The following is a 113,981-nucleotide window of genomic DNA, read 5'->3' on the forward strand; positions in this document are numbered from 1 at the left end:
CTTGCCCTGCACGCGCCGCAGCGTGCCGACCATGTGATGAGCCTGGTCCAGCAGATGAACGGCGGTCGCGACTACGACAGCAACTTCGCCACCCGCATGCGTGGCCAGGGCGTGTTCGCCGACCTCCTGCGCCGCCGCTTCGACGTGGCGTGTCGCAAACACGGCTTCGGCCGCGCCCGCGAACTCGTCCTCGACACCTCGCGCTTCGTGCCGCCGCGCAAAATCTCGCCGCAAGGCGAATTGTTCTAGCGCCGACGGCGGGCGCCCCCGAACACCAGGCCGATCGCCACGCCAAGGCTGATGCCGAGGGCAAGGTCGTGCAGGGCGATGCCGAGCGCCGAGCCAATGGCAAGGCCGAGACCGAGGCCGAAGGACTGCTGCGGATGATTGCTGCGAACCTTGCACATGGGACTCTTCGGTGACGATCGGTCGGCGATGAGGCGCATGGCTGCGCTCAACCCGGCAGGAACGGATGCGGCCGCTGCATCAGTTCGCGCCAGCCGCGCCGCGCCAACCAGACCATGCCCGCGGCCAGCAGCAGCCATGCGGCAACCAGCGGCGGCAGGGCCATTTTGACCCCGACGACGGGATCGCGGCCCCAGCTCATCGCCGGCAACACCAGGCTCAGCAGGGTCAGCACGAAACTCGCAGCCAGCACCGAGCCGTTTACCCAGATGGAGAGATGGCGACCGCCGAACAGGTTGAGCAGCACCGCCACGGTGACCGCCGCGGCACCCAGCTGCGCCAGCAGCAGGAACGACAGCATCGCGACATGGCCGTGCCAGCACAGCATGACGATGCCGGTCAGCATCACCAACAAGGCATGCAGGATCAGCGGCAAACCAAACCCGGCGCGCAACACCCGGCGCCGGGCTTGCGCAGGGTCGCCCAGGCCCGGCAGCAGCGCCAGCAACGGCAGTTCGGCATTGGCCCGCTGCCAGCGTTTGCTCAACCACGCCAGGCTGAGGATGCCAATTGCCGGTCCGGCGCAGACACCGGTCATGCCGAGGCTGCCGATCAGCACGCCTTCCAGTACATCGGCGGTTTGCTTGTCATGCTGTCCCCACTGGATCAGCAGCGCGAGGCCGAGCAATGGCAACACGGCAAAGGCGAACAGCAAGCCCAGCTGCCTGGCATAACTGCGCGCGGTCTGCGGCAGGTACCAGCCACCAAGCGCCACCCGCAACGCCTTGCACGGCGTGGCCGGGCCGACGTCGCCGAGGTTGACTGCAAGCTGCAGCCAGTCCGGTCGCTGGCGCAGCTGGCCCAGGTCGCCGATCGTGTGCCAGTGACCCCAGCTTCCGTTGCGGTATTGCAGCACCATCGGCGAGCTCCAGCCTTGCGCGCGGCTTGAGCCGGCGCGCATCAACCGCCGCCAGCAGACCACGATCACCAGCAGTAAAAACACGGTCATCGGCAATGCTGCGTGGACGAAGCGTGGATCGCCGATGCCGGGCAGGTGCAGGCGATGCCACAACGTGTTGACCAGCGCGGGCGTGAGGCCGATGAAGATGGCGATGTAGCGGGGCACCAGCGCAAAGGCGAGCCCGCCTGCACCGGACAGCGCCAGCACGATGGCGGCATTGAAAACGGGCGCGCCGATCATGCCCAGCAGCACCGTGGGCACGGCGATGCTGAGCACGGCGTACAGCAGCAGGCTCGCGATGATCTGTCGCTGGACACCCGGCACGCGCAGTTGCCGTGCATCGATCGCCAGCAGCAGACTGGTCGACAGGAAGAACGCCCACAGGAACAGCACGCCACCGCCGAAGACCGCGATCGCCATGTCGAGGTGACCGGTCCCACCACCGAACAGGCCGACGCCGATGGCAGTGCCGCCGCACAGCACCAGCACGACCGGTGCCAGCCAGCGCAGCAAGCGATAGGTCGCATGCCAGGGAATCTGGAGCAGCTGCAGCAGGTTCATTCGGCCACCTCCACGAACAGATCCTCCAGGCCCAGCGCGTCGACGCGCGCGCCGGCCAGGCTGGCCGCTTCCGGCCAGGCACCGCGCGCGTCGCGTTCGACTACCAGGCTGAGGCTGCCATCGTCATGCCGACGTCGGCTCAGGCTCTGCGTGGGTGCGGCAGCGCTCATCCGTGCCGGCAGCCACAATCGCGCGTAACGCTCCTTGGTTTCATCGACACTGCAACGCATCAGCAGCTTGCCCTGATGCAGAAACGCGACTTCCGAAGCGACCCGTTCGAGGTCGGACACGATGTGGGTGGAGAACAGCACCGTGGTACCGGATTCACCCGCGCGCAACGCCACCTCGCGCAGCAGTTCACGGCGGGCGACCGGGTCGAGCGCCGCGGCCGGCTCGTCCAGCACCAGCAGTTCCGGTTGCGAGGCCAGCGCGCGGATCAGGTCGACGCGCTGGCGTTCGCCCGGCGACAGTTTCGCCAGCAGCTTGTTCGGCTTGATCTGCCAGCGCTCCAGCGTGTTCGTGACAAACGCCTTGTCCCAGCGCGGGTAGAAGCGGCCGACGAAGTCGAGCATCTGCTGCGCGGTGAGCCAGGCGAGCGCCTCGGGTTGCTGCGGCACGTAGGCGATGCGCGCCTTGGCCGCATCGGACAGTTGCAACGCCGGTTCGCCAAACAAGCGCGCTTCGCCGGCCAGCGGTTCGAGCAGGCCGAGCATGGCGCGGATCAGGGTCGACTTGCCGGCGCCGTTGCGGCCGATCAGTCCGAGCACGCTGCCAGGTTCCAGCGCGAGGTCGATACCGTTCAGCGCGTTGCTGCCTTCGTAGCAGTGGACCAGGCCGCTCACGGCGAGCGGGGCGATGGCGGATTCCGTTTCACGCAGCATGGCGTTCATCTCATTCTCCCAGCAGTTTGGTCAGTCGCCGCAGCACCGGCGCGGCGGGCAGTTCGAGTTCGTTCGCATGGCGCGCCAGCGCCTGCAGTTGCGGTTCCAGCAAGGCCAGTCGATGGCTTTCGCTCTGCTCGGCCTTGCGCATCGCGATCACCGCCATGCCCTTGCCGCGCAGCCGCTCGACCAGCCCTTCGCTCTCGGCGATGCCGTAGGCACGCGACACGGTCATCGGGTTGATCGCATGGAAGCCGGCGACGTCACGCACCGACGGCAGCAACTCGCCGTGCTCGAGCTGGCCGCCGGCAATCAGCCGGCGAAGCTGCTCGACGATCTGCCGATAGATCGGCTCGCTGGTGGTGGGCTGTATGTTGAGCAATGATGCATCCATGTGTATCAGTACAGCAATACACATGGGCGATGTCAAGCATGACCAAGGGCATGCACGCCAAACCCGCACGGTTGCGGCCTGGCGCCTTCACACCTCGCTGATGGCGACACGTGTCTGCTTGCAGTCCCCGCCGGGTTGGATGTGAACTCGCGCACCCGCAAACCATACGGAGGCAACGATGTCCTCATTCGCGCTCTATCTGATCGGCATGATCGTCGTTATCGGTGGTCTCGCCTACGGCGCTTATCTGCTGCATGCACCTGGGCAATGGATCGGCGTCGGCGTGGTCGTGCTGCTGGGCATCGGCATCGTCGGCGCGGTCACGCACACGCGCCGGCGCGACCCGCCCGAGTCATGATCGTCAATCCATTCCGGCATGACGCCGGAATGGATTGCATGCCATCAGTTGCTGGCCGGCAGGTATTTGCCGAACCACTCCAGCGCCCGCTGCAGCACGTCGCGCTGGTGGGCCGGGTCGACGAAGTGGTGGCCTTCGTTCGGGTAGACCACCAGCGAGGTCGGCACGCCTTGCGCGCGCAGCGCATGCCACATCTCGAACGATTGCGGCGCGGGGCATTCGGCGTCGCGGTCGCCGACCACGATAAGCATCGGCGTCTTGACCTGCTTGATGAAGTTGATCGCCGAGCTCTTCGCGTACACCGCCGGGTCGTCGTAGACGCTGGCGCCGAAGAACGGCGGCATCCACTGGTCGATCAGGTTCTGGCCGTAGTAGCTCTGCCAGTTCGAGATACCCGCGCCGGCCACCACGGCGCGGAAGCGCTGCGTCTGGGTTGGCGCGAACATGCTCATGAAACCGCCATAGCTCCAGCCGGTGAGGCCGAGGCGCTTGTCGTCCACCGGGACCTTCTTCTCCACCGCGTCGATGCCGGCGAGGGTGTCGCGCAGGTCGCCGTAGCCGAAGTCCTTGCGGTTCGCCTGCACGTATTTTTCGCCCTGGCCGAAGCTGCCGCGCGGGTTCGGCATGAACACGAAATAGCCCAGCGCGGAAAACGGCGCGGCACCGTAGCCCACGCCGGGCCAGCGTGGAATCACCGCGCTCGACGGGCCGCCGTGGACCACCACGATCATCGGGTAGGTCTTCTTCGCGTCGTAGTGGGCCGGGTACAACAGCCAGCCCTGCACGTGGAAACCCTGGTTGTCCCATTCGACCGACTCGGCCTTGCCCCAGGCCGGTGTGAGTCCTGCGTTTATCGAGGTCACCGCGGCCGGCGCGGCGTCGCCCAGCACACCGGCGTGCACCTCGGCGGCGGCCGCGTACGAGCTCTGCACGAAGGCGATGCCGCGATGGTCGCGCGAGGTCGCCATCGCCATCGCGGCGCTGCCGTCGCCGATGCTGGCCGCGACCGTGAAGTGCACGCGCTGCTGCTTTGCGCGCGTGGCGGAAACCGCGTAATCCGCCAGCTGGCTCTGGCCGTTGCTGATCTGGCCGACCAGCATCGACTGCGGCCCGCTCCAGTCGAGCCACGACGGCGTGACATGGGTGCCCGGGGTAAGATCGACCGACGCGCCGCCACTGGCCGGCACCGCGTAGATGTCGCCGCCGGTGGCGCCCTGGTCGCTCATCAGGCCACCGATGAAGGCGATCCGCGCGGCGTCCGGCGACCAGCGCGGCAAGGCGATCTGCAGGTGTTGCAGCGAGCCACTGTCCTTGCTGCCCGGATCCACCAGCATGGTCGCGGCCGCGTCCGGCCGCGCCGGCTGCACGTAGAGCTTGGCGATCCACCAATTGTTGTCGCCCGGCGGCAGCGCGGCGGTGTAGGCGATGCGCGAGCCGTCCGGCGACCAGTCGAATTCGTACGCGTACATGCCGGCCGGAGTCAGTTCATGCAGCGCGCCGCTGGCGATGTCGAGGCTGGCCACGCGCTGCACTTCCACGCCGGTCACGCCGACTTCGCCGGCCGCCGGCTTGGCCGCCGCCACCGCGCTGGCGTGGCGGGTCGCGCCGGCCACGTAGAGGAACCCGAGCGACTTGCCGTCGGCCGTCCATTGCAGCGCGCGCACGTAACCTTTCAGCTGGGCCAGCCGCGTCGGCGTGTCATGACCGGCGGTGTCTGCCAGGTAGATGTCGTTCTGCATCACCCGGGTACTGGTGAGGTCGACGTTGCAGTTGGATACGAACGCGAGGTGGCGCGAATCCGGCGCCCACGCGATATCGGATTCGGCGCAATTGCCGGGCTGGGCGGCCGCCGTCACCGCGTGGACGTGACGGCCTTCGGCGTCGGCGACTTCGATCGCCGGCTTGCCGTGGCGCTCGATCACCCAGGCCAGTTGCTTGCCGTCGGGCGACATCGCCACCGCCTGGATCGACTGCGCCTTGCCCAGCTGGGTCAGCAATTGCTCGATGCGCGGATCGACCGTGGGCGATGCGGCGAATGCGTTGGGGGCCAGCGCGAAGACCAGCAACAGCGGGGCGCAAAGCAGCGAGCGTTTCGGCATGGCGGTATCCGGCACGGGAAAATCGCCACGCTACAACCGCACGTGATGTCGCGTCATGTGCAGGACGGCACGGAAACGGCGTTTCAGTGTGCGGCGACGGCTGCCTGCCGCGCCGCCGCCATCGCGGCGAGCTTCGCGCGAATCTGCGGGATCGCGGCTAGCGTCGCCTTCTCGCCTTCCAGGATGGCCTGGTTCTTCTGCTCGAAATCGGTCGGCCCGATGCCGGCGAGGCGGGGCCGGATCACCACGTCCGCACGCGCGGTCTCCTGCGTGGCCAGTTGCTGGCCCATGATGTCGATCGACTGGCTGACGATGTTCATCATGCCCTGCGGATTGCTGCCGTCCGGCCGGGCCGAGATATCCACCGCGATCACGAAATCGGCGCCGAGCTGGCGTGCCGCATCGACCGGTATGGGGGCGACCACGCCGCCATCGACGTAATGCCGGCCGCGGATTTCGGTGGGCTCGAACACCCCGGGAATGCTCGACGACGCGCGCACCGCCTGGCCGGTGTTGCCGCGCACGAACACCGTGCGCTTGCCGGTTTCCAGTTCGGTGGCGACGGCGGCGAACGGGATCTTCAACCTCTCGATCGATTGGTTGTGCACCAGCCGGTTGACGTAATCCTGCAACGCCTGGCCCTGCACCAGCCCGCCGGAGAACAGTCGCACATCGCGGATCTTCGCTTCATCGAGACCGAACGCCGTCTCCTGCAGCGCGAACGCATCCATCCCGCTGGCATACAGCGCGCCGACCACGCTGCCGGCGCTGGTGCCGGCAACCACGTCCGGGTGGATGCCGCTGGCCTCCAGCATCTTGATCACGCCGATATGCGCAAACCCTTTGGCCGCACCACCGCCGAGCGCGAGGCCAATCTTCAATTTCGCCGGTGCCAGCGGCGGCACCACGACAGGCGCGGGGGTGGGTTTGCCGGCATGGAAGCAGGCGCTCAGCAGGAGCGCGGCGAGCAGCGGAAGCAGGCGGCGGAAGGGCATGCGGTGATCGCGTCGGAAAGGGGAATGGTTGGCAGTCTATGGTTGAAACATGGCGCGGATAGGGCAGCAGGTCTGACACCATCCTTGCGCTTGTCCGGTTCCATCCTCGAAGGCAGGCGACCGAATGGCTCGATGCCCACCGTTGGCCCTGAGCGCAGGCCCAAAGGGCCCAAGTCGAAGGGCTGGCCGTCGACTCCGCTGCGCTGCGTTCAGGGCGAACGGTGGGTGTCGGGCGACACGATTCGTTCCCTTCAACCCAGCGCGCGGTCGGCTTCCCGGTGGTAATGCGTGGCCAGTTCGACTTCCTGCTTCGAGCCGAGGAACACCGGAACGCGCTGGTGCAGTCCGGACGGCTGGACGTCCATGATGCGCTCACGGCCGGTGGTCGCCGCGCCGCCGGCCTGCTCGATGATGAAGGCCATCGGGTTGGCCTCGTACATCAGCCGCAGCTTGCCGCCCTGCTTGGCGATCTTCGCGTCCAGCGGGTAATAGAACACGCCGCCGCGGGTCACGATGCGGTGCACGTCGGCGACCATCGAGGCGACCCAGCGCATGTTGAAATCCTTGCCGCGCGGGCCCGTGGTGCCGGCCAGCAGCTCGCCGATGTAGCGCTGCATCGGCGCCTGCCAGTGGCGCTGGTTGGACATGTTGATGGCGAACTCGGCGGTCTGTTCCGGAATGCGGATGCCGCGCCGGCTCAGCACGAAGCTGCCCACTTCACGATCCAGCGTGAACTCGTGGGTGCCATGGCCAAAGGTCAGCACCAGCACGGTGGCCGGGCCGTACACCACGTAGCCGGCGGCGAGCTGCTCGGTGCCAGGCTGCATGAAGTGTTCGACCTTCGGCTCGGTGACGTCGTCGGGGCAGCGCAGCACCGAGAAGATGGTGCCGACCGAGATGTTGACGTCGATGTTCGACGAGCCGTCGAGCGGATCGAACAGCAGCAGGTGGTTGCCCTTCGGATAGCCGTCCGGAATCTGCTGCGGGTCCTCCATTTCTTCCGAGGCGCAGGCGGCGAGATGGCCGCCCCAGGCGTTGGCTTCCAGCAGGATCTCGTTGGAAATCACGTCGAGCTTCTTCTGCGCCTCGCCCTGGATGTTCATGCTCAGCGTGCCGTCGTTGCCGGCCATGCCGAGCACGCCGCCGAGCGCGCCCTTGTTGGTGGCGACCGCGATGCGCTTGCAGGCGCGCGCGACCACTTCGATCAGCAGCGAAAGTTCGGCGTTGATGTGGCCGGCGCGGCGTTCCTCGATCAGGAACTGGATCAGCGAGATGGGCTTCATGTCGGGTCCGTGGCAGAAGGAACGCGTATTGTCCCGGCTCCGGCTGAACCGCGCCAGCGGCTGCTGACAGCACGTTGGCAGCAGGGGGCGACCAAGCTGTACCTCCATAGCGGAGGGACACGGCATGCGCGACACGGTTTATTTCCTGGTATTCGACGGCTTTGCGGACTGGCAGGCTGCGCTGGCACTGTGCGAGGTCCGTCGCCCCGGCGATTGGCGGGTGCAGACGGTAGGCTTCTCGGCGGCGCCGGTGATGTCGATGGGCGGCCTCATGGTGCAGCCGGATTCGACGCTGGCCCAATTCGACTTCCAGCGCGCGGCGCTGCTGATCGTGCCTGGCGGCCACCTGTGGCAACGCGGCGAGGGCGAGGTGGCGGTCGCCGCGATTCGTCATCTGCACGCGGCCGGCGCACCGGTGGCCGCGATCGACAGCGGCGTGCTGGCGCTGGCCCGCGCGGGCCTGCTCGACCATTGCCGCCATACCGGCAACTGGTCCGGCCAGATCGCCACCCAGGTGCCGGACTACCGCGGTACCGACCAATACGACAGCGACGTGCTGGCGGTCAGCGACGGCGGCGTGATCAGCGCCAGCCACCTCGGCAGCGTGGAGTTCGCCCGCGAGGTGATCCGCACGCTCGACCTGTACAGCCCGGCTGACCGCGAACACTGGTATCGCCTGTTCAAACACGCCCAGCCGCCGCCGTGGTGCGTCGGCGAAACCCTGGCCGCCTGAGGAGAACGCCATGCATGTCACCCTGCAACGCGTCCTGATGGCGTATCGACCGCTGTACCTCAGCGGCCTGCTTCGGGATGGGCAATACCGGCTGCCGAAGGCCGACCCCGATCATCCGGCGGCCTCCGCCAGCCCCGGCCGGACGCGCCAGCGCACCCTGCTGGCCGCGCTGATTCACACCGTCGCGCATCCTCGGAGCAAAGCATGACAAGGACCTTTCACGGCAGCTGCCACTGCGGCGTCGTCCGCTACGAAGCCGACATCGACCTCGCCGCCGGCACCGGCCGCTGCAACTGCTCGATCTGTACCAAGACGCGCCATTGGGGCACGGTCGTGAAGCCCGGCGCGTTCCGCCTGCTGGCCGGCGCGGAGGCGCTGTCCGACTACCAGTTCAACACCCGCAGCGCGCATCACCTGTTCTGCCGGCACTGCGGCGTGCGCCCGTTCGGACGCGGATATATCGAGGCGATCGGCGGCGAGTACGTGTCGATCAACCTGGCCTGCCTCGACGACATCGAACCGCAGGCATTGATCGACGCACCGCTGCGTTTCTCCGACGGTCGTCACGACAACTGGATGTCGACGCCGGTCGAGACCAGGCATCTTTGATGACACCCGCCGCAACGTCAGGAACCTCGCCATGAACCAGCCACGCGTCACCTTCTTCCATGCCCCGCAAAGCCGCTCCGGCGGCACCCGCGCTCTGCTCGAGGAGCTCGGTGTCGCCTACGACCTGCACGTGCTCAACTTGAAGAACGGCGAGCAGCGCGAACCGGCCTACCTGGCCATCAACCCGATGGGCAAGGTGCCGGCGATCCGCCATGGCGACGCGCTGATCACCGAACAGCCGGCGGTATTCATCTATCTTGCCGATCTCTATCCCGAGGCGAAGCTGGCGCCGCCGATCGGCGATCCTTTGCGCGGGCCATACCTGCGCTGGCTGGTGTACTACGGCTCGTGCTTCGAGCCGGCGATGGTCGACAAGTCGATGCAGCGCGAGCCGGCGCCGCCCTCGACCTGCGGCTACGGCGACTACGACACGATGCTGAAGACGCTCGTCGACCAGCTGGAAAAAGGCCCCTGGCTGCTCGGCGACGCGTTCACCGCCGCCGACGTGCTGTGGGGCACCGCGCTGAACTGGACGACGATGTTCAAGCTGGTGCCGGAACTGCCGGTGATCCGTGCCTACATCGATCGCGTGCTGGCGCGCCCGGCGATGCAGCGTGCGGCGGCGAAGGATGCCGGGCTGGTCGCCGCGCAGTCGGCTTGATCGCAATCGGCCTGATCGCAAGGGGCATGACGGGATGAGTCGTGACGTTCGACGCTGTTCGTCATCGCCGATCCCGGCGATGATGCGCGGATGCGTCGAGCCGATCGCCTGTTCCTCATCATCCACGCCCTGCGCGGCCGCCGCACCGCGTTGCAGGCGCGCTCGCTGGCGCAGACCCTGGGTGTGTCGCTGCGCACGGTCTACCGCGACGTCGCCGACCTGCAATTGTCCGGTGTGCCGATCGAGGGCGAGGCCGGCGTCGGCTACGTGCTGCGCAAGGGTTCGGACATCCCGCCGCTGATGTTCACCGCGAACGAACTCGAAGCCCTGGTGGTCGGATCGCGCTTCGTGCGCGCGTTCGCCGGTACACGGCTGGCCGAAAGCGCGCAGTCCGCCCTGCTGAAGATCGAGGCGGTGTTGCCGCCCGAGCTGCGCGAACGCGCCATCCGTACGCGGATCTTCGCGCCGGTCTGGCGCGACCAGCACCGGGATGATTTCGCCGCCCTGATCGACCGCCTGCACACCGCCATCGTCGGCAACCAGGTGCTGCGGCTGGACTATCGCGACGAGGGCGGCAGCGCCAGTACGCGCGAAGTCGAGCCGCTGTGCCTGTCGTTCTGGGGCGGCAAGTGGACGCTGGGCGCATGGTGCCGGCTGCGCCAGGATTTCCGCAATTTCCGGCCCGATCGCATGAACGCGGATACGCCGACCGGCGAGGTCTTTGCCGAAGTCGCCGAGCGCAACCTGTCCGCCTACCTGCGGGCGGTCGGCGTGGACATGCTCGACCTGGGTTAGCCGTCCATATCCCCGTGTCGACGCGTTCGGCCGGATGTGTTCAAGCAGGCGCGGGCGCGGTACGCTCGAAGACCCTGCCCGGACGATGGCCACATCGCGCAAGCGCGATTCCCGTGTGTCCCTGTCGGTGCCTCCCCGCCATGCAAGGAGTACGCGTGAACAAGACCAAGACCCTGAAGTTCGTCCAGCTGGCCGGCCTCGTGCTTGCCATCGGCCTGTTGCCGGTCGCACGCGCGGAGCCCCCAGTGCCGGCCGGCGACGGCAGCTCCAGCGCGGATGCGCGCTTCAAGACCATCTACAGCACCGAATGGGCCTGGCGTACCGGCAGGGCCGGGGTCAGTGCGTCGGGCGAGTCGCAGCCCGACAACGGTCGCCTCGATGATGTCGATGCGGCCAGCCAGCAATTGCGGCTGGACTACTGGAAACACGTGCGCACGCAACTGGACGGCATCGACGTGGCGCAGCTGTCGCCGGCCAACCAGGTCAACTACGCGGTGTACCGCGAGCAGATCGGCAACTTCATCGCCGACCAGAAATTCCGCAATTGGCAGATGCCGTTCAACAGCGACTCGGCGTTCTGGTCCGACATCGGCTACGAATTGGGCGGAGGCAAACTGCGCACGAGCGCGGACTACGACAAGTACCTCGACCGCCTCGGCCAGATTCCGGCGTATTTCGACCAGCAGATCGCGAACATGCGCGCCGGCCTCAAGCGCGGTTTCAGCGTGCCGCGCGAAGTGCTCAAGGGCCGCGACGCATCGATCGCTGCCGTCGCCGAACTGAAAGACCCGACCCTCAGCAGCTTCTACGAGCCGTTCAAGCAACTGCCGGCATCGATCCCCGCCGACCGCGCGCAGGCGCTGCGCGGCCAGGCGGTGCAGCGCATCCGCGACCGGGTGATCCCGGCCTATGCGAAGTTGCTGAAATTCTTCCACGATGAGTACGTGCCGCAAGCGCGCACCACGCTGGCGGCCGAGGCGATGCCGGACGGCAAGGCGTTCTACCGCCAGCAGATCCATGAGTACACCACGCTCGATCTGAGCCCCGACGCGATCCACAAGATCGGGCTGGAGCAGGTCGCGAAGATCCACGCGCAGATGCTGCAGGTGATGCAAGAATCGGGCTTCAAGGGCAGCTTCCCCGAGTTCCTGAAGTTCCTGCGCACCGATCCGCAGTTCTACGCGAAAACACCGCAGGAGCTGCTCGACAAGAGCGCCTGGGTAGCCAAGGAAGTGGACGGCCAGATGGCCAGATACTTCGGCCACCTGCCGCGCGCGCGCTTCACCATCGTGCCGGTACCGGCTGCCATCGCGCCGTACTACACCTCCGGCCGCGGCGGCCCGGACGAATACATGGTCAACACCTTCGACCTGCCGTCGCGCCCGCTTTACAACATGCCGGCGCTGACCCTGCACGAATCCTATCCGGGCCACGCGCTGCAACTGGAACTGGCCGACGAACGGCATGACCAGCCGGCGTTCCGCCGCAACGGCTACATCTCCGCCTACGGCGAAGGCTGGGGCCTGTACTCGGAATACCTCGGCAACGAGATGGGCATCTACAAGACGCCGTACCAGCGCTTCGGCTACCTCACCTACCAGATGTGGCGTGCCTGCCGGCTGGTGGTCGACACCGGCATCCACCACCTGGGCTGGACCCGTCAGCAGGGCATCGACTTCCTCACCGTCAACACCGCGCTGTCCGCGCGCGAGATCGCCAACGAAGTCGACCGCTACATCAGCTGGCCGGGCCAGGCGCTGTCGTACGAACTGGGTTACCTGAAAATCCGCGAGTTGCGCGCAAAAGCGGAAAAGGCACTCGGCGAAAAATTCGACGTCCGCCACTTCCACGACACCGTGCTGTCCACCGGCTCGGTACCGCTGCCGGTGCTGGAAAAACGCATCGCGCGCTTCATCGCCGAGGGCGGCCCGGAGCCGGATTACGGCTGCGATTGCGCGAAGGAAAAGGGCGATTCAGGGCACTGAATCCGAGGCGGCTGGCTCGTTGGATTTACTGCATGAATGGAGTATTATTTTAAATAACTTCACAGGGAGAGTAAGCGTCATGACTGCTCATTCGACCCGAATCGCCGAAGTCGCGCCTGGTTATGCGCCGCCGGATACGCTTGCCGATCCGGCGCTGCGCGCGTTCTTCAAGCTTGCCGAACACTGGAATCTGCGCGTCGCCGACCAGCGCCGGCTGCTCGGCGACCCGCCGGAGTCGACGTTCTACAAGTGGAAGCGTCAGCAGGCCGGCGCGCTCGGTCGCGACACGCTGGAGCGGATCAGCTACCTGCTCGGCATCTGGAAGTCGCTGCAGATCCTGTTTGCCGATCCGGCCCAGGCCGACGCCTGGCTGCACAAGCCGAACACCTCCACGCTGTTCGGTGGCCACTCCGCACTGGAACGCATGCTGTCGGGCAACGTCGCCGATCTGTACGTGGTGCGCCAGTATCTGGATGCACAGCGCGGCTGAACCGGGTTGCGCCTGCGCTCGTCGCGGTGGACGAGACGACTGCTTGCGATGCTGTCGCGGGCTCCAGCCGCGATGCTCCCGGGCAAGCAAATCCAAAGTCCACAGCGTCGCGACCTGAAGTCGCTCCCACCAGAGCCGAGTTCCCCGGACCCCCATGCCGCCCAACCCACCGCCCGTCAAACGCGTCCGCTGGACCCACGCCTACCGCATCGTGCCCAGCCGCTTCCCGCCGGTCGGCGTGTACGACCGCATCGCCGATCCGGCGGATATCGACGCGCTGTTCGCGATCGAGGCGTTGACCAATCCGCGCCTGCGCGAGGAGGCCGGCGTGCTGAAACAGGTACCCAGGGAGCATCGCATCAGCGGCCCCGGCTCCACCCCGGTAATGGCTGCGTTCACTCATTTGAATCCGGAAGGCAGCCGCTTCTCCGACGGTACGTGGGGCGTGTTCTACGCCGCACACAGCGTGGCCACCGCGGTCGAGGAAACCGTCTACCACCGCGAACGCTTTCTCGCCGCCACCGCCGAGCCGGCGTGCGACATCCAGATGCGCTGCTACCGCACCAGCGTCGACAGCAAGCTGCACGACATCCGCGGCGGCTGGCCGGCGGCGCATGATCCGGACAACTACGCGGCCAGCATGGCCCTGGCGCTCGAGCTGCGCGCCGCGGGCTCCAACGGCATCGTCTACGACAGCGCGCGCCACCGCCACGGCGAATGCCTGGCCGCGTTCCAGCCCGACGTGGTGGCGCCATGCGTGCAGGCGCAGCACCTGATCTATCGTTGGGACGGCGCGTGCATTGCGCAGGTGCTTGAAGTGAACGAACTGAAAAGGTCGGCACCGGGCAAACCGTAGAGCGGTGTCCAGCGACGCGCACGCCCTCCATCAACCTGAAGCGGACGTTGGAGCATCCAGCCCCGGCCTCTTCCGGTGACCCTTCCGGCTGGACAAGCGGGGAACGACTCGGCTGTCAGGCTTCCGGTACGGCCAAATGGCAGGTTCGGTGCCGCTCCTTGGGGCTGGGCTCATCATGGATGGCGTCTAATGCTCCTTGTCCCTCCATACTCGTCCCTTGGGTCGGCAGCGTTTGCCGGCGTCTTCTGCAACAGCAAGTCGTTTCTCCGGAGCACGCAACTACATGCGATTGGCACAGTTCATCCTGATCCACCGGGAGGCCATCCTCGAAGCGTGGGACAGTTTCGCAGGCACTATTCAGCCGGAAGCCCGTGTCATGGGCGCAAGGGAACTGCGCGATCACGCAGAGCAGATGCTGATCGAGATCGCCGCGGACATCCGCACTCCGCAATCGATCCAGCAAGGAGTCGACAAATCCCGCGGCGAGGGGCCCAAGACCAGGATCGATACGGCGTCGGAGGCGCATGCCGGAACCCGCCTGCGTTCGGGCTTCAGCATCGACCAGCTGGTAGCCGAGTACAGCGCACTGCGGGCCAGTGTGTTGCAGCTGTGGTCGCAGTGGCCCGATCGGGACGCCGAGTCTCTCGAACACGATACGCTGCGTTTCAACGAGGCGATCGACAAGGGACTGGCCGAATCGGTCTCGCGCTACTCGCAGACGGTCAGCGAATCGCAGGACGTTTTCCTTGGCGTGCTGGGGCACGATCTGCGCACGCCGCTTGGCGTCATCCTGCTGTCGGCCGAATTCTTTCTCTACGCCAACGAGCTGGACAGTCGCTATACCAAGGTCGCGGCGGGCATCTACACGAGCGTGCGGCGCGCCGAGAAGATCGTGGAGAACCTGCTCGACTTCGCGCGCACGCGGATCGGTAGCGGCATTCCGGTGGACCGCGTCGAAGCCGACCTCACGACGATGTGCGAGGACGTCGTGGAGGAGGTGCGCCTGTTGCATCCCGATTGCACCGTGGTGTTCCAGCCGGAGGAGCGCATCGTCGGCAAGTTCGACATCTCGCGCATGGGGCAGGTTTTCAGCAACCTGATCGAAAATGCCACCAAGCACGGTTCTTCCGGCTCACCGGTAACCGTCAGCCAGCAACTGGATGGCGACCATGCCGTGTTTGCGATCCACAACGACGGCGAACCCATCGCAGCCGAAGACACGCTCCGCATCTTCAACCCGATGACGCGCCATTCGCAGTTTGCCCTCGGAGAGCGGGGCCCTCGCGCGGGCCTGGGGCTTGCCTGTTCATCACGCAGGAGATCGTCACCGCCCACGGCGGCACCCTCAAGGTCGCGTCCTCGGCGGCAAGCGGGACGACTTTCCGGGTGAGGCTGCCCATGTGCAGCGATGAGCCGGTCATTGGCTGATCCGCGTCGGGGCGGCTTCCGGGCCGCAGGCATTCACGTGTTTTCTGCACTCGACCTCAGGGCCGCCGCCAGCGTGCAACGAAAAGGGCCGGCTCCTGGCCGGCCCTGGCGCGTCGGGCGAACCGGGGATCTCAGGTATCCGCGTTCGTCGCCCAGCCCTCGCGGTTGCCGCGGGTAAACACACGGTCACCCTTGAGCACGTCGCCGGCGGCATGCGCAGGCGACTCATGCAGCTTTGCGTAGATCGGGGTGAAGTCCGGATGCGTCGCCTCGAACAATTGTTCGAAGCTGTCGATCACGAAATAGGTCTGCTGGTAGGTGTCGATGCGGTAGCGCGTGCTCATCACCCGTTCCAGGTCGAAGCCGATGCGGTTCGGCGATGGCGAATCCAGGCAGTAGATCGACTCGCCCTTGGAGCTGACGATGCCGGCGCCGTAGATGCGCATGCCCTCGGCGGTGTTGATCAGCCCGAACTCCACCGTGTACCAGTACAGCCGCGTAAGGTTCATCAGCGCGTCGGGGCCGATCGCGAACGCCTTCATGCCACCGCGGCCGTAGGCCTGCATGTAGTCGGCGAACACCGGGTTGAGCAGCAGCGGCACGTGGCCGAACAGGTCGTGGAACAGGTCCGGTTCGCTGAGGTAGTCGAGCTGGTCGGGCTTTCTAATCCACCAGCTGACCGGGAATCGGCGGTTGGCCAAGTGGTCGAAGAACACCTCGTCCGGCAGCAGGCCTTCCACCGCCACGACGTTCCAGCCGGTGGCCGCGCCAAGCACCTCGTTCAAGTCGGCGAACTTCGGGATGCCGCCGTCACCCAGGCCGAAGCGTTCCACGCCGGCCATGAACTCCTTGCACGCGCGGCCGGGCAGCATCTCGCGCTGGCGCTTGTACAAGGTGTCCCACACCTCGTGGTCGGTCTTGCTGTAGCTGGCCCACGGCTGCTCGACCACGCCGGTGGCGTACACCGGCACGTAGCCGCGATCGGTTTGCTGGTGTTCGACCTTGCGGGGCGTGGTGTTTTCCATGGCGTACTCCGGTGCAGCGCGGGCAGACCAACAGCTTACGGCGGTTTCGCCGCACAGAAGTTGCTTTCTTGTCAAAAAGTGGGGAACAGGCGCACTATTCTTGCGTACATACCGGTACATAAAAAGGATTGTTGCGCATGAATGCCCTGGATCGCACCGACCTGCGCATGCTTGCCGTGTTGCAGGGCGAGGGCCGCATCAGCAATGCCGAGCTGGCCGAGCGGGTTAGCCTGTCGCCGTCGGCATGCCTGCGCCGGCTGCAGCGACTGGAGGCGGACGAGATCATCACCGGCTACGCCGCGCAGATCGATCCGCAGGCGATCGGCCTGGGTCTGCAGGCGTTCGTGCGGGTGCAGTTGAGCAAGCACGAAAGCGTGGCGATCGAGAGCTTCGTCGAACGCGTGAACGGTTGGAACGAGGTGGTCGCCTGCCACGCGCTGACCGGCGACATGGACTACCTGCTGCACGTGTATGTGGCCGACCTCAAGGATTTTTCGCGCTTCCTGCTCGATCATCTGCTGAACGCGAGCGGGGTCGCCGATGTCAACTCCAGCTTCGTGCTGCGCACGGTGAAGCGCTCGCCGTCATTGCCGCTGGCCCAACTCGAACGTTGACCCTCGCGAGCATGCCAACTAACGCTAAACTAATCGACTGATGAGCCTCGACACCGCCACCGCCGCCGCGCCCGAGCGAGACCTGCTGCGCCCACTGCGCTACTTGTGGCGGGTACCGCTGTTGCTGCTGCACATCGTGCTGGGCATCGCGCTGTGTTCGCTGGTCCTCAGCTGGAACCAGCACGCGGTGATGAAGAACGGCCGCGAACCATTCGTGCACCGGATGATCCGTTGGTGGTCGACGCAGTTGCTGCGCATCTTCGGCATGCGTTCGGTGCGTTTCGGCGAGCCGCTGGCCGATCCGGTGCTGTTCATCGCCAACCACACCTCGTGGACCGACATCGAACTGCTGCACAGCCAGCGGGCGACCTGTTTCGTGGCCAAGGCGGAGATCGCGCGCTGGCCGCTGGTCGGGTGGATGGCCGCCACCGGCGGCACCATCTTCCACCGGCGCGGCAACAACCACTCGTTGTCGACGGTGATGCAGGCAATGGTCGAGCGCCTGCGCAGCGGTCGGTCGGTCGGCGTATTCCCCGAAGGCGGTACCGGCTACAACGGCGTGCTCAAGGTGTTCCATGCGCGCATCTTCCAGGCCGGGCTGGATGCCGAGGTGCCGGTGCAGCCGGTGGCCCTGCGTTTCGCGCGCGGCGGGCGGCGGCTGATCGACGCCGGCTTCCGCGAAGGCGAGAGTTTCGTGCACAACATCGTGCGTTTGCTCGGCGAGGCCCCGATGGACGCCGAGGTGCATTTTCTGGTGCCGGTGCCGGCCAGCCCGGATGCGCGTCGGCGCATGGCCGAGTTGTCGCGCGAGCGCATCGCCGCGGCGCTGGAAGATCGCCCTGCATGAGCCTGCCGTACGGAAAGGATTTCCGTCCGCCCTGGCCGCTGCGCAGCGGCCACATCCAGACCATGCTTTCCTCCAGCGGCGTGCGCCGCGTGCTGTTGCCGCGGACGGCCAGGAGCGTGCTGCAGGATGCCGAGGCCGTGGTGGTCGACGGCGGCGGTGGTGTGCGCCTCACCGGTGCGTATACGGCGCAGAAGACATTGCCGCAATCGCGCGGCCTGGCTGTGCTGTTCCATGGCTGGGAAGGCAGCGTCGATTCCACCTATGTGCTGCAGACCGGCAGCCGCCTGCTCGCCGACGGCTGGGACATCTTCCGGCTGAATTTCCGCGACCACGGCGACAGCCACGGCCTCAACGAGGCGCTGTTCCATTCCTGCCGCATCGACGAGGTGCTGCACGCGCTGGGTGACATCGCGCAGCGCTGGCCGGCACGGCCGATGGCGCTGGCCGGCTTCTCGCTGGGCGGCAACTTCGCGCTGCGCGCGGCGATGCAGACCTCGCGCGTAGGCATTCCGCTGAGCTACGTGCTGGCGGTGTGTCCCATCATCGATCCCGGCGAAGGCCTGTTCTCGCTGGAGGAATCCGCGCCGTGGTTCTACCAGGCGTACTTCATGCGCAAGTGGCGGCACTCGCTGCTGGCCAAGCAGAAGGCGTTTCCACAGCACCAGTACTTCGAGATGTCCGAGCTGAACCAGCATCTGCGCGGGCTGACCGAGTCGATGGTACGGAGGCACACCGACTTCAAGTCGCTGCAGCAATATCTGGACGGCTATTCGGTGGCCGGCGACATCATGCAGGCTATGCAGATCCCCGCCACCATCCTCACCGCGAAGGACGATCCGGTAATTCCGGTCAGCAGTTTCGAGAAGCTCGAGTTGCCGGCGAATGTCGAGCTGGACATTGCGCCGTTCGGCGGCCATTGCGGCTTCATCCGCGGCTGGGGCATGACCAGCTACACCGACGACTACATCGCCGCGCGCTTCAACGCGGTGGCGGACGCGGCAACACCGACGAGCTGAGCATCGGCGCGGCCACAGGAGTGCGGGTGCCACGGATGAAGCGCACCATCACCGTGAGCAGACGCGAGGTGGCGGGATGACGGATACACGGGAGACGATCAGCCGGCGCGCGACCCGCGGCCTGCGCCTTGGCCTGTCACTGGCCTGCCTGCTGCCATGCCTGGCGATGGCGGCTGCAGCGGAAACCACCTTCCTGCGCTCGTTCGAACCGGCCGAGCCGGCACCGTTGGCGTTATCCGCCGACGCTCGTTTCAGCGTGACCGTCAGTGGCGGCCCCAGCCAGGCAGCGGCGCTCACCGCCAAGCCCGGCGTCGGTTTCAGCGGTATGCACGCGCTGCACTACCGCGGCAATGCGGGCGGACAGCAGCAGGTCGCGTTGTACGCGGTGAACCTGCCGGTGCATGCGGATACGCAACTGTCCTACCTGCTGTTTCCTGTCTCCAACGCAGGCGACCTGCGCAATCCGGCCAACTACGTGGCGGTGGATCTGCTGTTCGACGACGGCAGCCGGCTGTCCACCCGTGGCGCGCTCGACCAGCACCGGATCGGTGCCACGGCGCGCGCGCAGGGCGAAGGCCGCACGCTGTATCCGGACCAGTGGAATGACCTGTCGATCGACGTGGGTGCCGTCGCGGCCGGGCGCACGATCAAGCGCGTCGTGCTGAGCCACGACGGCCCGGCCGCCACGTTCGAAGGCTATCTGGACGATTTGCGCATCGGCGCTGCGCCGATCGATGCACGCCGGCGTCCGAGCGATTTCGTCGAGACCCGCCGCGGCACGAACTCCAACGACCGTTTCTCCCGCGGCAACAACTTCCCCGCCGTCGCGGTGCCGCATGGTTTCAACTTCTGGACGCCGGTGACCGACGCCGGTTCCAACTGGATCTACCAGTACCAGCAGCGCAACGGCCCGCACAACCGCCCGCGCCTGGAGGCGTTCGCGCTGTCGCACGAGCCGAGCCCGTGGATGGGCGACCGGCAGACCTTCCAGCTGATGCCGGCCGCCGTCGCCAGCGGCGCGCCGAGCGCGAACCGTACGGCACGCGCGTTGAGCTTCAGCCACGCGAACGAGGTGGCGCATGCGCACACCTATCGCGTCGCCTTCGACGACGGCATCGTCACCGAGATCGCACCGACCGACCACGCCGCGATGTTCCGCTTCACCTTCACCGGCGACCGTTCGCAACTGGTGTTCGACAACCGCGACGACCATGGCGGCATCACGCTCCACCCGGCCACGCGCAGCTTCAGCGGCTGGTCGGACGTGAAGAGCCGGCTGTCCGCCGGTGCCACCCGGCTGTTCTTCTACGGCGTGGTCGACCAGCCGGTCAGCGAGAGCCGACGCCTCGCTGGCGAAGGGCGCGACCATGTCGCCGCGTGGTTCGGTTTCGACACCACGAAGACGAAAGTGGTGAACCTGCGCATCGCCAGCTCGCTGATCGGCGTGGCACAGGCGCAGCACAATCTCGCGCTGGAGATCGGGCCGGGCGACAGCTTCGACGACGTGCGCGACCGTGCGCAGCGGCAGTGGGACAATCAGCTCGGCATCGTCAAGGTGGCCGGTGCCAGCCGCGACGAGCTGACCACGCTGTACTCCAGTCTCTACCGCCTGTTCCTGTATCCGAACGAAGCGTACGAGAACACCGCCAGCGCCGCGCAACCGCACTGGCAATACGCCAGCCCGTTCTCCGCACCCCCCGGCAATGACACACCCACGCATACCGGCGCCCGCCTCGTCGAGGGCAAGGTGTTCGTCAACAACGGCTTCTGGGACACCTACCGCACGGCGTGGCCGGCCTACGTGCTGCTGACCCCGGGCAAGGCCGGCGAGATGATCGACGGCTTCGTGCAGCAGTACCGCGACGGCGGCTGGATCGCGCGCTGGTCGTCGCCCGGCTACGCCGACCTGATGGTCGGCACCAGCGCCGACGTGGCGTTTTCCGACGCGTGGCTGAAAGGCGTGCGGAACTTCGACGTGCGCGCGTTCTACCAGTCCGCGCTGAAGGACGCGACCGTGGTCAGCCCGCTGGCGGGCACCGGCCGCAAGGGGCTGGAACGCTCGATCTTCAACGGTTACACCGACACCGGCGTCGACGAGGGCCTGTCATGGTCGATGGACGGCTATATCAACGACTTCGCGATCGGCAATCTCGCCGCCGCGCTGGCCGCACAGCCCCCGGCGGGCGATCCGTATGCGGCGAACTACGCCGATGACGCGGCGTATTTCCACAGCCGCGCGCTGGGCTATGTCAACCTGTTCGATCCCGCCGTCGGCTTTTTCGTGGGTCGCGACGCGGCGGGCCACTGGCGCTACGACGCGAAACAGTTCGATCCGCTGCGCTGGGGCGGGGACTACACGGAGACCGATGCCTGGAACATGGCCTTCCACGCGCCGCAGGACGGTGCCGGCCTGGCCGCGGTGTACGGCGGCCGCGCCGGTCTGGCCGCGAAGCTCGATGCGTTCTTCGCCACGCCTGGCGCGTTCCACGTCGGCAGCTACGGCGAGCCGATCCACGAAATGCTCGAGGCGCGCGACGTGCGCATGGGCCAGTACGGCCACAGCAACCAGCCGTCGCACCACATCCTCTACATGTACGACGTCGCCGGCCAGCCGTGGAAGACACAGGACAAGGTGCGCGATGCCCTGTCGCGCCTGTACGTCGGCAGCGAGATCGGCCAGGGCTATCCCGGCGATGAGGACAACGGCGAGATGTCGGCCTGGTATGTGTTCAGCGCCGCCGGCTTCTACCCGCTGCGCATGGGCACGCCGGCATACGTGATCGGCGCGCCGTACTTCCCGCACATGGACATCGCGCTGGAGAACGGCAAACACATCGTGATCGATGCGCCCGCCGTCAGCGACCGCAACCGCTACATCCAGAGCCTGCGCGTCGACGGCCAGCCGTGGAACAAGCTGACCCTGCCGCACGCGCTGCTGGCGCAGGGCGCCACGCTGGAGTTCACGATGGGGTCGAAACCTTCGCGCTGGGCCAGCGACGACGCGGCGTTGCCGCCGTCGCTCACTGTGCAGGGTGCACCATCACCGTTGCGCGACATCACCGATGGCGCCAAGCCCTTGGCCACACCCGCGCTTGCCCAGCCAGCCGCGCTGTCCGACAACGACAGCAGCACCGAGGCCGCGTTGCCCACCGGAACCACCACGATCAGCTGGCACTTCGCGCAGCCACGAGCGGTGACCATGCTGACACTCACCTCCGGTGCCATGGCGATGATCCCGGATGGCTGGCAACTGCAAGGCTCCGCCGATGGCCGGAGCTGGCGCACGCTGGACACCCGTCGGCACGAACGCTTCGCCTGGCCGCGCCAGACGCGTGCGTTCGCGGTGCATGCACCGGGCGCCTATGCCTACTACCGGCTGCGCCTGGAAGTCGACGACACGAAGCGCGCACTCGCCGAAATCGAACTGCTCGGCCCGCCGCGATAGCCGCGCGCACTCCTGTGGGAGCGACTTCAGTCGCGATGGCTTTTTCGCAAGGTGGCAAGAGCATCGCGACTGAAGTCGCTCCTACACTTCTACGCCGACCATCCGGGCGTTCGTTGCCGCATCCAGCACGCCACACTCATGCGATCGCGAGTCGCCGGCAGCACCTCGTGCTCGAACTGCGCCGAAAGAAACAGCAGCAGGTTGCCGGCGCGGGGATAGATGTCGCGCGATGTTCCATCGGCCAGATACAGCCGCAACGCGCCGCCTTCGGCCTCCTGCCACGCGTCGTTGAGGTAGAACACCGCCGACACCACCCGCGCGTCGCTGCCACGCAGGCGATCGAGATGGCGCGCATAGCCGGCGCCGGGTCGATACACCGCGTAATGCGATTCGGCATCGACCAGGCCGAGCATCAACTCGCGGCTGAGTGCCACCCGCAATGCGTCGATGCGATCGGTGAAAGCCTGCTGCGGCGCACTCATCGCGCCGGTCAGAAACCAATGGGTGCTGTCTCCGCGAAGTACGGAGGCCGTGCGCGCGGCGCCGGTGCGGGCCGGCAGCAGCAACTTCGCGTCGTGCATCGCCGCGCACTCGCTGGCCAGTGCCTGTGTCTGCTCTGCGGACATCAGGCCCGGCTGCACGCACCAGCCATCGGCAGCGAGGGCGCTCGCCGCAGCTTTGAAATCGAACCGGTCGGTGGACATCGGACGCCTTGGGACGCACGGGACAGTGGAGTTGCCGATCCGGTGCAGGCGCCAGTTGCGACCGGCACAGAAAGGGGGAAGGCAAGGCGGCAGAATACGCTGAAAACCGTACCGCGAAACGCAGTCGGCGACTCAGCGCGGCGGCTGGCGCAGCGGATCGAGCAACCGCGACAAGCCGTTGTGATCGATCTCCAGTGCCAGCGCCAGCAGCCGGCCCAGCTGCCCCGGCGGGAAACCCTTGCGCGCGAACCAGGCCAGGTATGCGCCGGGCAAGTCGGCGATCAGCCGCCCCTGGTACTTGCCGTAAGGCATGCGCACAACCACCAGTTGCTGCAGGTCCTGAGCCTCCATGCTCATTTCGCAAACAACAACATGGCGCGATCCGCGAACGCCTTGAACTCCAGCGCATTGCCGCAGGGATCGAGCAGGAACATCGTGGCCTGTTCGTCGGGCTGGCCCTCGAAACGGATATGCGGCTCGATCACGAAACGCGTGCCGGCTGCCCGCAGCCGCTCGGCCAGTGCGTGCCACGCATCCATGTCGAGCACCAGGCCGAAGTACCGCACCGGCACGTCGTCCCCATCGACGTCGTGCGCCGTCATCGTGCGCGCTTCTTCCGGCGCGAGGTGCGCCACGATCTGATGACCGTGGAAATCGAAGTCGACCCAGGCATCGCTGGAGCGGCCTTCGGGGCAACCCGGCAGTTCGCCGTAGAACGCGCGGGCATTCGCGAGGGAGGTGACCGGAAAGGCGAGGTGAAAAGGCGGCAATTCATGCATGGTGGCATGTCGGCACGGGGAGGGGCGAAGAGCCAGCCCCTCACGGCTTCACGAATTTCAACGTCATCCGGTCCGACTCGCCGATCGCCTTCATCTGCGCGTGTTCGCCGTCGGGTCCGGACAGATCCGGCGGCAGGCGGTGCACGTTGACGTCTTCCGGGTCGTTCGGGTTGGCATTGATCTGCGATACGCCAGCCACGCGGAAACCGGTCTTGAGGGCCAGCGCGATCAGGTAATCCTCGGGAAGGCGGTGCAGCGCCCCGGCGCTTTCCACGCCATCGGCGAACGGTCTGGCGCGGTGTTCGGTGACGCCGAACACGCCACCGGGCTTGAGCACCTTGAATGCTGCCTGGAACACCGCCGCGAGCGTGGCCGGACTGTGGTTGAGCCAGTCATGCGTGTTGCGGAAGGTGAGCACCATGTCGGCGGAGTGGTCAGCGCCGAGCTTCACCTGCTCCGGTGGGGCGAACGGGATGACCTTCGCGATGTGTCCGTAAACCGCCGGGTCGGCCTTGAGTTTGGCGGCGAACTTCGTGGCTGATGGTGGAGCCGCTTCGATCAGGTGGCCGTGCGCGTGGAGGAACGGCGCGAGGATTTCGGTGTACCAGCCGCCGCCGGGTGCCAGCTCGATCACCGTCATGTTCGGCTTGATGCCGAAGAACTGCAGGGTCTCGACCGGATGCCGGTATTTGTCGCGGGCCCGGTTCGCGTCGGAACGCCATTGGCCGTTCACCGCCTGCTGCAGCGCCGCGGTGGTGCTGTCCGGCGCGGTGGCGGGAGTGGCGCTGGCGGCGACAGGGAGCAGCAAGGTCGCGAGCAGCGGGATGAGCAGCTTGCAGGTACGACGAAACATGGTTCGACCCTCCTGACGATGGGCGTTCAAGACTACGCCGAAATCGAGGGTCGGGTCAGGGCCGCGCCAGAGCCGTCCTCGCCGCAACCGCCGCGCTATTTCGCAAACAACTGCGAGCGATCGGCAAACGCCTTGAACTCCAGCGCATTGCCGCAGGGATCGAGCAGGAACATCGTGGCCTGCTCGCCGGACTGGCCCCGGAAGCGGACGTGCGGCTCGATCACGAAACGCGTGCCGGCCGCCCGCAACCGCTCGGCCAGTGCGTGCCACGCATCCATGTCGAGTACCAGGCCGAAGTGCCGCACCGGCACGTCGTCCCCATCGACGTCGTGCGCCGTCACCGCGCGCGCTTCTTCCGGCGCGAGGTGCGCCACGATCTGATGGCCGTGGAAATCGAAGTCGACCCAGGCATCGCTGGAACGGCCTTCGGGGCAGCCCAGCAGTTCGCCGTAGAAGGCGCGTGCATTCGCGAGCGAGGTGACCGGAAAAGCGAGGTGAAAAGGCGAGAGGTTCGACATGGCGAGTGCAAGCGCGAATGGGAGTAACGATGATGCCTCATGCCGGGGTGGTGCGTGTGCGCCTTCGTCGTTGCACCGCGGCGCCCGTTGGTCTCAATCCGCCGCCACGCACCGCCCCTGCGCCCACGCGCGCAGTGCCTCCACCTGTTCACGCATCAGCACGGACAATGGCCGCGTCTGCCCCAGCGCATTGAGCAGGGTCGGCTGATCCGGTGGCGTGCCGCTGCCCGCCGCGTCGTACAGCGCGCTGACGATGGTCTGCTCGATCTCGGCACCGGAGAAGCCGGCGCTGGCGGCGGCGAGGACGGGCAGGTCGAAGCTGGCGGGGTCGAGCTGGCGGCGGGTGAGGTGCATCGCGAAGATTTCGCTGCGTACGGATTCCTTGGGCAGGTCGACGAAGAAGATCTCGTCGAAGCGGCCCTTGCGCAGCAGTTCGGCGGGAAGCTCGTCGACGGCATTCGCGGTGGCGACGACGAACACCTTGGCCTTGCGTTCGGCCATCCAGGTCAGCAGGTAGCCAAGCACGCGGCGCGACACGCCGCCGTCGTCGCCGCCGCCGGCCAGGCCTTTCTCGATCTCGTCGATCCACAGCACGCATGGCGCCAGCAGCTCGGTGCTGGCCAGCGCTTCGCGCAGGTTCTTCTCGGTCTCGCCCTGGTACTTGTTGTACAGCGTGCCGAAGTCCAGCCGCACCAGCGGCACGCCGAAGCCGCCGGCGATCGCCTTCGCCGCCAGGCTCTTGCCACAGCCCTGCACGCCGAGCAGCAGGACGCCCCTGGGCGGATCGAGCGCGGGGTTGGGGGTGGCGGCGAGGAACACCGCGCGCCGGCGCTGCACCCATTCGCGCACGCGGCTCGCCCCGGCGATGTCGGCGAAGCTGGCGGTGGCGTATTCGTAGTGCAGCAGGCCGGAGCGGTTGAGCAGGTCGAACTTCGACTGCATCAACTCGGGAAGGTCGGCGTGGTTGAGCGCGCCGTCGTTGTAGATCAGCTTGCGCACGATGCGCCGCGCATCCGGCGCGGACAGGCCGAGCAAGTTGCGCACGATGGTGCGCGCGGCATCGTTGTCCACTTCGATCTTGCGGCCCTGCTCGCGCTGCCATGCGGCCGCCTCGCCGCGCAGGATGCCGGCCAGCTCCTTGATGTTCGGCAGCGCCAGCGGCACGCGCAGCGCCAGTGCCTCCAGTTCCTCGGGCAACTCGACCTTGGCGCCGACCAGCACGATGACGTGCGCGGCCGAGCGCTGCCGCTGCACGATTTCGCGCATCTGGCGCAGGCTCATCGCGTAGCGCAGCAGGCTGTGGAAATCGAACATCAGGTAGATGCCGCGCTCGCCCTGCGCGCGGATCGCCTCGAGCGTGGCGGTGGCGTCCGGCGCCACCTCGCCATCGGCCTGGGCGAAGTCGAGCCGGGTCAGTCCGTCGGTGAGGGTCCAGCGCCACAGCGGATGCAATGCCTGCGCGATCACGTGGCGGAAGCACTCGATCACCCGCTGCTCGTCCACCGTCTCGATCACCAGCAGCGGCGTGGCTGCGCGCACCAGCGTGGTGAGGTCGTCCAACTCGCTCATGTCGTCCCCTTGCGAAGGTCGCCACGTTAGCAGAGCGCCGATGCTTCTTGCTTCACGCCGTCCGGTATACGCTGGGCGTTCTTCGTCAAGGAGCACCGCCATGCGTCTGTTGCTGTCGTTGTTGCTGGCCGTCGTGTCGCTGCCGCTGCTGGCCGCGCCGCAGCTGGACAAGCTGACCCTGCCGACGGGCTTCCATATCGCGCTGTACTCCGGTCAGGTGCCGGATGCGCGCGAGATCGCCCTGGGCGCGAAAGGTACCGTGTTCGTCGGCTCCAACAGCGCCGGCAAGGTCTACGCGCTGACCGACGCGAACGGCGACGGCGTCGCCGACAAGGTGCGGGTGATCGCCAGCGGGCTGAAGCTGCCGGTGGGCGTGGCGTTCAAGGGCGGCGATCTGTACGTGTCCGCGGTGAGCCGGATCCTGGTGCTGCGCGACATCGAGAACCATCTGGACGATCCGCCGAAGCCCGAGGTGGTCACCGACAAGCTGCCCACCGAGACCCACCACGGATGGAAGTTCATCGCGTTCGGCCCCGACGGCAAGCTGTACGTGCCGATCGGCGCACCGTGCAACATCTGCGACCCGGCGCCAGCGCACGGCAAGCTGATCCGCATGAACGCCGATGGAAGCGACTGGCAGGACGTCGCCCACGGCATCCGCAACACGGTCGGCTTCGACTGGCAGCCGGGCACGAAGCACCTGTGGTTCACCGACAACGGCCGCGACCTGATGGGCGACGACATGCCCAGCGACGAACTGAACGAGATCACCCGCGCCGGCGAGCACTTCGGCTATCCGTACTGCCATCAGGGCGACACGCTCGATCCGGAGTTCGGCAAGGGCAAGAGTTGCAAGGATTACGTGCCGCCGGTGCTGAAACTCGGTGCGCACGTCGCTTCGCTCGGCATGCGTTTCTACGAAGGCAATCAGTTCCCGGCCGGCTACAAGGGCGCGATCATCGTGGCCGAACACGGCTCGTGGAACCGCACGCACAAGTCCGGCTACCGCGTGATGACGGTGCGCCTCAAGGGCAGCAAGGTGCTTTCGTACGAGCCGCTTATCACCGGCTTCGAGCAGGACGAAAGCGCCTGGGGCCGCCCGGCCGACGTGCAACCCCTGCCCGACGGCAGTCTGCTGGTCAGCGACGACCTGGCGGGGGCGGTGTATCGGGTGACTTACAGGCCGTGAGTGCCGCGCCATTTTGTTGCAAGGTGCGGTGACCAGCTTCGCTGTTGAAAAGCGCCTCCTGCCTTCGCAGGAATGACAAGATAAAAAGAGGCGGCCCGCCCGCAACCTCCAGGTCGTCATTCCTGCGAAGGCAGGAATCGCAGTTCAATACGAGGCATAGCCATGGACAGGCGACAACCCTGCGTCTACATACTGGCGAGCAAGAAGAACGGCGTCCTCTACATCGGCGTCACCAGCGACCTGACCAAACGCATCTGGCAGCACAAGAACGACGTGGTGGAGGGCTTTACCCATCGCTACGGCAGCCACACTCTGGTCTGGTACGAGCTTCACCCGACGATGGAGTCGGCGATCCTGCGCGAGAAAGCGCTCAAACGGTGGAAGCGCGACTGGAAGATGCGCTTGATCGCCGAAAGCAATGCCGACTGGCGGGACTTGTATCCGACTATTCTGTATTGAAGTGCGATTCCTGCCTTCGCAGGAATGACGAGACAAAAAGCCCCACCGTCGTCATTCCTGCGAAGGCAGGAATCGCACTCCACGCAACACGCAACCCGAGCGGAGACACACCATGCAACTGCGCAGCGACAATTTCGAGAACGGCCACTCCATTCCGCCTGAGTTCGCCTTCGGCAAGCGCGCCGATCCGTTCGCGCTGTCCGACAACCACAGCCCGCACCTGGCCTGGAAAAACGCCCCGTCCGCCACGCGTTCGTTCGTGCTGACCTGCATCGACACCGACGTGCCCAGCCGCGGCGATGACGTGAACAAGCAGGGCCGCACAGTGCCGGCGGACCTGCCGCGGGTCGAGTTCGTGCACTGGCTGATGGCGAATATCCCGGCCGAGTGCGGCGAGCTGGCGGCCGGCGCCTGCAGCAACGAGGTCACGCCGCGCGGCAAGCGCGATCCGTTCGGGCCGCCGGGCAGCGTGCAGGGTGTCAACGACTTTACCGGCTGGTTTGCCGGCGACGCGGACATGGGCGGCGAATATCTCGGTTATGACGGCCCTTGCCCGCCATGGAATGACGCGTTGCTGCACCATTACCACTTCAAGATTCATGCGCTGGACGTTGCCTCGCTGCCCCTGATCAAGGGTTTTTCGCTGGCCGAATTGCGCGCGGCGATGGTCGGTCACGTGCTGGCCGAGGCCGAGCTGGTCGGCACCTTCAGCTTGAACCCGGCCGTGGCCGGTTGATCGTGCGCAGGCGCAAACGTCGGCTTCGCGTGCAGGGCGATACCGACCGTCTTCACACTCGCATGGCGCGCGCTGTGGGTGAATGAACGCACGCGGCTGACCGGCCGCAGCCGTCACAACTACATAGAGGACGCCTCCATGCTTCATTACGCGCTGGTTTTCCTGGTCATCGCGATCATCGCGGCCGTACTCGGTTTTGGCGGTATCGCCGGCGCCGCGGCCGGCATCGCGAAGATCCTTTTCGTGGTATTCCTGATCCTTGCGATCATTGCGTTCTTTCGCCGTGCCAGATGATCAACGGCTCTAGACAGGGCGGCGCCACACTGAGATTTTTCCGGAGCTGAGCAATGAACAACCCTATCGAACACCCCGAACAGCCCGCCGGCAGCCGCATCGATGAGCGTGCCGAGCGGATCAAACAGGCCACCTCCAATGCGGTAGCCAGCACGAAGGAAACGGTGGAGCGCACTGCCGATACCGTCGAGGAAGGGCTGCATCGCGCCACCGACAAGGCGGCCGACGCCGTCCACAAGGCCAGCGACAAGGCCGCCCACGTCAGCGAGCGCAGCCGCGAGGTCTACGACGAAACGATGGATCGCGCAGATGCGTGGCTGGAGCAGGCGCGCGAATACGTCCGCGAGAAACCGGTACAGTCGGTGGCCATCGCGTTGGGTGCCGGCTGGTTGCTCGGCCGCATCCTGCGGCGTTGACCCATACGACGCGGGAGTCGGGGATGCACGACGAGGGCGAGCCACCTCGCGAAGCGACGGCGCCGGAACCGGCGCCGTCTTCGTCTGGGTTGCTGACGGAGATCGGCCAGCTCGGCCGGGCGGTCAAGCGACTGTTCGGTGCGCAGATGCATCTGCTGGCGGCGGAACTGGGACTGGCGCGCAGCGCCATTTCCTGGATGCTGCTGGCGGGCTTGGCCGCCACGGTGGCAGGGGTCGGCTTCGGGCTTACCGTGCTCGGCCTGATCGGCCTGCTGCTGGCCTGGTGGCTGGGCTCGTGGACCTGGGCGCTGCTGGCGCTGGCCGTGCTGCAGGTGCTGTTCCTGCTCGGTGCGATCGGGCTGTTCCGGCGCTGCATGCACTGGATGAGCCTGCCGGCCACGCGCGGCGAATGGCATGCCATGATGCGCGACACCATGCACAAAGCCGAGGCCGAAGCTCCAGCGGATCGGTCCACCGAAGGGGAACATCGCCCATGAGCCTGACGAAACAGCGCGCCAAAGTGCAGGAGGCAAGACTGCGCATGAGCATGGTGCGCCGCGAATTGAGCACGCCTGCCGCGGCCCTGCTGGCGCGCGGCCGCGAATATCCGCTGACCACGGTGGGCACGGCGGCCGGTGCCGGCTTCGTGCTGGGCAGCCTCAACGTGCATCCGCTGCGGATTCCGGGACTGGGCAGCCTGCTCGGCGGCGGATTGGCCGAAGCGGTCGCCTGGGGCACGCGGCTGGTGGCCGAGCTGGGAGTGGCCGGCATGGATCGTCGGCCCCGTACCGACGAACGGGATCACGGCGACCGGGCATGAGCGAATCCGAGAAAGTCCCTGCGCCCGCGGATGCCGTGGCAGACGACGGCGTGGCGGCGATCCTGCTCGACGCGGAGCCACCGCCGGAAACGTCTGCGCTCGAGGATCCAGCCTCCTCGAAGGCGACGCGTCGGCTGAACGTCGGGCGCGCGACGCGCCGACACCTGCGCGCGATCCGCATGGTGCTGAACGCGCTGATGTTGCTGGCGCTGATGTACACCATCACGCTGACCAAGGCCTTGCTGATTCCGCTGGTGCTGGCCGCGTTCATCGGGCTGGCGCTGAACCCGATCGTCGCCTTCGGTACACGCATCCGCCTGCCGCGCTGGCTGACCGCCAGCGTGCTGATGATCGGCCTGATCGTCGGCATCGGCACCGGCGTGGGCCTGCTGGCGCAGCCGGCGATCGGCTGGTTCCATGGCGCGCCCACCGCAATCCGCAGTTTCGTGCCGAAGTTGCGCAGCTTCACCAAGCCGCTGGAAGCGGCCAACCGTGCCACGCAGACCCTGGTCAGCGGCAACAGCCGCGCCGTGGTGCCGCAGTCCACGCCGATCTCGATCAGCGCCTGGGACGTGGTCTCGACCGCGCCGAAGGTGCTGGCGGCCGTGCTCAGCGTGATGTTGCTGGTGTTCTTCTTCCTGATCTACGGCGACTCGATGCTGCGCCGACTGGTGGAGATCACGCCCAGTTTTGCGTACAAGCGACACGCAGTGACGATCGTGCGCGGGATCCAGACCGAGGTATCGCGCTACCTGCTCACCGCGTTGCTGATCAACGCCAGCCTCGGCGCGGTCACCGCCGGCATGCTGTGGCTGTACAAGGTGCCCGACCCGCTGCTGTGGGGCGCGGTGGCGATGTTCGCCAACTTCATCCCCTACGTCGGCGCGATCGTCACCACCACCGTGCTGGCCCTGGTGTGCATGCTCTACGCGAACGACGCCAGCCTGGAAGTGTTCCTGCCGGTGCTTACCTTCGCCGGCATCACCGCGGTGGAGGGCAACCTGATCACCCCGCTGATCCAGGGCGCCAGCATGCGGCTCAGCCCGATCGCGATCCTGCTGTGGCTGCTGGTGTGGGGTTGGCTGTGGGGCATCCCCGGCGCCCTGCTGGCGGTGCCGATGCTGACCTGCACCAAGCTGATCACCGAACGCGTGCGCGGCTGGGAATGGTTCGCGCACATCGTGCAGCGCTAGGGCGCCCTGCCTTGGCGTCGTAGGACCGGCTCGGCCCGTCGGCTCGTCGACGATGCGCATGGCCATTGCCTGGTCGCCGCCCGGCCTCGACCGGCGCGGGCGCCGTCCCCGGTCATGTGGCCCGCGCCAAAAAATTCTGGATCGACTTGTCACGATGGCGGCTTCCCACGCGTCCTGGTGTCTGGCGGCCGCACGCGGCGGCCGCGAAGCCAACGCACGTGAGGAGAACGCCATGAACAGAAATGCCAGCCTGGTGATGCTCAAGGCCAAACCCGGCCAGCGCGACGAGGTCAGGCGCGTCTGGGAAAAATACGCCCGCGACTACATCGCCGGCAGCACGCTCGGTTTCTACTATTGCTACGATGACGGCGATCCCGACCGGATCATCGTGTTCGGGCTGGGCGACCCCGCCAGCATCCGGGAGTTCGCGCAGCAACCCTGGTTCTCCGACTATCAGCGCGACACGCATGCGCTGCTTGCCGAGCCGGGCGAGATCCGCAGCATGACGCCGCAATATGTGAAAGACAACGCGTGATCAGGTGTGCCATGACCGACGGTGCGATCAATCTCCAGGACAAGCTCGCCCGGTTCTCGGAACACTGGTCGCCCCGCGTCATTGCCGAAATGAATGACTACCAGTTCAAGCTCGTCAAGCTGCAGGGCGAGTTTGTCTGGCATGCGCACGCGGACACGGATGAAGTCTTCATCGTGCTCCAGGGCACCATGACGCTCGAGTTCAGGGACAAGGCCATCCCGCTCGCTGCCGGGGAAATGTACGTCGTTCCCAAAGGCGTGGAGCATCGCCCCGTGGCCGCGCAGGAATGCTGCGTGATGCTGGTCGAGCCACGCGGCGTGGTCAACACCGGCGATGCAGGCGGTGCCTATACCGCGCAGAACGACGTGTGGGTGTAGCGCACCCCGCGGTCACTTCAGCAGCGGGAATTCATGCAGGCTTCTTCGCGGAAGCGGGATCGGCCGGGGCGGCGTTCGCCGCCGGCGCTGGTCAACGCCGAGAGCGACGTCAAGCCGATGGCAGAGAAAGCTCTCTCAGTGCTTGGAGTCCATCAAGAATCAAAGGGGACGGAGGACGGAGGTAATTAATCCAATTTAACTACCTCCGTGCCCTTTGCTAGCGTCCCTTTGCTAACTCAGCCCCGCGGACGAGGCTTCTTCGGCGGTGGTCCGAGTTCGACCAGGGCCATGCCCACGATGGCCGCTTCAGCGATGATGGTTTCCAGTGCTGCCTTGCCCGCTTCGTTGACATACAGCACAGCCGCGGCTGTCAGCGGGTCCTTGAACACGGCAGCACTGACCGGCAGCCTGTCCTCGAAGAATGCCTCCTTCACGATCGAGCCGCTCGGACGCTTGGCCGAGCGAGCCTCGTCGATGCAGGGAATGACGTTGGTCACGTTGTAGAACCAGCGCGGCTCGCCCGCGCAATCCATCTCCAGGAACTGCCCGAAGCGCGACAGGAAGGGCTCGAGCGCAGCCTTTGCCCTGTCGTTCATGGCCAGGGCGCCAGGAGTCAGCGCACTGACATCTGCCAGCGGTTTGGGTTTCTTCTTTCCAGGTTCGACGAAGACTTCGACCTTGGGCTTCTTTGACCAGGAGAGGCTGGCACCAGAGGTGTCGAACATGCCCGACTCGACGTCCTTGTCACTGGCAAAGACCAGTGGCGCATAGTCATTGACGGAGCCGCTTTTGAGTTCCCATACCTTCACTTCCATCACCTCAGTAGTCGAAGTCGTCATTGAGGATGTCGTACCGGATGTCCTGCAGCGCTTTCCGGCCGTTTGCCTGGTTCGAGGGCTTCGCGAGCGTCTTTACCGAATTCCGCGCGGTTCTTCAGGGCAACCCCAGCACCACCCGCGCACCGGCACGAAACCGCCGACTCAGATCCAGCCGCGTACCGTCATGCAGCACGATCTCCGCCCCACCCTTGAACAACGGATGCACCTCGCGGATGCGCGCCAGGTTGACCAGCGTGCCGCGATGGATGCGCAGGAAGCGCGCCGGGTCGAGTTGCACCAGCAGGTGGCGCAAGGTGTCACGATGCAGGTAGCGGACCGGGCCGATATGGATGTGCAGGTAGTTGCCGTCGGCGCGGATCCAGTCGATGTCGTCGACGGCGAGCACGCGGATGTGTTCGCCGTGGCGTACGCTGAGGCGTTGCACGTAGCCGTTGGCGGGTGCCGGTTCGGTCGCGGCGCCGGTGCCGGCATGCAGGCCGTGCCAGTGCTGGTTCACCCGCGCCATCGCCTGGTCGAAGCGGGCCTGGTCGATCGGCTTGAGCACGTAGTCCAGCGCCATCGCGTCGAACGCGCGCAGCGCGTGTTCGGCGAAGGCGGTGGTGAACACCACCAGCGGCAGGCGGTCGGGCGCGAGTTCGTGCAGCAGTTCGAAGCCGTCCATGCCGGGCATCTGGATGTCCAGGAACAGCAGGTCCGGCTGCAGTGCGCGCACCGCCTGCATCGCCTCGGCGGCGTTGCCGCATTCGCCGACGATCTCCACTTCGGGGTGGCTGGCCAGCGCCTGGCGCAGCGCGAGGCGCGCCAGCACCTCGTCGTCGACCAGCACGGTGCGCAGGCGTGGCGTGTTGTTCATGCGACGTGCTCGGTGAACGGCAGGCGCACCTCGGCGCGCGTGCCGCCGCCGGGGATCGGGCTGAGTTCGAGTTGTGCCGCGTCGCCGAACAGCATGTGCAGGCGCGAGCGCGTATTGCCCAGGCCGATGCCTTCGGCCGTGCCGGCCGGCGGCAGGCCGAGCCCGTCGTCGTCCACGCGCAGTTGCAGATGGCCGCCGTCGCGGCGCGTGGAAATGCGCAGGGTGCCGGCGCCGGGCTTGTCCTGCAGGCCGTGGCGCAACGCGTTCTCCACCAGCGGCTGCAGGATCAGGTTCGGCACCGCCGCGGCCAGCGTGTCGTCGTCCACATCGAGTTGCGTGCTGAGCCGGTCCTGGAAACGCATCTGCTGGATGCCGAGATAGCAGGCGAGGAATTCCAGCTCGCGCGCCAGCGGCACCTGCGGCGCGTGGCGTTCCTCCAGGGTGAGCCGCAGGAAGTCGCTCAAGCGCGCGATCATCAGCCGCGCCTGCAGCGGGTCGGCCAGCGCCAGCGCCGAGATCGCGTTGAGCGTGTTGAACAGGAAGTGCGGCTGCAGCTGCATGCGCAGCGCCTGCAGTTGCGCCTGCGCCAGTTGCGTTTCCAGTTGCGTGCGGCGCAGCCTTTCGTCGCGCAGGTGCTGGCGCGATTCCATCCCGCGCAGCACCGCCAGGATCACCCAGTAGGTGAGCACGGCAAGGTGGAAGCTGTAGGCGAATTCCATGCCCATGTATTGGCCCAGCGTGCGCGCTTTCATCTGCCCGGGGCCGCTCAGGTTCCAGAACAGCACCAGGTGCGCCGCCATCTGCAGCAGCGCCACGCCCAGGCTGGCCGGTACCTGCACGGCGAAGAAGCGGCGCCAGCTGCGCCCTGCGGTCTGTCGCCCCAGCCAGCCCACCAGCGGCACGAGGGCCATCCACAGCCAGAAGTTGCCGAGGTTCCAGCTGAGCGCGCGCAGCCAGTTCGCCGGGTAGCCTTCGCTGATCGAGGACAGTCCGCTGCTCAGCGCATACGACAGCGCCAGCAGCGTCCAGAAGCCGAAGCCCAGGGTGAGTCGTTGCCAGCGCGGGGTGTCTTGGATGATCACGCGATACTCCCGTGCCGGCGGTGGGTGCGTGGCACGCTGTCGCCTGGAATCAGCGGCGGCCCGTCAGGGGCCGCCCGTTGCAGTGAGTCGGACCGAGGCACCCGCAGGGGCGTCTCGGCCAGCATCCGACCTGGCCGCAATGAAGCGGCGAACGAATGGTCAGGCAGCACCCGAGAGTTTTATGTAGGGAGCCAGGAAATGCATGTAGTCGGCCTTGCCCAGCGGGACGCCGAGCTTGCGCAGGATGGCGTATGCCGTGGTGACGTGGAAGTAGAGGTTCGGGAGAAGGTAATCGCTCACGTATTGCCGACCGGGCAGTTCACAGTACCTGCCCGGGCCAAGACCGATGCGCTTGACCTCGTCCAGCTTTTCATCGCCTACACGGATGCCGGAAACGAGTTCCCTGGTCTGCCGGATATGCGCGCGTGCCACGGCCACGGAGTCGACGTCCGCCGCCAGATTCTCCACCGGCTCGCCGGCGCACCATTGCGAGAAGCCACGCGGCTGATTGCACGCAATGGCGATCTGGCTCCCGAGCGGGAACATGTCCGGCGCAAGGCGTTCCTGCAGTGCTGCACCGAGATCGGCGAAGTGCTTTTCGCCGACATCGAGAATGTGGTCGAGGGCGTCGAGTCGCGACAGGAAGACACGCTGAAGCTCGACGATTTCCTGAGTGGCCATGTGGACTCCTGGAGGGTTGGCGTTGATGGTCGACGCCACAGTGTGCGGCCGACGCGCCGCATGCAACAGTGCTGGAGGCCATGCCCCGGCGACCGCATCGCGTTCAGTGGATCGGCCGATGGAGCAGCCAGGGAGCCAGCGCTACGCGGTGGATGCGCTGGCCACCGCCGCTGAAGTACAGCGTCCGGTGATCCGGGCTCAGGCGCGCTTCGTCGCCGGCCACGCCGAGGTCGCGCGGCGTGCTCCAGCCGGCGGGCGTGGCGAAGGCGATGAACAGGTCGTCGCCGTTCGGCGACGACGGCGCACGATCGGAACTGAAGACAAGGAAGGAACCATCGGGCGCCACTGCCGGGTCGTAGTCGGAATGTGCCTTGCCGCCGCCGAGCGCCAACGGTTGCGCCGCCGTGTAGTGGCCCTGCACGAAGCGGCTCCGATAGAGCCGGAACGCGCCGCTGGCCGGATCCGCGCGCATGAAATACACGCTGCCGTCGTTGGCCACCGCCGGCGAGAAGGTCGAGCTGTCGGCGTTCACTGTCGCGGGCAGGCGGGTGGGCGTGCCCCAGCCAGCGCCGACGCGATCCACTCGCCACAGGTTGCCGCCGCGACCGGGCCACGCCTTGCCGCCCCATTGGCCATCCAGCGCAGAGCCACCGCCAAGCGCCGGGCGGTTCGAGACGAACACCAGGTAGCTGCCGTCCGGTGCCATGGCCGGCTCGATGTCCATCCAGCGATGGGAGAACGGCGCGGGAGCCGGCGTCGACCACGCGGTGCCGTGGCGATGCGCCACGTACAGATGGCGGTCCGCACCGCGGCCGCGGGTGAACACCACCGTGTCGCCGTTCGGCGTGAAGGCGGGCGAGGCGTCGTGCGCCAGCGTCCAGGGCCCGGCCGCGGGAGGCGACCCGACGGTCGTGACTGCCCGCGCCGATACGGCGAAAGCACTGCCCAGGATCAGGGCGAGGATCCGCAACAGGTAATGGCTACGCATCGGAGCGCTCCGTGGCAGAAAACGCGATGAGGATTCGGCAGGTCGTCAGTGGCGCGGCCCGGCATGCGCATCCAGCCACGTTGCAAGCGCCACCTGCCAGATGTGGTCGTCGCCGTTGTTCCATGCCGCCGACGCGTGCGGATCGGATGGCGGCAGGCGGCGGTCGCTGTAGAAATACAGCGTGCGATGGTCGGGGCCGAGCTGCGCCCCCATGCTGTGCTTGCCGCCGTTGACGCTGTCTCCGAGATCGCGCAGCGCGCTCCAGCCCGCGGTCGTGTGGAACGCGATCGCGAGGCGATACGGTTGCTGCGCCGCGTGCTTCGTCGCCACCACGATGAAGGAGCGGTCGGGCGCGATCGCCGGGTCGCGGATCTGCGCATCCGCATCGCCCAGCTTCACCACGTACGGTGCCTGGTAGCTGCCGTCGCGATATGTCGTGCGCATCAGCCGCAGGCTCTCGTCCGGCGCAGCGCAGCCGATGAAATAAATGCTGCCGTCGGCGGCGACGCTGGGCGCGAACGTCATCGAACAGCGGTTGACGATCTCGGGCAGGCGCACCGGCGTGCCCCAGCCGCCGCCGCGCCGATCCACCCGCCACAGATTCATGCCCTGGCCGGCGCGGCGCTGGCCCGCGTGAACCGCATCGATCGGCTGGCCGCCGGGCGCGGCCGGCCGGTTCGAAACAAACAGCAGGAACGAGCCGTCCGGTGCCATCGCCGGATCGAGGTCGCGCCATCGCCCCGAGAACGGCGCGGCCTTCGGTGTCGACCAGCGACCGCCCCGGCGATGCGATTCCACCAAGGTGAAACTGTCGGTACCGCGCATGAAATACACCGTCGCGCCGTCCGGGGTGAACGCGGCCGCGCCATCATCGGCGTCGCCGGCGATGCTGTCCGGCGCGAAGATCGTCGGCACGGGCGGTGCGGCATGCGCGGCGGCAGCGAGCAGGCACGCGGTGATCATGAAGGTAGCCGGCAAGCGCATGGGATCTTCCTCGCCGCCTGCGCGGCGGCATCGCGGTGGATGACCGGTGCAGGATCGCGTGCCACATCGGTGTCGTCGCGGAGTGTGTGACGACCGGCGCAGCGGCGGTGACGAGCGGCATCCGTGTCCATGCAACCGGCCGGGAGGCGATGCGGCACGGGTGTCGCGCGATCCGGCGTGGCAGAACCGCCGCCGCCTCGGCAGGCCCGGCGCCGCCGGCCGCGGCATTCCGGCCGCTTGTCACGTCGCCACGGGCGTTTGTCACCGGAACGATGCGGCCGACCGCCCTGCGCGGCAATCTCGACCGGCGGCAAATCCGCCGCCGACGAGGGCAGCGACATGCGCAGGCAACACATCTTTCAGGTCAGCATGGCGTGCCTCGTCGTGCTGGTACTGGCGGCCGAGATCACCATCGCGGCGACCTCCGCCGCGAACGCGGCCGGCATCGACGAAACCGGCAAGACCGAGGCAGCGGTGATCGCGGTCGACCAGCACTGGCTGGAGGCCGAGCTCGGTGGCGACACGGCCTGGCTCGACGACCTGCTGCTGCCCGAGTACCGCTCGGTCGGTGCCGACGGCGCGGTGCATCCGAAGGCCGCGATCATCGCGCACGCGGCGAAGAACCGCGGCAACGATGCGGAGCGGCGCAAGGTCGAGGCATGGCTGAAGACGCATCCGTCCGGCAAGGCCGTGGTGATTCACGGCGACACCGCCATCCTCACGTTCTACGACCCGGCCCTGGGCGCGAGCAACGGCGTTCGTTCGTCCGACATCTTCGTCTACGTCGACGGCGGTTGGCACGCGCTGTATTCGCAGCACAGCGCCGTCGGCAAGAGCTAGCTCCTACAGCGTGCCGGGGCAATTCGGGTCGGGCCGATTCATTCGGTCCGATTCACCACGGAATCACGTCGCGGTCGCGGAAGAATCGTCCGGTCGGTGCGGGGACGGGCAGGCTGGCGGCCCAGACGATGCCGGCGGCACCGACGGCGACGGGACGGCCGCCGGGGCCGCCGAGCTCGGTGGCGACCCAGCCCGGGCATACCGCGTTGACCGCGATGCCGCTGCCTTCCAGCTCGGCCGCCAGCGTGCGGGTGTACGCGTTGAGGGCGGACTTGGAAGTGCGGTAGGCCACGCAGTGGCTACTGTTCGAGCCACTGGCGCCGCAGCCGCTGGAAACATTCACGATGCGACCGTAGCCGTGCCGGCGCATCAACGGCAGCAGCGCGCTGCACAGTCGCCAGGTGCCGAACAGGTGGGTCTGCATCGCATCGATTGCCGGTGCGATGTCGGCGCTGCTGGCCTGTGCGTCGTGGTCGTAATGGCCGCCGGCGTTGTTGACCAGCACGTCGAGCCGGCCGTAGGTGACCTCGATCCAGCGCACCAGCGTGTCGACCTGGTCCTGCTGCGTGACGTCGAGCTGCACCGCGATCACCTCGCCGGGCGCGCCGGTCAGCTGGCGCGCGGCATGCAGCCCCTTGTCCAGGTCGCGCGCGCCCAGCAGCACGGTCATGCCGCGTTCGCTGAGCTGGCGTGCCACCTCGAAGCCGAGGCCGCGGTTGGCGCCGGTGACCAGCGCCACGCGATAGACCGGTGCGGTAGCCGTCGCCGGTACGCGTCGGGCCGGCCGGCTCATGGCGCGCTGGCGGTATCGGCGTGGGCGACGGCGCTGCAGTGTTCGTCGCCGCACGCCTGCCAGCCGCCGCCGAGCGCCTTGTACAGCGCGACGGCGCGGGTGTTGATCGCCGCCTCGGCCTGGGCCAGGTCGTCTTCGGCGGCGAGCTGGGTGCGTTCGGCATCGAGCAGTTCGAGGAAACCGGTGGCACCTTCCTGGTAGCGCACACGGGCAAGGTCGGCGGCGCGCTTGCTCTGCGTGCCCTGCTCGATCAGGTGGTTCACGCGGATGCGTTGCTGGTTGAAGCCGGTGACCGCGTTGTCGATGTCCTCGATCGCTTCCAGCACGGTGCGCTGGTAGTTCGCCTGCGCCGCGTCGGTGCGTGCCTCGCTGGCGTGCAGGTTCGCCCGCACGCGTTGCACGTTGAGGCCGGGCCAGCTGATGCTGGGTGCCAGCGTCCACGCGCGCGTCGACGGGCTGCCGAAATCGTTGCTGCGTCCGGACAGGAAGCCGAGGAAGCCGCCCAGCGAGATGTGCGGGAAGAAGTCGGCCTTGGCCACGCCGATGCGCGCATTGGCGGCGGCGTATTCGCGTTCGGCCATCTGGACGTCCGGACGGCGTGCGAGCACGTCGCCGGCATCGCCGATCGGCAAGGTCGTTGCAATCGGCGTGAAGCTCTTCGGCGACACGTCGATGTCGAGCTCGCCCGGTCGCTCGCCCAGCAGTACCGCGAGGCGGAATTCACTGGCGCTCACCGCGGTCTGCAGCACCGGCAGCTGCGCCTGCACGGCGCTGAGGCGCGCTTTCGCGCTGGCCACATCCTGTTCGGAGCCGGCCCCGAGCTGCTGGCGCACCGCGGTCAGGTGCAGGGTCTGTCGCTGGTTCTCGATGTCGCGCTGGGCGATGTCGAGCCGCGACTGGCTGCCGCGCAACTCGAAATAATTGCGCGCGACCTCGGCCAGCAGGCTGACCTGCGCGTCGTGCAGCGCGGCCTCGCTGGCGCCGAGGTCGGCACCGGCCGCTTCCACCGAACGGCGTATGCCGCCAAACAGGTCCAGCTCCCACGACGCATCGAAGCCGGCCTGGTAGGTCGTGGTGGTGCGGCGCTGGTCGCTGAAGCCCGGCTGCTGGCCGCGGCTGCGGGTGTAGTTCACGTCCGTGTCGATCGTCGGCAACCGGGCGGCCTTGCTGCCGCTGAGCAGCGCACGCGATTCATGCAGACGCGCCACCGCGATGCGAAGGTCGAGGTTGTTCGCCGCGGCGCGCTGGATCAACGCGTCCAGCACCGGGTCGTTGAACTGCTTCCACCATGCGGCCTGGAATTGCGCGTTGTTCTCCTGCGTAGCGTCGAGGCCCTGTAGCTGCGGTGCGGCGATCTTCGCGGCGTGGTAGTTCGGTCCGACGCTGGCACAGCCGGCCAGTGCGAGAGCGGCGGCCAGCAACGACGCTCGAAGAACTACCACCGTCATCCCGGCGAAGGCCGGGATCGCACTTGTTCGTCTGCCGGGGTGTGCGGTGGTGCGATTCCTGCCTTCGCAGGAATGACGGCCAAAGGTTTCCTGCATCGTGTTGTGAATGAACGTTTTCATCAGTGGTTCTCCAGCGCCGGCAGCGCGTGCGCGGCGGCGCGTTCGGCTGCGCGCGCCTCGCGACGCTCGACCAGGGCGCGAATCAATACGTAGAACAGCGGTGTGTAGATCAGCCCGAAGATGGTCACGCCGAGCATGCCGGAGAACACCGCCACGCCCATCGCATGGCGCATCTCGGCACCGGCGCCGTGCGAGGTGACCAGCGGTACCACGCCCATGATGAAGGCGAACGACGTCATCAGGATCGGCCGCAGGCGCAGCTTCGCCGCTTCCAGCACGGCTTCGTGGCGGGCCATGCCTTCATGCTGGCGTTCGCGGGCGAACTCCACGATCAGGATCGCGTTCTTGCACGCCAGTCCGACCAAGACGATCAATCCGATCTGGGTGAAGATGTTGTTGTCGCCACCGGACAGCCACACGCCGGCGATCGCGGACAGCAGCACCATCGGCACGATCAGGATCACCGCCAGCGGCAACGACCAGCTCTCGTACAGCGACGACAGCACCAGGAACACCAGCAGCACGCACAGCGGGAACACCAGGATCGCGGTATTGCCGGCGAGGATCTGCTGGTAGGTCAGCTCGGTCCACTCGAAGCTCATGCCGTTGGGCAGGTTGTCCTTGGCCAGCTTTTCCATCGCCGCCTGCGCCTGGCCGGAACTGAAGCCGGGCGCCGGGCCGCCATTGATCTCGGCGGTCGGATAACCGTTGTAGTGCTGCACGCGGTCCGGGCCGGCACCGTGCTGTACGGTGACGAACGAGCCCAGCGGCACCATCTGGCCCTGCGCGTTGCGCGTCTTCAGTTGCAGGATGTCCTCGGGCGTGTGGCGGAACGCCGGGTCGGCCGACACGTTCACCTGGTAGGTACGGCCGAAACGGTTGAAGTCGTTGACGTAGAGCGAGCCCATGTAGGCCTGCATGGTCTGGTAGACGTCGCCCAGGTTCACTCCCTCGGCCTTGGCCTTCTCGCGGTTCACGTCGGCGTCCACCTGCGGCACGCTGACCTGGAAGCTGGAGAACAGCCCGGCCAGTGCAGGGTCTTTGCGGCTGGCGGCGATCAGGTTCTGGGTCTGCTTGTACAGCTCGTCGAAACCGCGATCGCTGCGATCCTCGATCTGCATGCGGAATCCGCCGATCGTGCCCAGCCCCATGACCGGCGGCGGCGGGAACACCGCGATGTAGGCGTCCTGGATCGCGCCGAACTTCTGGTTCAGCGCACCGGCGATCGCGCCGGCGGAAAGATCCGCGCTGCGCCGATCCTCGAACGGCTTCAGCGTGACGAACACGATGCCGGAGTTGGTCGAGTTGGTGAAACCGTTGATCGACAGGCCGGGGAAGGCGACGGCATGTTCCACGCCCGGCTGCTTCAGCGCGATTGCGCTCATGCGCCGGATGACGTCGTCCGAACGATCGAGTGACGCCGCGTCGGGCAGCTGGGCGAACGCCACCAGGTACTGCTTGTCCTGGCCCGGCACGAAACCGGTCGGTACGTGCGAGAAGCCGAACCAGGTCAGCGCGATCAGGCCGGCGTAGACCACCAGCGCCAGCTTGCCCTTGCCCACGATGCGCTTGACGCCTCCCACGTAACGCTCCGAGCCGCGGTGGAACATCCGGTTGAACGGGCGGAACAGCCAGCCGAACGCACGGTCGATCCCGCGGGTGAGGCGGTCCTTCGGCGCGTTGTGCGGCTTCAGCAGCACGGCGGCCAGCGCCGGGCTCAGGGTCAGCGAGTTGAACGCGGAGATCACCGTGGAGATCGCGATGGTCAGCGCGAACTGGCGATAGAACTGGCCGGTGAGGCCGCTGACGAAGGCGGTCGGGATGAACACCGCGCACAGCACCAGCGCGGTCGCCACGATCGGGCCGGTGACTTCGTGCATTGCCTGGCGCGTGGCCTCCTTCGGCGCCTGGCCGAGCTCGATGTGGCGCTCCACGTTCTCCACCACCACGATGGCGTCATCGACCACGATGCCGATTGCCAGCACCAGTCCGAACAGGCTCAAGGCATTGAGCGAGAAGCCGGCCAGGTACATCACCGCGAACGTGCCGATCAGCGATACCGGAACCGCCACCAGCGGGATGATCGAGGCGCGCCAGGTCTGCAGGAACAGGATCACCACCAGCACCACCAGCAGGATCGCTTCCAGCAGCGTGTGCACCACCGCCTCGATCGAGCCGCGCACGAACACAGTCGGGTCGTACACGATCGAATAGTCGACGCCTTGCGGGAAATCCTTCTTCAGCTGCGCCATCGTGGCGCGCACTTCGTCGGAGATCTGGATCGCGTTGGAGCCGGGCCGCGCGAAGATCGGCAGCGCCACCGCCGGCTTGTTGTCGAGCAGGCTGCGCAGCGCGTAGTTGTTCGAGCCGAGGTCGACCTTGGCGACATCACTCAGATGCGTCACGCCGCCGTTCGCGTCGGTGCGCACGATGATGTTGCGGAAGTCGTCCTCGCTGACCAGCCGGCCGCGGGTGTTGATGTTGAGCTGGAACGCATTGTTGCTCGGGCCGGGCGGCGCATTCAGCGCACCGGCGGCGACCTGCACGTTCTGCTCGCGGATCGCGTTGATCACGTCGCCGGTGGTAAGCGAGCGCTGCGCCAGCTTTTGCGGGTCCAGCCACACGCGCATCGAGTACTCGCCGGCACCGAAGATCTGCACGTCGCCGATGCCGTCGAGCCGGCCCAGCACATCCTTCACGTGCAATCGCGCGTAGTTCGACAGATACAACATGTCGTAGCGCTGATCGGGCGAGGTGAGATGCACGACCATGGTCAGGTCGGGCGAACTCTTCTGCGTGGTGACGCCGAGCCGCTGCACTTCCTCCGGCAGTTTCGGCAGGGCCTGCGCCACGCGGTTCTGCACGTCGACCTGGGCGTTGTTGAGATCGGTGCCCAGCGCGAACGTCACGGTCAGCGTCAGGCTGCCGTCACTGGTGGCCTGCGAGGAGGTGTACAGCATGCCTTCGGCACCGTTGATCTGCTCCTCCAGCGGCGTGGCGACGGTCTGCGCGATCACCTTCGGGTTGGCACCGGGATAGCTGGCGTGCACCACCACGGTGGGCGGTACCACTTCCGGGTATTCGCTGATCGGCAGCTGGAACACCGCGATGGAGCCGGTGATCACGAACAGCAGCGACAGCACGGCGGCCATGATTGGCCGGTCGACGAAGAACTGGGCAATGTTTTTCATGCAATGAATCCTCGACGAAGCCGCTGCGCGGCCTCGGTCTTCTTTGCTCCTCCCCCTGCACGGCAGGGAGCGGGAGAGTGTGTTCAGCCTTGCGGGGTCTTTGCGGTCGCCGTGTTGGCCTGCGCGGTGCGCGAATCGGCGTTCGGTGCATCGCCCCGCTCGACCAGCGCCTTGTCCGTGCTGTCCAGCCGGTAGCTCATCGCCACTTTCTGCGGATTCACCTCGACCCCGGGGCGCACGCGCTGCAGGCCGTTCACCACCACCAGGTCGTTGGCGGTCAGGCCGCTGTCGACCACGCGCAGGCCATGCACCAGCGCGCCGGTGTCGACCTTGCGGTATTGCACCTTGTTGTCCTTGTCGACCACGTAGACGAACTGGTTGCCGAGGTCGGTGCCGATCGCGCGGTCGTCCACCAGTACGCGCGGGCGCGCCTGGCCGCTCTGCAGCTGCACGCGGGCGTACAGGCCGGGCGTGTACAGCCCGTCGGCGTTGTCGAACACCGCGCGCAGGCGCATCGTGCCGGAGCCGGTGTGCAACTGGTTGTCGACGAAGTCGAGGCGGCCCTCATGCGGGTAGCCCGTCTCGTCGGCCAGGCCCATCGCGGCCTCGATCCGCGCGTTGCGGCCGGCCTGCTTCGCGCTGGCGCGCAGATGGTCGAGCTTGAGCCAGGTCTGCTCGTCCACGTCGAAGTAGACGTAGACCGGGTTGACCGAGACCACGCTGGTCAGCACGTCGTTGCTGGTGACCAGGTTGCCGGGGGTGACGCGGGCATTGCTGACGCGACCGTCGATCGGCGAGCGCACCTGGGTGAAGTCCAGGTTCAGCCGCGCCGCGGCCAGTGCGGCGGTGGCGGCACCGAGCTGCGCCCGCGCGCTTTGCGCGGTGGTGGCCTGGCGGTCGGCTTCCTGCTGCGCGATCGCGTGCTGGGCCAGCAGCATCTCGGCGCGGCGCTGGTTGGTCTCGGCCAGGCTCAGTTCGGCCTTGGCCTGTGCCTGGTTGGCGACCAGCCGGTCGACCTCGGCCTGGTAGGGGCGGGCGTCGAGCTGGAACAGCACGTCGCCCTTGTGCACCAGCGCGCCCTCCTGGAAATGCACCGACTCCACGAAGCCGCCGACCCGCGGCTGCACCTGGACCGTGTTGACCGCCTGCAGCCGGCCGGTGAACTCGGCACTGTCGCTGACCTTGCGGCTCAACGCCTGCGCCACGGTCACTTCCGGCGGCGGCCCACCGGCGGGGCTTTGCGCATGGCTGTCGTCGCCGTGCAGGAGAACCCAGCTGCCCAGTACGGCGACGGCGATCAGGGGGACCAGCATCCATTGTTTTTTCATCTTTCGCTCCCAACACCTTGTTTGCCGGGCAGGGGATTCCCCGGCGAGGGTCGAGAGAATAGGTGTACTTACGGGTATAGAAAATCCGTTTCTTGCGCATTACACTCGTGCGCCGCAGTCACGAATCGACGAGGAATTGAAACAATGGAAGACTTTTCCGCCATTTCGACCTTCGTCCGCGTGGTCGAGGCCAAGAGTTTCGCTGCCGCCGCCAACCAGCTCGGCATGACCCCGTCCGGTGTCAGCCGGGCCGTTTCCCGGCTGGAAGCCCAGCTCGGCGCCCGGCTGCTGTTCCGCTCCACCCGGTCCCTGCGTCTGACCGACGATGGGGCCTCTTTCCACGCGCGTTGCAAGGAGATCCTCGCCGACCTGGCCGAGGCGACCGAGGCGCTGAACTTTGCCAACAGCAAGCCGACCGGCAAGTTGCGCGTGGGCATCTCGCTATCGGTGGGCCGCGCTGCGGTGATCCCCCGCCTGTCCGAGTTCGAGCAGCGTTACCCGGACATCCGGCTGGAGTTGTCGATGAGCGACACGCCGGCGGACCTCAACGGCGAAGGTCTGGATTGCGCGATCCGTGTCGGCCAACTGGAGGATTCCAGCCTGATCGCGCGCAAGATCGGCTACCTGAGCAACGTGGTGTGCGCCTCGCCGGAGTACCTGCGCAAGCACGGCGCGCCGCGCAGTATCGAGGACCTGAAGGATCACCGCTGCATCAACTACGTCTATCCGAACGGCCGTCCGCGCCAGTGGCAGTTCGACACGCCAGGCGGGCAGGTGAGCGTGGACATCGACGCGCACATGCTGATCAACGACGGCGAATCGGTGTTGCAGGCGGTGGCGGCCGGCCTGGGCATCACCCAGATGCCGCGCATGATGGCCGCATGCATGCTCGACAAGGGCATGCTGCAGATGGTGATGACCGACACCAATTCCACCGGCAAGCCGGTGTGGCTCGTCTACCCGCAGAAGAAACACCTGTCCGCCCGCGTGCAGGCCTTCATGGAATGGGTGCGCGAGCTGTTCGACCGCACCAATCAGTGCACGGTCGCCACCCCGAAAGCCATGCCGAAACCGGTGCGCAAGGAACTGCTGGCCGAAGTGGCGTAGACAGGCGCCGGCCGCGGCAGGTTTCAGCCCCCGGCCGGCACCAGCAGCAACAGTGCCACGCCGAAGGCGATGCGGTAGATCGCGAACGGGGTGAAGGTGTGGCTGCGGATGTAGCCGAGCAGCCACTTCACCGCGACGAACGCCATGACCGCCGAGACCACGAAGCCGACCAGCAGGGCGGTCCAATCCTCGTGCGCGGCGCCGCCGTCCTTCACCACCTTCAGCAGCTCGTAGCCGGTGGCCGCGTACATCGTGGGTATGCCGACGAGAAACGCGAATTCGGTGGCCGCCGCGCGGTTGCTGGTGCCGAACAGCATCGCCGCGAAGATCGTCGCGGCCGAGCGCGAAGTGCCGGGGAAAATGCCGGCGAGCATCTGCGCGATGCCGACCAGGATCGCCACGCGCCAGGTCACCTCGCTGCGATCGGGCTGGCGCGCGGCCAGCCGCTCGGCGGCGATCATCCACAAGCCGCCGATCACCAGCGCCCAGGCTACCGGCGTCACCGTCTCGGGCAACTTGAAGCCCAGCTTCACTGCGACAAAGCCGAGCACGGCGGTGATCGCGAACGCCACCATCAGCTTCAGCAGGTAGTCGCGGTTGGCCGGATCGCGCCACTGCGTCAGCAGTTGCCAGATGCGTTTCCAGTAGATCAGCGTGACCGCGAGGATCGCGCCGGCCTGGATGCCGATGTTGAACAGGTCCGAGCGGGCGCCCAGGCCGAATTTCTCGGCGATCAGCAAATGACCTGTCGAGGAGATCGGCAGGAATTCGGTGATGCCCTCGATGATGCCAAGCAGGATGACGTGGAGCAGGTCGGTCACGGGCGGGTCCGTTGCAAGGTGGGACAGCGCTGGCGCACACGTCGCCGGCATGACGCCATAGCTTACGGGGTTTGCCGTCGCGCCGGACGGCCGCGGGCCGGGCGGGCTCGCCGGAACAGTGCAGACGCAGCCGCAGAAGGCTGTGGCTGGTGCCGACGCCGAGCGGTCGTGTCGTCGCCGATGGTGCGGCGGCTACGGCTTTCGCCAGTGGCGCATGGTCTGCCGGGGCCATGGGGAGGCTGCAGCCGCTTGGCCATGTCATGGCGCATGGACGTCTGGACGGCCATCGGCACAACAGCATTGCTCGCGGTGCGTGGCCGTTCCGGATTCCGGCAAAGCGGTTGCCTGGCTTCGGCGTGCACGGCATCGGCGGTGCGTTGCCGACTGCGTGATCGGCGCGCCGGTGCCGGGGAGCGCCCGGTGGTCACCGGCTTGGCGTGTGGCTGGCGGGCGGGGCATCATCGTGGCGTGGGGCGGGCTGACTGAAGGTCAAGGTGGTGTTCGGCCTGCGCCTGCCGCACGAGGCCGGCGCACGAAGGGCGGGGCATTACCTCGCGTTGGCGAAAGTACCTACGATGGGCGTGCCGGCGATCAAACCGGAAATGCTATGACTCACGATGGTGCAATCACGTTTGCAGATTGCACTATCATGAAGCCAATTTGCTTGCCGAGCTGCCCCGGAAGCCCCTCAGTCGTTGCCGCGGCGCGGGTTCGCCCCGCTGGCACGGGCCTTGCTCAGATCACCCAGATCACCCATCCCAACGAGGTTGCTCCATGTCCGCCGCCAACACCGTGCTCGACCTGATCCAGGAACACGAGGTCGAGTTCGTCGACTTCCGTTTCGCCGACATGCTCGGCGTGCATCACCACGTCACCTTCCCGGCCCACGCGATCGACGAGTCGACGTTCGAGGACGGCAAGATGTTCGACGGCTCCTCGATCACCGGCTGGAAGGGCATCAACGAGTCGGACATGATCCTGCTGCCCGATCCGGACACCGCCCACCTCGATCCATTCAGTGCGCACGTGCAGTTGATCCTGCATTGCGACGTGCTGGAGCCGAGCACCATGCAGGCTTACGGCCGCGACCCGCGCTCGATCGCCAAGCGCGGCGAGGCGTTCCTGAAATCCACCGGCATCGCCGACACCGCATTCTTCGGCCCCGAGCCGGAGTTCTTCATTTTCGATTCGGTGCGCTGGCAGAACGACCCGGGCCGCGTGTTCTACGAGATCGGCTCCGAGGAAGCGGCGTGGTCGTCGCGCTACAAGTACGACGGCAACAACACCGGCCACCGGCCCGGCGTGAAGGGCGGCTACTTCCCGGTCAGCCCGGTCGATTCGCTCGGCGACCTGCGCGCGGACATGTGCAAGGTGCTCGAATCGCTCGGCCAGAAGGTCGAGGTGCATCACCATGAAGTGGCGAATGCCGGCCAGTGCGAGATCGGCGTGCGCTTCAACACGCTGGTGAAGAAGGCCGACGAACTGATGACGATGAAGTACGTCATCAAGAACGTGGCGCACCAGAACGGCAAGACCGTCACCTTCATGCCCAAGCCGCTGGTCGGCGACAACGGCAGCGGCATGCACGTGCACCAGTCGCTCAGCAAGAACGGCGAGAACCTGTTCGCCGGCGACCTGTACGGCGGCCTGAGCCAGACCGCGCTGTGGTACATCGGCGGCATCTTCAAGCACGCCCGCGCGATCAACGCGTTCGCCAACTCCACCACCAACAGCTACAAGCGCCTGGTGCCGGGCTTCGAGGCGCCGGTGATGCTGGCCTACTCCGCACGCAATCGTTCGGCGAGCTGCCGCATCCCGTACGTGGCCAGCCCGAAGGGCCGCCGCATCGAGGTGCGCTTCCCCGACCCGATGAACTCCGGCTACCTGGTGTTCACTGCGCTGATGATGGCCGGTCTGGACGGCATCTTGAACAAGATCGACCCGGGCGCACCGGCCGACAAGGATTTGTACGACCTGCCGCCGGAAGAAGAAAAGAACATCCCCCAGGTCTGCTCCAGCCTCGACGCCGCGCTGGAAGCGCTGGACAAGGACCGCGACTTCCTCAAGGCCGGCGGCGTGTTCACCGACGACTTCATCGACGCCTACATCGAGGTGAAGATGAAGGAAGTCACCAAGTACCGCGCCAGCACGCATCCGCTGGAATTCCAGATGTACTACTCGCTCTGAGCGGATGGTTCATGCGGTGAGAACAACGGGCGCCTCGGCGCCCGTTGTGTTTGCGCGGTCCGTACCCGCCCATGCACTGCCGCAGTCGGCGCGTGGAGTCGGCGCGCGAGAACGCGACGGATCGTCGACACGGCAACCACGCCGGCGCGTTGGCGTGTCGAGCAAAACCGTCCGACCTCGTGGCGCGGGCGCGCGCTCCGGTCAGCGCAGCGCGGCGGAGTTGCCGTCTGTCTGCGGCGGCCATTGGGCCGCGTGGTATTTCGTCGCGATGCCCTTGAGCAGGGTCGCCAGGTCATCAGCATCATGCCAGTGGCCCGCTGCCATGACCCCGAGCGGATGTTCCAGGGTCCGGAGGTCGTCCAGCGGATTGACCGCCGAGAGCACCAGGTCGGCGCGGCTGCCCACCGCGACGGTGCCGAAATGCTGCGCACCTGGTTTGGCTGTCGCGATCAACTGCCCCGGCACGCGGGTGGCCGCCGACAAGACCTCGAAGCGGCTCAAGCCAGCCTGTTCCAGTGCATGCAGGTCCTGATGCAGCGAAAAGCCCGGCACCAGTCCCGGCAGCGAGGGCGCATCCGTGTCTGTGATCAAGGGAACGCCGGCGTCGTCGAGCGCCTGGACGAACCTCCCGGGTTTTGCTGCCGCCCGTCATGGCCGGCGCCTGGTGCTTGCGGGAAGCAAGCTCGCCCCGACGGCGCCGACGCCGATCAGGGCTATGTTCATCGTGTTCTCCCGGATCTGATCATCGACCTCATTGGCGACGACGCTCGCCATCCCCGGCGATCATGGCGCGACGCTGGCTATCGGGTCAGACTGACACCGTGAATGTCCGCCATGCGCGGGCATGAACCGTCCACCCCTGCGGAGTTCTTCCGATGCCTGAGCAAAGTACTCCTGCGATCCGCATGCCGACGATCTTCTTCGGCCATGGCAACCCGATGAACGCGCTGCACGACAACGACTGGAGCCGCGGCTGGGCCGCGATCGGCCGGCGCCTGCCGCGCCCGCGCGCGGTGTTGTCGGTATCGGCGCATTGGTACCTGCCCGGCACCGCGGTGACCGCCATGCCATCGCCACGCACGATCCACGATTTCGGCGGCTTTCCGCGCGAGTTGTTCGAGGTGCAATACCCGGCGCCGGGTGACCTCGAGCTGGTGCGTCGCGTGCGCGAACTGCTGCAGCCGCTGGACGTGGGCGAGGATCGCTCGTGGGGGCTGGACCACGGCACCTGGTCGGTGCTGCGCCACGTCTATCCCGACGCCGACGTGCCGGTGGTGCAGCTGTCCATCGACGAGTCGCAGCCGCCTGCGTTCCACTACGGCCTGGGCCGCCTGCTGCGGCCGCTGCGCGACGAGGGCATCCTGCTGATCGGCAGCGGCGACGTGGTGCACAACCTGCACGCCTACGCCTGGGGCCGGCACCCGGCCGAGCCGTTCGACTGGGCGCTGCGCTTCGAGGCGAACGCGCGCGAGCTGATGTCGCAGGGCGATCACCAGGCCCTGGTGAACTACGAGACGCTGGGCCGCGACGCCGAACTGTCGATACCGACGCCCGACCATTACCTGCCACTGCTGTACGTGCTCGGCGCCAGCGACGAGGGCGAGCCGGTGACGTTCCCGGTCGAAGGCATGGACGGCGGTTCGATCTCGATGCTGAGCGTGCAGTTCGGCTGAGCGTGTCCGCGCATGCCGCGGTTCAGCCGGCGAATGGTCCGGCTGTGGACGATGGCGCGTCAGCGACGGGTTTCGCGCTGACCTTCCTCCTGCACGGTGAGGATCGCCTCCGGCGTGGTCTCCAGACGGCTCAGCGGGATCGGCTCGCCGCTGAGGTCGGACAGACCATAACTGCCTTCCTCGATCTTCTGCAGCGCGCGTTCGATGTTCGCGACGCGGCGCTTGTTCACGTCGTGCAGCGCCTGGTCGATTTCCCGCTGCGCCATGTCCTGCGCATCCTCTTCTTCCTCCGCGGCCTCGTCGCCGTGTTCCAGCCGGAACGCCCGTTCGTGTTCCAGGCTGTCTTCCTCGCCGCGCATCAACTGGTTGCGCAGCGCGATCAGCTGCTGGCGCTGGCGCTCGATGAATTCCCGGCTCAGGCCGGCATGCTGCTGCGAGGACATGGATGCTTCCGGTCGCGGCGCCCGTTCGCCATATCTGCCGACGATGAAATTGCGCCAGTGAATGCGCCGTAAAAGCTCGTTCGCGGGCAGAGCGGGAAAACCGGGGTGATCGCAGCCGCCATTCGAGCGATCGATCGACAGGGGGTCAGTCAGGCATGCGCGCATGTAGCCCTTGCTCGGTGAGCCATCATTTGCACCAAGTCGACGCATTGCCCATCATGGTGCAATGAATGCACGGGCATGGCGGACGTGGGCGGAGCAGATGGCGACCGGGCTGGCCCTGGTCGACGCACGGTTGCGCCTGCGCTGGCTGAATCCCGCCCTGATCGAATACCTCGAACTGGGTTTTCGCGGCGTGCTGGGGCAGCCGCTGGGGTTGTTGCTGGACGATGCCGAACAGGGCATGGCGCAGGCCGCGAAGGTGCTGGCGGAACAGCGCCCGGCACAATGGCGCGCAGTGGCGCTGGTGGCCGCCAGTGGCCGCGAAGTCATCGCGGACATCGCGCTGCAGCCATTCGACGGCGGCCTGCTGCTGGAAGTGCACGCACTGGCCGAACCGTTGGCGAACAGCTCGCCGCTGTCGGCCACCCTGCGTGGCTTCGCGCACGAGGTGAAGAATCCACTGGCCGGCCTGCGTGGCGCCGCGCAGCTGTTGCAACGGCGGGTCGACAACGACGACCTGCGATCGCTGGCAGGCCTGATCATCGACGAGGCGGATCGACTCGGCACGTTGGCGAACCGGCTGCTGCATCACGGCGGCGCCGCGCAGATCGGGCCGGTGAACATCCATCAATTGCTGGAGCGGCTCGCCGACCTTCTGCAGGCCGAACCGGCGCCGCCGCAACTGCGCCACGACTACGACCCCAGCGTGCCGGACCTGATCGGCGATGCGGATCGGCTGCAGCAGGTATTGCTCAATCTCGCGCGCAATGCACTGGAAGCTGGTGCGCGCACGCTGACCTTGCGCACGCGGGTCGAGCATGGCTTGCGCCTGGGCGAACGCGTGCGCATGGCATTGCGGGTGGACGTGATCGACGACGGCGCCGGCGTGCCGGCCGCCCTGCGCGACACGCTGTTCCAGCCGCTGGTGTCCGGCCGCGCCGACGGCACCGGCCTGGGCCTGGCGCTGTCGCGCGAGATCGTGCACGAGCACGGCGGCGAATTGCGCTGCACGAGCCGACCGGGCGCGACGGTGTTTTCGCTGTACCTGCCGCTGGAGCGTGCACATGACTGACCGATCCGCCGACTGCGCAAGAAACTGCGGGAGCGACTTCTGTCGCGATACCTCCGCCCAGCCTCGTCGGGAAACATCGCGCCTGAAGCCGCTCCCACATCAAAGAAGGTTTCGCGGAGGTGACGCATGACTGGAGACATCTGGATCGTCGACGACGACCGCGGCGTGCGCTTCGTGCTGGCCGAAGCCTTGCGCGATGCCGGCCTCGTGGTGCGTGAATTCGGCGACGTGGCCGGCGCGCGCAAGGCGTTGCACGAAGCACGCCCGGCCTTGCTGCTCACCGACGTGCGCATGCCCGGCGAGGATGGCCTGGCCCTGCTCGGCGAGCTGCAGGCGCGCGCCATCGGTCCGGTGATCGTGATGAGCGCCTATACCGACGTTGCCACCACCGCGGCGGCGTATCGTGCCGGCGCGGTGGATTATCTGGCCAAGCCGTTCGATCTCGACCAGGCGGTGGCGGCAGTGCAGCGCGCTCTGGCCAGCGTGGCGACGCCAACGCCGGCAAGCAGTCAGCCGATCGCGCCGAATCATGCGCTGCTCGGCGAGAGCGCACCGATGCGCGAGGTGTTCCGACTGATCGGCCGCGTCGCGGCCAGCGATCTGAACGTGCTGGTCACCGGCGAAACCGGTACCGGCAAGGAACTGGTGGCGCGGGCGCTGCACGAGGAAAGTGCGCGCCGCGACAAACCCTTCGTGGCACTGAACACCGCGGCGATCCCCAGCGAACTGCTGGAGAGCGAGCTGTTCGGCCACGAAGCCGGCGCGTTCACCGGGGCCACCCGCCGGGTAGCCGGCCGCTTCGAGCAGGCCGATGGCGGCACGCTGTTCCTCGACGAGATCGGCGACATGCCGCTGGGCTTGCAGACGCGCCTGCTGCGCGTACTGGCCGGCGGCGAGTTCTATCGCGTCGGTGGGCGCGAGCTGATCCGCGGCAACGTGCGCATCGTTGCTGCCACGCATCAGGATCTGGCTGCGCGCGTGACGGCCGGGCAGTTCCGCGCCGACCTGATGCATCGGCTCGACGTGGTGCGCATCGAGCTGCCCCCGTTGCGTGCGCGTCGCGACGACATCCCGCTGCTGGCGCAAAACTTTCTAGCGTCGACCGCGCACGACCTGAAGCTGCCACCGAAACGCTTTTCCCGCGCCGCACTGAAACTGATCGCGCAGCGCGACTTTCCCGGCAACGTGCGCGAACTGGAAAACCTGTGCCGGCGGCTGGCGGTAATCGCGCCCGGTGCGGAAATCCTGCCGGCCGACCTCGGTGCCAGCGCGATCGCGCCGGCCAGCGGCGAGTGGACCGACGCGCTGCGCGAGTGGGCCGTCGCGGCGCTGGCCCAGGGCGAGTCGGACATCCACGCGCGCGCACGCGAGGCGCTCGACCAGACCTTGCTGCAGGCGGCACTGCAGGCCAGCGCAGGGCATCGACAGCACGCGGCCAACGCGCTCGGCGTAGGGCGCAACACGCTGACCCGCAAACTTGGCGCATCGCGGACGCGGCGTCGCTGAAGCGGGCGCCGGAGCGACAGCCGCATGCATTCATCCCCACGTGACGTCATCGCGATCATCATGTGGATTTTCCGCGCCGGTTCGAGCCGCGTGTGATCCATCGATCTGCCATCAACGTGATCCTGCGCATGGCGAAACGCGGCGACCGTGGCAAGCTGCAACGAGCCGACTGTCGCTGTCCATCGATCGGATCCGGTTGAACGCAGGTCGCCGGCCGCGGTCGCAATCACTGTCCGACGTGTCGCGCCGCTGGCGTGCCGCGCCAACGCTTTCGTTTTTTCGCTACGGAGTAACGCAATGGAACTTGGTATGGTGGGTCTCGGGCGCATGGGCGCCAACATGGCGGAGCGGCTGGTCAAAGGCGGCCACAAGGTCACCGGCTTCGATCCCAGCGCGGATGCACGCAAGGCCGCCGAAGCCGATGGCGTCGCCGCAGCGACCTCGCTCGAAGCCCTGGTCAAGGCACTGCCGACGCCGCGCGTGGTGTGGTTGATGGTGCCCTCCGGCAAGATCACCGACGATACCGTCAACACCTTGCTGCCGCTGCTGGCCAAGGGCGACACCGTGGTCGACGGCGGCAACTCCAACTACAAGGACACCCTGCGCCGTGCCGCGCTGTACGCCGAACACGACCTGGGCTATGTCGACTGCGGCACCAGCGGCGGCGTCTGGGGATTGAAGGAGGGATACAGCATGATGATCGGCGGCGACAAGAAAACCGTCGACGCGCTGAATCCGATCTTCAAGACGCTGGCGCCGGCGAAGGACCAAGGCTGGGGCCACGTCGGTCCGGTCGGCTCGGGCCACTACACCAAGATGGTCCACAACGGCATCGAGTACGGAATGATGCAGGCCTATGCCGAGGGCTTCAACATCCTCAAGCACAAGCAGGATTTCAACCTCGACCTGCATCAGGTGGGCGAGATCTGGCGCTACGGCAGCGTGGTGCGCTCATGGCTGCTCGACCTCACCACCGACGCGCTCGGCAAGAACCCCAACATGGACGGCATCGCGCCCTATGTGGTCGATTCCGGCGAAGGCCGCTGGACGGTCGACGCCGCGCTCGAACTCAGTGTGTCCGCCCCGGTGATCACCCTGTCGCTGATGGAACGCTACCGCTCGCGCGACGACGACTCGTTCGCCGACAAGCTGCTGTCCTCGATGCGCAACGAGTTCGGCGGGCATGCGATCAAGAAGGAGTAGTGTGGTCGCGCCGCGATGCGTGCGAAGGCAGGCATCGCACTCCCACATCCTTCGCGCTGCGAAGGCAGACATCGCCCCACATCCGCAGCGCGGTTGCGAAAGCAGGAGAGCCGGGATGCCAAGCGCTCAATCGGGAGTGCGACCCACGCTGCCACGACGGTCTGCTATCGGCCACAACCCGTCAGTCGACGCTTCAATCAAGTCGCCCCGGAGCTGACGTTCGCCGTGCGTGTAACGGCGCCGATTCCGGCATGGGAATCTCGCTTGCGCAGCGCTGCTCGTGATGTGCCACGGCGTTCGAGGCACTCGTTTGGCCGAGTCCGCGTCGCTCACTGCTGGCTCGAACCGGCTGCCGCGGGAACCGTCGGCCCGGGAGTGGCAAACCGGCCCGCGTGCGCAAGGTTGCGAAGTGCGGGTCGTGCTGGCCGGCCCGCGTGATGAAGGGGGCCCCGAGCACAGATGGCTTCGCTTGAGTTCGGCAAGGAGGCGGGATCGGTATTATCGGCACGTGAATGCGTTCTCGCCTGCGCCTGGGGCCGGCTTGCACAGGTCCGGCCAGCCGTTGCGCTTCCAGTAGTCGACCATGCCCAGCCGCTGGGCGAAGCCCTGGAAGGCGACATCCTGACGCGCCTTGCGCGACCACGGCTCCGGCTGCCACAACCAGTTGAGGTAGGCATCGGACAAGCCGCTGCGGCCGTGCTCGTACAGGTCGAACGAGCGCCCCGCTGCGCCCAGTTGCAACAGCAAGGTGGGTGCCCACTCATCGTCCGTGTGCGCACCGACGATCTTCAGCGCGATTTGTCTTTGGCTGACGGTGCCAAACGTGCCGAGATAGATCAGCTGCAATTCCTGCTCAGGGATTTTCGAGCCCATGCGGGCGGCGGAACTTGCGAAGTTCCGCTTGGCTCCCTCTTTGTCACCGTGAGCCGCATCGTAATACCCGAGCATCAGTTCGCCGAATGGAGAGTCGGCCGTCCCGCTACGGTGGATGAAATCGAGTGCGCCCGCCTGGTCGCCTTCGCGCCAGCGAAGCATGCTCTTGTAAAACAACAACAGGGGGTTGGCGGGGTCGTTGGCCAGCGCGGCATCGAGCCGTGTTTCGGCATCGCGGGTACGACCCATTGCGGCCAGCTCGTTCGATGCCCAGTAACTCACTGCGGAGTTCTCTGGAGCCAGTTCCAGCGCGCGCTGCATCGGTTCCACCATGGAGCTGTAGTGCCGCTGCGAGAACTGGTTGTAGCTCAGGGCGGCGTAAGCATCCGCATCATTCGGATTGAGCGCGAGCGCGTGCTGTGCTGCTTGATCAGACGCCAGCCAGCTCGTCTGCCAGTCGGCGTTGCGGTATTGGGGAAGCACGGCGTAGGCCACGGCCAGCGTCGACCAGGCACGTGCGAAACGCGGGTCCAGCCCGGTCGCTTCATCCAGCAGGGCGATCGCTCGCGGCAGGCTGTCACCCACCCGTCTCGTCACCAGTTCCTGCGCCTCGATGAACTTCGCATAGGCCTGCGAATTGTCGGTCACCTTGTCGACCAGACGTCGGGCACCGGCATCGCTGAGGGTGATATCCAGCTCGCTGGCCACGTCTCGTGCGCAGGCGTCCTGCAGCCTGAACACATCGGCCAGGTTGCCGTCGTACTGGTTCGACCACTGCTGCACGCCGTCACTGGTGCGCACCAACTCCACCGTGATGCGCAGTTCATTGCCCTGCTTGCGCACCGAGCCAGTCAACACATGGGCCACGCCGAGTTGCTGGCCAACCGTTTGCGGTGGGATGTCCTTGCCCTGGAACTGGAATGACGAACTACGACCGAGCACGCGCAGGCTCTTGACCCGGGTAAGCGCGTTGAGGATTTCCTCGGCCATGCCTGCGGAGAACAGTGCCTGGTCCTGCGCTGCGCTGAGGTCGGCAAACGGCATCACGGCGATCGAATTTTTCGCCGGGGGTTCGGCGGCATGGGCCTTGGCATCAACGGTGTTTACCGCGCTGCTGTCCACCGCCATGGCTCGCTGCGCGGGCGGCGCCAAGCGCCACAACAGCACACCACTCACGACAATCAACCCCACCAGAATCAACTTCTCCGAGCGGGGCATTTTCTGGGCCCCGCGCTCACCGTGATACCAGGCCAGCACCAGCACCACGAAGAAACCCATGATCAGCACCAGCGTAATACCGCGACGCAAACTCTCCGGCCAGCCAAACTGCGCCGCAACGATATCCAGCACGGGTATCAAGGCTACTGCCACCGCCGCATAGCCCAGCAGCCATTGCACCAGCTTGTGTTCTTTCAGTCGTGCGAAGAATTCTTCCACCGCATGCCCCCGCTCCCCAGCCTCGGCGAGTATAGCGCCGGCCCGCGGCAGCACGGCCGGGCCGGTCGGCGGACGAGGCTGGCATGCGCGAGATCGGCTGGAGCCGCCCGTCATAGGCAGCCCCCGCCTAGCCGAAAGCAGCCGTTCGTCACCATCAGCGACGGGTCGATGTGCGACGCCGAGGCTCCATCCGTAGCGCTACAGCAACTCCCCCTGCGCCCCCGCATAACTCAACCTCCCATCCACGATCCGCGCCGGCGACGTATACGGATGCACCGTCGTGTGCGTGGCGTCGATGATGTGGATCACCTCGATCCCGCGCAGCTTCACCACGTCGGAAACGATCGAACGATGGCAGCGCCACCACAGCACCTCGGCGCACATCATCGCGGTGCGCTTGCTTGCGGCCAGCTTCAGCAGTTCGGCGAGCCCTTCGGCGAATTCCGTGGTGGCGGTGTAGTCCGCGTAGCCCTGGAAGGAGGCGTTGCGCCACGCGGTGTTCGGTGATTCCGGTTGCACCTTGCGTCGCCCGCCCAGCTTCGGGATCCATTGGTAGGCGATGCCGTGGGCGGGCAGCGATCCGGCCAGGGCTTCGCTGGCGAAGTGCGGGTATCGGCGCGAGCCGGGGAAGCGGCGCACGTCGGCGATCGCTTCGATGCGGTACTCGACCAGCAGGCCGAGGAACACCTCCAGCGTGCGGGTGGAGTGGCCGATCGTCCAGGTCGTGGCGGGGTCGACGGGCATCGTTCAGTCGATCTTGTGCAGCGCCGCGCCCTTGTGCATGGCGATGTGGTCGGTCTTGTCGCTCTTGATCTCGTATTGCGGATCATCCTCGCTGCAGCGGTGCGTGTGACCCTTGTAGTCGGTGTCGCGCGTGTGCACCTTGATGATCTTCCCGCTGACGTGGCCGGCTTCCGAATTCCAGCGCACGTGGTCGCCGACCTTGAATGGATGGCTCATGGTGGTCCTCGCGAGATTGCCGAAACAACGCCATTGCAACGCATCGCGCGTCTACGCAAGGTGCAGCCGGCGATGGCAGACCGGGCGAACTCAACCCAGCCGCAGCAGCTTGCGTACCGCCGGCAGGTTGCGCCGGCTGATCTCGGGGCTGAGTTCGGTGCCGTCGAGCCGCGCCAGCACGCGGCCGTCGGCGAGCGTTTTCACGCCCAGCAGGCGCAGCGGTGGCACCAGGCAATTGCGATGCAGGCGGATCAGCTGCTCGGGGTAGGCATCCTCCAGCTGGCGCAGCGATTCCTCGATCAGCAGTTCGCCGTGGCGATGATGCACGACGACGTATTTCTCGTCGGCGAGCAGGCAGATCACCTCGTCGAGTGCGATGCGGATCTCCTCGCCGCGCATCCTGCCGTGCAGGTAGGCCATCGGTTCGCGCGGTGCGTCGGCAAGCCGGCGTTGCGCGCGCTGCAGGGCATCGCGCAACCGCTCCAGCCGCACCGGCTTGAGCAGGTAATCGACGGCGCCCAGTTCGAACGCCTTCAGCGCGTGCGCTTCGTAGGCGGTGCAGAAGATCACCTGCAATCGCGCGTGGCCGGCCAGTCGGCGCGCCAGCGTGACGCCGTCGATGCCGGGCATGTTGATGTCCAGCAGCAGGGCGTCCACCTGCGATTCGCCCAGCGCGGCGAGCGCCGCCTCGCCATCGCCGACGCTGCCGGCGATTTCCACCCCGGCGCAATCGCCCAGCAACGCGGCCAGTCGCGCCCGCGCCAGCGGCTCGTCGTCGACGATCAGCACGCGCATCACGAAGCCGTGCCCGGCAATTGCAGCAGCACCACGAAGCGATCGTCCTGCGCACCGGCGTGCACTTTCGCCAGTGGTCCGTAGCGGTAGGCGATGCGTTGCCGCACGCTGTCCAGTCCGTGCCCGTTGCCGGGCTTGGCCGGGGTGTCCGGTAGCGGATTGAGGATCTCGATGCGGATGCCGTTGCCTTCGCGCTGTCCGCGCACGATCACTTCACCGCCCTCGCGCAGCGGCTGGATGCCATGCCGCACGGCGTTCTCCACCAGCGGCTGCAGCAACAGGCGCGGCAGCGGAAAGTCGGCCGGCAGGTCGTCCAGCTCGCGCCGCACGCGCAGGCGCGCGCCCAGGCGCAATTGCTCGATGGCGAGGTAGCGCTCGACCAGCGCCAGCTCCTCGGCCAGCGTGCCGTCGCCGATGTCGTGCGGGCCGAGCGCGGCGCGAAACAGTTCGGACAGATCCTCGACCGTGCGTTCGGCGGCCGCCGGATCGACCCGGATCAGCGCCGCCACGGTATTCATGCTGTTGAACAGAAAGTGCGGGCGGATGCGCGCCTGCAGCGCCTCGACCTGCGCCCGCGTGACCGCGGCCAGGCGTGCCTGCCACTGCGCCAGCACGTAGAAGTAGCGCAGCATTGCCGCGCCAAGCAACGCTGCGATCACCACGTTGTCGCGCACGAACGCGTGCATGCTGCCATCGATCAGGCCCATCTGCAGCGCGCCGTCGAGCCAGCGCGCCAGCGTGCTGGCCAGCAGCACGACCAGCACGATCAGCAGCCACACCCCGACATACGGACTGCGCCCCGGCAGCCGCTGCAGCAGCGGACGCAACTTGCACAACATCACCGCCACCACCAGCGCCAGCCAGGTCACGAACAGCATGCTGACGCTGTAGGCGGACCAGTCGCGCCGGGCATCGCCGGCCAGCCACATCACCGTCACCGTCAGCGCGCCGACCACGAACAGGGCGAACAACGCCGGCAGCCGGCAGAAGTCCGGCAGCGGGCTTTGTTCGGCGCGGCGCAGCGGGCCGCTGTGGGGCGTGGTTTCGCGCATGCGGGCAAGTATGCCGTAGCGCGGGCATGACGCGTGGCTATCCCAGGCGCTGGCCCAGCCACAGGCGCAGGTCGGCGATCTCTTCGGCGCAGACCGCGTGCGCCATCGGATAGGTATGCCACTCGACCGCGTAGCCGAGCGCCTGCAGCATGTCGCGTGAAGCGACGCCGCGCTGCAATGCCACCACCGGGTCGGCGGTGCCGTGGCCCCAGAAGATCGGCGTGGCGGCGTTTGCTTCACTGCGCTCGGCGGCGAGCGCGGCATGCAGCGGCAGATAGGCCGACAGCGCGATGATCCCGGCCAGCTTGTCCGCATGGCGGAGGCCGGCGGCCAGCGCCATCGCGCCGCCTTGCGAGAAGCCGGCCAACACGATCCGCTCGCTCGGCACCCCGCGCTGGTGCTCGCGCGCGATCAGGACTTCCACCTCGTCGATCGAGGCGCGCATGCCAGCTTCATCCTGGCGCGCGTTGAGGTCGAACGCGGCGATGTCGTACCACGCGCGCATCGACATGCCGTTGTTGATCGTCACCGGGCGCACCGGTGCGTGCGGAAACACGAAACGCAGCGCCGGCCACGCCGGGTCGACCAGTTCCGGCACGATCGGCGCGAAGTCGTTGCCGTCGGCGCCGAGACCGTGCAGCCAGATGATGCTGAAGCGCGGTTTCGCCGCGGTTTCCCGTTCGATGCTGGGCAGGGTCATGGACTCTTCGCGGTGAGGTGGGTCTCGCATCGTAACAGCCGTTACTCCGGGCATGATCAGAGTGACTGAAGCTGTGTGGGTGGTCGGGCGCGACGTCGTTTCTCTGTCCCAATCAGGGCTGAAAAGTCACTGTATCCACCATGCTCGGCTTGAGCACGCTATGGCTTTGCAATGCATCCTGATAAGCAGCACTGGGACCCATGGCTTGGGCGGCCGCTGCCTGTTGGGGATTCGGCCGAAAGTCGGCACCGTGGACTCCATTGCCGGAGGAGAAAACGGGCATTTCGATGGCCGGGCCTTCCGGGAAAAGCGAGATAGTCACCGATTGCTGCACGCTTGCGGCGACGGCTTGTCCATCGACCAGTTCCGGCAGGACTGAGCCTTGCAGGAAGTAATGCTTTATTGCAGCAATCAGAGTCAGCTTCTCGCGCATGGTCAATTGGGCGTCGGTCAAGACGTGGGCATCCGTGGCCGCCAGTTTGCCGTCAGCGGGCAGCGCAAGATCGACAACGACGCGGGTGTCATGTCTGCGGCCGCCATCGACCAGCGCCTGCAATATCTGCAGCGGATAATCCGGGCCCTTTCCGGTATTCGGCTTTTGATACTCGGGACCAACTCCGACATAGCTGACCTGGATGATGAATTTGCCCGTTCCAGCCGGCAACGCCTGTACGTCGGCGACCAGATAGCTGTGCACGGATGTTTTCTGGCCGTCCTTCATGATCGGGGCGAAGTGCCATTGCTTCAGCGCCTGCTCCAGCACGGAGACAACGGATGCCGGGGTGTCGGCAGTGGGCTCGGTTCGCACCACGTCGCCTTTGGCATCGACATCAATGGCTACGGTGTAGAGGTGGGCGAAAGACTTGGCGTTGGTAGCCGAATGCACATTCCCGCTCACCAGCAGCCAGGTCGTCATGGCGATGAGTCCAATGACTACTTTCATCAAGCATCCCCCGACAAACGTTGTTATGGCTACTTGCGTATCGCTGTGCGCATGCGTCGCTCAGCTTAATGAATCAGGTGGTCGAAGGGAACGGGACTGGTGGCGGTTGCGATCATGGCCGTGCGGGCTATTCTCACCAATTTGAACTTGGGGACTTGATCATGCGTCGATTGCTGCTTGCTGGCCTGGTAGTGTTTTGTCTGATGCCTGCGGCCAGCATCGCTGCGCCTGCAGCAGCAACCCCGCTGGACATGGAAACCATCATGGCCAATCCCGACTGGATCGGGCAGGCGGTGCAGGACCCGTACTGGAGCGTGGACGGGCGCAGTCTGTACTACTCGCTCAAGCGCGATGGCAGCCCGGTGCTCGATCTGTACCGGGTCGATCCCGCCAGCGGCCACAGCGTGAAACTGGATCCGGCGGCGATGGCGCAGGCCGAGGGCCCGGCGGTGTTCGATCGCGCGCATCGGCATGCCGCGTTCATCCTGCATGGGGATGTTTTCCTGGTGGACTTGGGCGCGGGTCGCCGCTTGCAGGTCACGCGCACGCCGCAGAAGGAATCCGCGCCGCAGTTTTCCAGCGACGGTCGTGCCCTGCAGTTTCGCGAAGGCAACGACTGGTACAGCTATGACCTGGCCAGCGCGGTCACCGCGCCGGCCGCGGTGCTGAAATTCGCGGACGACCCGCATGCGAAGAAGCCCGATGCACTGGGCCAGCAGCAGCTCGATTTGTTCAAGACCCTGCGCGAGATCAAGGCCGACAAACAGGCCATGCGCGATGCCGACAAGGCGCTCGACGCCGCCGACCCCAGCCGCGCACCGGCGCCGTTCTGGCTCGGCGACGGCATCGAACCGGTCGACACCGAACTGTCGCCGGACGGTCGCTGGATGCTGGTGGTGACCACGCCGAAAGACTACAAGGCCGGCAAGGCGCCGCAGGTCACCCACTACGTCACCGACAGCGGTTACGCCGAACAGCAGGATGCACGCGTCTACGTCGGCCACAACGATCCTGCGCCGCAGTCGTTGCTGCTGCTGGACCTGGCCAACCACAAGCAGTATCCGCTGAAGACCGACGCGCTGCCGGGGATCAAGGATGACCCGCTGAAGGCGATTCGCGAGCATACCGTCGCCGCGCTGGAGAAAGCCGGCAAGACCGACCAGGCCAAGGCGTTGAAGGCGCCGGACGTGCGTCCGCTCACCGTGTTCAGCGCGGACAACGGCGGCGGCATCGTGTGGAGCGACGACGGCAGCCAGGCCGCCGTGCAGCTTCGCGCGATCGACAACAAGGATCGCTGGATCGCCAGCGTCGACTTCAGCAAGCACGCGCTGGTTACCCAGCAGCGCCTGACCGACAACGCGTGGATCAACTGGAACTTCAACGATTTCGGCTGGCTCAGGAACAGTCACACGCTGTGGTACCTGAGCGAGCAGACCGGCTTTTCGCAGCTCTACAGCAAGCCGCTGGACGGCAAGGCGACGGCGCTGACATCCGGCACGTTCGAGGTCAGCCATCCGCAACTCAGCGAGGACGGCAAATGGTTCTACCTGCGCACCAACCAGGCCGCGCCCTACAGCTATGACGTCTACCGCGTTCCGGTCACCGGCGGTGCGCTGACCCGGGTCACCCGCTACCAGGGCATGGAGGAATTCAGCCTGTCGCCCGACGGCAGCCAGCTCGCCGTGCTGCACTCCTCCCCGTACATGTTGCCGCAATTGGCCGTCCAGCCGTCCTCCGGCGGTGCGCCGCGCAAGCTGACCGACACCATGAAGCCGGCGTTCACCGCGCACGCCTGGATCGCACCGAAGATCGTCGAGGTGAAATCCAGCCACGGTGCCGGCAGCATCTATGCGAAGTACTACGGCCCGGCCAACGAGAGTGCTGCATCAGAGCCGGCTGGATCGAAACCGGCGGTGATCTTCGTGCACGGTGCCGGCTACCTGCAGGACGTCACGCTGTCATGGGGCCACTACTTCCGCGAGCAGATGTTCCACAACCTGCTGGTACAGCAGGGTTACGTCGTGCTGGACATGGACTATCGCGCCTCCGAAGGCTACGGCCGTGCGTGGCGTACCGCGATCTACCGGCAGATGGGCCACCCGGAACTGGAAGATCTGCTCGACGGGAAGGCGTGGCTGGTGAAGAACCACCACGTCGATCCCGCGCGCGTGGGCATCTACGGCGGCAGCTACGGCGGCTTCATGACCGAGATGTCGCTGCTGCGCGCGCCCGGCGAATTCGCCGCCGGCGCCGCGTTGCGCCCGGTCAGCGACTGGACGCTGTACAACCACGAATACACCGCCAACATCCTCAACGATCCACAGCTCGATCCGGAAGCGTTCAAGACCAGCTCGCCGATCGAGTACGCCGACCAGCTGCGCGACCCGCTCCTGATCGAGCACGGCCTGATCGACGACAACGTGCTGACCGAAGATTCGATCCGCATGTACCAGCGCCTGGTCGAACTGCACAAGAAGAACTTCTGGATGTCGCTGTACCCGCTGGAGCGCCACGGTTTCGTGCATGCCGATTCCTGGTACGACGAATACCGCCGGATCGACGAGTTGTTCGAAACGTATGTGAAGCCGGTGAAGGCCGCGGCTGTCGGGAGCTGATCGATACATCGCCGTTCAACGGCGAGGTCGATGCTGACGACCACCAGCAGCGTTGCGGCGCCGTGTGAGGGCACGGCGCCGCAACCTCCGGAACGGGTCCAGAGTCCTTGCCGGGTTACTCGACCACCACGGTAGCGGTCATGGTCGGGTGGAACTTGCAGAAGAACGCGAGCGTGCCGGCCGTGGCGGTGATGCGTCCGCTTGCGCCGGGTTTCAGGTCGACATCGAAGCGGCCATCGCGTGCGGTGGCGCTGTGCTCGAGGATGTCCTTGTTGGTCCATTCGATGATGTCGCCGGCGCGCACGCCGGTCGGCATCGGGCCGTACTGCATTTTGTCGATCACGATCACATGCACGCGTGCCTTTGCCGCGCTGGCGGCCGAAGCCGGCGGGAAGCCGCCGGTTGCCGCGAGCAGGCCGAACATGAGAATCATCATGCGGAACATGGAGTGTTCCTTACTTCAGGCTCTGCGCCAGATGCTCGGCGTGCATCTGGTGCGACTGGAACAACTTCAGGCCGGTTTCCAGCAGCGACTTCAATTCGGCGTTCTGCGCCGACGGAATCAGCGTGCCGCTCAGTGCGCCGTTGACCGTCTTGTGGAAAGCGACCTCGTTCGCGACATAGGCCTTGTCATATGCGCTACCACTGAGCGCGGCGAGCTTCTTCTGCTCGGCGGCGGCGCCGCTCGCCAGCGACTTGCTGGTCGGGTTGTCCTGCGGCGTCACGCCCAGCTTCTTCACCAGCGCCAGCGCCTGGTCATTGACCGCGGCGTGGTCGCGCGCCATTTCCTGGGCGAACGCGCGCACGTCCTTGTTGTGCGATTTCTGCAGCGCCTGCTTGGCCGCGGTGATGTCGATCACGCCAGCGGTATAGGCAATGTGCGCGATCTGCGCGTCGTTGAGGGCCGGTGCCGGGGTGGCAGCGTGCGCGCCGGCGAGCGAGCCGAGGCCGAGCGTGAGGACGAGGGCGAACAGTGACTTGTTCATGAGCGATGTCTCCTGTGGGTAAACGGGAGGCGGACAAGAGCCCGCCGGTGCCCATGAGATGCAGCAGCGGCGTGCAGGTTCCGGCGGGTACGGGGAGCGTGGGCGGTGGAAGCCCGGGGAACCTCCGCCGCGGCAGTTGCATCGGATCAACTGTCACTCCCAGCGAAGCCGCACGCATGCTCGACACCGACCTGACTCTTGCCCCGACCGCCGCACCGATGCCGGCCGGCGATACGCCACGCCCCACGCGCGACGAGGCGGAAGCCGCCGTGCGCACGCTGATCCGCTGGGCCGGCGACGAGCCCGCGCGCGAAGGCCTGCTGGCCACGCCGGCGCGGGTGGTGCGTGCCTACGAGGAATGGTTCGCCGGCTACCGGCAGGACCCGGCCGGCCTGCTCAGTCGCACGTTCGAGGAAGTCGGCGGCTACGACGAGATGGTCGTCCTTCGCGACATCCCGCTGCAGTCGACCTGCGAGCACCACATGGCGGCGATCCGCGGCGTGGTGCATGTCGCCTATCTGCCCAACCAGCGCGTGGTCGGCATCTCCAAGCTGGCGCGGCTGGTCGAGGCGTACGGCCGGCGGCTGCAGATCCAGGAGCGGCTGACCGTGGAGATCGCCGACACGCTGGCCCGGGTGCTGCAGCCGCGCGGCGTGGCGGTGATCGTCGAGGCCAGCCACGAATGCCTGTCCTCGCGCGGCGTGCGCTTGCACGGGGTGTCGATGCAGACCCGGCGCCTGCTCGGCGAGTTCGCGCAGGAACCGCGGCGGCAGGAGATCCTGTCCGCGCTGGCCGGCTGAGCCGGGAACCTTCGGCGGTGCAGTTGCATCGGATCAGGTGTAGAAGGAGAACACCATGTCAGCCCATGCCCATCTTGAATCCGTCGATTACGCCGCGCTGGACGACCACGCGCTGGTGGACCTGGTCCGTGGCGGCCGGCGCGAGGCCTTCCGCCACATCATGCAGCGCTGCAACCAGCGGCTGTTCCGCGTGGCGCGCGCGGTGCTCGGCGAAGAGTCCGAAGCAGAAGACGTGCTGCAGGAGTCCTATATGAGCGCCTATCGCAAACTGGATAGCTTCCGTGGCGATTCGACCTTGCTGACCTGGATGACCAGCATCGTGCTGAACGAGGCGCGCGGCCGCTTGCGCAAGCGCCACCACATGGTCGGCCTGGAGCAGATCGACGCGGCGCCGGACGACACCCACCAGGTCATCCAGTTTCCCTCGAAGTTCGGCAGTGAAGACCCGGCCGTGTCCGCCGCCCGCGCGCAGATCCGTCGTCTGCTGGAACACGCCATCGACGAACTGCCGCCGGCGTTCCGCACCGTCTACATGATGCGCGAAGTGGAAGAGTGCTCGGTCGAGGAAACCGCCAGCCTGCTCGACATCAAGCCGGAGACGGTGAAGACCCGCCTGCACCGCGCGCGCCGCCAGCTGCGTGCATCGCTGCAGGGAACCCTGGCCGCCACCATGAGCGAAGCGTTCCCGTTCATGGGTGTGCGCTGTGCCCGCGTCACCGATGCGGTGATGGCCCGACTGGACGCCGAACAAACCTCGTGACCTCATGCAGGAGCGCACCCCGCGCGCGATGCTTTTCGTGACGTGACGAAGAGCCATCGAGCACGGAGCGCGCTTCTACAGGGTGTTGTCGCCGGGCCGCTTCATCAGCCAGCTGGCTGCCAGCAGCAGCCACGCCAGGATCAGCGCGATCACCCATCGCTGCTCCAGCCCGCGCGGCATGCCGCGCCACAGCACATCCACCCAGAGTGCCACGAAGCACAGCCAGGCCAACGCGAACGCCACCGGAAAGCGTGCGCGCCAGCGTGCATTCGCGCGCATCCACCACGACTGCAGAAGCATCGCCACCGTGACGCACAGGAACGCCGCCTGCGCCGCGGTGCCATGCACCCAACCTTCCAGTGTGGGCGCGTGCCCGGGCAGGTTGCTGTGCGCCAGCGCGGTCACGCACAGGCCGATGCCGGCGCAGGCAAACAGCAGCCACGGCGCCGCGCTGCGACGTCCTCCGGGCAGCGCGACGTAATAGCCCGCGCCGAGTGCGCACAGCGCGGCGGCGAGCACGAAATACGCGACTTGCAGCCAGTGGCTCCAGGCACCGAGCAGATAGAAGCTCAGCGGTGCCTCCTGCCAGTGCAGGTCCGTGCGCAGGCATTGCACGGCCACGGCGACGACGATGAACAGCCAGATCCCGATCAGCGCCATGGCGCCAAACCGGTGGGGACGTGCGGTGTCGTGCCGTTGAACCTGACGGGTCATCCCATGTCGCCCTTGTGGTCAGCCAAGGCGGCGAATGGTACCCGCCGGCTCCGCGACCGGCTCAAACGGCCTGGCGCAACGCCGCGGCCTCGCGCGCCAGCAATTCGATGCCGGTCCAGTCGCCGGCACCGAGCTTGTCGGCCGGAGTCAGCCACGAGCCGCCCACGCAGATCACGTTGGGCAGGGCGAGAAAGTCGACCGCGTTGACCAGGTTGATGCCGCCGGTGGGGCAGAAGCGGATCTGCGGCAGCGGGCTGGCCCAGGCGCCGAGCAGCTTGGTGCCGCCGGCCGGCACCGCGGGGAAGAACTTCAGGTGGCGATAGCCACGTTCGAGCAGGGCCATCGCCTCGCTGGCGGTGGCCACGCCGGGCAGCAGCGGCAGTTCGCTGTCGTCGGCCGCCTCGAGCAGGCGCGGCGAGGTGCCGGGAGACACCGCGAAGCGGGCGCCGGCCTGCAGCGCGGCTTGCAGGTCGCGCGCGGTCAGCGCGGTGCCGCAGCCGACCACGGCGCCTTCCACCTCGGCGGCGATCGCGCGGATCGCCTCCAGCGCCGCCGGCGTGCGCAAGGTCACCTCGATGGTCGGGATGCCGCCGGCCACCAGTGCGCGCGCCATCGGCACCGCGGCCTTCGCGTCGTCGATGATCACCACCGGAATCACCGGGGCGAGCCGCATGAGCGTTTCGACTTGCTGTTGTTTTTGTTCGATGGGGTTCATGGACGGGCCCAAGGATGAAAGATGGAGAAGCCGGATCTCTGTGGGAGCGACTTCAGTCGCGATGCCCTTGGCGCCGGGAACGGTGAAGCTGTCGCGACTGAAGTCGCTCCCACAGGTGATACGCGGTTCACAGCACGCCGGCACCGAGGTCGGCGTTGGCGGCGGCCTGGCGGAACAGGCCGAACAGTTCGCGGCCCATGCCGCTGTGTTCGCGCGACAGGTCGGCGACATGCGGCAGGCGGGCGTCCATTTCGTGCGCCTCCATCAGGACGTCCAGACGTCCATTCGCCGCGTCCAGCCGGATCATGTCGCCGTTGCGGATCTTCGCGATGTTGCCGCCGGCCACCGCCTCGGGGGTGACGTGGATGGCCGCCGGCACGCGGCCGGAGGCGCCGGACATGCGGCCGTCGGTGAGCAGGGCGATGCGGTGGCCGCGGTCCTGCAGCAGCGCCAGCGTGGGGGTGAGCTTGTGCAGCTCGGGCATGCCGTTCGCGCGCGGGCCCTGGAAGCGCACCACCGCCACGAAGTCGCGGTTGAGCTCGCCGCGCTTGAACGCGCCGGCGACCTCGTCCTGATCGTCGAACACGATCGCGGGCGCCTCGATCAGCAGGCGATCGTCCGGCACCGACGACACCTTGATCACCGCGCGGCCGAGGTTGCCCTCGAGCATGCGCAGGCCGCCGTCGGCGCGGAACGGTTCGTCGATGCCGCGCAGCACGCCGCGGTTGCCGCTCTGCCTGGACACGGGCGTCCAGTGCAGCGCACCGCTGTCGTCGAGTTGCGGGATCTGCGCGTAGCCGTCCAGGCCGGTGCCGAAGATGGTCTGCACGTCGCCATGCAGCAGGCCGGCGCCGAGCAGCTGGTCGATCAGGAACGCCATGCCGCCGGCGTCGTGGAACTGGTTCACGTCGGCGTAGCCGTTCGGGTACACGCGCGCCAGCAGCGGGATCACGCCGGACAATGCGTCGAAATCGTCCCAGCGCAGCTGGATGCCGGCGGCGTGCGCGATCGCCACCAGGTGCAGCAGGTGGTTGGTCGAGCCGCCGGTGGCGTGCAGGCCGATCACCCCGTTGATGATCGCGCGCTCGTCGATGATGTGGCCCAGCGGCAGGAATGCATCGCCCAGCGCGCTGTGCGCGGCGACGCGGTGCACCACCTCGGCGGTGAGCGCGTCGCGCAGCGGCGTATCCGGTGCGGTGAAGCTGGCGCCGGGCAGGTGCAGGCCCATGATCTCCATCAGCATCTGGTTGGAGTTGGCGGTGCCGTAGAAGGTGCAGGTGCCGGCGGTGTGGTACGAGGCCGCTTCGGCTTCCAGCAACTCGGCCTTGCTCGCCTTGCCGTCGGCATAGGCCTGGCGCACCTTCGACTTTTGCTCGTTCGGGATGCCGCTGGGCATCGGCCCCGACGGCACGAACGCGCCCGGCAGGTGGCCGAAGCTCAGCGCGCCGATCAGCAGCCCCGGCACGATCTTGTCGCAGATGCCGAGGAACAGCGCGCCGTCGAACATGTCGTGCGACAGCGCCACCGCGGTGGCCATCGCCACCAGGTCGCGCGAGAACAGCGACAGCTGCATGCCGGGGCGGCCCTGGGTGATGCCGTCGCACATCGCCGGCACGCCGCCGGCGACCTGGGCGGTGAAGCCGGCGTCGCGCGCGATCTGGCGGATCAGCGCGGGGTAGCGTTCGTACGGCTGGTGCGCCGAGAGCATGTCGTTGTAGGCGGTGACGATGGCCAGGTTGGCGCGTCGGCCGCTGCGCAGCGCGGCCTTGTCCTCCGTTCCGCAGGCGGCGAAACCGTGCGCCAGGTTGCCGCAGGACAGGTGCTCGCGCTGCGGCCCGCTGCGGTCGATCGCGTCGATCCGCCTGAGGTAGGCCGCGCGCGTCTCGCGGCTGCGCTCGCGCAGGCGTTCGGTGACTTCGGCGACGACGGGATGCAGCGTGTTCATGGCTTGAATCCAGAAATGAGTGAAGACGAGTGAGAAACGAGAGACGGCGGGAGTGGCGGGTGCGGTTCACTCATTTCTCGCTCCTCCCCACTCGTTTCCCGCTTTCAAGGGCACCAGTACACCACCACCGGCACACGCTGCTGGGTCAGCACCGCGCGCACCGGGTAATCACGCGCGGCACCGAGCCCGAGTCGCGCATCCGCGAGGAGGTCGCGCTTCTTCTCGCCGGTGACCAGCAGGTACAGCGAGCGGGTTTCCAGCAGGGTCGACAAGCTCAGCGTGATGCGCGGCTCGCCGGCATCCGGCGCGCGCATCGGCAGTACGCGGGCGCGGTTGTCCAGGTCCAGCGCTTCGGCCAGGTGGTCGCCGCCGGGGAAGAACGAGGCGGTGTGACCGTCGTCGCCCATGCCCAGCACCACCGCGTCGAACGGCAGCGGCAGCGCGGCGATGCGCGCGTCGGCCCTGGCCAAGCCAGCTTCCGGAGCGGCGTCGCCGGTGTACAGCGGAATGAATTGCGCGGCCGCGGCGGCATGCTGCAACAGAGTGGTCTGCACCAGCCGTGCGTTCGAGCGTTCGTCGGTATCCGCCACCCAGCGTTCGTCGACCAGGGTGATCTGCACCCTGGCCCAGTCCAGCTTCTCGCGCGACAGGCGGCCGAAGAAGTCCTTCGGCGTGCTGCCGCCGGAGACGGCCAGTACGGCCGTGCCGCGTTTGGCCAGCGCCGCGCGCAGCTGTTCGGCGATGCGCTCGGCCAGTGCCGCGGCCTGCGCTTGGCATTCGGTGAAGCTGTGGGTGGTGACGTTCAGATGGCTGGTCATGGCTGATGTTGGCGCGCCGGGCGCATCACGGGATGCAGGCGCATGTCGCGTGGGCGGGGAAGGCGAAGTCTGCCGCACGTGTCGGCATGGAGAAGCACCGCGGCAAATGGCCGTCTATTCACTGTCTTCGTTCCATGTGCGGCCGTCGCGCTCGATCAGCGCCACCGCCGCGCTCGGCCCCCAGCTGCCCGCGCTATACGGCCGCGGCGCTTCGCCGCTGCCGCCCCAGGCAGCCAGGATCGGGCCGGCCCAGCGCCATGCCGCCTCGACTTCGTCGCGGCGCATGAACAAGGTGGGATTGCCGCGCACCACGTCGAGCAGCAGGCGTTCATAGGCATCGGGCTGCGATACGCCGAACGCCTCCGCAAAGCTCATGTCCAGCGGCACGTGGCGCAGGCGCAGGCCGCCGGGGCCGGGGTGCTTGATGGTCAGCCACAGCTTCACGCCTTCGTCCGGCTGCAGCCGCAGCACCAGCCGGTTCTGCGACAAGGTGCCGGCGTCGGGGTTGAAGATCGAATGCGGCACCGGCTTGAAGGTGACCACGATCTCCGACACCCGGCTCGGCAGCCGCTTGCCGGTGCGCAGGTAGAACGGCACGCCGGCCCAGCGCCAGTTGGCGATCTCCGCCTTCAGTGCCACGAAGGTTTCGGTGTTCGACTTGTTGTTGCCCAGCTCCTCCGGATAGCCCGGCACGCTGGCACCCTCGGCCACGCCGGCGCGGTACTGGCCGCGCACGGTGAGCTGTGCGGCGTTGCCGTCGTCGATCGGCTTGAGCGAATGCAGCACCTTCAGCTTCTCGTCGCGCACCGCGTCGGGTGCCAGCGACGAGGGCGGTTCCATCGCCACCATGCACAGCAACTGCAGCATGTGGTTCTGCACCATGTCGCGCAGCGCACCGGCGCGGTCGTAGTACGCGCCGCGATGGCCGACGCCGAGCGTTTCGGCCACGGTGATCTGCACGTGGTCGATGTGCGCGGAGTTCCACAACGGTTCGAACAGCGCGTTGCCGAAGCGCAGCACCAGCAGGTTCTGCACGGTCTCCTTGCCGAGGTAATGATCGATGCGGAAGGTCTGCGATTCGTCGAATACCTTGCCGACGGCATCGTTGATCTGGTTCGCGCTGGCCAGGTCGCGGCCGATCGGCTTTTCCAGCACGACGCGCGAGGCACCTTCGTTGAGCTTGTACTGGCCCAGCCGGTTGCAGATGTCGACGAAGAGCTCGGGCGAGGTCGAGAGATAGAAAACCCGTATATGTCCGGGCTGTGCGCCGATGAGCGCGGCGAAATCGTCCCAGCCGTCGTCCTTGCGCGCATCCAGCGGGCGGTAGAACACCTGCTGCAGGAACACGTCGAGCTGGCGCGCGTCGCAGATGCCGACCAGCGCCTCGCGCAACTGCGCGCGATAGCCGGCGTCGTCCAGCGCCTCGCGGGCGACGCCGACGATGCGGCTGCTGGCCGGAATCTGGCCGTCGAGAAAACGGTGGAACAGGGCCGGCAGCAACTTGCGCACGGCGAGGTCGCCGGTGCCGCCGAAAATCACCAGGTCGAACGGTTCGACCGATTGGGAAGAAGGAGTCACGCAGTCACCTCGACACATGCCGGATGGCGGGCAGGGGCCGAATGGCACGATAACCCGGGTTGCCGCCGATGGTACCAGTGAAATACCAGATAGGCCACGGGTATGCATACGAATTCATGGGAGCATTTTGATCGTGATGATGAGGCATACCCATTTCCGCCAAGCCCGCTCGCCCTGAGCGCAGGCTGCAGGCTGAGTTGAAAGGGGCCGCCCGGACGGTGCGCGTTTCGACTTCACCCGCTGGCGCGGGCTACGCCGAGTGCGAACGGACGTCCGGGTGGGCTTGCTTCCAGTGGTTCTGTATTGGTATCGTTCGCCGATGGAAGCTGCCCTCACCAACGAATACCGCCGGATCTGTCACGACCCGACCACGCATCAGCCGCTGGCCTATCTGCGTCTGCGCCGGGCGATCCGCAACATCGTCGAGCATCGCGACATCGAGCCGGGCCAGGCGCTGCCCAGCGAGCGCGACCTGTCGCAGGCGCTGAAGCTGTCGCGGGTGACCGTGCGCAAGGCGATCGCGGGACTGGTGGAGGAAGGCCTGCTCACGCAGCGTCACGGTGCCGGTACCTTCATCGCCGAACGCATCGTCAAGCCGATGTCGCGGCTGACCAGCTTCACCGAGGATCTGCGCGAGCGCGGCCTGCATCCGCGTTCGGAATTCTTCGAGCGCGGCATCGGCGAGGTAACCCCGGAAGAGGCGATGGCGATGAGCCTGTCGCCCGGTTCGCTGGTGGTGCGCCTGCATCGCGTGCGCTATGGCCAGGACGAACCGCTGGCGATCGAGCGCAGCGTGGTGCCGGCCAGCGTTCTGCCCGATCCGCTGCTGGTGCACGACTCGCTGTACGAGGCGCTGGAAAAACTCGACGCGCGCCCGCGTCGCGCCTTGCAGCGCTTGCGCGCGGTGTCGCTGAACGCGCAGCAGGCACGGCTGCTGCACGTCAACGTCGGCAGCGCGGGGCTGAGCATCGAGCGGCGCAGCTTTCTGGACGACGGCCGCGTGGTCGAGTTCACCTGTTCCTGGTACCGCGGCGACATCTACGACTTCGTCGCCGAATTGCAGACTGACTGAAGGACCGCCATGGCTGCCCGCGACACCTTGATGTACCAGGAGGCGCACGAGTCGGCCGACGTGGTCGCGCGCCAGTTCGCCGCCAACGAGGCTGTGGTCGGTGCGCTGGCGCAGTCGCTGCGCGCGCAGCCGCCGCGCTTCATCGTCACCTGCGCGCGCGGCAGCTCCGATCATGCCGCGGCGTATGCGAAGTACGTGTTCGAGACCCAGCTCGGCATCGCCACCGCGTCGGCCTCGCCGTCGGTCACCTCGGTCTACGCGGCCGAGCAGCAGTGGCAGGGCGCGCTGTTCATCGCGATCTCGCAGTCGGGCAAGAGCCCCGACCTGCTGCGCAACGCACAGGCCGCGAAGATCGCCGGCGCGCGCGTGGTGGCGCTGGTGAATGTCGAGGATTCGCCGCTGGCGGCGCTGGCCGACACTGTGATTCCGCTGCACGCGGGGCCCGAACGCAGCGTGGCGGCGACCAAGAGCTATATCGCCGCGCTGGCCGCGGTGCTGCATTTGTGCGCGCGCTGGCGCGGCGATGACGAGCTGGGCGCGGCCTTGCAGCAGCTGCCCGACGCCTTGCGCGCCGGCTGGGATGCGGACTGGTCGGCGTTGAGCGATGGCCTGACCGACGCGCACAACCTGTTCGTGGTGGGTCGCGGCTTCGGCCTCGGCATCGCGCTGGAGGCGGCGCTGAAGTTCAAGGAAACCTGCGGCCTGCACGCCGAGGCGTTCAGTGCGGCCGAGGTGAAGCACGGCCCGATGGCGCTGGTCGGCCCGGATTTTCCGGTGCTGTGCTTCGCCCAGGACGACGACACGCGCGACAGCACGCTGGCGGTGGCACGGGAGTTCCGCGCGCGCGGCGCGCAGGTATTCGTGGCCGCGCCCGGCCTGCACGATACCGGCAGCCTGCCGGTGCTCGGCGGACTGCCGGCGCTGTGCACGCCGCTGCTGATCATCCAGAGCTTTTACCGTACCGCCAGCGAGCTCTCGCTGCGCCGCGGCTTCAACCCCGACGTGCCGCCGCATCTCAACAAGGTCACCGAAACAGTCTAGGAGTGAGGGAAGAGGAGTGAGGAGTGAGAGAGAGCCAGAGCTCCCGCCCCTCGTCTCGACACCGCTTTCTCTCACTCCTCACTCCTCTCCACTCACTCCTCGCTCCTCCGCCCATGACCATCGCCCTTGTCAACGCCCGCGTACTCGCCGCCGATGGCTGGCACGACGATCTTGCCGTGCTGCTCGACGGCGAGCGCATCGTCGACCTGCTGCCGCCGTCCGATCCGCGTGTGCGCGACGCCCAGCAGCATGATCTGCGCGGCGCCATGCTGTTGCCCGGCTTCATCGACGTGCAGGTCAACGGCGGCGGTGGCGTGCTGTTCAACGAAGCGCCCACGGTGGAGACCTTGCGCCGGATCGGTGCCGCCCATCGGCAGTTCGGTACCACCGGCTTCCTGCCGACCCTGATCAGCGATCGCGTGGAAGTGATGCACGCGGCGCTCGCCGCGGTGGAACAGGCGCTGGCCGAAAACGTGCCGGGCGTGCTGGGCATCCACCTGGAAGGTCCGTACCTGGCGTCGGCGCGCAAGGGCGTGCACGACCCGAAATATTTCCACGTGCCCGGCAACGACGAACTGGCGCTGTTGTGCGCACCGCATCGTGGCGTGCGGCTGATCACGCTGGCCCCGGATCAAGTGCCGCTGGCCAGTATCGGTGCACTGGTGGATGCCGGCTTGATCGTCTGCGCCGGCCATACCGCGGCCGACTACGCGACGACGCGCGCCGCGCTGGATGCCGGCGTGCGCGGATTCACCCACCTGTTCAACGCGATGACCCCCTTCGGCAGCCGCGAACCGGGCGTGGTCGGCGCGGCGCTGGAGGATGCGATGAGCTGGTGCGGCATCATCGTCGACGGCCACCACGTGCATCCGGCCAGCCTGCGCGTGGCGATCGCCGCCAAGCCACGCGGCAAGATGCTGCTGGTCACCGACGCGATGCCGCCGGTCGGTTCGGACGACCCGAGCTATGTGCTCAACGGCGAAACCATCATCGTGAAGGACGGCATCTGCCAGACCGCCCAGGGCGTGCTGGCCGGTTCCGCGCTCGACATGGCGACGGCGGTGCGCAACACCGTGCAGTTGCTCGGCCTGCCGCTGGACGAAGCGGCGCGTATGGCCAGCACCTACCCGGCCGAGTTCCTCGGCCTGGGCGAAAGCCGCGGCCGCATCGCTCCGGGTTATCGCGCCGACCTGGTAGTGCTGGACGACGAGTGCCGCGTGCAGCAGAGCTGGCTCGGCGGGGTGACGCAGAGCGAGAAGTGAGTGGAGAGGAGTGAGAGAGAGTCAGAGCTCCCGTCGCACCTCGACACCGCTTTCTCTCGCTCCTCACTCCTCTCCACTCACTCCTGCTCCATTGCCCAAATGGCCGTCCGAAGTTAAAGTGGCGCGGTTCAGGTGTCCCGAAGGCTTCGTGCCGGAGGGATGAAACGGGAAGCCGGTGCGTGGTGTGCGAACACACTGCAAGGCCGGCGCTGCCCCCGCAACGGTAAGCGAGATCCACGAACGGCCAACGCCACTGTGCTCAGCACGGGAAGGCGCCGTTCGGGGCCTGCGGATCACCGCAGGCCACTCGCCAGCCCGGAGACCGGCCCGAACGATTCCTGGTGGCTCGCGGTGGGCGAGGCCGAACCACGTGTCGGTCGATCCTGCCTGCCCGTCGTTCCGTCTTCCCCCGTCTGCTGCCAGCTCATTGAACGATGAGGCCGTGCGCGGGTGCGCGGCCGAGGAACGAACATGAAGAAGACCTTGCTGGCAGCGGCGCTGCTCAGTGTCACGGTGGCCGCGCAGGCCGCCGATCAGAATGATGCGAATACGCTCGACCCGGTGATCGTCACCGCCACGCGCACCGCGATCACCGCCGACAATGCACTGTCGTCGGTGACGGTGATCACCCGTGCCGACATCGAGCGGCTGCAGCCGCTGTCGGTGCCGGACCTGCTGACCGGCCTGCCCGGCGTCAGCTTCGCCAACTCCGGCGGCTACGGCCAGCAGACTTCGCTGTTCCTGCGCGGCACCAACTCCTCGCACACGCTGGTGCTGATCGATGGCGTGCGGATCGGTTCGGTCGCCAACGGGCTGGCCGCGTTCGAACAGTTGCCGGTGGAACAGATCGAGCGCATCGAGATCGTGCGCGGCCCGCGTTCGAGCCTGTACGGCGCCGACGCGATCGGCGGGGTGATCCAGATCTTCACCCGCCACGGTTGGCGCGACGGCGACCTGCTGCCGTCGTTCAGCCTGACCACCGGCAGCAACAACCTGTTGCGCGGCCAGGCCGGCGTGTCCGGCGGCAGCGAGCATGCCTGGTACAACCTCGCCGTGGGCGCGCAGTACACCCGCGGCATCAACTCGTGCCGCGTCGGCGCGGGCGAGGTGTTCGCCGGCTGCTACACCGACGAGCCCGATCGCGACGCCTACCGCAACCGTAACCTCAGTGCCAACGGCGGCTACCGCTGGGACAACGGTGTCCAATTGAGCGGCACCTGGCTGCGCAGCCTCGGCGAGATCCATTTCGACGGCAGCTACCAGAACCGCAGCCGCACCGTGCAGCAGACCGCCGGTGCCGCACTCGGCTTCAACCCGTTGCAGGCGTGGAAAACCACGCTGAGCGTGGGCCAGAACCTGGACCGCTACGACAACTACGAGAACCAGGATTTCGTCGGCTACATCTACTCGCGGCGCAACCAGGCCTCGTGGCAGAACGACATCAGCCTGGCCGACAACCAGTTGCTGACGCTCGGCATCGACTGGCAGGGCGAGCACATCGACAGCGACACCGGATTCCTCGCCAGCCGGCGCAACAACACCGGCGGCTACGCGCAGTACCAGGGCACGTTCGGACGCAACGAAGTGCAGCTGTCGGCGCGGCGCGACCACAACGGCCAGTTCGGCAACCACAACACCGGCGCGGCTGCGTGGGGCCATCACTTCGATGGCGGCCTGAAGTTCTCGGCCAGCTACGGCAGTGCCTTCCACGCGCCGACCTTCAACGACCTGTATTACCCGTACGGCAGCGGCAACCCGGCGCTGAAACCGGAAAAATCGCGCAGCGCCGAACTCGGCCTGAGCCAGCAGCGCGATACGTGGAACTGGGCGCTCAATGAGTACCAGACCCGCATCGACGAACTGATCACGCTGGACGGCAACTTCGTGCCGCAGAATATCAGCAAGGCGCGCATTCGCGGCGTGGAAGGCCAGCTCGGCACGACCCTCGCCGGCTGGCAGTTGCAGGGCTACCTGAGCTGGCTGCAGCCGCGCAACGAGGACGGCGGTCCGAACGACGGCAACGTGCTGCCGCGCCGGCCCGAACGCACGGCCCGGGTGGACCTGGATCACCGCTTCGGCGCGTTCGGGGTGGGCGCCACCGTCAACGTGGCCGGGCGCAGCTACGACGATGCGGCGAACCGGCATCCGCTCGGCGGCTACTCGACCACCGACCTGCGCGCGAGCTGGCACTTCAACGCCGACTGGCAAGTCGAGGCCCGGCTGAGCAACGTGTTCGATCGCCACTACGAAACCGTTTGGTACTTCAACCAGCCGGGGCGCAGCGCCTTTCTGACGCTGCGCTACAGCCCCGCCCCGCGCTGACTTCAGGCACATACGGCGGAGCGCAGCTGCTGGCATAAAGTCGGGATGAACGGAACTCTTGCGCCGACCTCATCCCGATCGCGCCTGTCGGTGGCACCGCCTCTGCCGCTATGCTTGCGCGCCGGGGAGGTCCATTGAATATCTTCGCACCGCTGATCCGCCGGCCTGCCGGCACGTCGCTGCTCGCCATCGGCCTGATGCTGGCCGGTTTGTGGGCGTATCTGCTGCTCGGCGTGGCGGCCTTGCCGACGCTGGAATTTCCCGGCGTGTTCGTCGCCGCGCAGATGCCCGGGGCGAATGCGCAGACCATGGCCAGCACGGTGATGGCGCCGCTGGAACGCCACCTCGGGCGGATTCCCGGCATCCGCATGATGAACGGGCAGGCCAGCGAGGGCAGCGCCCAGGTCATGGTGATGTTCGACTTCGGCATCAGCACCGACGCGGCCGCGCGCGAGGTGCAGGCCGCGATCAATTCCGCCGCACCCGACCTGCCGTCGGTAGGCAACGGCGGCATGCCGGGTCCGCCGCAGTACTTCAAGTTCGATACCTCGCAGATCCCGGTGCTGCTGGTCGCGCTGACCTCCACCAGCCTGCCGCCGGACAAGCTGTTCGACCTCACCGACACCTTGTTGAAGCCGGCCGTGGCGCAGGTGCCCGGGGTGGCGCGGGTGCAGGTGTTCGGCGCGTCGCCGCATGCGGTGCGGATCGAGCTGGACACGGCGGCGCTGGCGGCCAAGGGAATCACCGCGAACGACGTCAGCAACGCGTTGCGCGCGGCCAATGTCACCTCGCCGCAAGGCACGCTGAGCGATGGCCGCACGCAGATGACGGTGACCGCCAGCGACAGCCTGCGCGAGCCGGCCGAGTTCACCCGGCTGATCATCGCGGTGAAGAACGGCACGCCGGTGCGGCTGTCCGACGTGGCCACCGTCAGCAGCGGGCAGGAGGACCAGTACCAGGCAGCGTGGTTCAACGGCCAGCGCTCGGTGACGATGCAGATCAGCAAGCGCGCCGAGGCGAACGCGGTGGCCACCGCCGACGCGGTGCGCGCGAAGCTGCCGCAGTTGCGCGGGCTGCTGCCGGCGGACGTGCAGATCACCCCGATCTTCGACCTGACCCAGACCACCAAGTCCGCCCTGCACGAGGTCGAGGTGGCGCTGCTGCTCAGCATCGTGATGGTGGCGCTGGTGATGCTGGTGTTCCTGCGCCGGCTGCGGCCCACGCTTATCGCGATGCTCAGCGTGCCGCTGTCGCTGGCCGGCGCGTTCGTGGTGATGTGGACGCTCGGCTTTTCGCTCAACACCTTGTCGCTGATCGCGCTGGTGCTGTGCATCGGCTTCGTGGTGGACGACGCGATCGTGGTGATCGAGAACATCGTGCGTCACATGGAACAGGGCAAGCCGCCGCTGGAAGCCGCGCTGACCGGAGTCAGGGAGATCGGCTTCACGGTGGTCTCGATCACGCTGTCGCTGATCGCGGTGTTTGCGCCGATGCTGTTCGGCAACAACATGTTCACCATGCTGATGCGCGAGTTCTCGGTGACGCTGACGGCGGCGGTGGTGATTTCCGCGCTGGTCTCGCTGACCCTGACGCCGGCGCTGTGCGGGCGCTACCTGAAGCTGGAGCACAGCGCGGAAGTGCGCGAACCGAACCGGTTGCAACGCGCGCTGGAGCGTTTCGACCGCGGCCTGCACGGCACCTACGAGCGCGCGCTGGACTGGGCCATGCACCATCGCCGCGTGATGCGCTGGCAGCCGGCGATCCTGCTGGTGCTGACCGCCTTGCTGGCGGTGGCGGTGGCGATGACCGCCGGCGGTGGCGTGATGCCGGACGAGGACATCGGCCTGATGCAGGCCAATGTCACCGCCGAGGCAAACATCTCGCCGACCCGGATGGCCGAGCGCACGCAGCAGGTGGCCGCCGTGATCCAGGCCGATCCGGCCGTGCTGGACGTCTCCGCCGTGCTCGGCGGCAACGGTGGCGCGGTCGGCAACCAGGCCGGCATGTTCATCGACCTCAAGCCTTACGGCCACGGCCCGGGCGATCGCCACGATACCGTCAAGCAGGTGATCGAACGGCTCGACAAGCACTACAAGCTGCTGCCGGACGTCGACGTCTCGCTGACCCCGGTGCAGTTCTTCGGCGGTGGCGGCGGCAGTGGCGGCAGCGGGCAGGGCCAGTACCAGTTCCAGCTCACCAGCAGCACCGGCGCCAGCCTGCAGCAGCCGACTCTCAAGCTGGCGCAGCGGATGCGCGGCATGAAGGAATTCCGCGACGTCGGCACCAGTTTCGACAGCATCGGCAAGCAGCAACTGCTGTCGGTCGATCGCGAGGCGGCCGCGCGCCTGCACGTCAGCATGGCGATGGTCGATACCGCGCTGCACGACGCGTTTGGCGAGCACGCGGTGTCCACCATTTATTCGGACATCAACCAGTATCGCGTCGTGCTGACCTCCTCCGGCACGAAATCGCTGAGCCCGGCGGCGTTGCTGAACACCTACGTGCGCAACAGACAGGGCACGATGGTGCCGCTGTCCGCGCTGGCGCACATCGCGCCGAGCATCGCACCGGTCAGTGTCAGCCACTTCAACCAGCTCGAATCGGCCTCGATCAGCTACAACCTGGCCAAGGACGTGAACCAGTTGCAGGGGATGAAGCTGGTCGACAAGGTGATCGCCGAAACGCCGCTGCCCCCCGGCGTGCAGAAAAAATACGCCGGCGACAACCAGAAGCTGGTGGAGGCGGCCACCGGCGCGGGACTGATGCTGCTGGCGGTGATACTCGTGATGTACGTGGTGCTCGGCATCCTCTACGAGAGCCTGATCCATCCGCTGACCATCCTGTCCACCCTGCCGGCCGCCGGCATGGGCGCGTACCTGGCGATGCTGGTCACGCAGACCCAGCTCACCCTGATGTCGATCATCGCGATCCTGATGCTCATCGGCATCGTCAAGAAGAATGCGATCCTGATGGTCGACTTCGCACTGGTCGCGCAGCGCGAACGCGGCCTGTCCGCGCCGGAGGCGATCCGCGAGGCGGCGCTGGTGCGCTTCCGCCCGATCACCATGACCACCCTGGTCGCGATGGGTGCGGCGTTGCCGCTGGCGATCGGCTTCGGCGTCGGCTCGGAAATGCGCCAGCCGCTGGGCATCGCGATCTTCGGCGGCCTGCTGGTGTCGCAGCTGCTGACCCTGCTGAGCACGCCGGCGATCTACCTGTGGCAACACGACCACCAGCAGCGCAAGGCCGCGCGACGGCAGCTGCGCGCGGAGATCCAGCGCCAGCGGGCGTTGCAGCAGCAGATGCCCGCCTTGCCGAAGATGCCCGACCTGCCGCGGTAGGGGCGGCTCGAGCGCCTGCCCCCTGCCTTCCGACACGGTGTGGACTTCAGGCACATACGCCGGCGCACGACGACAGGCATAAAGTGGGCATGAAAGAACCCCACCCCCCGGCTGCCGCGTCCCCGCGCACACCATGAACGTCTTCGCACCCCTGATCCGCCGCCCCGTCGGTACCTCGCTGCTCGGCATCGGCCTGATGCTGGCCGGGCTGTGGGCATACCTGCTGCTCGGCGTGGCCGCGCTGCCGTCGCTGGATTTCCCCGGGGTCTACGTCGCTGCCAGCCAGCCCGGCGCCAGCGCGCAGACCATGGCGAACACCGTGCTGGCCCCGCTGGAACGGCACCTGGGGCGCATTCCCGGCGTCGACGAGATGTACGGCAATGCGAACGAGGGCTCCGCCTCGGTGATGGTTCGCTTCAACATGAGCCGCACTGCCGACAGCGCCGCGCGCGACGTGCAGGCGGCGATCAATGCGGCCGCGGTCGACCTGCCGTCCGGGATGCCGTCGCCGCCGCAGTACTTCAAGTTCGATACCTCGCAGATCCCGATCCTGTTCATCACGCTGACCTCCGACGGCATGCCGCAGGACAAGTTGTTCGACCTGGCCGACACCTTGCTCAAGCCGGCGGTGGCACAGATCGACGGGGTTGCCCAGGTGCAGGTGTTCGGCGGCACCCCGCACGCGGTGCGCATCGAGCTGGACAACAGCGCGCTGGCGGCCAAGGGACTCACCGCGAACGATGTCGCCAACGCGTTGCGCGCGGCCAACGTCACCTCGCCGCAAGGCACGTTGAGCGACGGCGTTACGCAGATGACGGTGACCGCCAGCGACAGCCTGCAGCAGCCGGACGAGTTCGCCCGCCTGTTGATCTCGGTGAAGGACGGCACGCCGGTGCGGCTGTCCGACGTTGCGAAGGTCTACGGTGGCCAGCAGGACCAGTACCAGGCCGCGTGGTTCAACGATGCGCGCACGGTCGGCCTGCAGATCACCAAGCGGCCGGAGGCGAACGCGGTGGCCACGGTGGAGGCGATCCGCGCCAGGCTGCCGCAGCTGCGCGCGTCGCTGCCGTCGAACATCACCATGACGCCGGTGTTCGACCTCACCCAGACCACCAAGTCGGCGCTGCACGAGGTGCAGGTGGCGCTGCTGATCTCGATCGCGATGGTGGTGATGGTGATGCTCGTGTTCCTGCGCCGGCTGCGGCCGACCCTGATCGCCACGCTCAGCGTGCCGCTGTCCCTGGCCGGCGCGTTCGTGGTGATGTGGACGCTCGGCTACACGCTCAACACCCTGTCGCTGGTGGCGCTGGTGCTGTGCATCGGCTTCGTGGTGGACGACGCGATCGTGGTGATCGAGAACATCGTGCGCCACATGGAAAACGGCCAGACCCCGCTGCAGGCCGCGCTGACCGGCGTCGGCGAGATCGGCTTCACGGTGGTCTCGATCACCTTGTCGCTGGTGGCGGTGTTCGCGCCGCTGCTGTTCGGCAACAACATGCTGGTGATGCTGCTGCGCGAGTTCTCGGTGACGTTGACCGCGGCGGTGGTGATCTCCGCGCTGGTTTCGCTGACGCTGACGCCGGCGCTGTGCGCCTGGCTGCTCAAGCACGAGCCGGCAGAGCGCAAGCCGCCGGGGCGGATCGAGCAGGCGGTGGAGAATTTCGACCGCAGCCTGCTGCGCATCTACGCGCGCGCGCTGGACTGGGCCATGCACCACCGCCGGATCATGCGCTGGCAACCGCTGACCTTGCTGATCCTCACCGTCGTGCTCGGCTTCGCCGTGGCCAAGACCGCCGGCGGCACCTTCATGCCGGACGAGGACACCGGCCAGCTGCAGGTCGACATCAGCGCCGACGCGAACATTTCGCCGGCGCAGATGACCGCGCGCACGCTCCAGGTGGCGAAGATCATGCAGGCCGATCCCGCCGTGCTCGACCAGTTGACCATGCTCGGACGCGATGGCGGCGGCGGTGGCGCGGTCGGCAACAACGCGCAGATGTTCGTCGACCTGAAGCCGCGCGGCAGCGGCCCGGGCCAGCGCGACGAGGGCATCAAGCAGGTGGTCGAGCGCTTGTCGAAGAAGTACGACGTGCTGCCCGACGTGAAGGTCGCGGTCAGCGCCGCGCAGTTCCTCGGCGGTGGCGGCAGCGGCGACGGCGGCGCGCAATACGAGTTCCAGCTGGTCAGCAGCAACGGCGGCGACCTGCAGCCGTGGGCGCTGAAGATGGTGCGCCAGCTGCGCACGCTGAAGGAATTCCGCGATGTCGGCAGCGATTTCGACCAGGTCGGCCGGCAGCAGCTGCTGAAGATCGACCGCGAGGCCGCCGGGCGCCTGCACGTCGGTGTCGGCACGATCGACTCGGCCCTGTACAACGCGTTCGGCCAGCGCCAGGTTTCGCAGATCTACTCCGACATCAACCAGTACGCGGTGGTGCTCAGCACCGGCGCCGAGCAAAGCGTCAGTCCGGCGATGCTGCTGAACCTGCACGTGCGCAACGAACAGGGCCGGATGATCCCGCTCTCGGCGCTGGCGACCATCGAGCCGAACAGCAGCCCGATCCGGGTGCGCCACCACAACCAGCTCGAAGCGGCCACGGTCACCTACAACCTGGCCAAGGACGTGCCGCAGGATCGCGGCGTCAAGCTGGTCGAGCAGGCGGCCTATGCAGTCGGCCTGCCGGCCGGCATGCGGGTCGATTTCACCGGTGCCAACCAGCGCCTGCAGCAGGCCCAGTCCAACGGCATGGTGCTGCTGCTCGGCTCGATCCTGGCGATGTACATCGTGCTCGGCATCCTCTACGAAAGCCTCGGCCATCCGCTGACCATCCTGTCGACCCTGCCTGCTGCCGGCGCCGGCGCGTTCCTGGCGATGCTGGTGACGCAGACGCAGATCTCGATGATGGCGATCATCGCGATCCTGATGCTCATAGGCATCGTCAAGAAAAACGCGATCCTGATGGTCGACTTCGCCCTCGTCGCCGAGCGAGAACGCGGCCTGTCCGCCCCCGAGGCGATCCGCGAAGCCGCGCTGGTGCGCTTCCGCCCGATCACCATGACCACCCTCGTCGCGATGGGCGCCGCACTGCCGCTGGCGATCGGCTTCGGCATCGGCTCGGAGATGCGCCAGCCGCTCGGCATCGCCATCGTCGGCGGGTTGCTGGTGTCGCAACTGCTGACGCTCTTGAGCACGCCGGCGATCTATTTGTGGAATTACGACCGCAAGATCCGCAAAGCGGCGCGCAAGCTGCGCAAGGCGGAGAAGAAACGGCTGAAGGCGTCGGGCGAGGCCCCAGCGACCGCTTGAGCTGCGCTGGCTGATCCAACGATGCGGATCGACCGGGGCCGGCTTCCTTTTGCCGGCACCCATGGCCGCGCCGTTTCAGTCGAGCGGCACCATCGCGCGCCCAACTCCGCGCCAACCTCAGCGGGCTGAAAAGCCACTCCATACAGATGTTGAATCTGACAGCGTTCGTCCTGGCTCAGGTGTGCATAGCCCATGTGTAGTTATACTTGGCAGCGAAGCTGTGCAGGCTATCGCACCAGCGCCGCTCTACCGCTTGGGGCGGTGCCCTTCAGAAGTGAACTCGACCGTGGTGCGGCGATCAAGCGCAAGGCTTGAAAGAACTCATGGAACCGACGAGCTCTGTCTATGACACTGCTTGAGCAGGGCGTGGCAACACGAAAGCATGAGGTGACTTCAGGTCTTCATCCGCGTCTTGTAGGGGATTACTGCCCCTTTATGTCATATTCGACTTACGTGATGTCATCGACGTAAACGGGCGATGGCTTTTCTGCATCAGTCTCGCCAAAGCGAGCCATTGCGCAATGATAAAGTCATCGATTGTGGGTGTTTGGCCCCTTGGACGGCAGCAATGTATTCTGCTGCTGCTTCACACTTTGTGATGGAGCACTCCTAGTTTCCTAAAAAAAGGACTTTCTGATGTTCAAGGTAAACTACTCTTATACAAGTCTTGTTCTAGTATTGGCGCTGGCTGCAACGCAAGCAGATGCTCAGATTTTGGCCAAAGACTGTGAGGCTTGTACGCAACAACAAGTTATGGCGGTCGTAAAAAACTGCGCAAACGGCTACGATTACGTTGGGGATTTCAGAAGTCACGTTATCTATAAATCATGCTGGGTCCTCGATGTTAACGATGGGGGAAGGCGAGCGACCAGAACTCACGAATTGATCAGGCTGCCGGTGGAAAGCTCTGTCAGGCAGTCATTTGAACGCTACTATAATGTTTATGCCAATAATGGTCTGAAAATGGGATATGTGGCGTACCTGGCCGCATCGCCCAGCTTAAGTTTGGCCTCGTCGAGTATGGGGACGGGTTTTTCGGAATTTGTCGGTTTTTCATCTCAAGCTTCGCTGTCCACAGCAAATGATAACGGTAGCGTTAATGCATTTGACACGGTGGTTTCTTCGGCAGACAACCAAAGAACTATCACCTATCTCAGCAACAAAGCGTTTAGCATGCCGAGCTTGTCACAGGCAAACCCGGGATTTGGGCCGGCACTAGTTGGTGCAATCGCTCAGCTCGAAAATTCGTTTAAATCTCAAATAATCAGTTTTTCCAACTTCAACGCAACATATGTTGTTGAGTTCTCGGATGGCAGCACTAGGGTGTATGCCATGGATTTTGCCAATAAGACATTTAAAGCTGTTCCCGGCACTGCAAAAGACGCGCATGGCAATATCATTCCAGAAAATACGTCCATGGTAAGCCACGGAAATGGTGTTGAAACGTATAATTTTCGAGGTGCGCCGGGCTACGATTTAGAAAATTTTGTTGATCTTGCGAAGAGCTTTGGGGCCAAGATTGATAATAGTGCAGAAGCAACGATGTTCAGATGTGTTTGGCAAGGATCTAGCGACACGCTTAATTGTACTGCAATGAATTAAAGTTAAATCGCAGCGTCCCGAGTTGACTCGGGGCGCTTTCAATTGTCATGCGCGAGGATTAATTAATGTCGTTGCTGAACTGGTATGTAATTTTATTATGGTTAATACCGCCGACGTATATTTTCCTTTCAAATCGAACGAATGGGCGGACAAAATTGATCTGGGTAGCAGCAGGCGTGGTGTTCAATTACTTTGCACTACTTGCACTCTTGTTGTTTACCCGTAGAAAGGAAAGATGATCTAGGCGGAGGTTCCCCGCGCGGCGACTGGATCAGAAAAGACCGCCAAGCTGCCTCGAGGTTCTCACGAAGCATTCTCAGCGAGTGCTTGTCTGCCGCCAATTACTCTTCAACCCGGCTCCGTCGAAACCTCCGCCGTAGGCGAATTCAACGCCGATGCCGGCGTACCCAGTCCGGTACTTGGTGCCTGCTGCGCGGAGCCGCGAGGCAGCAGGCGCGCCTTGCGCCAGCCGCCCCAGCGGTAGTACGCGGCGGCCAGCAGGACGGATACCAGGGAGCCCAGCGGAAAGTTCACCACACCGCGTCGGCTCCGAAGCGGGCTTGCAGCATCCAGGCGAACGGCACGCGCACGCACCACAGCAAGATGAACAGGATCACCAACGGCGGCATCACCGCGCCGGTGGAGCGGACCACACCGAACAGCACGAAGCTGAGGCCGAAGAAAAGGAACGACCACACCACGATCGCGTTGAGGTGCTGCGCGATCGCGATCGCCACGCCGTCGCCGGGCAGGAAGATGCTCAGCGCGCCGCGGTTGAACAAGTAGACGATCGCGACGAGGGTGCCGGTCAGCAGCAGGTTGTAGCCGAGGCCGGCCACGGTGATCCGCGAGATCCGGTCCCAGCGCTGCGCGCCCACGTTCTGCGCAGCCATCGACGACACCGCCGCGCCGATCGCGAGCGACGGCATCTGGATATACGTCCACAGTTGCAGCGCGGCACCGTAGGCGGCGGTGGTCTGCGAGCCGTAAGCATTGACCAGGCTGATCATCACCAGCGCCGAGGACGAGATCACCACCATCTGCAGACCCATCGGCAGGCCCTTCACCACCAGCGCGCGCACGATCGCGAAGTCCGGTTTGAGGTAATGCAGTTCACCGCGATGCAGACACAGGAAATGCTTGCGTCGGTACAGGTGTGCGACCAGCGCCAGCAGCGCGATGCTCTGCGCGATCAGGGTGGCGGTGGCCGAGCCGGCGATGCCCATCTTCGGGAACGGGTCGATACCGAAGATCAGCAGCGGATTCAGCCCGATGTCCAACCCCACCGACAGCAGCATGAACAGGAACGGTGTGTGCGAGTCGCCGGCCCCGCGCAGGGTCATCATCAGGAAGCTGTAGAAGTACATCGATGGCAGCGCCAGGAAGATGATCCGAAGATAGGCGATCGCGAACGGTTGCGCGTCAGCTGGGGTGTGCATCGCGGCGAGGATCTGCGGCGTGAACACGAAGCCCAGCGCGGCCACCAAGACCGACAGTACGATGAAGAAGCCCACGCTGGTGCCGACCACGCGCTTGGCCTGGTCGATGTTCTTCGCGCCGACCGACTGCCCGACCAGCAGCGTGTTGGCCATGCTGATGCCGAACACCAGCCCGAGCAGCAGGAACAGCACCAGGTTCGCGTTGGCGCTGGCGGTCAGCGCCGCTTCGCCGAGGTAGTGGCCGATCCACACCATGTTGACCGACGCGTTCAACGACTGCAGCACGTTCGCGCCGAGGATCGGCAGCGAGAACAGCAGCAGGGCGCGGGCGATCGGGCCTTCGGTCAGCGAGGGGCGGTTGGCGGTGGCTGGCATCGTTCTGTTCCGGAGAATGGTGGAGGCGGAGCGGCGTGCGTGCCGGCTACAAGTTTGCAGGCGTGCACGATGTCATGTGGAGCTGGCGACGACATCCGCCTGTTCGTCCCAGGCGATCGCACCCAGCCGCAGCAGATGCGTGCGCAGGTCCGCCGGCCACGCGCTGGTCAGCGTGCCGAATTGCGCGCGCTCGCCACGATAGAACGCGCGCGATGCTTCCTCATAACCGGGCAGGTCGCCGGCCGTGGCCTGCATGAAGCGATCGAACGATTCGACCGCCTGCCGCGCGCGTTCCTTCGCGCCGTTGCCGCGCAAGGCCTGTTCGACCAGTCGTCGCAATACGGCCGAGGCCCCGCCGGGTTGCTGGCCCAGCCAGTCCCAGTGGCGCGGCAGCAAGGTGACTTCGCGCGGCACCACGCCCAGCTTGGGCCGGCCGGGACCACGAGTGACGGTCGCCGGCGCGACGTCGGGATGAGCCAGGCGGGCCAGCACATCATCGGCGCTGCCGCGGAAATCCAGCTCGATTTGGCGGCTGTCGCGATCATCGAAAATCAGCACTGGGCCGGTCGCGCCGGCCTCCAGCGTGCGCTTGACCGCCAGCGCCACGTCGGCCAGCGGGCCGCTGGCGATCAAGCGATGGTGGTCGAAGGCGGTGCAGGTACGGCGGTCGGTCAGGGACACGGTTGCAATCCTCGGGTGGGGCGAGGCGGCAAGTTATACCCGGATCAAACTCCTGTCAATAAAATCCGGGTAAAACATCCGGGCATGGCCCGGAAGTCATGCCCGCGGGCGTCCGCGCGCTTGCTATGGTGGATGCTTTCCACCGGAAGGGAATCATCATGCGTCTGCGCCCGGCCAGCTTGCTGGCCTCTCTTACCCTGCTGGTCGCGGCGTCGCCGCTGGCCGCCACCGAACTGGTCATTCCACCGATCCAGTACCACCAGCGCACCTTGCCGAACGGCATGCAGGTACTCAGCGTGGAAGATCACGCCAGCCCGAACGTGGCGGTGCAGATGTGGTACCACGTCGGCTCGAAAGACGACCCGCAGGGGCGTTCCGGCTTCGCGCATCTGTTCGAGCATTTGATGTTCAAGAGCACGAAGCACATGCACGCCGAGCAGATGGACCGGCTGACCGAGGACGTCGGCGGTGCCAACAACGCATCCACCGGCGACGACGTCACCAATTATTTCGAGGTGGTGCCGAGCAACCACCTGCAGACCCTGTTGTGGGCCGAGGCCGATCGGCTGTCCGGCCTCAACGTGGACGGGAAGAACTTCAAGTCCGAGCGCGCCGTGGTGGAGGAGGAATACCGCCAGAGCGTGCTGGCCAATCCCTACGGCAAATTGTTCAACGCGATCGACCCGCATTCCTACACGGTGCATCCGTACAAGCGCCCGACCATCGGCAGCATCGAGGATCTGGAGGCGGCTTCGCTGCAGAACGTGATCGCGTTCCACAACACCTTCTACCGCCCGGACAACGTCACCCTGATCGTCGCCGGCGACTTCGATCCGAAGCAGCTCGATGCCTGGGTCGACCAGTATTTCGGCTGGATACCGAAACCGGCCACGCCGATCCCGCAGGTCACCGCGAAGGAGCCGGTGCGCAAGAAAAACCTGCGCTACACCGTCACCAGCGAAACCGCGCCGTTGCCCGCGGTGGCGATGACCTGGTTGATCCCGCCGGCCTCCGACAGTGCCGACAGCATCGCGCTGAAGGTCGCCGCGGCATTGCTGTCGCAGGGCGATTCGTCGCGGCTGTACCAATCGCTGGTGTATCGCCACCAAGTGGCCCAGCAGGCCGGTGCCGACGCCGACGGCCGGGTAGGTCCGGGCCTTTTCACCGCCTACGCGATCCTTGCCAGCGGCCATCAGCCGGCCGAGGCCGAGAAGCTGCTGCGCGAGGAAATCATCTGGCTGGCGACCCAGCCCATCCCCGCCGCCGAGCTCGACAAGGTCAAGACCCAGTTGCTGACCAGCGAACTGAAGCAGCGCCAGACCGCGCAGGGCATCGCGTTCGCGCTGGGCCAGGCGAGCCTGATCGAGGGCAGCCCGGAACGCGCCAACACCGACCTGGTCGCGCTGCAGAAGGTCACCGAGCAGGACGTGCACCGGGTGCTGCAGAAATACGTCACCGGCGCGCACAGCGTCACCATCGACTACCTGCCGCAGGCCGCCAAGGCCGCGCCGGCGACCGGCAAGGGAGCTGCGAAATGAACCGCCGCAAGCACGCATTTCATTTGGCCGTCTTTACGGCTGCCTTCATCGCCTGCGGAAGCGCGTTCGCCGGCGATGCCGCAACACAAGCCGGCGCTTTCCCCGCGACGCCGCCATTGCCGGGTCCGGCGCCGCGGCTGGTGGTACCGACGCCGTCATCGCAGACGCTGGCGAACGGCCTGCAGGTGATCAGCGTACGCCGCGCCGACCTGCCGCTGGTTACCGCGCAGCTGGTGCTGCGCAGTGGCGGCGAGATGGATCCCGCGTCGCTGGCCGGGCTGGCCGACCTCACCGCGAACCTGCTTACCAAGGGCGCAGCGGGCAAGACTGCGCCGCAGGTCGCCGCCGCCGCCGAGGCGCTGGGCGGTTCGCTGGGTGCTGCCGCTGGTTGGGACGAAAGCGCGGTGGGCATCACCGTGACCACGCCGAAACTGCCGCAGGCGCTGGGCCTGCTGGCCGAGGTGGTGCGCCAGCCCGATTTCGCCGCGGCCGAGGTGAAGCGCGCCAAGGCGCAGGCGATCGACGACCTGCACTTGCTGCTGAGCCGACCGACCACGCTGGCCTCGTTCGTGGCCAGCCGCGGCGTGTTCGGTGCCGGCGCCTACGGCCACTCGCGCAGCGGCACGCCGGCCTCGATCGCGCGGATCACCCGCGCCGACGTACAGAAGCTGCATGCCGAGTTGTACCGGCCGGACAACGCGATCCTGATCCTCACCGGCGACGTCACCCCGGCACAGGCGCAGCAGCTGGCGCAGGCCAGCTTCGGCGACTGGTCGAAACCGGCCACGCCACTGCCGGCGCGGCCGGTCGGCAAGGCCGCCAGCCAGTTGCCGGAAATCCTGCTGATCGACCAGCACGGTGCCGGCCAGGCCGGCGTGGTCGCGGCGCATGCGGCACCGCCGCGCAACGACCCGAACTACTACGTCGGCACGGTCGCCAATGCGGTGCTCGGCGGTTCGTATTCGGCGCGGCTGAACGAGGAAATCCGGATCAAGCGCGGGTTGTCCTATGGGGCCAGCAGCCGACTGCAGCCGCTGGCCGATGCGGGCATGTGGCTGGCCGCGGCGCAAACCAAGAATCCGTCGGCGGCGCAGGTGGTCGACCTGATGCTGGGCGAGTTCAAGCGGCTCGGCAGCACCCGCGTATCCGCCGACGAACTGGCCGCGCGCAAGGCGACCCTGGTCGGCGAGTACGGCCGCAGCCTGGAAACCACCGCCGGCCTCGCCGATCAGGTCGGCGACCTGGCGATCTACGGCGTGAAGCTGGACGAGATCGGCAAGTACATCGAGCAGGTGCAGGCCGTAACGCCGAGGCAGATCGAGAAGTACGCCGACAGGCATCTGGATGCCGGCGACAGCACCGTGGTGGTGGTCGGCGATGCCGGCCAGTTTGCCGCCGCGATCCGCAAGGCGCACCCGAAGGCAGTGCTGCTGGAGTCGACCGCGCTGGATCTGGACAGCCCGAGCCTGCAATCGGCGAAAGCCGTGACCGTCACGCCGTAACTGCGCCGACTTCGCTAGAACCGAAACCCCCGGCATCCGTGCCGGGGGTTTTTCGTGTCGGCAATCTGCGCATGAGGGCTGTCGCAGCGGTCGTGTGTGGAAACGCTGTGTACCCGAAAGGGGGTTGGTGCGGGCTTGGCGACATTTAGTAAACTATACGGTACACAAAACTCTCCCACTCCCCATGGGTACCGTCATGCGTTCAATCCACAAGCTTCCCGCCCTCGGCCTGGCCTCGGTGCTGGCCTCGATCAGCCTCCCCGCCGCCGCGGCCCGCCTGGAATTCCAGGCGGGCCGCAGTTACATGGACAGGTACGCGGCCACCACCGCCTTCGTCGAAGGCGTGTTCGACGAGCACCGCATCGGCGACAGCCGTTTCAGCTGGTCACCGGACGTTTCGCTCGGCTGGATCAACGGCCGCGATGTCGGGCGCTATCGCAACAGCCGCTATACCACCGCCGACGACATCTGGCTGCTGGCCGGCGGCGCGCGTTTCCACTACGGCGACGCGGGCGACTGGTACCGACCGCTGTTCTTCAGCCTGCAGCCGGCGCTGCACGCCGGCCGCACCCAGGCATTGAGCAGCGCCTACGAGTTCGTGACCAGCGTGGGATGGCAGGGGCGGCGTTTCAGTGTGCAGATTCGCCACGTGTCCAACGCCGGCCTGCACAACCCCAATCGCGGCGAGACGATGGCGCTGATCGGGCTGGGCTTCGACCTGTAAGCGCGGTCGTCGTCAGTGGCCGCCCGCGGCGGGGCCTGCCTTCGCCGTGAATGGCGGCTTCGCCAGCCAGATCACCAGTACCAGGCCGATGAAGATCCAGCCCAGCGCATGGAACACTTCGTTGAACGAGATCTGGTAACCCTGCTGGGTGATCATGTCGTTGATTACGCTGGCACCGACCTGCGTATTGCCATGGCCGATCTGCTCGATCGCCGCCTGCGAGGTCGGGCTGTAGGCGGTGATGTGTTCGGCCAGCTGCTCGTGGTGGCTGACCGCGCGGCGTTCCCACAGCAAGGTGGTGATCGAGGCGGAGAAGCTGCCGCCCAGCGTGCGCAGGAACGTGGCCAGACCCGAGCCGGCAGCGATCTCGTTCTGCTGCAGGTCCGACAGCAGGATGGTCAGGATCGGCATGAAGAACAACGCCACGCCCAGGCCCTGCCACAGCTGCACCATCGCCACGTGGTAGAAGTCAATGCCGATGAAGAAATCCGAGCGCATGAAGCAGGTCATGCCCATCACCACGAAGGCCACCGACGCCAGCAGGCGCAGGTCGATCTTGGTGGCGTACTTGCCCACGAAGAAGGTCAGCAGCACCGGGATGACGCCCAGCGGCGCGGTGGCATAACCGGCCCAGGTCGAGGTGTAGCCGAGATTTCGCTGCAGCCACAGCGGCACCAGCAGGCCGATCGAGAAGAACGCGGCGTAGGCCAGGATCAGCGCGATCGTGCCGGCGGTGAAGTTGCGGTGGCGGAACAGTTTGAGATCGACGATCGGATCCTTGTCGGTCAGCTCCCAGATCAGGAAGATCGCGATGTTGACCGCCGAGATGATGCTGGTGACGATGATGAAGGTGGAGTTGAACCAGTCCTCGTCGTTGCCCTTGTCCAGCACGATCTGCAACGCCCCCACGCCGATGATCAGGGTGATCAGGCCGACGTAGTCGATCTTCGGCCGTTCGGTCTTCTCCACTTTCCCGCGCAGCTGATTGGCCACCACCATGCTGGCGAAGATGCCGATCGGCACGTTGATGAAGAAGATCCACGGCCACGAATAGTTGTCGGTGATCAGGCCGCCCAGGATCGGGCCGGCGATCGGCGCGACCACCGTCACCATCGCCAGCAGCGCCAGCGCCATGCCGCGCTTGGCCGGCGGGTAGATGCCGATCAGCAGGCTCTGCGTAATCGGGTACATCGGTCCGGCCACCGCGCCCTGCAGCGCGCGGAACAGGATCAGCATGCCCATGCTCTGCGACACGCCGCACATGAACGAGGTCAGCGCGAACAGCAGCGTGCAGGCGGTGAACAGCTTCACCTCGCCGAAGCGGCGGGTGAGGAAGCCGGTCAGCGGCAGCGAGATCGCCATGCTTACCGCGAACGAGGTGATCACCCAGGTGCTCTGGTTGTTGCTGACGCCGAGGTTGCCGGCGATGGTCGGCAGCGACACGTTCGCGATCGTGGTGTCGAGCACCTGCATGAACGTGGCCAGCGACAGACCGATCGTGCTCAGTGCCAGGTTGGGTGGACGGAAATGAGTGGTCATCGGGTTCGATCGGTAGGGAAGCTGCTTTTTGTGGGAGCGGCTTCAGCCGCGATGCCTCTCGTCAGCTGTCGAAGAGCATCGCGACTGAAGTCGCTCCCACAGTGGTGCACCGTTGAAGCTGGTTATTTGCCGCGAGCCATGTTGGCGTGGACGATCTGCGCGATCACCTGATCGGCCTTGGCCAGCTGCTGCTTGTACACGTCGGTGCTGAAGGCGGCTCCGGTCGGCGACTTCTGCGCCAGGGTCGGGCCGCTCTGGTCGTGCAGATTCACGTCCACGGTCAGCGACATGCCCAGCCGCAGCGGGTGCTTTTCCAGCTGCTTCGGATCGTCGAACACGATGCGCACCGGGATGCGCTGCACGATCTTGATCCAGTTGCCGGTGGCGTTCTGCGCCGGCAGCAGCGAGAACGCGCTGCCGGTGCCGATGCCGAGGCTCTCGACCTTGCCCTTGTATTCGACCGCGCCGCCGTAGACGTCCGACTCGATCGTCACCGGCTGGCCGAGGCGCATCTTGGTGAGCTGGGTTTCCTTGAAGTTCGCGTCGACCCACACGCCGTGCAGCGGGACCACCGCCATCAGCGCGGCGCCAGGCTGCACGCGCTGGCCGACCTGCACCGAGCGTTTGGCCACATAGCCGTCCACCGGTGCGACCAGGGTCGCGCGCGCGTCGTCGAGGAAGGCGGCGCGCAGGCGCGCCGAGGCGGCCTGCACGTCTGGGTGCGAGGCGACCACGGTGTCGTCGACCAGCACCTTGCTGGTCTGGTACTGCTGCTGGGCGGCGATCAGGTTGCTCTCGGCGCTGGTCAGCGCGTCGCTGGCGTGGGCCAGTTCCTCGGCCGAGATCGCACCGGATTTCGCCAGCGCCACGCGTCGGTTGTAGTCGGCGCGCGCCTTGTCCACCGCGGTCTTGCGCGCGGCCACGTCGGCCTGCGCGCCGTTGACGCTGGAGTACAGGCCGCGCACCTTGCGCACGGTGTTGGCGAGGTTCGCCTTCGCCTCGGCCAGCGCCACGTCGGCATCGCTGGGGTCGAGCTGCACCAGCACGTCGCCCGCGTGCACCAGATCGCCGTCATCGGCGCCGATGCTGACCACGGTGCCGGGCACCTGCGGGGTGATCTGTACCACGTTGCCGTTGACGTAGGCGTCGTCGGTGCCTTCGTACCAGCGGCCGTCGAGGAAGTACCACGCCGCCCAGGCGATGACGCCGAGCAACACCACGATGCCGAGCACGCGCAACATCACGCCGCGCGAACTCTTCTTCGGTGCGGGTGGGTTCGGTGTGGCCGTGGTCGCGGCCGTGGTGCCGCTTGAATCAGGGGTGGACTGGCTGGACATGGGGTGCCTCAGGAGCGTGAAGGGGTGGAAGACGGGGAAAGCGCGGGCGCATCGGGTTTCGGCTGGAAGCCGCCGCCGAGCGCCTGGATCAACTGCACCGACAGGTCGACCTGCTGCGCCTGCAGCGCGGCCATGCCGGTGTTGGCGACGAGCAGTTGCTGGCGCACGACAAGCGCCTCCAGATAACTGCCGATGCCGGCCTGGTAGCGCTGCAGCGCCAGGTCCCAGGCTTGCTGCGCGGCCGTCTGCGCACGTTGCTGCGCGGCCAGCTGATCGCGCAGCGATTGCAGCGCGGACAGGTCGTCGGCGACCTGGTTGAGCGCGCCGACCAGCGCCTGGTTGTACTGCGCCACCGCGATGTCGTACTGCGCGTCCTTGCCGGACAGGTTCGCGCGCAACTTGCCGCCGTCGAAGATCGGCAGGCTGAGCGACGGCCCGAACTGGTAGAACCGTCCCGCCAGGCTGAGCGGGTTGCCGCCGCCCATGCTGACCACGCCAGCCATCGCGCCGATGCTGATGTTCGGCATGAACTCGGTCTTTGCCACCTTGATGCCCTTGCTCGCCGCCTCGACGCGCCAGCGCGCGGCGACCAGATCGGCGCGATGGCCGAGCAGGTCCAGCGGGAGGTTCGACGGCACCGCCAGCTCGGCCGGTTTCAGCAACTTCGGCCGGGCGATCTGCAGCCCGCGATCCGGACCCTTGCCCAGCAGCACCGACAATGACGAGCGCGCGGCATCGACCGCGCGTGCCGCCCGCGCCACGTCCTGCTCGGCGGTGGCCACCTCGGCGTCGCCCTGCTTCAGCGCGATCTGGTTGTCGATGCCGGCGGCGACGCGCTGGCGGGTCAGTTCGCGCGACTGGTTGGCGCGCTTCAGTTCGCCGGCCGCCAGATCCTGCTGGGTGAATGCGTAGCCAAGCTGCGCATAGGCACGGGCGACGTTGCCGGAAAGCTCGATGCGTGCGGCACGGGCATCGACCTCGGCGGCGCGCGCCTGGCCCACCGCCGCTTCCCACGCAGCGCGCTTGCCGCCCCATAGGTCCAGGTCCCACTTGAAGCTGACGTAGCCGTACTTGGCGACCGCGAAATGCGCCTTGTCGCCGAGCAGCGCAGCCGGTGGCCGGGCGCCGGCGGCTGCCGCGCCACCGTTCACGCTGGGCTTGCGCGCGGCTTCGGCGACGCCGGCTTCGGCCTGCGCGGCGCGGGCGCGCGCGTCGGCCACGCCCAGGCCGGGATTGTCCTTGAGCGCTTCGGCGATCAGCGCGTCGAGCTGCGGATCGCCCAGCCCGGTCCACCAGTCCGTGCTCGGCCAGGCGGCGGCGGAGAGGTTGGCCAGGCTGCGGTCGGCCTTCAACGAGGAGGGATCGATCGGCGTGCCGTCCGGGTGCAGGCCGCCGCTGCTGGCGCAGCCGGCCAGCGCGAGGGTCAGGGCGGTGGCAGCCGCCAGAAGATGCAGACGCATGGGGGAGGTCCAGGGATGAAAGGGTCAGTTCTTGTTGCGAAGCGCGTGCAGCACGCGCTCCAGGTAATCGTGCAGTTGCGCCTGTTCGGCGTCGTCCAGCGAGCGTTGCGCGGCAGCCAGCACGCGCTCGTTGCAATCGGTCAGCTCCTGCCACAGTGCGTCGCCGGCAGCGGTCAGTTCGATCCGCAGTGCGCGGCGATCCTGCTCATGCGGGCAGCGACGCAGGTAGCCTTTGCGTTCCAGCTGGTCGAGCTGACGGGTCATCGCGCCGCCATCCAGCTCCACCGAACGGGCCAGTTCGCTGGCCGACATCGGGCCGAGCCGGGCCAACCGCTTGAGGATCAGGAACTGGGTAAAGCGCAGGTCCAGGTTCTTGGCTGCCAGCTCCGCTTCCATCGCGCGGACGATTTCGGCGCGCACGAGGCCGAGCAGGATGCCCAGGCTCTCCCTGGGGGTCGCGAAAGCAAGTGATTCGGTGTTCATGGCCGGGCATTCTATTGCCCGAAGTATATTTGTCAAGGCAAATATATTTTGGTTTATGTTTGCCCGAGCAAGGTCTATGCCAGACGTCGTTCGCACGGCCAGTTCGTCGCGCGGCGGCGCCGCAGCGGCGGGTACGGGTAGCGGACAGCCGCGCGCCGGATCAGCTGCCCGCCACGACGGACAGGCGGCTGCCGGATTTCTGCGCGGCCAGTTCGTCGCTTACCAGCGCGTGCAGCGCCGGATCGCGTATCGCGAACAGCTCGAACACGCCCAGCGCGTGCAGCATCGGCAACTGTGCCAGCAGGCGCGGCTCGGTCTCGCGCCGGACCGACTCCGGCGTGGCCGGATCGAGCATCAGCCGGGCATTCGCCACGAAATCGGTGAGCGGGTCGGTGGATGGCAGGGCGGCGGGTATGGGAAGCAACGACATGTCGACCTCCTGAGGGGACGATGCAAGGACGTCTGTGCGTGACACGACGTGACAGGATGACCTGGCGCGGATGAGCCGGCGCGATCGTGGCGCGGACATCGCCGGTCACGTGCCCGCACATGACTTGGGGGACAGGCGACGATAGGTCGCGGCGGCTAGCATGGGAAGGCAGTCCCCACTGCTGGTACTCCCACTACCACCTTCGGATCGCCCATGAACGCATCCATCCAACGTACCGAGTTGAAGGCTTTCCTGCGCGCACGCCGCGCCGCACTCACGCCCGAGGCAGCGGGATTGCCGCGCGGGCTGCGCCGGTTGACGCCGGGGCTGCGCCGCGAGGAAGTGGCGGCGCTGGCCGGGGTCGGCGTCACCTGGTACACGTGGCTGGAGCAGGGTCGCGCGATCAACGTGTCGGCCCCGGCACTGAGCCGGATCGCCCGCGCGCTGTCGCTGTCGTCGACCGACGAGGCCTATCTGTTCGCCTTGATGGGCCTGACTCGTACCGACGTGCCGGAACATCATTTCGAGCTGCCGTCGGTGATGCAAGAGGTGCTGGACCTGTATCAGGCGCCGGCCTTCGTGCTGGACACGGTGTTCAACTTGCTGGCCTGGAACCGCATGGCCCAATGCCTGTACGACTTCGGCGAATTCAGCGGGCCGTTCGCCGACAATCATCTGTGGAATGCGTTCATGAACCCGGCGCGGCGCCGGCTGTATCCGGATTTCGAGGACGGCGCGCTGAACCTGCTGGGCATGTTCCGCATGAACCAGGCCGCACATCCGGAAGACCCGCGTTTCCAGCAATTGATCGAGGCATTGAACGCGGCCAGCACGGAATTCGTCGAGCTGTGGCAGCGCTGCCATACCGCGCCATTGAGCGCGATCATCGTGCCGTTCTTCCATCCCGAGTTCGGCGACCTCAGCATCCACTCGATGCGCCTGCCGATCCGCGACAGCGACCACGTCGACCGCGCCACCGCGTTCTTCTTCGCGCCGGCCGATGCCGAAACGGCAGCGAGCTTCGCCCGCGTCGCCCGACGCCTGGCGGCGGAACAGTCCACCCAATCGGCATGATTGCGGCCGGTCGCGCACGGCTCGGCGTATCGTACTGGCGCTGGTGGGCATGGGATCACCGGCTGGCGGCGCGCCCGCCACACGCTGGAGGCAACCGATGATGAAACACCCCGAAGTGCAGGCCTTCTTCGATGAAGCCAGCCATACCTTCAGCTACGTGGTGTGGGACCCGGCCACGCGCAGGGCGGCCGTGCTCGACAGCGTGCTCGACTATGCCGCCGCATCCGGGCGCACCGGCCACGCATCGGCCGATGCGCTGATCGCCTTCGTGCGGGCGCAGGGACTGGACGTGGACTGGGTGATCGACACCCACGTGCACGCCGACCACCTGTCCGCGGCGCCGTACGTGCAGGCGCAGCTCGGCGGCAGGCTCGGCATCGGCGAGCACATCCGCGACGTGCAGGATACGTTCGGCCAGTTGTTCAACGCCGGTCCCGGCTTTCGCCGCGACGGCAGCCAGTTCGACCACCTGTTCAAGGACGGCGAACGCTACATGCTCGGCGGCATCGAAGCGGTGGCGATGCATACGCCCGGCCACACGCCTGCGTGCATGACCCACCTGATCGGCGACGCGGCTTTTGTGGGCGACACCTTGTTCATGCCCGACTACGGCACCGCGCGCTGCGACTTCCCCGGTGGCGACGCGCGCACGCTGTATCGATCGATCCAGCGCATCTTCGCGCTGCCGGAGGCGACCCGCGTCTTCCTGTGCCACGACTACAAGGCCGCCGGCCGCGACACCTTTGTGCACGAGACCACGGTCGGCGCCGAGCGGCGCGACAACATCCACGTGCACGACGGCATCGGCGAAGACGAGTTCGTGCGCATGCGCAGCGCACGCGACGCCACGCTGGCGATGCCGGCGCTGATCCTGCCGGCCGTGCAGGTCAACATGCGTGCCGGCCAGCTGCCGCCGGCCGAGGACAACGGGGTGCGTTACCTCAAGATCCCGCTGGATGCTTTCTGAGGGGCGTTTGGGTTATCTCGAAACCCCGATGGCGAGAAAAGGTGGTTGTCCCGAGGCTCACTTTTGGGGCGTTGGTGGGAGCGACTTCAGTCGCGACGCTTCTGGAGCCCTGCGGCCTGCGCAAAAGCATCGCGACTGAAGTCGCTCCCACAGGGGGAGGGTCCATCGCAAGAGGTTGCGAGTGCGCACCCAAACTTTTTCGGACAGCCGTGCGTGTTCGCGGCAAGGAAAAGCAAAGGCGGTTGCTCCAGATCCCTCGGGCGTTGCTGCGGCACAATGGCGGTTTGTCGATGTTTGGGAAGAGGGATGATCTACGTAGCGTTCAGCGTCGTGTGCAGCGTGCTGGTGTCGGTGCTGTTGAAACTGGCGCGCCGGTTCGAGCTCGACGTGGGCCAGGCGATTGCCTGGAACTACCTGGTGGCAGGCGTACTCGCCGCGTTGCTGCTGCAGCCGTCACTGGCAGCTCTTCGTGAGCCCGGCGCACCGTGGCCGGCGCTGCTCGGACTCGGCGTGCTGCTGCCGACGATCTTCCTCGCGCTGGCCGCCTCGGTAAGACACGCCGGCATCGTGCGCAGCGATGCGGCGCAGCGGCTGTCCTTGTTGCTCTCGCTGCTGGCGGCGTTCGCCTTGTTCGGCGAGCAGCTTTCCGTCGTGAAAGTCATCGGCATCGCGCTCGGCCTGCTCGCCCTGCTGTGCATGGTCTGGCGCAGCGGACATGGCGAAGTCGAGCGCGGCAGCGTCCGCTGGCTGTATCCGCTGCTGGTGTTCGCCGGCTTCGGCACGATCGACATCCTGTTCAAGCGCGTCGCGCAAGCCGGCGTGCCGCTGGGCGCTGCACTGCTGGCGATGTTCGCGCTGGCCCTGCCGGTCGCCTTCGCGTTGCAGCTGTGGCGGCGCCTGCGCGGACATACCCGCTTCACCGCGCGCAGCGCGCTGGCCGGCGTCGCGTTGGGCCTGGCCAACTTCGGCAACATCCTGTTCTACCTGCGCGGCCATCGCGCCCTGCCGCAACACCCGGCACTGGTCTTCGCCAGCATGAACATCGGCGTGGTTGCGCTGGGCGCACTGGTCGGCACGCTGGCCTTTCGCGAACGACTGAGCTGGCTCAACCTGGCCGGCGTGGCGCTGGCCGTGCTGGCGATCGGCGTGATTGCGCAGGCTTGAGGCGGATTCAAGGATCCAGTTCGCGCTTGCGAACGGCCGGGGCGCCGGCGTAGAGCCCGTTCGGGGCGCAATCGGCGGTGACGATGGAGCCCGAGGCGATCACACAGCCCGGGCCGATGGTGATGCCGGGATGGACAACCACGTTCGCGCCCAGCCAGCAGCCGTCTCCGATCGCCACCGGCTGGAAGTGCGGAGGGCTCACGGCCCTGCGCGTTGCCGGGCCAATGTCGTGCGTGCCGGTGAAGATGGAAACGCCCGGTCCCAGCGCCACGTTGGCGCCGATCGAGATGCCGCCGGTGGGATGGAGCGAGACGCCGGTGTTGATGTAGGTGCCGTCGCCGATGCGCAGCCCGGACAGGCTGCCGCCATAGGTGCCGCCGTGCATGATGCCGGCCTTGCCGATGTGCGCGCCTGCACAGTTGAGCAGCAACCGTCGCAGCCTGGGATGTATCAGCGCCAACGGTGCCAGATCGTTCGCGAGCCATGCGCGCAGACCCATGTGTCCCCCTTTGTCGGCCATCGTCGAACCTTGCGTTGGCCGCGGTCTATTTCCTGTGAAAAGCACTGGAGCACGAAGGGCGGATGCCCTTGGGAAATCGTGTCACGCCGTCCGGACGATGCGCGATGCCGACGCGCATCGCAAGGCGAGCCACCCCGGCCAATGACTTCTGGGATATGAAAGGCCGCCGCCCCGGCGCCTATGCTGCAGTTTCCCCGGGGCGGGCTACGCCTCAGCCATCGAGGACGTCTACCCATGCGCAAACTTTCCCTCGCGGCGGCGCTTGCCGCTGCCTTGCTGCTCAGCACCGCCGCCGTCGCCGGTTCCGGCAAGAAGGACGACAAGGCCAAGCCGGAGGCGAAGCCCGACGCCAGCCTGGTCGAGCCGCAGGCGTCGACCACCGACGGTTCGGTGTCGGTCGAGGGACATCGGGTGGATTACAAGGCCGTGGCCGGCACGCTAGTCCTGCATGGCACGGGCGACAAGGAGGACGAGCCGCAGGTCAGCATGTTCTACGTCGCGTATATGAAGAAGGGTGTCGACCCGAGCAAGCGGCCGGTGACCTTCATCTACAACGGCGGTCCCGGTTCGGCCACGGTGTGGCTGCACATGGGCGCGTTCGGCCCGAAGCGGGTGGTCACCAACGACGACAGCCATACGCCGGCCGCGCCTTACGGCCTGATCAACAACGACTACAGCCTGCTCGACGCTTCCGACGTGGTGTTCATCGACGCGCCGGGTGCGGGTTTCAGCCGGCTGATCGCGAACGACGAGGACAAGAGCAAGCGCGCCGAGCAGATGAAGGACCGGCGCAAGGCGATCTACGGCGTCGACGGCGACGCGCATGCGTTCGCCCAGTTCGTCACCCGGTTTTTGTCGAAGTACGACCGCTGGAACTCGCCGAAGTACCTGTTCGGCGAAAGCTACGGCACCACCCGCTCGGCGGTGCTGGCGAACATTTTGGAGAACGAGGACAGCGTCGATCTGAACGGGGTCATCCTGCTCTCGCAGATCCTGAGTTTCGACACCAGCATCGACGGACCGGATTTCAATCCGGGCATCGACCTGCCGTACGAGCTGGCGCTCCCGACCTACGCCGCCACCGCGTTCTATCACCACAAGCTGCCGCAGCAGCCGGCCGCGCTGGAGCCGTTCCTGCAGGAAGTGGAACAGTATGCGATGGGCGGATACACGCAGGCGCTGATGGCCGGCTCGCGGCTGGGCGACGCGCAGAAGCAGGCGGTTGCCGAGAAGCTGCACCAGTACACCGGCCTGCCGGTGGCCTACCTGTTGAAGGCGAATTTGCGCGTTACCGGCGGCATGTTCGAACACGAGTTGCAGACCGATGGCGACACCACCACGGGCCGGCTGGACACTCGTTTCTCCGGGCCGGCGATCGACCCGCTGAGCAAGGATTCCGAGTACGACCCGCAGTCTTCGGCGATCAGCTCGGCCTATGTCGCCGCGTTCAACGACTACGTGCGCACCGACCTGAAATTCGGCAAGAACCGGCAGTACCGGTTGTTCGCCGACATCGACCATTGGGACTTCTCGCACAAGGCGCCGGGCGCGCACGGCGAGGCGTTGCAGTCCTCGACCAACGTGATGCCGGACCTGGCCACGGCGATGAAGACCAACCCCAACCTCAAGGTGTATTTGAACGGCGGCTACTACGACCTGGCCACGCCGTTCTTCGCCGCCGACTACGAGATGCATCACCTGCCGATTCCGGCCAGCCTCGAAAGCAACATCAGCTATTCGTGGTACCCGTCCGGCCACATGGTGTACGCGCACGAGCCATCGCTGAAGCTGCTGCACGACAACGTGGCCCGCTTCATCGAGCAGACCGACAACGTCAAATAAGCCGCAAAAAGATATCGTCGCCAGTTTGTGGGAGCGACTTCAGTCGCGATGCTTTCGGTGAGTACAGGCAAAAGCATCGCGGCTGAAGCCGCTCCCACAGAGGGATTCAGCGTCGAGACGGAACCGTGTGCCGCGGCGCAGTGGAGCCGCGCACCACCAGTTCCGGTCTGAAGCCCTCGTTGCGGCTGTCGACCGGCTCGCCGTTCGCCGCGCGCTGCAGATCGTCGATCAGTCGCTGCGCGGCGTGCCGCGCGATGTCCTCGGTGGCCTGGCGCGCGGTGGTCAGCGCCGGCCACGATTGCTTGGAGAACGGGCTGTCCTCGAAGCCGGCGATCGACAGTTCATACGGCACGTTGATGCCGTCCGAATGCGCCGCCGCCAGCACGCCGGCGGCAATCTCGTCATTGGAACCGAATACCGCGCTGGGCCGGTCCTTCAGCGCGAGCAGCTTGCGTGCGCCGCGGAAGCCGTCGTCGAAGGTGTAGTCGCCGGGCACGATCAGCTTGCGGTCGAGCGCGATGCCGTAATCCTTCAACGCATCCTCGTAACCCTGGTAACGCTCCTGGCTGGAACGGTGCTCGCGTCCGCCCCACAGGAACCCGATGCGCTGGTGGCCGAGCTGGATCAGGTGTTCGGTGATCGCATAGGCCGCGTCGCGGTCGTCCACATACACGCACGGGGGGCCGTCCTGCGGATCCTTGCGTGCGGAGATGATCCGGATGAACGCAATCCCGGCCTCGCCCAGCGCACGGATCAGCGCCGGCTGCTCGGACATCGGCGGGGCCAGCACCAGCCCGGCCAGGCGCGAGCGGCGCACCAGCTCGCACAACTCGTCGGCCAGTTTCGGCGAGGTCGAATCGCATGGATGAATCTGCAGGCCGAAGCCACTGCTGCGGCATGCCGACAGCACGCCGCGCTGCAGGTTGATGATGTAGTGCGCGTTGGGGTTGTCGTAGACCAGTCCCAGCGCATACGCGCGGGTGCTGCGCAGGCTGCGCGCCGAGGGGTCGGGCTGATAGCCGAGCGCGTCGATCTCGCGCTGCACCTTTTCGCGCGTGCGCGCATGCACCGAAGGCTCGTTGTTGATGACCCGCGAGACCGTCTTCAGCGAGACGCCGGCACGTTCTGCTACATCCTTGATGGTGGTGCTGCGCAACCGCTGAACCTCGAGCACTGATGACGGGTGGGCGATGCCTGGTGCATCGTCGAACATGTCGCGACGAGCGTCGACATGCCGCACAGTCTAGCCGACGCGCGGCCGCAGCATGCGTCGCTCAACCGGCCTTGGACTGGCCAGCGCGATGGCCACGCAGGCCGTAGTAAAGGATGTACAGGTAGCACGGCACGATGACGACCACGAACGCCAACTGAAAGTCGATGTGTTGTTTGAGGTGCACGAAGGCCTGCGGCAGCAGGGCGCCGCCCACAATGCCCATGATGAGCAGTGCCGAACCCAGTTCCGTGTGGCTACCCAGGCCCTTGATCGCCAGCGGAAAGATCGCCGGCCACATCATGGCGTTGGCAAAGCCCAGCGCGGCGACAAAAGCCACCGACACGTAGCCGTGGGTGACGAATGCCCCGAGGGCAAACATCACGCCAAGCACGGCCGACACGGCGAGATAGCGCTGCTGTGAGATCACGCGCGGGATCAGCGCCGAACCCGCCAGATAACCCACCAGCATCGCCACCATGGTGTAGGTGGTGAAATGCGAGGTGATCTGCAATGGCAGGCCGAAACCCTGACCGTAGGTGTTGATCGCATCGCCCGCCATCACTTCCACGCCCACGTAGACGAAAAGGCACAGCACGCCCAGCCATAGATGCGGAAAGCTGAAAATGCCGCCCTTGGCATGACCGACCGAGCTTTCGCTGTTGGCACCGGAAGGCCTGATTTCCGGCAGTGCGGAGAAAGCGATCACCACCGCGATCACCGCCAGCAGGCATGCCACCGCCATGTAGGGCCAGAACACACGCGCGGCGAAATCGTTGAGCAGGGCTTCGCGTTCAGGTCCGATGGCCATCGTGGTCACCTGGTCCAGGAACGCATCCACCCCTTTCATCACCAGTGCGCCGAAAGCCAGGGGCGCCAGCGCGCCGGCGATCTTGTTGCAGATGCCCATGATGCCGATGCGTTGCGCCGCACTTTCGATCGGGCCAAGGATGCTGATGTAAGGATTGGACGCGGTCTGCAGCAGCGACAGACCCGCGCCGATCACGAACAGGCCGGCCAGGGCGCCGGGATAGACGCGGATGCGCACGAACTCGCCGAAAAGCGCCGCGCCGATGGCCATGACGAAAAGGCCCAGCACCATGCCCTTCTTCATGCCGGTGCGCTTGAGCACGGCGCCTGCGGGCAGTGCGAGCACGAAATAGGAAACGTAGAACGCGAACGGCACCAGGAACGCGTTGATGTCATCGAGCGTGAAAGCCACCTTCACGAAGGAAATCAATGGCCCGTTGAGCCACGTGAAGAAGCCCATGATGAAAAACAGCAGGCCGATGATCAGCATCGGGCCAAGGTTGCTGCGTTCGGACGGTGCCGCCGCCATCGTCGTTGCCATGAATGGTTCTCCCCCGAAGTCACGCCGTGCCGCGCCGGCCGAATGACCGGGACAAGACGGGAATGTCCCTTTATTCGCCAGAAAGTGCAACGTTGTCAATCATTGTCCTGTCGGCGGCTGTCGCCAGGCTCGCCCGAGCGGCCGTCCAGATGGCCATACGAAACGACTTGTGCGGCGCTGCGGCAGGCCGGTGAGATGGTCATATCGTGAGCTTGAACGCGCTGTATAGAGCCATTGGGCGCGAGATGTTGCAGTGATTTCAAGCTATGCCGTGACAACTATGCTGCGACGCCATATCGAAACATCGCGAAATCGTCGCGAGCGCGGTTGACAACGTTGTCATTCTGACAGCAGACTCCGCCGGAATCGGGCCGGACCGGCGCGCGGCAATGCATCGCCGGACCGGGCGGGCAGTGCGGGGTACGGGAGAACGCAGTGGGGGAAGTCGCCAAACAGCGTCATGCAGCGGAGCCGTCGGCGACGACGGCCGCGGCGGCGAGCGGTCCGGCAGTATCCGGGCCGGCTTCGCGGCAGCCGTTCCTGGCGGCCGACGTCGGCGGCACGCATGCGCGCATCGGGCTGGTCGTGGGCAACCCCGGCGGCGCGCGCCCGGTCAGCGTGCTGCATTACCACCGCTACAGTTGCGCCGACTGGTCCGGTCTGACCGCGATGCTGCGGGATTTCGTCGAGCAGCTGGCGAACACGCCGAATGCCGATGCGTGCAAGCAATTGCGCCATTGCGCGGTGGCTTGCGCCGGCTACGTGCTGGACGACGCGATCGTCAACGAGAATCTGCCGTGGCCGGTGTCGATCCGCGACATCCGCGACGGTCTGGGCATCCATCGGCTGGCGGTGATCAACGATTTCGAGGCGGTTGCCTACGCCACCCAGTTCATCACGGCCGAGGAGACGCGGCCGATCATCGACGCGGCGCAGCCGGCTTCCAGCGGACCGGTGCTGGTGATGGGTCCGGGTACCGGGCTGGGTTCGGCAGTGCTGCTGCCGGGCCAGCCGCGGGCGCAGGTACTGGCCACCGAAGCCGGGCAGATCTCACTGGCACCGGGCAACGAGCGCGAGATCGAGATCCTGCGCCTGCTTGGCCGCGAACGTTCGCACGTCTCGTTCGAAGACGCGTTGTCCGGCCCGGGCCTGCTCAAACTCTACGGAGCGCTGTGCGAATTGCGCGGCAGCGCTCCCCGCCTGCTCACCCCGGCCGAGGTCACCGGCGCGGCGCTGGCCGCCAGCGACGTGGCCGCGGTGGAGGCACTGCATGTTTTCTGCGGCCTGCTCGGCAGCTTCGTCGGCGACCTGGTGTTGCTGTACGGCGCCCGCGGCGGGGTCTACCTGGCCGGCGGCATCCTGCCGCAGATCCAGCCGTTCCTGCGGGCCAGCACGTTTGCCGAACGCTACTTCAACAAGGGCGTGATGCGCGCCTATCTGCAACAGGTTCCGGTTCGATTGATCGAGCACGGCCAGCTTGGCGTCATTGGTGCCGCAGGCTGGTTTCTGGATGAACGGCAAGAAGCGACATGACCGACATCCGCCATCCAGTGACACGGCACCAAGCCAGCACAACACAACGTCCGCGACCGTCGCCATGCCGGTCCTGATTCAAGCCAGCCTCTGAGGGGAGGAGATCATGAATTACCGCAAGACATTGCTAGCCGCGAGCATCATCACCGGTCTGTGCGTATCCGGCGCGTTGTATGCGCAGGACACTTCGCAGAGCGACCCGGCCACCCAAACCAGCAGCACGGCGAACAAGCACGAGGTGAAGCAGCTGTCGACCGTCGTCGTCACCGGCATCCGTGGCGCGGTGGAGAAGTCGCTGGACATCAAGCGCGACGCCGTCTCCAACATCGAGGTGGTCACCGCCGAGGACGTCGGCAAGCTGCCGGCCCACAACGTGGCCGACACCTTGCAGCGGCTGCCGGGCGTGAACATCAGCTCCTCCAGCGCCGACGAAGGCGGTTTCGACGAAGCCGATCGCGTCAGCCTGCGAGGCACCAGCCCCAGCCTCACGCAGACCCTGATCGACGGCCACACCGTCGGCACGGCCGACTGGTTCGTGCTCAGCCAGGGCAGCAACATGGGGCGCAGCGTGAGCTATACCCTGCTGCCGTCGGAGCTGGTCAGCCGCGTGGAAGTGCACAAGTCGTCCGAGGCCCGCTTCGTGGACGGCGGCACCACCGGCAATGTCGACATCATCACGCGCAAGCCACTCGACTTCGAGAAGCAGTTCACCACCAATCTCAGCGTCGGCGCCGTCAACGCCAGCCTGCCGGACACGACCGACCCGCAGCTGTCGGGCCTGTTCAACTACAAGAACGACGGCGGCACCTTCGGCGTGATGCTGCAGGTGTTCAAGCAGAAGCGTCACCTGCGCCGCGAGGCCCAGGAGATTCCCGGCGGCTTTGCCACGATCGCTCCCGATTCCGCGCTGGCGCAGAGCAACCCCGACCTCGCCGGCGTGAAAGTCCCCGGCCTGCTCGGTTCGACGCTGTTCGAGCAGACCCGCGACCGCAAGGGCGGCCTGGTCGAAGTGCAATTCAAGCCCACCGACAACCTGACCCTGGGCGCGAGCGGCTTCCGTTCGGACATGGACGCGAACAACTACAACCGCAACTTCATGTTGTGGGGTGGCAACTTCGGCACCAGCCAGGCGCCCGAGCCCGGCTACACGGTCCAGAACGGCGTGCTGACGAATGCCACCTACGCGGGCGTGCCGGGCACGAAGTATGTCGTGTACGACATGATCTACCGCGAAGCTTCGTCGAAGACGTCCTACTACACGCTGGACGCGGACTGGCAGGCGTCGGACAGCATCTCGGCGAAATTCCAGGCCGGCACCACCAAGGGCGTGGGCCAGACGCCGCGCCAGTTCATCGCCGAAGTGACCGCGGCCGACGGCGGCGGTGCCAGCTGGACCACGCACGGCAACGGTGCGCCGGTCGACTGGAGCGTGGGCGGCGACATCAGCCCCACTGGCGTGTGTGGTGCCGCCTGCTTCGGCACGTGGGGCAACCAGATGGTCAAGGCGATCGACAAGGAAAACTGGGGCACGGCGGACTTCACCCAATACTTCGATACCGGCGTGCTGAACTCGTTCAACTACGGGCTGCGCTATGCCAAGCACGATCGTGAGGCGCAGTCGCCGGAAGGCGCCTCCCCGGGCGACATCTGGTCTGCGCTGCAGAACGGTGCCACCGCCAGCTACCCGGGCAACTTTGCCAAGGGCATCGGCGGCAACTTCCCGCGCAACCTGTGGTACTTCACGCCGGGCGCGCTGGAAAGCACCATCCTCGCCAACTCCACCTGGTTGTCCAACAACGACGGTCCCACCGGTCGCCACAACTACGGCGCCGAGTACTCCGTCGACGAGAAGAACCTCGCGGCCTACTTCCAGGCCAACTTCGAGGGTGACAACTGGAGCGGCAATGTCGGCCTGCGTTACGTCAACATCGACCAGAACATCGACAGCTACTTCGCCGTCACCAACGTGGCCGATGCCGACGTGAGCAGCCTGTTCGGCCAGTGGAAGCGCCTGCAGACCGAAAACAAGTATCACCGCTTCCTGCCGAGCGCGAACATCAAGTTCAACATGGCCGAGAATCTGGTGTTCCGCTTCGCCGCTTCGCAGACCCAGACCCTGCCGGATTACTCCGCGCTGGGTGCAGCCGCGTGGGGTTCGGATCTGAACAAGACCGGCGGCGGCGGCAACCCGAACCTGAAGCCGGTGCTGTCCACCAACTTCGATGCCGGGCTCGAGTGGTATTTCATGCCGCGCGGCTTGCTGTCGGCGACCGGCTATTCGATGAACATGAAGGACTATGTCGCCTATGGCGTGCAGACCCAGATGCTGTTCAGCGAACTCACGCATCAGCTCGAGCCTTACCAGGTCGCCATGCCGATCAACGCCGACGCGCAAGTCACCGGCGTGGAGCTGGCCTACCAGCAGCCGATCGGCAAGTACTTCGGCATCAACGCGAACTACACCTATGCCGATGGCTCGACCGACCATACCTGGGCCGACGGCAGCAACCATCTGCTGGGCACTTCGAAGAACACCTACAACGTGGGTGCATATTTCGAGAACGACACCTTCGGTGCACGGGTGAGCTATACCCGCCGCACGGCGTTCCTGATCGGCCTGTCCGGTGCCAACCCGTACTACCAGGGCAACTTCGGCACGCTGGCGGCGTCGTTCAGCTACAAGGCCACCGACTGGTTGAGCTTCAGCCTGGATGCGCTGAACCTCAACAACCCGACCTACAGGTACTACCAGAGCACGCAGATCCCGACGGCGTTCTACGAGAACGGCCGCCAGTACTACCTGAACGCCCATCTCTCGTTCTGATCGCTGCAACCCAAGCGCGGGCCAGGGACGGCCGGCACTCTCCCCAAGCGGGCCCGGCTTCGACTTGCGGGTCCGCCTTTTTGTGACCACCATCCTCGGTGGTCAACCTTCGGGCGACCACCGGCGCGATGTCATGGTCGCTCCCGTCGACGTTGGGTCCGGGCCGGTTGCGACGATGGCGTGCGGGACCCGCCGTGCAGGAGATACCGATGAATCGCCGTTCGATCCCGTCCGTCTGCGCCTGCCTGCTGCTTGCACTTGCCGTGCTGCCGCTGCGCGCCACCTTTGCCAGCGAGGCGACACCACCCTCCCTGATTCCGCTGCCGGCACAGCTTCAATCGCAGCCCGGCCGCTTCACCGTGGATGCGGGCACGCCGATCGTGCTGGCCGACCACGATGCCGCGACGAAACAGACCGCGGCCTATCTGATCGACCTGCTGGCCCGCACGCGCGGCCTGCACCTGCGTGTCGCCGATGCCGGCAAGACCGCACGTGCCATCGTGCTGCAACGCGACCCGCAGGTACCGGTCGACCAGGCCGAGGGCTACATGTTGACGGTGACGCCACAAGGCATCCGCATCGCCGCGCGCGACGATGCCGGTTTGTTCCACGGCGCGATCACGCTGTACCAGTTGCTGACACCCGACGCGAAGCAGGGTGCGGTGGAGGTGCCGGCATTGTCCATCCGCGACTGGCCGCGCTTCCGCTGGCGCGGGCTGATGCTGGATTCCGCACGCCATTTCCAGAGCGTGGCCGAGGTCGAGGCGCTGCTCGACCAAATGGCCCAGCACAAGCTCAGCGTGCTGCACTGGCACCTCACCGACGACCAGGGCTGGCGCATCCAGATCAAACGCTATCCCGAGCTGACCCGCATCGGCGCATGGCGCACGCCGCCGGATGCCGGCCATGACGGCGAGCCGCAGCGCTACGGCGGCTTCTACACGCAGGACGATATCCGTCGCGTCGTGGCCTACGCCGCCGCACGCCACATCACCATCGTGCCGGAGATCGACATGCCCGGCCACGCGCAGGCCGCGGTTGCCGCGTATCCGCAACTCGGCGTCACCGGCAGGCGGCCGGAGGTATCGACCGACTGGGGCGTCAATCCGTATCTGTACAACGTCGACGACGACACTTTCACCTTCATCAACAACGTGCTCGACGAAGTGATGGCGTTGTTCCCGTCGACCTACATCCACGTCGGCGGCGACGAGGCGATCAAGGACCAGTGGCAGGCCTCGCCCACGGTGCAAGCGAAGATGCACGCGCTGGGCCTGAAAAACGAGGACGCATTGCAAGGCTGGTTCATCGACCGCATCGGCCGGTACCTCGACCGGCACGGCCGCAAGCTGATCGGCTGGGACGAGATCCTCGAAGGCGACAACCTGCCGGCCGATGCCACCGTCATGTCGTGGCGCGGCACCGACGGTGCGATCAAGGCCGCGCTGCTCGGTCACGACGTGGTGATGTCGCCTTCGCCGGCGCTCTATCTCGATCACGTGCAGGGTGATCTCGCCGACGAATACGCCGGCCGCCTCGGCGTGGAATCGCTGAAGAACGTGTACGGCTTCCAGGTCGTGCCCGGCGTGCTGAGCGCGACGCAGGCGAAACACGTGCTGGGCGTGCAGGCCAATCTCTGGACCGAGCACCTGCCCACGTTCGCCCACGTGGAGCACGCTGCCTTCCCGCGGCTGGACGCGCTCAGCGAAGTGGCCTGGTCGCCATCCGCCATCAACCATTGGCCCGGCTTCCTCGCCCGCCTGCCGGCGCAGTTCGAGCGTTACCGTGCCCAGCACGTCGACGTCGCCGACAGCGCCTTCGCGGTGGACATCGCCACCGACCGCAACCTGGCGCTGGTCACCGGCAAGGCCACGGTGACGCTTGCCACCCAGACCGGCTTCGGCGCCATCCGCTACACCCTGGATGGGAGCGCGCCCACGTCCACATCGCCACGCTACGACGTGCCGTTCAACGTAACCCTGCCGGTCACCGTGCGCGCTGCCAGCTTCGCCGCCGACGGCAGCCGGCTCGCCGCGCCACGCGAGCGCGTGCTGGATCGCGCCGCCCTGCTCAGCCTTCCGGGCAACACGCTGCCGAACTGCCCCGGCAGCGATTTCCGCCTGCGTCTGCAACCCATGCCCGACGCGAA

General features: G+C 66.6%; 103 protein-coding genes, 1 pseudogene and 1 riboswitch (2 of these 105 only partly in view). Of the genes and pseudogenes, 53 read left to right on the top strand and 51 right to left on the bottom strand.

All coding sequences use genetic code 11. From position 1 onward, the window contains the following. A protein-coding gene (locus CIW53_RS10175; protein WP_149364607.1) for a PA0069 family radical SAM protein crosses the window boundary here: on the top strand, positions 1–249 show its final stretch. It extends 867 nt beyond the left edge of the window; 249 of the gene's 1,116 nt are visible here — the last part of the coding sequence; its start codon lies off the left edge, out of view; it ends in the stop codon at positions 247–249. Here the strand turns inward: CIW53_RS10175 and CIW53_RS17665 are convergent. The 4 genes from CIW53_RS17665 to CIW53_RS10190 are packed head-to-tail and all read right to left on the bottom strand — an operon-like array spanning position 246 to position 3,202. Continuing rightward, entirely contained in the window at positions 246–407 is a 162-nt protein-coding gene (locus tag CIW53_RS17665) for a hypothetical protein (protein ID WP_172969635.1), read from the bottom strand. The two genes, CIW53_RS10175 and CIW53_RS17665, sit on opposite strands and share 4 nt — an antisense overlap. 47 nt (positions 408–454) lie before the next feature. After that, positions 455–1,927, bottom strand: coding sequence for a hypothetical protein (locus CIW53_RS10180; RefSeq protein WP_149364608.1), 1,473 nt, complete (start codon positions 1,925–1,927; stop codon positions 455–457). Then, positions 1,924–2,817 (bottom strand): ABC transporter ATP-binding protein, encoded by an 894-nt coding sequence (locus tag CIW53_RS10185; RefSeq protein ID WP_149364609.1) that lies wholly within the window; start codon positions 2,815–2,817, stop codon positions 1,924–1,926. The genes CIW53_RS10180 and CIW53_RS10185 overlap by 4 nt, the downstream gene beginning before the upstream one ends. 1 nt (position 2,818) lies before the next feature. Further along, positions 2,819–3,202 carry a GntR family transcriptional regulator gene (locus tag CIW53_RS10190; RefSeq protein ID WP_149364610.1) on the bottom strand — a complete coding sequence of 128 codons (384 nt, stop codon included), beginning with the start codon at positions 3,200–3,202 and terminating at the stop codon, positions 2,819–2,821. A 178-nt stretch (positions 3,203–3,380) separates the two neighbouring features. Between CIW53_RS10190 and CIW53_RS10195 the strand changes: the two genes are divergently transcribed. Continuing rightward, a complete protein-coding gene (locus CIW53_RS10195; RefSeq protein WP_149364611.1) occupies positions 3,381–3,560 on the top strand; it encodes a hypothetical protein in 180 nt (59 codons plus the stop codon). 44 nt (positions 3,561–3,604) lie between these two features. Here the strand turns inward: CIW53_RS10195 and CIW53_RS10200 are convergent, their stop codons facing one another. From CIW53_RS10200 to CIW53_RS10210, 3 genes are all read right to left on the bottom strand, one after another. Next, a complete protein-coding gene (locus tag CIW53_RS10200; protein ID WP_149364612.1) occupies positions 3,605–5,659 on the bottom strand; it encodes a S9 family peptidase in 2,055 nt (684 codons plus the stop codon). 83 nt (positions 5,660–5,742) lie between these two features. Continuing rightward, positions 5,743–6,654 carry a patatin-like phospholipase family protein gene (locus CIW53_RS10205; protein WP_149364613.1) on the bottom strand — a complete coding sequence of 304 codons (912 nt, stop codon included), beginning with the start codon at positions 6,652–6,654 and terminating at the stop codon, positions 5,743–5,745. Between the two features lie 251 nt (positions 6,655–6,905). Further along, the gene (locus tag CIW53_RS10210; RefSeq protein ID WP_149364614.1) at positions 6,906–7,937 is read right to left on the bottom strand and encodes a class 1 fructose-bisphosphatase; all 1,032 of its coding nucleotides are present in this window, start codon (positions 7,935–7,937) and stop codon (positions 6,906–6,908) included. Positions 7,938–8,061: 124 nt separating this feature from the next. Here CIW53_RS10210 and CIW53_RS10215 point away from each other — a divergent pair, with 124 nt between their 5' ends. From CIW53_RS10215 to CIW53_RS10255, 9 genes are all read left to right on the top strand, one after another. Beyond that, complete coding sequence (locus tag CIW53_RS10215; RefSeq protein WP_149364615.1) at positions 8,062–8,670, top strand: DJ-1/PfpI family protein; 609 nt, start codon at positions 8,062–8,064, stop codon at positions 8,668–8,670. A 10-nt stretch (positions 8,671–8,680) separates the two neighbouring features. Further along, positions 8,681–8,878 carry a hypothetical protein gene (locus CIW53_RS10220; RefSeq protein WP_149364616.1) on the top strand — a complete coding sequence of 66 codons (198 nt, stop codon included), beginning with the start codon at positions 8,681–8,683 and terminating at the stop codon, positions 8,876–8,878. Beyond that, complete coding sequence (locus CIW53_RS10225; protein ID WP_149364617.1) at positions 8,875–9,279, top strand: GFA family protein; 405 nt, start codon at positions 8,875–8,877, stop codon at positions 9,277–9,279. Before CIW53_RS10220 ends, CIW53_RS10225 begins: the two co-directional genes overlap by 4 nt. A 31-nt stretch (positions 9,280–9,310) precedes the next feature. Continuing rightward, entirely contained in the window at positions 9,311–9,940 is a 630-nt protein-coding gene (locus tag CIW53_RS10230) for a glutathione S-transferase family protein (protein WP_149364618.1), read from the top strand. Positions 9,941–10,030: 90 nt separating this feature from the next. Beyond that, a complete protein-coding gene (locus CIW53_RS10235; protein ID WP_149364619.1) occupies positions 10,031–10,735 on the top strand; it encodes a YafY family protein in 705 nt (234 codons plus the stop codon). A 218-nt stretch (positions 10,736–10,953) separates the two neighbouring features. Next, complete coding sequence (locus tag CIW53_RS10240; RefSeq protein WP_242451865.1) at positions 10,954–12,720, top strand: DUF885 family protein; 1,767 nt, start codon at positions 10,954–10,956, stop codon at positions 12,718–12,720. 79 nt (positions 12,721–12,799) lie between these two features. After that, positions 12,800–13,210 (top strand): MbcA/ParS/Xre antitoxin family protein, encoded by a 411-nt coding sequence (locus tag CIW53_RS10245; protein WP_149364621.1) that lies wholly within the window; start codon positions 12,800–12,802, stop codon positions 13,208–13,210. A gap of 154 nt (positions 13,211–13,364) precedes the next feature. Next, positions 13,365–14,066: an RES family NAD+ phosphorylase gene (locus tag CIW53_RS10250; RefSeq protein WP_149364622.1), complete on the top strand. Its 702-nt coding sequence runs from the start codon at positions 13,365–13,367 to the stop codon at positions 14,064–14,066. 283 nt (positions 14,067–14,349) lie between these two features. Then, positions 14,350–15,456: a sensor histidine kinase gene (locus CIW53_RS10255; protein WP_197736641.1), complete on the top strand. Its 1,107-nt coding sequence runs from the start codon at positions 14,350–14,352 to the stop codon at positions 15,454–15,456. 169 nt (positions 15,457–15,625) lie between these two features. On the opposite strand, the gene phhA is transcribed toward CIW53_RS10255, so the two are convergent. Next, on the bottom strand, positions 15,626–16,519 hold the full coding sequence (gene phhA / locus CIW53_RS10260; RefSeq protein ID WP_149364623.1) for a phenylalanine 4-monooxygenase: 894 nt from the start codon (positions 16,517–16,519) through the stop codon (positions 15,626–15,628). A gap of 137 nt (positions 16,520–16,656) precedes the next feature. Here phhA and CIW53_RS10265 point away from each other — a divergent pair, with 137 nt between their 5' ends. The 4 genes from CIW53_RS10265 (at position 16,657) to CIW53_RS10280 (ending at position 22,441) form a co-directional block, all read left to right on the top strand. Continuing rightward, positions 16,657–17,133, top strand: a complete 477-nt coding sequence (locus tag CIW53_RS10265; protein ID WP_149364624.1) for an Lrp/AsnC family transcriptional regulator — start codon at positions 16,657–16,659, stop codon at positions 17,131–17,133. 40 nt (positions 17,134–17,173) lie between these two features. Then, a complete protein-coding gene (locus tag CIW53_RS10270) occupies positions 17,174–17,980 on the top strand; it encodes a lysophospholipid acyltransferase family protein (RefSeq protein WP_149364625.1) in 807 nt (268 codons plus the stop codon). Continuing rightward, entirely contained in the window at positions 17,977–18,996 is a 1,020-nt protein-coding gene (locus tag CIW53_RS10275) for an alpha/beta fold hydrolase (protein ID WP_149364626.1), read from the top strand. The genes CIW53_RS10270 and CIW53_RS10275 overlap by 4 nt, the downstream gene beginning before the upstream one ends. Positions 18,997–19,072: 76 nt before the next feature. After that, a complete protein-coding gene (locus CIW53_RS10280) occupies positions 19,073–22,441 on the top strand; it encodes a GH92 family glycosyl hydrolase (RefSeq protein ID WP_149364627.1) in 3,369 nt (1,122 codons plus the stop codon). A gap of 89 nt (positions 22,442–22,530) precedes the next feature. On the opposite strand, the gene CIW53_RS10285 is transcribed toward CIW53_RS10280, so the two are convergent. The 6 genes from CIW53_RS10285 to CIW53_RS10310 form a co-directional block, all read right to left on the bottom strand. Then, positions 22,531–23,145: a 2OG-Fe(II) oxygenase gene (locus CIW53_RS10285; protein ID WP_149364628.1), complete on the bottom strand. Its 615-nt coding sequence runs from the start codon at positions 23,143–23,145 to the stop codon at positions 22,531–22,533. A 132-nt stretch (positions 23,146–23,277) separates the two neighbouring features. Then, complete coding sequence (locus CIW53_RS10290) at positions 23,278–23,496, bottom strand: DUF3820 family protein (RefSeq protein WP_149364786.1); 219 nt, start codon at positions 23,494–23,496, stop codon at positions 23,278–23,280. 2 nt (positions 23,497–23,498) lie between these two features. Next, positions 23,499–23,924, bottom strand: coding sequence for a VOC family protein (locus CIW53_RS10295; RefSeq protein ID WP_172969636.1), 426 nt, complete (start codon positions 23,922–23,924; stop codon positions 23,499–23,501). 40 nt (positions 23,925–23,964) lie between these two features. After that, positions 23,965–24,777 carry a class I SAM-dependent methyltransferase gene (locus CIW53_RS10300; RefSeq protein WP_149364629.1) on the bottom strand — a complete coding sequence of 271 codons (813 nt, stop codon included), beginning with the start codon at positions 24,775–24,777 and terminating at the stop codon, positions 23,965–23,967. A 95-nt stretch (positions 24,778–24,872) separates the two neighbouring features. Beyond that, positions 24,873–25,295 carry a VOC family protein gene (locus CIW53_RS10305; protein WP_149364630.1) on the bottom strand — a complete coding sequence of 141 codons (423 nt, stop codon included), beginning with the start codon at positions 25,293–25,295 and terminating at the stop codon, positions 24,873–24,875. 93 nt (positions 25,296–25,388) lie between these two features. Continuing rightward, entirely contained in the window at positions 25,389–26,864 is a 1,476-nt protein-coding gene (locus tag CIW53_RS10310; protein WP_149364631.1) for an AAA family ATPase, read from the bottom strand. Between the two features lie 100 nt (positions 26,865–26,964). Between CIW53_RS10310 and CIW53_RS10315 the strand changes: the two genes are divergently transcribed. From CIW53_RS10315 to CIW53_RS10360, 10 genes are all read left to right on the top strand, one after another. Then, on the top strand, positions 26,965–28,053 hold the full coding sequence (locus tag CIW53_RS10315; RefSeq protein ID WP_149364632.1) for a PQQ-dependent sugar dehydrogenase: 1,089 nt from the start codon (positions 26,965–26,967) through the stop codon (positions 28,051–28,053). 162 nt (positions 28,054–28,215) lie between these two features. After that, positions 28,216–28,512, top strand: a complete 297-nt coding sequence (locus tag CIW53_RS10320) for a GIY-YIG nuclease family protein (RefSeq protein WP_149364633.1) — start codon at positions 28,216–28,218, stop codon at positions 28,510–28,512. Between the two features lie 112 nt (positions 28,513–28,624). Beyond that, the gene (locus tag CIW53_RS10325) at positions 28,625–29,248 is read left to right on the top strand and encodes a YbhB/YbcL family Raf kinase inhibitor-like protein (protein WP_149364634.1); all 624 of its coding nucleotides are present in this window, start codon (positions 28,625–28,627) and stop codon (positions 29,246–29,248) included. Between the two features lie 138 nt (positions 29,249–29,386). Beyond that, the gene (locus CIW53_RS10330; protein ID WP_149364635.1) at positions 29,387–29,542 is read left to right on the top strand and encodes a DUF1328 domain-containing protein; all 156 of its coding nucleotides are present in this window, start codon (positions 29,387–29,389) and stop codon (positions 29,540–29,542) included. Positions 29,543–29,595: 53 nt separating this feature from the next. Next, a complete protein-coding gene (locus CIW53_RS10335; protein ID WP_149364636.1) occupies positions 29,596–29,958 on the top strand; it encodes a DUF883 family protein in 363 nt (120 codons plus the stop codon). 23 nt (positions 29,959–29,981) lie between these two features. Continuing rightward, positions 29,982–30,455, top strand: coding sequence for an ABC transporter ATP-binding protein (locus CIW53_RS10340; RefSeq protein WP_149364637.1), 474 nt, complete (start codon positions 29,982–29,984; stop codon positions 30,453–30,455). Continuing rightward, positions 30,452–30,778: a hypothetical protein gene (locus CIW53_RS10345; protein WP_149364638.1), complete on the top strand. Its 327-nt coding sequence runs from the start codon at positions 30,452–30,454 to the stop codon at positions 30,776–30,778. Before CIW53_RS10340 ends, CIW53_RS10345 begins: the two co-directional genes overlap by 4 nt. Further along, a complete protein-coding gene (locus CIW53_RS10350; RefSeq protein WP_149364639.1) occupies positions 30,775–31,971 on the top strand; it encodes an AI-2E family transporter in 1,197 nt (398 codons plus the stop codon). The genes CIW53_RS10345 and CIW53_RS10350 overlap by 4 nt, the downstream gene beginning before the upstream one ends. Before the next feature lie 58 nt (positions 31,972–32,029). Further along, positions 32,030–32,506, top strand: a complete 477-nt coding sequence (locus CIW53_RS10355; protein WP_149364640.1) for a hypothetical protein — start codon at positions 32,030–32,032, stop codon at positions 32,504–32,506. 11 nt (positions 32,507–32,517) lie between these two features. Beyond that, positions 32,518–32,883: a cupin domain-containing protein gene (locus tag CIW53_RS10360; RefSeq protein WP_172969637.1), complete on the top strand. Its 366-nt coding sequence runs from the start codon at positions 32,518–32,520 to the stop codon at positions 32,881–32,883. Positions 32,884–33,119: 236 nt separating this feature from the next. Here the strand turns inward: CIW53_RS10360 and CIW53_RS10365 are convergent, their stop codons facing one another. From CIW53_RS10365 to CIW53_RS10390, 6 genes are all read right to left on the bottom strand, one after another. Beyond that, on the bottom strand, positions 33,120–33,722 hold the full coding sequence (locus CIW53_RS10365) for a hypothetical protein (protein ID WP_242451850.1): 603 nt from the start codon (positions 33,720–33,722) through the stop codon (positions 33,120–33,122). 94 nt (positions 33,723–33,816) lie between these two features. Further along, positions 33,817–34,575, bottom strand: a complete 759-nt coding sequence (locus CIW53_RS10370; RefSeq protein ID WP_149364642.1) for a response regulator — start codon at positions 34,573–34,575, stop codon at positions 33,817–33,819. Then, complete coding sequence (locus CIW53_RS10375; RefSeq protein ID WP_149364643.1) at positions 34,572–35,657, bottom strand: histidine kinase; 1,086 nt, start codon at positions 35,655–35,657, stop codon at positions 34,572–34,574. Before CIW53_RS10375 ends, CIW53_RS10370 begins: the two co-directional genes overlap by 4 nt. 159 nt (positions 35,658–35,816) lie before the next feature. Beyond that, positions 35,817–36,338, bottom strand: a complete 522-nt coding sequence (locus CIW53_RS10380) for a DUF1993 domain-containing protein (protein WP_149364644.1) — start codon at positions 36,336–36,338, stop codon at positions 35,817–35,819. A 103-nt stretch (positions 36,339–36,441) separates the two neighbouring features. Further along, positions 36,442–37,326 carry a PD40 domain-containing protein gene (locus tag CIW53_RS10385; protein ID WP_149364645.1) on the bottom strand — a complete coding sequence of 295 codons (885 nt, stop codon included), beginning with the start codon at positions 37,324–37,326 and terminating at the stop codon, positions 36,442–36,444. 45 nt (positions 37,327–37,371) lie between these two features. Beyond that, positions 37,372–38,310, bottom strand: coding sequence for a PD40 domain-containing protein (locus CIW53_RS10390; protein ID WP_172969638.1), 939 nt, complete (start codon positions 38,308–38,310; stop codon positions 37,372–37,374). 339 nt (positions 38,311–38,649) lie between these two features. On the opposite strand from CIW53_RS10390, the gene CIW53_RS10395 reads away from it, so the two are divergent. Next, complete coding sequence (locus CIW53_RS10395) at positions 38,650–39,150, top strand: DUF4440 domain-containing protein (RefSeq protein ID WP_149364647.1); 501 nt, start codon at positions 38,650–38,652, stop codon at positions 39,148–39,150. A gap of 52 nt (positions 39,151–39,202) precedes the next feature. Here CIW53_RS10395 and CIW53_RS10400 read toward each other — a convergent pair whose 3' ends face one another. The 4 genes from CIW53_RS10400 to CIW53_RS10415 all read right to left on the bottom strand — a co-directional run bounded on the left by CIW53_RS10400 (position 39,203) and on the right by CIW53_RS10415 (position 46,030). Next, a complete protein-coding gene (locus CIW53_RS10400; protein ID WP_149364648.1) occupies positions 39,203–39,943 on the bottom strand; it encodes an SDR family oxidoreductase in 741 nt (246 codons plus the stop codon). Beyond that, positions 39,940–41,391, bottom strand: coding sequence for a TolC family protein (locus CIW53_RS10405; RefSeq protein ID WP_149364789.1), 1,452 nt, complete (start codon positions 41,389–41,391; stop codon positions 39,940–39,942). The genes CIW53_RS10400 and CIW53_RS10405 overlap by 4 nt, the downstream gene beginning before the upstream one ends. Positions 41,392–41,510: 119 nt before the next feature. Beyond that, positions 41,511–44,702 (bottom strand): efflux RND transporter permease subunit, encoded by a 3,192-nt coding sequence (locus CIW53_RS10410; RefSeq protein WP_149364649.1) that lies wholly within the window; start codon positions 44,700–44,702, stop codon positions 41,511–41,513. A gap of 83 nt (positions 44,703–44,785) precedes the next feature. Beyond that, complete coding sequence (locus tag CIW53_RS10415; RefSeq protein WP_149364650.1) at positions 44,786–46,030, bottom strand: efflux RND transporter periplasmic adaptor subunit; 1,245 nt, start codon at positions 46,028–46,030, stop codon at positions 44,786–44,788. 144 nt (positions 46,031–46,174) lie between these two features. Between CIW53_RS10415 and CIW53_RS10420 the strand changes: the two genes are divergently transcribed. Next, on the top strand, positions 46,175–47,137 hold the full coding sequence (locus CIW53_RS10420; RefSeq protein WP_149364651.1) for a LysR family transcriptional regulator: 963 nt from the start codon (positions 46,175–46,177) through the stop codon (positions 47,135–47,137). 23 nt (positions 47,138–47,160) lie between these two features. On the opposite strand, the gene CIW53_RS10425 is transcribed toward CIW53_RS10420, so the two are convergent. Beyond that, the gene (locus CIW53_RS10425; protein ID WP_149364652.1) at positions 47,161–47,958 is read right to left on the bottom strand and encodes an undecaprenyl-diphosphate phosphatase; all 798 of its coding nucleotides are present in this window, start codon (positions 47,956–47,958) and stop codon (positions 47,161–47,163) included. Positions 47,959–48,107: 149 nt separating this feature from the next. Between CIW53_RS10425 and CIW53_RS10430 the strand changes: the two genes are divergently transcribed. Then, positions 48,108–48,350: a hypothetical protein gene (locus tag CIW53_RS10430; protein WP_149364653.1), complete on the top strand. Its 243-nt coding sequence runs from the start codon at positions 48,108–48,110 to the stop codon at positions 48,348–48,350. 382 nt (positions 48,351–48,732) lie between these two features. Continuing rightward, positions 48,733–50,145, top strand: coding sequence for a type I glutamate--ammonia ligase (gene glnA / locus CIW53_RS10435; RefSeq protein WP_149364654.1), 1,413 nt, complete (start codon positions 48,733–48,735; stop codon positions 50,143–50,145). 201 nt (positions 50,146–50,346) lie between these two features. Here glnA and CIW53_RS10440 read toward each other — a convergent pair whose 3' ends face one another. Next, positions 50,347–50,736: a hypothetical protein gene (locus tag CIW53_RS10440; protein ID WP_149364655.1), complete on the bottom strand. Its 390-nt coding sequence runs from the start codon at positions 50,734–50,736 to the stop codon at positions 50,347–50,349. 284 nt (positions 50,737–51,020) lie between these two features. Between CIW53_RS10440 and ygiD the strand changes: the two genes are divergently transcribed. After that, a complete protein-coding gene (ygiD, locus tag CIW53_RS10445) occupies positions 51,021–51,818 on the top strand; it encodes a 4,5-DOPA dioxygenase extradiol (protein WP_242451851.1) in 798 nt (265 codons plus the stop codon). A gap of 59 nt (positions 51,819–51,877) precedes the next feature. Here the strand turns inward: ygiD and CIW53_RS10450 are convergent, their stop codons facing one another. Next, entirely contained in the window at positions 51,878–52,261 is a 384-nt protein-coding gene (locus CIW53_RS10450; protein ID WP_149364656.1) for a TraR/DksA family transcriptional regulator, read from the bottom strand. A gap of 226 nt (positions 52,262–52,487) precedes the next feature. On the opposite strand from CIW53_RS10450, the gene CIW53_RS10455 reads away from it, so the two are divergent. The 3 genes from CIW53_RS10455 to gnd all read left to right on the top strand — a co-directional run bounded on the left by CIW53_RS10455 (position 52,488) and on the right by gnd (position 56,204). After that, a complete protein-coding gene (locus tag CIW53_RS10455) occupies positions 52,488–53,495 on the top strand; it encodes an ATP-binding protein (protein WP_149364657.1) in 1,008 nt (335 codons plus the stop codon). Positions 53,496–53,621: 126 nt separating this feature from the next. Continuing rightward, on the top strand, positions 53,622–55,001 hold the full coding sequence (ntrC, locus tag CIW53_RS10460; RefSeq protein ID WP_149364658.1) for a nitrogen regulation protein NR(I): 1,380 nt from the start codon (positions 53,622–53,624) through the stop codon (positions 54,999–55,001). Between the two features lie 297 nt (positions 55,002–55,298). After that, entirely contained in the window at positions 55,299–56,204 is a 906-nt protein-coding gene (gene gnd / locus CIW53_RS10465; protein WP_149364659.1) for a phosphogluconate dehydrogenase (NAD(+)-dependent, decarboxylating), read from the top strand. 498 nt (positions 56,205–56,702) lie between these two features. On the opposite strand, the gene CIW53_RS17790 is transcribed toward gnd, so the two are convergent. From CIW53_RS17790 to CIW53_RS10500, 7 genes are all read right to left on the bottom strand, one after another. After that, positions 56,703–58,514, bottom strand: coding sequence for a hypothetical protein (locus CIW53_RS17790; protein WP_149364660.1), 1,812 nt, complete (start codon positions 58,512–58,514; stop codon positions 56,703–56,705). 198 nt (positions 58,515–58,712) lie between these two features. After that, positions 58,713–59,258, bottom strand: a complete 546-nt coding sequence (locus tag CIW53_RS10475) for a DUF488 domain-containing protein (RefSeq protein WP_149364661.1) — start codon at positions 59,256–59,258, stop codon at positions 58,713–58,715. Positions 59,259–59,261: 3 nt separating this feature from the next. Next, positions 59,262–59,474 carry a DUF2945 domain-containing protein gene (locus CIW53_RS10480; protein ID WP_149364662.1) on the bottom strand — a complete coding sequence of 71 codons (213 nt, stop codon included), beginning with the start codon at positions 59,472–59,474 and terminating at the stop codon, positions 59,262–59,264. Positions 59,475–59,564: 90 nt separating this feature from the next. Further along, positions 59,565–60,269, bottom strand: a complete 705-nt coding sequence (locus CIW53_RS10485; RefSeq protein ID WP_149364663.1) for a LytTR family DNA-binding domain-containing protein — start codon at positions 60,267–60,269, stop codon at positions 59,565–59,567. Further along, on the bottom strand, positions 60,269–61,321 hold the full coding sequence (locus CIW53_RS10490; protein ID WP_149364664.1) for a histidine kinase: 1,053 nt from the start codon (positions 61,319–61,321) through the stop codon (positions 60,269–60,271). Before CIW53_RS10490 ends, CIW53_RS10485 begins: the two co-directional genes overlap by 1 nt. Before the next feature lie 37 nt (positions 61,322–61,358). Further along, positions 61,359–62,021 carry a dienelactone hydrolase family protein gene (locus CIW53_RS10495; RefSeq protein ID WP_149364665.1) on the bottom strand — a complete coding sequence of 221 codons (663 nt, stop codon included), beginning with the start codon at positions 62,019–62,021 and terminating at the stop codon, positions 61,359–61,361. Positions 62,022–62,133: 112 nt separating this feature from the next. Further along, entirely contained in the window at positions 62,134–62,964 is an 831-nt protein-coding gene (locus CIW53_RS10500) for a hypothetical protein (protein ID WP_149364666.1), read from the bottom strand. 161 nt (positions 62,965–63,125) lie between these two features. Here CIW53_RS10500 and CIW53_RS10505 point away from each other — a divergent pair, with 161 nt between their 5' ends. Further along, positions 63,126–65,579, top strand: coding sequence for a prolyl oligopeptidase family serine peptidase (locus tag CIW53_RS10505; protein ID WP_149364667.1), 2,454 nt, complete (start codon positions 63,126–63,128; stop codon positions 65,577–65,579). Between the two features lie 115 nt (positions 65,580–65,694). On the opposite strand, the gene CIW53_RS10510 is transcribed toward CIW53_RS10505, so the two are convergent. Both CIW53_RS10510 and CIW53_RS10515 read right to left on the bottom strand, forming a co-directional pair. Next, complete coding sequence (locus tag CIW53_RS10510; protein WP_149364668.1) at positions 65,695–66,024, bottom strand: cupredoxin domain-containing protein; 330 nt, start codon at positions 66,022–66,024, stop codon at positions 65,695–65,697. Positions 66,025–66,034: 10 nt separating this feature from the next. Next, positions 66,035–66,565, bottom strand: coding sequence for a DUF4142 domain-containing protein (locus CIW53_RS10515; RefSeq protein WP_149364669.1), 531 nt, complete (start codon positions 66,563–66,565; stop codon positions 66,035–66,037). Between the two features lie 176 nt (positions 66,566–66,741). Here CIW53_RS10515 and folE point away from each other — a divergent pair, with 176 nt between their 5' ends. Together folE and CIW53_RS10525 are read left to right on the top strand one after the other, a co-directional pair. Further along, complete coding sequence (gene folE / locus CIW53_RS10520) at positions 66,742–67,365, top strand: GTP cyclohydrolase I FolE (RefSeq protein ID WP_149364670.1); 624 nt, start codon at positions 66,742–66,744, stop codon at positions 67,363–67,365. A gap of 55 nt (positions 67,366–67,420) precedes the next feature. Continuing rightward, entirely contained in the window at positions 67,421–68,125 is a 705-nt protein-coding gene (locus tag CIW53_RS10525; protein ID WP_149364671.1) for an RNA polymerase sigma factor, read from the top strand. Positions 68,126–68,200: 75 nt separating this feature from the next. On the opposite strand, the gene CIW53_RS10530 is transcribed toward CIW53_RS10525, so the two are convergent. The 5 genes from CIW53_RS10530 to zwf all read right to left on the bottom strand — a co-directional run bounded on the left by CIW53_RS10530 (position 68,201) and on the right by zwf (position 73,895). Continuing rightward, entirely contained in the window at positions 68,201–68,839 is a 639-nt protein-coding gene (locus tag CIW53_RS10530) for a DUF998 domain-containing protein (protein WP_242451852.1), read from the bottom strand. A gap of 61 nt (positions 68,840–68,900) precedes the next feature. Continuing rightward, positions 68,901–69,554 (bottom strand): bifunctional 4-hydroxy-2-oxoglutarate aldolase/2-dehydro-3-deoxy-phosphogluconate aldolase, encoded by a 654-nt coding sequence (eda, locus tag CIW53_RS10535; protein WP_149364672.1) that lies wholly within the window; start codon positions 69,552–69,554, stop codon positions 68,901–68,903. A gap of 127 nt (positions 69,555–69,681) precedes the next feature. Continuing rightward, complete coding sequence (edd, locus tag CIW53_RS10540) at positions 69,682–71,499, bottom strand: phosphogluconate dehydratase (RefSeq protein ID WP_149364673.1); 1,818 nt, start codon at positions 71,497–71,499, stop codon at positions 69,682–69,684. A 104-nt stretch (positions 71,500–71,603) separates the two neighbouring features. Continuing rightward, entirely contained in the window at positions 71,604–72,317 is a 714-nt protein-coding gene (gene pgl / locus CIW53_RS10545) for a 6-phosphogluconolactonase (protein ID WP_149364674.1), read from the bottom strand. 114 nt (positions 72,318–72,431) lie between these two features. Next, a complete protein-coding gene (gene zwf, locus CIW53_RS10550; protein WP_149364675.1) occupies positions 72,432–73,895 on the bottom strand; it encodes a glucose-6-phosphate dehydrogenase in 1,464 nt (487 codons plus the stop codon). 319 nt (positions 73,896–74,214) lie between these two features. Between zwf and CIW53_RS10555 the strand changes: the two genes are divergently transcribed. The 7 genes from CIW53_RS10555 to CIW53_RS10585 all read left to right on the top strand — a co-directional run bounded on the left by CIW53_RS10555 (position 74,215) and on the right by CIW53_RS10585 (position 87,839). Continuing rightward, a complete protein-coding gene (locus tag CIW53_RS10555; RefSeq protein WP_149364676.1) occupies positions 74,215–74,967 on the top strand; it encodes a GntR family transcriptional regulator in 753 nt (250 codons plus the stop codon). A 9-nt stretch (positions 74,968–74,976) separates the two neighbouring features. After that, a complete protein-coding gene (locus CIW53_RS10560; RefSeq protein ID WP_149364677.1) occupies positions 74,977–76,008 on the top strand; it encodes an SIS domain-containing protein in 1,032 nt (343 codons plus the stop codon). A 113-nt stretch (positions 76,009–76,121) separates the two neighbouring features. After that, positions 76,122–77,270, top strand: coding sequence for an N-acetylglucosamine-6-phosphate deacetylase (gene nagA, locus CIW53_RS10565; RefSeq protein WP_149364678.1), 1,149 nt, complete (start codon positions 76,122–76,124; stop codon positions 77,268–77,270). A 113-nt stretch (positions 77,271–77,383) separates the two neighbouring features. Further along, a riboswitch (cobalamin riboswitch) is annotated at positions 77,384–77,616 on the top strand. A gap of 125 nt (positions 77,617–77,741) precedes the next feature. Beyond that, entirely contained in the window at positions 77,742–79,592 is a 1,851-nt protein-coding gene (btuB, locus tag CIW53_RS10570) for a TonB-dependent vitamin B12 receptor (RefSeq protein WP_149364679.1), read from the top strand. 134 nt (positions 79,593–79,726) lie between these two features. Further along, complete coding sequence (locus tag CIW53_RS10575) at positions 79,727–82,933, top strand: efflux RND transporter permease subunit (protein WP_149364680.1); 3,207 nt, start codon at positions 79,727–79,729, stop codon at positions 82,931–82,933. A 133-nt stretch (positions 82,934–83,066) separates the two neighbouring features. Further along, entirely contained in the window at positions 83,067–86,237 is a 3,171-nt protein-coding gene (locus CIW53_RS10580) for an efflux RND transporter permease subunit (protein ID WP_149364681.1), read from the top strand. Positions 86,238–86,873: 636 nt separating this feature from the next. Continuing rightward, positions 86,874–87,839: a hypothetical protein gene (locus tag CIW53_RS10585; protein ID WP_149364682.1), complete on the top strand. Its 966-nt coding sequence runs from the start codon at positions 86,874–86,876 to the stop codon at positions 87,837–87,839. Positions 87,840–88,187: 348 nt separating this feature from the next. On the opposite strand, the pseudogene CIW53_RS10590 reads toward CIW53_RS10585, so the two are convergent. Both CIW53_RS10590 and CIW53_RS10595 read right to left on the bottom strand, forming a co-directional pair. Continuing rightward, positions 88,188–89,653: pseudogene (locus CIW53_RS10590) on the bottom strand (MATE family efflux transporter). Between the two features lie 72 nt (positions 89,654–89,725). Continuing rightward, entirely contained in the window at positions 89,726–90,334 is a 609-nt protein-coding gene (locus CIW53_RS10595; protein ID WP_149364683.1) for a DUF2239 family protein, read from the bottom strand. A gap of 158 nt (positions 90,335–90,492) precedes the next feature. Here CIW53_RS10595 and CIW53_RS10600 point away from each other — a divergent pair, with 158 nt between their 5' ends. The 3 genes from CIW53_RS10600 to CIW53_RS10610 all read left to right on the top strand — a co-directional run bounded on the left by CIW53_RS10600 (position 90,493) and on the right by CIW53_RS10610 (position 94,098). Then, a complete protein-coding gene (locus tag CIW53_RS10600) occupies positions 90,493–91,872 on the top strand; it encodes a pitrilysin family protein (protein ID WP_149364684.1) in 1,380 nt (459 codons plus the stop codon). Next, the gene (locus CIW53_RS10605; RefSeq protein WP_149364685.1) at positions 91,869–93,374 is read left to right on the top strand and encodes a pitrilysin family protein; all 1,506 of its coding nucleotides are present in this window, start codon (positions 91,869–91,871) and stop codon (positions 93,372–93,374) included. The genes CIW53_RS10600 and CIW53_RS10605 overlap by 4 nt, the downstream gene beginning before the upstream one ends. 196 nt (positions 93,375–93,570) lie before the next feature. Further along, complete coding sequence (locus CIW53_RS10610) at positions 93,571–94,098, top strand: acyloxyacyl hydrolase (RefSeq protein WP_172969639.1); 528 nt, start codon at positions 93,571–93,573, stop codon at positions 94,096–94,098. Between the two features lie 12 nt (positions 94,099–94,110). Here CIW53_RS10610 and CIW53_RS10615 read toward each other — a convergent pair whose 3' ends face one another. From CIW53_RS10615 to CIW53_RS10635, 5 genes are all read right to left on the bottom strand, one after another. Next, complete coding sequence (locus CIW53_RS10615) at positions 94,111–95,637, bottom strand: DHA2 family efflux MFS transporter permease subunit (RefSeq protein WP_149364686.1); 1,527 nt, start codon at positions 95,635–95,637, stop codon at positions 94,111–94,113. Between the two features lie 122 nt (positions 95,638–95,759). Next, positions 95,760–96,974, bottom strand: coding sequence for an HlyD family efflux transporter periplasmic adaptor subunit (locus CIW53_RS10620; RefSeq protein WP_149364687.1), 1,215 nt, complete (start codon positions 96,972–96,974; stop codon positions 95,760–95,762). Positions 96,975–96,982: 8 nt separating this feature from the next. Further along, positions 96,983–98,434 carry an efflux transporter outer membrane subunit gene (locus tag CIW53_RS10625; RefSeq protein WP_149364688.1) on the bottom strand — a complete coding sequence of 484 codons (1,452 nt, stop codon included), beginning with the start codon at positions 98,432–98,434 and terminating at the stop codon, positions 96,983–96,985. A 24-nt stretch (positions 98,435–98,458) separates the two neighbouring features. Continuing rightward, positions 98,459–98,917 (bottom strand): MarR family transcriptional regulator, encoded by a 459-nt coding sequence (locus tag CIW53_RS10630; protein ID WP_149364689.1) that lies wholly within the window; start codon positions 98,915–98,917, stop codon positions 98,459–98,461. Between the two features lie 160 nt (positions 98,918–99,077). Continuing rightward, entirely contained in the window at positions 99,078–99,347 is a 270-nt protein-coding gene (locus tag CIW53_RS10635; protein WP_149364690.1) for a hypothetical protein, read from the bottom strand. Between the two features lie 213 nt (positions 99,348–99,560). On the opposite strand from CIW53_RS10635, the gene CIW53_RS10640 reads away from it, so the two are divergent. The 3 genes from CIW53_RS10640 (at position 99,561) to CIW53_RS10650 (ending at position 102,552) form a co-directional block, all read left to right on the top strand. After that, entirely contained in the window at positions 99,561–100,421 is an 861-nt protein-coding gene (locus tag CIW53_RS10640; RefSeq protein WP_149364691.1) for a helix-turn-helix transcriptional regulator, read from the top strand. Positions 100,422–100,521: 100 nt separating this feature from the next. Beyond that, complete coding sequence (locus CIW53_RS10645) at positions 100,522–101,388, top strand: MBL fold metallo-hydrolase (protein ID WP_149364793.1); 867 nt, start codon at positions 100,522–100,524, stop codon at positions 101,386–101,388. A gap of 306 nt (positions 101,389–101,694) precedes the next feature. Further along, positions 101,695–102,552, top strand: a complete 858-nt coding sequence (locus CIW53_RS10650) for an EamA family transporter (RefSeq protein ID WP_149364692.1) — start codon at positions 101,695–101,697, stop codon at positions 102,550–102,552. A 7-nt stretch (positions 102,553–102,559) separates the two neighbouring features. On the opposite strand, the gene CIW53_RS10655 is transcribed toward CIW53_RS10650, so the two are convergent. Then, positions 102,560–103,051, bottom strand: a complete 492-nt coding sequence (locus CIW53_RS10655; protein ID WP_149364693.1) for an acyltransferase — start codon at positions 103,049–103,051, stop codon at positions 102,560–102,562. A gap of 255 nt (positions 103,052–103,306) precedes the next feature. Between CIW53_RS10655 and CIW53_RS10660 the strand changes: the two genes are divergently transcribed. Further along, a complete protein-coding gene (locus CIW53_RS10660) occupies positions 103,307–104,914 on the top strand; it encodes a peptidase S10 (protein ID WP_149364694.1) in 1,608 nt (535 codons plus the stop codon). 106 nt (positions 104,915–105,020) lie between these two features. On the opposite strand, the gene CIW53_RS10665 is transcribed toward CIW53_RS10660, so the two are convergent. Beyond that, positions 105,021–106,070 (bottom strand): LacI family DNA-binding transcriptional regulator, encoded by a 1,050-nt coding sequence (locus CIW53_RS10665; RefSeq protein WP_149364695.1) that lies wholly within the window; start codon positions 106,068–106,070, stop codon positions 105,021–105,023. 118 nt (positions 106,071–106,188) lie between these two features. Further along, entirely contained in the window at positions 106,189–107,475 is a 1,287-nt protein-coding gene (locus CIW53_RS10670; RefSeq protein WP_149364696.1) for a sugar MFS transporter, read from the bottom strand. 435 nt (positions 107,476–107,910) lie between these two features. Here CIW53_RS10670 and glk point away from each other — a divergent pair, with 435 nt between their 5' ends. The 3 genes from glk to CIW53_RS10685 all read left to right on the top strand — a co-directional run. Beyond that, a complete protein-coding gene (gene glk / locus CIW53_RS10675) occupies positions 107,911–109,008 on the top strand; it encodes a glucokinase (RefSeq protein WP_149364697.1) in 1,098 nt (365 codons plus the stop codon). A gap of 106 nt (positions 109,009–109,114) precedes the next feature. Continuing rightward, positions 109,115–111,832 carry a TonB-dependent receptor gene (locus CIW53_RS10680; RefSeq protein WP_149364698.1) on the top strand — a complete coding sequence of 906 codons (2,718 nt, stop codon included), beginning with the start codon at positions 109,115–109,117 and terminating at the stop codon, positions 111,830–111,832. 209 nt (positions 111,833–112,041) lie between these two features. Continuing rightward, on the top strand, positions 112,042–113,981 hold the 5' portion of the coding sequence (locus CIW53_RS10685; protein ID WP_149364699.1) for a family 20 glycosylhydrolase. Its footprint extends 382 nt past the window's final position; the window shows 1,940 of its 2,322 coding nt (coding positions 1–1,940); the start codon lies at positions 112,042–112,044; its stop codon lies beyond the right edge, outside the window.

It is taken from the genome of Rhodanobacter sp. T12-5, assembly GCF_008329435.1.
Classification (GTDB): Bacteria; Pseudomonadota; Gammaproteobacteria; order Xanthomonadales; family Rhodanobacteraceae; genus Rhodanobacter.

Bases quoted from the DNA above. Each gene is read 5' to 3' on its own strand.
- CIW53_RS17665 (WP_172969635.1), bottom strand. From the start codon at position 407: ATGTGCAAGGTTCGCAGCAATCATCCGCAGCAGTCCTTCGGCCTCGGT.
- CIW53_RS10180 (WP_149364608.1), bottom strand. From the start codon at position 1,927: ATGAACCTGCTGCAGCTGCTCCAGATTCCCTGGCATGCGACCTATCGC.
- CIW53_RS10185 (WP_149364609.1), bottom strand. From the start codon at position 2,817: ATGAACGCCATGCTGCGTGAAACGGAATCCGCCATCGCCCCGCTCGCC.
- CIW53_RS10190 (WP_149364610.1), bottom strand. From the start codon at position 3,202: ATGGATGCATCATTGCTCAACATACAGCCCACCACCAGCGAGCCGATC.
- CIW53_RS10195 (WP_149364611.1), top strand. From the start codon at position 3,381: ATGTCCTCATTCGCGCTCTATCTGATCGGCATGATCGTCGTTATCGGT.
- CIW53_RS10200 (WP_149364612.1), bottom strand. From the start codon at position 5,659: ATGCCGAAACGCTCGCTGCTTTGCGCCCCGCTGTTGCTGGTCTTCGCG.
- CIW53_RS10205 (WP_149364613.1), bottom strand. From the start codon at position 6,654: ATGCCCTTCCGCCGCCTGCTTCCGCTGCTCGCCGCGCTCCTGCTGAGC.
- CIW53_RS10210 (WP_149364614.1), bottom strand. From the start codon at position 7,937: ATGAAGCCCATCTCGCTGATCCAGTTCCTGATCGAGGAACGCCGCGCC.
- CIW53_RS10215 (WP_149364615.1), top strand. From the start codon at position 8,062: ATGCGCGACACGGTTTATTTCCTGGTATTCGACGGCTTTGCGGACTGG.
- CIW53_RS10220 (WP_149364616.1), top strand. From the start codon at position 8,681: ATGCATGTCACCCTGCAACGCGTCCTGATGGCGTATCGACCGCTGTAC.
- CIW53_RS10225 (WP_149364617.1), top strand. From the start codon at position 8,875: ATGACAAGGACCTTTCACGGCAGCTGCCACTGCGGCGTCGTCCGCTAC.
- CIW53_RS10230 (WP_149364618.1), top strand. From the start codon at position 9,311: ATGAACCAGCCACGCGTCACCTTCTTCCATGCCCCGCAAAGCCGCTCC.
- CIW53_RS10235 (WP_149364619.1), top strand. From the start codon at position 10,031: ATGCGTCGAGCCGATCGCCTGTTCCTCATCATCCACGCCCTGCGCGGC.
- CIW53_RS10245 (WP_149364621.1), top strand. From the start codon at position 12,800: ATGACTGCTCATTCGACCCGAATCGCCGAAGTCGCGCCTGGTTATGCG.
- CIW53_RS10250 (WP_149364622.1), top strand. From the start codon at position 13,365: ATGCCGCCCAACCCACCGCCCGTCAAACGCGTCCGCTGGACCCACGCC.
- CIW53_RS10255 (WP_197736641.1), top strand. From the start codon at position 14,350: ATGCGATTGGCACAGTTCATCCTGATCCACCGGGAGGCCATCCTCGAA.
- phhA (WP_149364623.1), bottom strand. From the start codon at position 16,519: ATGGAAAACACCACGCCCCGCAAGGTCGAACACCAGCAAACCGATCGC.
- CIW53_RS10265 (WP_149364624.1), top strand. From the start codon at position 16,657: ATGAATGCCCTGGATCGCACCGACCTGCGCATGCTTGCCGTGTTGCAG.
- CIW53_RS10270 (WP_149364625.1), top strand. From the start codon at position 17,174: ATGAGCCTCGACACCGCCACCGCCGCCGCGCCCGAGCGAGACCTGCTG.
- CIW53_RS10275 (WP_149364626.1), top strand. From the start codon at position 17,977: ATGAGCCTGCCGTACGGAAAGGATTTCCGTCCGCCCTGGCCGCTGCGC.
- CIW53_RS10280 (WP_149364627.1), top strand. From the start codon at position 19,073: ATGACGGATACACGGGAGACGATCAGCCGGCGCGCGACCCGCGGCCTG.
- CIW53_RS10285 (WP_149364628.1), bottom strand. From the start codon at position 23,145: ATGTCCACCGACCGGTTCGATTTCAAAGCTGCGGCGAGCGCCCTCGCT.
- CIW53_RS10290 (WP_149364786.1), bottom strand. From the start codon at position 23,496: ATGGAGGCTCAGGACCTGCAGCAACTGGTGGTTGTGCGCATGCCTTAC.
- CIW53_RS10295 (WP_172969636.1), bottom strand. From the start codon at position 23,924: ATGCATGAATTGCCGCCTTTTCACCTCGCCTTTCCGGTCACCTCCCTC.
- CIW53_RS10300 (WP_149364629.1), bottom strand. From the start codon at position 24,777: ATGTTTCGTCGTACCTGCAAGCTGCTCATCCCGCTGCTCGCGACCTTG.
- CIW53_RS10305 (WP_149364630.1), bottom strand. From the start codon at position 25,295: ATGTCGAACCTCTCGCCTTTTCACCTCGCTTTTCCGGTCACCTCGCTC.
- CIW53_RS10310 (WP_149364631.1), bottom strand. From the start codon at position 26,864: ATGAGCGAGTTGGACGACCTCACCACGCTGGTGCGCGCAGCCACGCCG.
- CIW53_RS10315 (WP_149364632.1), top strand. From the start codon at position 26,965: ATGCGTCTGTTGCTGTCGTTGTTGCTGGCCGTCGTGTCGCTGCCGCTG.
- CIW53_RS10320 (WP_149364633.1), top strand. From the start codon at position 28,216: ATGGACAGGCGACAACCCTGCGTCTACATACTGGCGAGCAAGAAGAAC.
- CIW53_RS10325 (WP_149364634.1), top strand. From the start codon at position 28,625: ATGCAACTGCGCAGCGACAATTTCGAGAACGGCCACTCCATTCCGCCT.
- CIW53_RS10330 (WP_149364635.1), top strand. From the start codon at position 29,387: ATGCTTCATTACGCGCTGGTTTTCCTGGTCATCGCGATCATCGCGGCC.
- CIW53_RS10335 (WP_149364636.1), top strand. From the start codon at position 29,596: ATGAACAACCCTATCGAACACCCCGAACAGCCCGCCGGCAGCCGCATC.
- CIW53_RS10340 (WP_149364637.1), top strand. From the start codon at position 29,982: ATGCACGACGAGGGCGAGCCACCTCGCGAAGCGACGGCGCCGGAACCG.
- CIW53_RS10345 (WP_149364638.1), top strand. From the start codon at position 30,452: ATGAGCCTGACGAAACAGCGCGCCAAAGTGCAGGAGGCAAGACTGCGC.
- CIW53_RS10350 (WP_149364639.1), top strand. From the start codon at position 30,775: ATGAGCGAATCCGAGAAAGTCCCTGCGCCCGCGGATGCCGTGGCAGAC.
- CIW53_RS10355 (WP_149364640.1), top strand. From the start codon at position 32,030: ATGGCCATTGCCTGGTCGCCGCCCGGCCTCGACCGGCGCGGGCGCCGT.
- CIW53_RS10360 (WP_172969637.1), top strand. From the start codon at position 32,518: ATGACCGACGGTGCGATCAATCTCCAGGACAAGCTCGCCCGGTTCTCG.
- CIW53_RS10365 (WP_242451850.1), bottom strand. From the start codon at position 33,722: ATGACGACTTCGACTACTGAGGTGATGGAAGTGAAGGTATGGGAACTC.
- CIW53_RS10370 (WP_149364642.1), bottom strand. From the start codon at position 34,575: ATGAACAACACGCCACGCCTGCGCACCGTGCTGGTCGACGACGAGGTG.
- CIW53_RS10380 (WP_149364644.1), bottom strand. From the start codon at position 36,338: ATGGCCACTCAGGAAATCGTCGAGCTTCAGCGTGTCTTCCTGTCGCGA.
- CIW53_RS10385 (WP_149364645.1), bottom strand. From the start codon at position 37,326: ATGCGTAGCCATTACCTGTTGCGGATCCTCGCCCTGATCCTGGGCAGT.
- CIW53_RS10390 (WP_172969638.1), bottom strand. From the start codon at position 38,310: ATGCGCTTGCCGGCTACCTTCATGATCACCGCGTGCCTGCTCGCTGCC.
- CIW53_RS10395 (WP_149364647.1), top strand. From the start codon at position 38,650: ATGCGCAGGCAACACATCTTTCAGGTCAGCATGGCGTGCCTCGTCGTG.
- CIW53_RS10400 (WP_149364648.1), bottom strand. From the start codon at position 39,943: ATGAGCCGGCCGGCCCGACGCGTACCGGCGACGGCTACCGCACCGGTC.
- CIW53_RS10405 (WP_149364789.1), bottom strand. From the start codon at position 41,391: ATGACGGTGGTAGTTCTTCGAGCGTCGTTGCTGGCCGCCGCTCTCGCA.
- CIW53_RS10410 (WP_149364649.1), bottom strand. From the start codon at position 44,702: ATGAAAAACATTGCCCAGTTCTTCGTCGACCGGCCAATCATGGCCGCC.
- CIW53_RS10415 (WP_149364650.1), bottom strand. From the start codon at position 46,030: ATGAAAAAACAATGGATGCTGGTCCCCCTGATCGCCGTCGCCGTACTG.
- CIW53_RS10420 (WP_149364651.1), top strand. From the start codon at position 46,175: ATGGAAGACTTTTCCGCCATTTCGACCTTCGTCCGCGTGGTCGAGGCC.
- glnA (WP_149364654.1), top strand. From the start codon at position 48,733: ATGTCCGCCGCCAACACCGTGCTCGACCTGATCCAGGAACACGAGGTC.
- ygiD (WP_242451851.1), top strand. From the start codon at position 51,021: ATGCCTGAGCAAAGTACTCCTGCGATCCGCATGCCGACGATCTTCTTC.
- CIW53_RS10450 (WP_149364656.1), bottom strand. From the start codon at position 52,261: ATGTCCTCGCAGCAGCATGCCGGCCTGAGCCGGGAATTCATCGAGCGC.
- CIW53_RS10455 (WP_149364657.1), top strand. From the start codon at position 52,488: ATGAATGCACGGGCATGGCGGACGTGGGCGGAGCAGATGGCGACCGGG.
- ntrC (WP_149364658.1), top strand. From the start codon at position 53,622: ATGACTGGAGACATCTGGATCGTCGACGACGACCGCGGCGTGCGCTTC.
- gnd (WP_149364659.1), top strand. From the start codon at position 55,299: ATGGAACTTGGTATGGTGGGTCTCGGGCGCATGGGCGCCAACATGGCG.
- CIW53_RS10475 (WP_149364661.1), bottom strand. From the start codon at position 59,258: ATGCCCGTCGACCCCGCCACGACCTGGACGATCGGCCACTCCACCCGC.
- CIW53_RS10480 (WP_149364662.1), bottom strand. From the start codon at position 59,474: ATGAGCCATCCATTCAAGGTCGGCGACCACGTGCGCTGGAATTCGGAA.
- CIW53_RS10485 (WP_149364663.1), bottom strand. From the start codon at position 60,269: ATGCGCGTGCTGATCGTCGACGACGAGCCGCTGGCGCGGGCGCGACTG.
- CIW53_RS10490 (WP_149364664.1), bottom strand. From the start codon at position 61,321: ATGCGCGAAACCACGCCCCACAGCGGCCCGCTGCGCCGCGCCGAACAA.
- CIW53_RS10495 (WP_149364665.1), bottom strand. From the start codon at position 62,021: ATGACCCTGCCCAGCATCGAACGGGAAACCGCGGCGAAACCGCGCTTC.
- CIW53_RS10500 (WP_149364666.1), bottom strand. From the start codon at position 62,964: ATGAAAGTAGTCATTGGACTCATCGCCATGACGACCTGGCTGCTGGTG.
- CIW53_RS10505 (WP_149364667.1), top strand. From the start codon at position 63,126: ATGCGTCGATTGCTGCTTGCTGGCCTGGTAGTGTTTTGTCTGATGCCT.
- CIW53_RS10510 (WP_149364668.1), bottom strand. From the start codon at position 66,024: ATGTTCCGCATGATGATTCTCATGTTCGGCCTGCTCGCGGCAACCGGC.
- CIW53_RS10515 (WP_149364669.1), bottom strand. From the start codon at position 66,565: ATGAACAAGTCACTGTTCGCCCTCGTCCTCACGCTCGGCCTCGGCTCG.
- folE (WP_149364670.1), top strand. From the start codon at position 66,742: ATGCTCGACACCGACCTGACTCTTGCCCCGACCGCCGCACCGATGCCG.
- CIW53_RS10525 (WP_149364671.1), top strand. From the start codon at position 67,421: ATGTCAGCCCATGCCCATCTTGAATCCGTCGATTACGCCGCGCTGGAC.
- CIW53_RS10530 (WP_242451852.1), bottom strand. From the start codon at position 68,839: ATGACCCGTCAGGTTCAACGGCACGACACCGCACGTCCCCACCGGTTT.
- eda (WP_149364672.1), bottom strand. From the start codon at position 69,554: ATGAACCCCATCGAACAAAAACAACAGCAAGTCGAAACGCTCATGCGG.
- edd (WP_149364673.1), bottom strand. From the start codon at position 71,499: ATGAACACGCTGCATCCCGTCGTCGCCGAAGTCACCGAACGCCTGCGC.
- pgl (WP_149364674.1), bottom strand. From the start codon at position 72,317: ATGACCAGCCATCTGAACGTCACCACCCACAGCTTCACCGAATGCCAA.
- CIW53_RS10555 (WP_149364676.1), top strand. From the start codon at position 74,215: ATGGAAGCTGCCCTCACCAACGAATACCGCCGGATCTGTCACGACCCG.
- CIW53_RS10560 (WP_149364677.1), top strand. From the start codon at position 74,977: ATGGCTGCCCGCGACACCTTGATGTACCAGGAGGCGCACGAGTCGGCC.
- nagA (WP_149364678.1), top strand. From the start codon at position 76,122: ATGACCATCGCCCTTGTCAACGCCCGCGTACTCGCCGCCGATGGCTGG.
- btuB (WP_149364679.1), top strand. From the start codon at position 77,742: ATGAAGAAGACCTTGCTGGCAGCGGCGCTGCTCAGTGTCACGGTGGCC.
- CIW53_RS10580 (WP_149364681.1), top strand. From the start codon at position 83,067: ATGAACGTCTTCGCACCCCTGATCCGCCGCCCCGTCGGTACCTCGCTG.
- CIW53_RS10585 (WP_149364682.1), top strand. From the start codon at position 86,874: ATGTTCAAGGTAAACTACTCTTATACAAGTCTTGTTCTAGTATTGGCG.
- CIW53_RS10600 (WP_149364684.1), top strand. From the start codon at position 90,493: ATGCGTCTGCGCCCGGCCAGCTTGCTGGCCTCTCTTACCCTGCTGGTC.
- CIW53_RS10605 (WP_149364685.1), top strand. From the start codon at position 91,869: ATGAACCGCCGCAAGCACGCATTTCATTTGGCCGTCTTTACGGCTGCC.
- CIW53_RS10610 (WP_172969639.1), top strand. From the start codon at position 93,571: ATGCGTTCAATCCACAAGCTTCCCGCCCTCGGCCTGGCCTCGGTGCTG.
- CIW53_RS10615 (WP_149364686.1), bottom strand. From the start codon at position 95,637: ATGACCACTCATTTCCGTCCACCCAACCTGGCACTGAGCACGATCGGT.
- CIW53_RS10620 (WP_149364687.1), bottom strand. From the start codon at position 96,974: ATGTCCAGCCAGTCCACCCCTGATTCAAGCGGCACCACGGCCGCGACC.
- CIW53_RS10625 (WP_149364688.1), bottom strand. From the start codon at position 98,434: ATGCGTCTGCATCTTCTGGCGGCTGCCACCGCCCTGACCCTCGCGCTG.
- CIW53_RS10630 (WP_149364689.1), bottom strand. From the start codon at position 98,917: ATGAACACCGAATCACTTGCTTTCGCGACCCCCAGGGAGAGCCTGGGC.
- CIW53_RS10635 (WP_149364690.1), bottom strand. From the start codon at position 99,347: ATGTCGTTGCTTCCCATACCCGCCGCCCTGCCATCCACCGACCCGCTC.
- CIW53_RS10640 (WP_149364691.1), top strand. From the start codon at position 99,561: ATGAACGCATCCATCCAACGTACCGAGTTGAAGGCTTTCCTGCGCGCA.
- CIW53_RS10645 (WP_149364793.1), top strand. From the start codon at position 100,522: ATGAAACACCCCGAAGTGCAGGCCTTCTTCGATGAAGCCAGCCATACC.
- CIW53_RS10650 (WP_149364692.1), top strand. From the start codon at position 101,695: ATGATCTACGTAGCGTTCAGCGTCGTGTGCAGCGTGCTGGTGTCGGTG.
- CIW53_RS10655 (WP_149364693.1), bottom strand. From the start codon at position 103,051: ATGGGTCTGCGCGCATGGCTCGCGAACGATCTGGCACCGTTGGCGCTG.
- CIW53_RS10660 (WP_149364694.1), top strand. From the start codon at position 103,307: ATGCGCAAACTTTCCCTCGCGGCGGCGCTTGCCGCTGCCTTGCTGCTC.
- CIW53_RS10670 (WP_149364696.1), bottom strand. From the start codon at position 107,475: ATGGCAACGACGATGGCGGCGGCACCGTCCGAACGCAGCAACCTTGGC.
- CIW53_RS10680 (WP_149364698.1), top strand. From the start codon at position 109,115: ATGAATTACCGCAAGACATTGCTAGCCGCGAGCATCATCACCGGTCTG.